We start from the raw sequence: 81,927 nt of genomic DNA, 5'->3' as shown, positions 1-81,927 counted from the left end.
CAGGAAGGTAGCTGAGCCCGGCCGGTGGTTGTGCCGGGGTAAGCGTGTAGGCCGGTGTGTAGGCAAATCCGCACACCATAGGGCTGAGACGTGATGCCGAGCCGATTCAGGTGAAGTCAGTGATCCTATGCTGCCGAGAAAAGCCTCTAGCGAGTTCTTAGCGGCCCGTACCCCAAACCGACACAGGTGGTCAGGTAGAGAATACCGAGGCGATCGGGCGAACTGTGGTTAAGGAACTCGGCAAATTGCCCCCGTAACTTAGGGAGAAGGGGGGCCGGAGACGTGAAGCCCCGCGCGGGTGGAGCGTTGTATGGCCGCAGAGAGCAGGGGGAAGCGACTGTTTACTAAAAACACAGGTCCATGCGAAGAAGTAATTCGATGTATATGGACTGACGCCTGCCCGGTGCTGGAACGTTAAGGGGACCTGTTAGCTCTTCGGGGCGAAGCGGAGAACTTAAGCGCCAGTAAACGGCGGTGGTAACTATAACCATCCTAAGGTAGCGAAATTCCTTGTCGGGTAAGTTCCGACCTGCACGAATGGCGTAACGACTTCCCCACTGTCTCAACCACAGGCCCGGCGAAATTGCAGTACGAGTAAAGATGCTCGTTACGCGCGGCAGGACGGAAAGACCCCGGGACCTTTACTATAGCTTGACATTGGTATCCGAATTAGCTTGTGTAGGATAGGTGGGAGCCGGTGAAGTCCGTACGCCAGTACGGGTGGAGGCAATCTTGAAATACCACTCTGGTTGATTTGGGTATCTAACTTCGGACCGTGATCCGGTTCAGGGACAGTGTCTGGTGGGTAGTTTAACTGGGGCGGTTGCCTCCTAAAGGGTAACGGAGGCGCCCAAAGGTTCCCTCAGCCTGGTTGGCAATCAGGTGTTGAGTGCAAGTACACAAGGGAGCTTGACTGTGAGACTGACAGGTCGAGCAGGGACGAAAGTCGGGACTAGTGATCCGGCACTTGCGTGTGGAAGCGGTGTCGCTCAACGGATAAAAGGTACCCCGGGGATAACAGGCTGATCTTCCCCAAGAGTCCATATCGACGGGATGGTTTGGCACCTCGATGTCGGCTCGTCGCATCCTGGGGCTGTAGCAGGTCCCAAGGGTTGGGCTGTTCGCCCATTAAAGCGGTACGCGAGCTGGGTTTAGAACGTCGTGAGACAGTTCGGTCCCTATCCGCCGTGCGCGTAGGATACTTGAGAAGGGCTGTCCCTAGTACGAGAGGACCGGGACGGACGAACCTCTGGTGTGCCAGTTGTCCTGCCAAGGGCACGGCTGGTTAGCTACGTTCGGAAGGGATAACCGCTGAAAGCATCTAAGCGGGAAGCTCGCTTCAAGATGAGGTATCCCACCCTCTTTGGAGGGGTAAGGCCCCCAGCTAGACGACTGGGTTGATAGGCCGGAAATGTAAGCTCGGTAACGGGTTCAGTTGACCGGTACTAATAGGCCGAGGACTTGACTACAAACTTTCTGCTTGCGTCCACTGTGTGATTCACGGCTAACGAACAACCCGCCCGGTTGTTTGATATGTCGATAGTGTTACGGCGGTCATGGCGGAGGGGAAACGCCCGGTTACATTCCGAACCCGGAAGCTAAGCCCTCCAGCGCCGATGGTACTGCACTCGGGAGGGTGTGGGAGAGTAGGACACCGCCGGACTTCTTTTCAGTCGAGGGCCGCCCCAATGGGGTCGGCCCTCGACTGCGTAGTGCCATTTGTGGCGCACTGAGGAAGGATGTACCTGTGAGTTCAGGACCCCAGGGCGGGGACCGCCCCCGTCGGTACGAGGACCGTACCGACCGTCGAGGCGGCCGTGAGGGGTCGCCGCGCCGGGACGACCGACCGCCGTACCGTGGCGACCGTGACCCGCGCTCCGCTGGACAGCCTGGCGGTCACGGCGCGGACCGGGGTGGACGCGAGGGCGGCTTCCGTGACAACGACCGCCGCCCCGGCGAGTTCCGGTCCGGGCCGCGTGACGGTGGATCCCGGGAGGGTGGTGGCTTCCGCCGCGACGGTGACGGCCGTCCCGGCGGCTACCGCCGGGACGACGAACGCCGTCCGGGCGGATTCCGTGGCGACGATCGCCGGGACGGAGGCTTCCGCCGGGACGACCGTGGCGGCAGCGGGTTCCGGCGCGAGGGCGGTGATTCCCGTCGCGACGACCGAGGCGAGGGCGGATTCCGCCGGGACGACCGTGCTCCGCGTGAGGGTGGCTTCCGGGGCGGCGAACGCCGTGAAGGCGGTTTCCAGGGCGGCGAGCGCCGCGAGGGTGGCTTCCGCCGCGACGACCGTGGTGACGGTGGTTTCCGTCGGGACAATCGGGGCGAGGGTGGTTTCCGCTCCGGCGGGCCGCGTGGCGGTTCGTTCCAGGGCGGCGAGCGTCGCGAGGGTGGCTTCCGGGGCGGGCCGTCCCGCGACGCCGGTTTCCGTCGGGACGACCGTGGCTCCCGTGATGGTGGGCCCCGGCGTGACGACCGTGGGCCTCGTGAGGGTGGTTTCCGTCGGGACGATCGGGGCGAGGGTGGTTTCCGGTCCGGCGGGCCGCGTGAGGGCGGTTTCCGTCGTGAGGGCGGGGAGTTCCGTCGGGACGACCGCGCTCCGCGTGAGGGTGGCTTCCGGGGCGGCGAACGCCGTGAAGGCGGTTTCCAGGGCGGCGAGCGTCGCGAGGGTGGCTTCCGGGGCGGGCCGTCCCGCGACGCCGGTTTCCGTCGGGACGACCGTGGCTCCCGTGATGGTGGGCCCCGGCGTGACGACCGTGGGCCTCGTGAGGGTGGTTTCCGTCGGGACGATCGGGGCGAGGGTGGTTTCCGCTCCGGTGGTCCCCGTGAGGGCGGTTTCCGTCGTGAGGGCGGGGAGTTCCGTCGGGACGACCGTGCTCCGCGTGAGGGTGGCTTCCGGGGCGGCGAACGCCGTGAAGGCGGTTTCCAGGGCGGCGAGCGCCGCGAGGGTGGCTTCCGCCGCGACGACCGGGGCGAGGGCGCTGGCCACCGCTCGGGCCCGCGTGAGGGCTACTCCCGTGACGGCGACCGCCGGGAGGGCGGCTTCCGTGACGGCGACCGCCGGGAGGGCGGCTTCCGTGACGGCGACCGCCGGGAGGGCGGCTTCCGTGGGGGTGACCGGCGGGAGGGCGGCTTCCGGGGCGGACCGTCCCGGGACACCGGTTTCCGTCGGGACGACCGTGGCTCCCGTGATGGTGGGCCCCGGCGTGACGACCGTGGGCCTCGTGAGGGTGGTTTCCGTCGGGACGATCGGGGCGAGGGTGGTTTCCGGTCCGGCGGGCCGCGTGAGGGCGGTTTCCGTCGTGAGGGCGGGGAGTTCCGTCGGGACGACCGCGCTCCGCGTGAGGGCGGCTTCCGGGGCGGCCCCCGTCGTGATGATCGGGACGGCCGGCCGGAGGGTCGGGACAGCCGCCGCGAGGATCGGCGGGAGCCGGCGGACGGTGGTCGCGCCGAGGCACCGGCCCTGCCGGACGAGATCGTGGCGAGCGACCTCGACACCGCCGTCCGGGCGGAGCTGCTCTCGCTCGCCAAGCCGGTGGCGGAGACCGTCGCCCGGCACCTCGTGGCGACCGGCCAGCTGATCGACGAGGACCCGGCCGAGGCGCTCGCGCACGCGCTGGCGGCCCGCCGCCTGGCGGCCCGCATCTCCGCCGTACGGGAGGCGGTCGGGCTGGCCGCGTACCACGCCGGGGAGTGGCAGACGGCCATCGCCGAGCTGCGGACGTACCACCGGATGACCGGGTCGCAGAGCCACCTGGCGGTGCTCGCCGACTGTGAGCGGGCGCTGGAGCGTCCGGAACGGGCCATCGACCTGTTCCGGGGCGCCGACCGGGACGCGCTCGACCCGGCGGCGGCGATCGAGCTGCTCATCGTGGCGGCCGGTGCCCGGGGGGACCTCGGGCAGAAGGACGCCGCCGTGGCGATGCTGCAGGTGCGCGAGCTGACCGGTGACCAGGTCCAGCCGTGGACCGCGCGACTGCGGTACGCCTACGCCGACGCGTTGCTGGCGGCGGACCGGCGCGAGGAGGCACGGGAGTGGTTCGCCCGGGCCGCCGAGGCGGACCCCGAGGCCGAGACCGACGCCGCCGAGCGCCTGCTGGAGCTGGACGGTGTGGTGCTCGAAGGCGACGAGGACGAGGACGACGAGGCGTCCGCCGACGAGGACGCGACCGGCGCGGACGCGTCGGAGACGGTCCGGGCGGAGGACGACACCACCGTCACCGGGAAGGCCGGGCACGACCCGGAGACCCGGGCGGAGGACGTCACGGGGAAGGTCGAGCACGACCGGGACACCGGGGCGGAGGACGACGAGCCCGTCGAGGACACCGGACGCGTCGGGGACCCGGGAGTCGTCGAGGGTGTCGTGGCGTCGGATGCCGCCGGGCACGAGGTGACCGCGGAGACCGGAACCGTCGACGCCGCGTCGGAGGAGTCCCACGGAACGCCGGAGGCGGACCGGCGGTGAGCGATGGCGGTGGGGATCGGCTGGTCGACGGGTTCCGTCTGGTGGTCTTCGACCTCGACGGGGTGATCTACCTGATCGACCGGCCGATCCCCGGCGCGGTGGAGGCGGTCGGCCGGCTGCGCGCTGGTGGCCACCTCGTCGCGTACGCCACCAACAACGCCTCCCGCCGTTCCTCGGAGGTCGCCGAACTACTCACCGGCATGGGGGTGCCGGCCCGGCCGGAGGAGGTGCTGACCTCTGCCGCCGCAGCCGCCGAGCTGCTCCGGGACCGACTTCCGGCCGGTGCGGCGGTGCTGGTGGTCGGGGCGGACGCGTTGCGGGCGGAGATCCGCGCGGTGGGTCTGCGCCCGGTCGGCCGGGCCGACGAGGAGCCGGTCGCCGTGGTCCAGGGGTACGGCCCGCAGGTCGGCTGGGCCGAGCTGGCCGAGGCGGCGGTCGCCGTCCGTTCCGGCGCCACCTGGGTGGCCACCAACACCGACCGTACGCTGCCCAGTCCCCGGGGGCCGCTGCCGGGCAACGGCGCGCTGGTCGCGGCGCTGCGTACCGCTCTCGACCGGGATCCTGACCTGGTGGTGGGCAAGCCGGAGCCGGCGCTGTTCGCCACCGCCGCCCGTCGTGCCGACGGCGCGGGTGCTCTGGTCGTGGGCGACCGGCTGGACACCGACATCGAGGGCGCGCGCCGGGCCGGGTTGCCGAGTCTGCTGGTGCTGACCGGGGTGCACGGAGTGGTCGACCTGCTCGCCGCGCCACCGCAGGCCCGGCCGACGTACGTCTCGGTCGACCTGGCGGGGCTCTTCGACCCGGACGCGGTCGTGCGCGTGCCGGGGGAGCCGACGGCCGGCGGGTGGTCCGTCGCGGTGGCCGACGACGCGCTCGAGGTGAGCGGGTCGGGTCGGCCGCTGGACGCCCTGGCCGCGCTCTGTGCGCTGGCCTGGTCCACGGCGGAGGCGGCGCTGCTGCCGGTCCGGGCGGCCTCACCCGCCGCCGAGCGGGCGCTGCGGGCCCTCGGCGTGCCCGACTGAGGCAGCCCGACCGACCGAGGCAGCCCGACCGACCGAGGCAGCCGGCGAGTCGGGCCGGTGCGTGCCCGGCCGGGGGAGCCCGCCCGACGTCGAGCAGTCGCAGCGGCCAGGGCAGGGCCCGCAGGGTGAGCAGGGACTCGGTAGCCGGTCGACCGGCCGAGGCGTGCCGTCCGACCAGGTCGGGCGTGTGGCCACGCCGTCGTGACCGGGGTCGGTCAGAGCAGCTTGCGGAGCTTCATCAGGTCGAACGGGTTGGCCTTGATGGACACTCGGCGGGACGCCACCGCCCGGGTCACGTCGAGCTCTCCCCGGACCAGGGCGAGCAGGTCGTCGCCGGTGGTGCTCAGGGCGATCTTGGCCTTCGGGTCGTCACCGTCGGTGAGGTCGACCAGTCGGCCACCGGCGAGCCGGCCGTGGAAGGCCGTGTCGAGGTCGGTGATCCGGCAGGCGAGGGTACGGTCCAGGTCGATGCGTTCGCGGACCTTGTCCGCGTTCGCGTCCAGCCGCGCGGCCAGGTCCCGCAACGCCTGTCGGCACTCGTCAACGCTGGCCACCGTCGTCCCCTCGCCTCTCGCCACGTCCGCTCCCGGCACGGTACCGCATGGACGCTGTCCGCCGGCCCGGTAGCGTGACACCAGCACATCCCGATCCCGCGGAAGGACTCAGGCATGCAGGACGCGTGGCGCGCCTACCTCGAGCTGGCCATGGGCCTCACGGAGGCGCCCCGGAAGAAGGCACAGGACGCGGTCCGGCGGGTCGTCGGCTCCGGCGGGGCGACCGCCGCCCAGTTGCAGGCCCTGGCCGAGGAACTCGTGGCGACCAGTGCGGCCAACCGGGAGTCGCTGACCAAGTTGGTCCGGTTCGAGGTGGACCGGGCACTGGGCGCGGTGGGGCTGGCCACCGCCGACGAGGTCGCCGAGCTGACCCGACGGGTGCACGAGCTGGAGCGGCAGTTGCGCGAGGCGAGATCGGCGTCCGAGCCGACCGGCGCGGAGCAGCCGCCGACCACCGCCGTGGTGGCGACGAAGACGGTCGCGAAGAAGACCGTGGCGAAGAAGACGGTCGCCAGGAAGGCTCCGGCGACCGTCAGCCGGACCACCGGGGAGGACGAGACGCGGCTCGAGGTGCGTACCCCGGCGAAGAAGGCCGTGGTGAAGAAGGCGGTGGCGAAGAAGGCCACCGCGAAGAAGACGGCGGCCCCCGGGACGACCGCGGGCGAACCGGGGCCGGGTGCGGCCGGATGACCACGCGGCAAAGCCGGTGCCGGTCGTGAGCGCTCCCTTCCGTCCCGGTCCGCCGGCGGGCGGCTTCCGTCCGCAGCCGCCGACCGCCGGGCCCCGGCCGGGACCGCCACCCGGGCTCCGTCCCGCGCCGCCCGACCAGGAGATCGACCCGGACGGCGGCGACGACGCCCGGCACCCGGCGGTCGACGCCGCCGTGCGGGCGCTCGCCAACGCGGCGGCGCTCGCCCCCGCCGACCAGATCGCCCACTACGAGGCGGCGTACCAGACGCTGCGGGAAACCCTCGCCACCATCGACCAGACCTGACCGGAGAACCACCCCATGGCACGTCGTAACCGGCTGGACGCCGAACTCGTCCGCCGTGGTCTGGCGCGATCCCGCGAGCAGGCCGCCGCCCTCGTCGAGGCGGGCCGGGTCCAGCTGCGCGGGGTGGTCGCCCGCAAGGCCGCCGCGATGGTCGACCCCGCCGACGCGCTGCGGGTCACCGGCGAGGATCCCGCCTCCGAGTACGTCTCTCGGGGCGGCCACAAGCTGGCCGGCGCGCTGGCGGCCTTCACCGGCCTGCCGGTCGCCGGGCGGCGCTGCCTCGACGCCGGGGCGTCGACCGGCGGCTTCACCGACGTTCTGCTGCGCGCCGGCGCGGCCGAGGTGGTCGCCGTCGACGTCGGCTACGGGCAACTCGCCTGGTCGCTGCGGAACGACGACCGGGTGCGGGTCCTCGAACGGACCAACGTGCGCACGCTCAACCCGGAGGCGGTCGGCGGGCCGGTCGAGGTGACCGTGGCCGACCTGTCGTTCATCTCGCTGCGGCTCGTGCTGCCGGCCCTGGCCGGCTGCACCCGGCCCGACGGCGACCTGGCGCTGATGGTGAAGCCCCAGTTCGAGGTGGGGCGGGAACGGGTCGGCTCCGGTGGCGTGGTCCGCGATCCGCTGCTGCGGGCCGAGGCGGTGCTCGACGTGGCCGCCGCCGCCGGGGACCTCGGTCTCGGCCTGGCCGGTGTGGCGGCGAGCCCCCTGCCGGGGCCCAGCGGCAACGTCGAATTCTTCGTATGGTTACGCCGGGACGCTCCGTCGGCCGACGCCGAGCGGGTCCGGTCGGTGGTCCTCGCCGGTCCGCGGCCCCCGGGGGAGCTCGCTCCCGTGGAGGCGGGACTCGACGCGGTCGAGTCCCGGGCCGGGATCGAGGGGTCGGCGCAGTGAGCGCGGGGTGGGCCCGCGCGGTCGTGGTCGGGGACGGAAGGCCGGGTTCGGTGGGCACGAGGAGTGCGGTGGTCGGACAGGAGGCGCGGCGTGGTGGGCGCGACTGACCCGGTGGGCCGGACGGCCCTGCTGGTGACGCACACCGGCCGCCGGCGCAGCACCGAACACGCGCGGGCGGTGGCGGCGGACCTGATCGCCGCCGGGTTCGAGGTGCGGGTCGTCGCCGAGGAGGCGGAGGACCTGGACCTGCCCGGTGTGGTGCCGGTGGAGGGGCCGGCGGCGGCCGAGGGAGCCGAGATCGTCTTCGCGTTGGGCGGGGACGGGACGTTCCTGCGGGCGGCGGAACTGGCCCGCCCGGCGAAGGCGCCGCTGCTCGGGATCAACCTCGGCAAGGTCGGTTTCCTGGCCGAGGCCGAGATCGACGATCTGGACCTGGCCGTCCGGGAGGTGGTCGAGCGCAACTACACGGTGGACGAGCGGCTCACCCTCGACGTCACCGCCGAGTTCGAGGGCGGCCCGACCATCGAGTCGTGGGCGCTCAACGAGATCAGCGTCGAGAAGGGAGAACGGGCGCAGATGCTCGAACTCCTGGTCGACGTGGACGGTCGGCCGCTGTCCCGGTACGGCTGCGACGGGGTGGTCTGCGCGACGCCCACCGGCTCCACCGCGTACGCGTTCTCCGGTGGCGGCCCGGTCGTCTGGCCGGAGGTGGAGGCGTTGCTGCTGGTGCCGATCAGCGCGCACGCCCTGTTCAGCCGGCCGCTGGTGACCGCGCCGACCTCCATCTTCTCGATCACCGTCGACCCGTTCACCACGCTCGCCGTGCTCTGCTGCGACGGCCGTCGGGTGTACGACCTGCCGCCGGGAGCGCGGGTCACCGTCCGGCGGGGGGCGCTTCCGGTGCGCATCGTGCGGCTGCGGGCGCGGTCCTTCACCGACCGGCTGGTGGCGAAGTTCGGGCTGCCCGTGCACGGTTGGCGGGGCGGCCGCCGCTGAGCCCCGGCGTCGGGCGACCGTACGACGCCGCAGCTCAGGAGACGACCCGGCCCGCCGGCTGGTCAACTGTCGGGGGCCGCGTCTACTGTCGGTGGCTGTGCTGGAGGAGCTGCGCATCACCGGACTGGGCGTCATCGACGACACCACGCTGCCGTTGACCGGCGGCATGAACGTCATCACCGGCGAGACGGGTGCCGGCAAGACCATGGTCGTCACCGGTCTGGGGCTCCTCTTCGGTGGCCGGGCCGACGCCGGGCGGGTGCGCGCCCAGCCGGGCCGGGCGGTGGTCGAGGGGCGGCTGCGGCTGACCGGGCGGGTCGCCGCGTCGGTGCACGCCCGGGTCGTCGACGCCGGTGGCGAGCCCGACGAGGACGGCTCGGTGCTGCTGAGCCGCACGGTCACCGTGGAGGGCCGATCCCGGGCGCACCTGGGTGGCCGGAGCATGCCGGTGGCCATGCTCGGTGAGGTCGGCGAGCAGGTGGTGGCCGTGCACGGCCAGTCCGACCAGCTCCGGCTGTTGCGGCCGGCCGAGCAGCGGGCCGCGCTGGACCGGTTCGCCGGTCCGGAGCACGAGAAGCTCCTCGACGAGCTGCGCGAGGCGTACACCCGGTGGCGTCGGGTGGTCGACGACCTGGCCGACCGGCGGCGCAACGCCCGGGAACGCCACCAGGAGGCGGACCTGCTCCGGCTCGGGCTGGACGAGATCACCCGGGTCGACCCGCAGCCGGGCGAGGACGACGAGCTGAAGGCGGAGGCGCAGCGGCTGGAGCACGCCGAGGGGCTGCGCACCGCCGCGCAGACCGCCTACCAGTGCGTGACCGGCGGCGCGGAGCCGACCGACGAGGTGGCGGACGCCACCGCGCTGCTCGGGGTGGCGCGACGCGCCCTGGAGGCGCAGGCCGGCACGGATCCGGCGTTGGCCGACCTGGCGGGCCGGATCGAGGAGGCGGCCACCCTGGTCGGGGACGTCTCGGCGGAGCTGTCGGCGTACCTGGCGGCGTTGGACGCCGACCCGGCCCGGTTGCAGACCATCTACGAGCGCCGGGCCGCGCTGCGCACGCTGACCCGCAAGTACGCCGACGACGTCGACGGGGTGGTGGCCTGGGCGGAGCGTGCCCGGACCCGCCTGGCCGACCTGGACACCTCCGACGACGTCCTCGACGAGCTGGACCGGGAGCGGCAACGGCTGGCGGTCGAGGTGGCCGAGCTGGCCGCCCGGCTGTCGGCGTCCCGGCGGGAGGCGGCGTCCCGGTTCGCCGAGAAGGTCACCACCGAGTTGGCCGGGTTGGCGATGCCGCACGCGCGGATCGAGGTGGCGGTGCTGCCCCGGACGCCGGGGCGCAGCGAACCGACCCTGGAGGTCGACGGTACGGAGGTCGGCATCGGGCCGGACGGCGCCGACGAGGTCGAACTGCGGCTGTTGGCCCACCCGGGCGCGCCGGCGCTGCCGTTGCAGCGGGGCGCCTCCGGGGGCGAGCTGTCCCGGGTGATGCTCGCCATCGAGGTGGTCTTCGCCGGTTCCGGCGGTCCGCCCACGCTGGTCTTCGACGAGGTGGACGCCGGGGTGGGCGGGCAGGCCGCGGTGGAGATCGGCCGCCGGTTGGCCCGGCTGGCCCGTAGCCACCAGGTCCTGGTGGTCACCCACCTGCCGCAGGTGGCCGCGTTCGCCGACCGGCATCTGGTGGTGGCGAAGGACACCGGGGGCGCGGTGACCACCAGCGGCGTCCGGGTGGTGGAGGACACCGAACGGGCCCGGGAGCTGGCCCGGATGCTCGCGGGTTTGCCGGATTCCGATCTGGGTATCGCCCACGCGGAGGAATTGCTGGCGGTGGCGGCGCGGGAACGGCGGCCGTGACCGCGGATCTGTGAGCGCAGCCACACCGGGCTGCGCTCACCTGTGCTTCCCTGGGTAGGCGGCCCTGCTCAGGCATGTCGCGACGGAAAACCCTGCCTCCCATGCCAGGATGGTCACGATGCGTCTACCCACCTTGCGCCGCAACCGGAGCACGGAACCGGGCTCCCTCGTCGGTACCGTGCGCCTGGACCGCCGGACGAAGCGACTGGTCGGCCGCTTGCGGCCGGGTGAGATCGCGGTGATCGACCACGTCGACGTGGACCGGGTCGCGGCCGACTCGCTGGTCGCCGTCGGGGTCGCCGCCGTGCTCAACGCGAAGCCCTCGATCTCGGGCCGCTACCCGAACCTGGGACCGGAGGTGCTGGTGTCCGCCGGGATCCCCCTCCTCGACGACCTGGGTGAGGGGGTCTTCCAGCGGATCCGGGAGGGTGACGTCGTCCGGATCGAGGGAAACACGGTCTACGTCGGTGACGATCCGGTGGCACACGGCACCCTCCAGGACGCCGAGACGGTGGCCAAGGCGATGGCCGACGCGCGGGAGGGCCTGTCGGTCCAGCTGGAGGCGTTCGCGGCGAACACCATGGACTACCTCAAGCAGGAGCGTGACCTGCTGCTCGACGGGGTGGGCGTGCCGGAGATCCAGACCTCGATGCGGGGCCGGCACTGCCTGATCGTGGTCCGTGGCTACGACTACAAGGACGACCTGGACGTGCTGCGCCCGTACATCCGGGAGTTCAAGCCGGTGCTGATCGGCGTGGACGGCGGCGCGGACGCGCTGGTCGAGGCGGGCTACACCCCCGACATGATCATCGGGGACATGGACTCGGTCACCGACGACGTGCTGCGCTGCGGCGCCGAGGTGATCGTCCACGCCTACCCCGACGGGCGGGCGCCGGGGCTGGCCCGGGTCAACGGGCTCGGGGTGCCGGCGCAGACCTTCCCCGCCGCCGCCACCAGCGAGGATCTCGCCATGCTGCTGGCCGACGAGAAGGGCGCGTCGCTGCTGGTGGCCGTCGGCACCCACGCCACGCTGGTGGAGTTCCTGGACAAGGGGCGCGGCGGCATGGCCTCGACCTTTCTGACCCGGCTCAAGGTGGGCGGGAAGCTGGTCGACGCCAAGGGGGTCAGCCGGCTCTACCGGCAGAGCATCTCGGGCTCCTCGCTGCTGCTCCTGGTCCTCTCCGCGGTCGCGGCGATGGCCTCGGCGGTGGCCGTTTCCACCGTCGGCAAGGCGTACCTGGGCGTGGCCTCGGAGTGGTGGGACAATTTCGTGTTCCAGCTCGGCCAGCTCTTTTAGCTCCCGACCGATCAAGAGGCTGTAGGCGTGATCAATTTCCGCTACCACGTGGTGTCCCTGACCGCGGTCTTCCTGGCGTTGGCGATCGGCCTGGTGGTCGGCACCGCCGCGCTGAACGGGCCGGTGGCCGACTCGCTGAAGGAGCGGGTCAACTCGCTGAGCAAGGACAACCAGCAGATGCGCCAGGCGGTGAACAACCTGCAACGCGAGATGGAGTTGGAGGAGGACTTCGCGGCGGAGATGGCCCAGAGGTTCCTGCCGGGCACGCTGACCGGCAAGCGGGTGCTGGTGGTCGGCCTGCCCACCGGCCGCGAGCACACCGAGGGCGTAATCAAGATGCTCCAGACCGCCGGGGCCACGGTCACCGGGCGGCTCGACGTCCAGGACAAGTTCGTCAGCCCGGACAACAACAACGCCCTGCTGGAGCTGACGGCGACCGCCGCCGGCCCGACCGGCGCACCGACCGCCAATCTGCCCGGCAACGGGCACGGCGTGGAGACCTCCAGCGCGCTGCTGGCCAACGTGCTGCTGGACCGCACCCCCGTGGTGGCCGAGGCGGACCGCAAGGCGGTGCTCGCCTCGTACGCCAACGCCGGCTACGTCACCTCGGCCGAGCCGGTCACCGGCGCCGCCGAGGCGGTCGTGCTGGTCAGTGGTCAGCCGTACGTGGACAAGGACGCCGACCGCAAGGACGAGTCCGTGGTGAAGATGGCCGAGCAGTTCGACCGGGCCGGCACGATCGTGGTGGCGGGCAACGGCTCGGCGGGCAACAACGTGGTCGCCGTCGTCCGGGGCGACCCGGTGCTGTCGCAGGCCATCTCCACCGTCGACAACGGCAACACGGTGCAGGGCCAGCTGGTCGCCGTGATGGCGCTGGTGCAGCAGCTCAACGAGAAGAAGGCGGGGCACTACGGTGTCGGCGACAACGCCGCGTCGCTGGTGCCTAAACTGCCCCAGTGAGCGAACGCAGCGCCCTGATGCCCGTATCCTCCCGTCCCGCGTACCGGTGGGGGTGGTCGGCGTGAGCACGTGGAACCGCACCGCCCGGCTGCTCGCCGCCGGGGCCGGCGCGCTCGCCGCCCGTCACCTGCTCGGCCAGGTCCGCAGCTCGCCGGCCGGGCCGGCGCTGGAGCGCACCAACTTCCGGGGGCAGACGGTCACCCTGGCCGCCGGCCCGGCGCTCGCCGCCGGCGCCGCCACCGCCGGTGCGCTCGGTGCGGCCAGCCCCGCCTCCGGCGCCGCCGCCCTGGTCGCCGGGCTCGGCGCCGGCGCGGTCGGGCTCTACGACGACGTGGTGGGCGCCCGGCCGGAGCAGAAGGCCGCGAAGGGCTTCGCCGGTCACCTCACCGCGCTGCGCGAGGGCATGGTCACCGCCGGCCTGGTGAAGGTCCTCGGGGTCGGCGCGGCCGGTCTCGCCGCCGCCGCGCTGCTCGCCGCCGACCCGCAGGTCGCCGCGCACCGGCGGCGGCAGCGGTTGGGCGCGGTGGGTCGGACCACCGACGTGCTGCTCGGCGCGGGCGTGGTGGCCGGTACGGCGAACCTGCTCAACCTGCTCGACCTGCGCCCCGGCCGGGCGTTGAAGTCCGGCATCCTGCTCGGCACGCCGCTGCTGCGCGGTCCGCACGGCGGGCTGGCCGCCGGGGCGGTCGGCGCCGCCGCCGGGCTGATCCGCGACGACCTCGACGAGCAGGTGATGGTCGGCGACAGCGGGGCCAACGCGCTCGGTGCGCTGCTCGGCGTCGCCCTGGCCGCCCGGACCGGACCGGTCGGGCGGGCCGGGATCCTCGCCGTGCTCGCCGGCCTCACCGCGGCCAGCGAGAAGGTCAGCTTCACGGCGGTCATCCAGAAGACCCCCGGACTGCGCGAACTGGACGCGCTGGGCCGACGCCCCGCCTGACGTGAACGCACCGGCACCCCTCGCCGGCGCGGGCCGTGTCGCCGGAGCGGCCGCGCTCATCGCCGTCCTCACCGTCGCCGCCCGGCTCGCCGGTTTCGCCCGTACCGCCGTCTTCACCTGGGTGGTGGAGAAGAGCGACCTGGGCGGCATGTACGTCATCGCCAACACGGTGCCGAACATCATCTTCGAGATCGTCGCCGGTGGCGCGCTGGCCAGCCTGGTCGTCCCGCTGCTCGCCGGGGCGGTGGGGGCCGGCGACCGCGCGGCGGTGGCCGCCACCACCGGGGCCCTGCTGACCTGGACGGTGACCCTGCTGGTGCCGCTGGCGGTGCTGGTGGCGCTCCTCGCCGACCCGATCGTCGGGGCGATTAGCGAGAGCCGGTCCCCGGAGGAACTCGCGGCCGGGGCCCGGATGCTGCGGGTCTTCGCGCCGCAGCTGCCGCTCTACGGCGTCGGCATCGTGTTGACCGGGGTGCTCCAGGCGCACCGGCGGTTCGCCTGGCCGGTGCTCGCGCCGCTGCTCTCCAGCCTCACCGTGATCGTCGTCTACCTCGTCTTCGGCGGCGCCGAGGGGCGGGGCGTCACGGTGGCCGGGGTGAGCCGGGGCGGCGAGCTGATCCTGTCGGCCGGCACCACCCTCGGCGTGGTGGTGCTGTCCCTGTCGCTGCTGGTGCCGCTGCGCCGGCTGGGGCTGCGGCTGCGCCCCGGGTACGCCTTCACCGCCGACGCGCGGGCCCGGGTCGGCGGGCTGGCCGTGGCCGGGGCGGTCACCGTCACCGCGCAGCAGGTCGCGCTGCTCGTCATCCTCAACCGGGTCTCCGGCGGCCCCACCGGCTCCCCGCAGGTGTTCAACCTGGCGCAGACCATGTACCTGCTGCCGTGGGCGGTGCTGGCGGTGCCGCTCGCGGTGGCCGCCTACCCGACCCTGGCGGCGGCGTCGGCGGGCGGGGACGAGGAGAGCTACCGGGGAACCCTCGCGCCGACCGTCCGGGGGGTGCTGCTGTTCAGCAGCCTCGGCGCGGCGGCACTGGTCGGCACGGCCCTCCCGGTGGGACGCTTCTTCCCGCTCGGCGCGGACACGACCGCCGCCGCGATCGCCGGGTTCGCGCCGGGCCTGCTCGGGTACGGCCTGTTCGCCGTCCTCTCCCGGGCCCTCTATGCGCGGGGCGACACCCGCCCGGCCACCGTGGCGATCACCCTCGGCTGGCTCGCCGTGCCGGTGGTCGCGCTGCCGCTGGCCGCGGTGCTGCCGGCCGCCGACCGGGTGCTGGCCGTGGCGCTGGCCAACAGCGTCGGGATGCTGCTGCTGGGCGGGCTGCTGCTGGTCGCGGTGCGCCGGGCGGCGGGACCGGCCGCGCTGGCCGGCAGCCTGCGCGCCGGTGCCGCCGGGGTGCTCGCGGCGGCCGTCGCCGCACTGGCCGGGGCGCAGGTGGCGGGAGCGCTGGCCGGGACGGGTGGCGGTACCCCGACGACATCCCGGGCGGTGCTGGAGGGCATGCTGTCCGGAGTCGTGGTGGGCGTGGTGTTCCTCGCCGTGGCGTATCCGGCCGACCGGCGGGACGTCCGACCGCTGCTGGCGGGACTGCTCCGCCGGCTGCCCGGTCGGGGCCGCGCCGGCCGTCCCCGACAGGCCCCGGACGACGAAAGGGTGGATCGGTGAGTGCCAGGAGTGGGGCCGGGTGGCAGGGCACGGTGGCCCTGCTGCTCGCGTCGAGCACCGGCGGGGTCGGGCAGCACGTCCGGTCGGTGACCCGGGGGCTGGTCGCGCAGGGCGTGTCCGTGCTGGTCTGCGGGCCGGCCGCGACCGGTGAACAGTTCGACTTCGTCGGCGCGGGGGCGCGGTTCACGCCGGTGGAGATCCCGGCGAGTCCCACCCCGGCCGACGCGCGCGCGGTCGTCGCCCTGCGTCGCGCCCTCGCCGCCGAGCCGGTCGACGTGGTGCACGCGCACGGGCTGCGCGCCGGTCTGGTCGCCGTCCTCGCCCGGCCGGCCGCCCCACTGGTGGTCACCTGGCACAACGCCGTCCTCGCCGGCGGGTTGCGGGGGCGGCTCTCCGGCCTGGCCGAACGCCTGGTCGCCCGTCGGGCCCGGGTCGCCCTGGGCGCGTCGAGCGACCTGGTCGCCCGGGTCACCGCGCTCGGTGCCGCCGACGCCCGGCTCGCCCCGGTGGCCGCGCCGACCCTGCCCCCGCCGCGCCGGCGGCGCGCCGCCGTCCGGGCCGAGTTCGCCGTCACCCCCGGACAGCCCCTGATCCTCTCGGTCGGGCGGCTGCACCCGCAGAAGCGCTACGACGTGCTCATCGACGCCGCCGCCCGGTGGCGGGACCGCACCCCACCGCCGGTGGTCGTCATCGCCGGCAGCGGCCCGGCCTACCTGCCGCTGGCCGCCCGCATCTCCGCCGCCCGCGCCCCGGTGACCCTGCTCGGGCACCGCACCGACGTGGCGGACCTGCTCGCCGGGGCCGACCTCGCCGTGGTGACCAGTGACTGGGAGGCCCGGCAACTGTTCGCCCAGGAGGCGATGCGCGCCGGCGTACCGCTGGTGGCGACCGGGGTGGGTGGGCTGCCGGAACTGGTCGGCGACGCCGCGGTGCTGATCCCGTCCGACGACGTCGACGCGGTCGACCGGGCCGTCCGCGACCTGCTCGACGACGAGTCCCGCCGCGCCGACCTGGCCCGCCGGGGCACCGAACGGGCCGCGACCTGGCCGACCGAGGCGGACACCGTCGCCGCCCTGGCCGACCTCTACGCCGACCTGGCCGGCGACGCCGCCGGGCCGGCCGCTCCGGACGCCGGGGCCGCGACGGGGCGTGGTTGATGCTGCGCCGCCTCACCCCACTGCTGGTGACCCTGCTCGTCGTGCTGGTCGGGGTGGCCGCGCTGGCCGCCGAGCCGGACGGCGCGCCGCGCCGTCCGGAGGCCGACTTCGTCGTCATCGCCGGTGTGCCCGGCCTGCGTTGGGACGACGTGGACCCGGAGACCACGCCGACGCTGTGGCGGATGGCCGAGAACGGGTCGATCGGCTCGCTGTCGGCCCGGTCGGCCCGCCGGCCGACCTGCCCGGTCGACGGCTGGCTCACCCTCGGCGCGGGCAACTTCGCCGCCTGGAACACCAGCCGGCCGGCCGGGGCCTGCCCGGCCGTGGACGTGGAGGTGGAACAGCCCGACGGGTTCGGCGCCAACCTGCCCCAGCAGGAGAGCGTGGTCCTGCACAACCAGGACCGGCTGTCCTGGGGCGCGGTGCCCGGCGCGCTGGCCGAGTCGGTGCGCTGCGCCGTCGCCGTTGGCCCCGGTGCCGCCGTGGCCGCCGCCCGCCCGTTCGGCCGGGTCGACCGGTACGAACCCGCCCTGCCCGCCGACCCGGCGCCCCTGCTGGGCTCCTGCGTGCTGAGCATCGTCGACCTGGGTACGGTCAGCGGGGAGGACCGGGCCGTCCGGGACGCCGCCGCGCGCCGCGCCGACGCCGCCCTGGCCCGGGTGCTGGCCGCCCGCCCACCGCGTTCCCTGGTGCTGGTCGCCGGAGTCTCGGACACCGCCGCGCCGGCCCGGCTGCACGTGGCGGTCGCCGACGGGCCGGGCTGGGAACGGGGCTGGCTCACCTCGGCCAGCACCGGCCGCGACGGCTACCTGCAACTGGTCGATCTCGCCCCCACCGCGCTGACCGTGCTCGACCGTCCACTGCCGGAACGGAACTTCCTCGGCCGGGCCGCCACCCCGGTCGAGGGTCGTCCGGCGGACCTGCGGGCCGCCATCGACGCGCCGGCCGACGCCGACCGGGAGGCCGGCGCCCAGCGGCGCGTCGCCGGGTGGTTCTTCGTCCTGCTCGCCGGCTTCCAGGTGCTGCTCGCCGTGGCGGTCCTCCCACTGCTGCGGCGGGCCCGCCGGCACGCCGGTCCGGTGGGACCGACCCCGGCGCCCCGGTCCGTGGTGGGGGCCGTCGAGGTGCTGCTGATCGCCGCTGCCTTGGCCATCCCGGCGGCCCTGGTCGCCGACCTGGTGCCGTGGTGGCGGGGGAACACGCCGGCTGGTACTTCGCCGTGGTGACCGTGCTGCTGCTCGCCGGGGCGACCGCGTTGGTCCGGTTCGCGCCCGGACACGATCGCACCCTCGGCCCGTTGGGCGCGGTGGCCGGGCTGACCACCCTCGCCGTCGGTGTGGACGTGCTCACCGGAGCCCGTCTGCAACTCAACGGGGTGGTGGGCTACTCGACCCTGGAAGGTGGCCGGTACGCCGGCCTCGGCACGGTGGGGCTCGGCGCGTTCCTCGCCGGGGTGCTGCTGACCGCCGGCTGGCTGGCCCAGCGGGTGGGCCGGCGCTGGCGGCCGACCGTGGTGGTGGCCGTGGGCACCGTGGCCGTGGTGATCGTGGGCAGCCCGTACCTCGGCGCGGACTCGGTCGGCGCGATCGCGCTGACCGCCGGGGTGACCGTCGCCGCCGTGATCTGCACCGGCGGTTGGCTGACCCTGAGCCGGCTGGTCTGGGCGAGCATGACGGGCCTCGCGGTCACCATCGGGCTGGGCGTGCTGGACCTGCGCCGGCCCCCGACCGAGCGGGGCAGCCTGGGCCGGTTCCTCGCCGCCCTCGGGGAGGGGCGGGCCGGGTTGACCGTGCACCGGTCCAGCACCGCCAACTTCGACACCCTGGTCGGCAGCCCGCTGACCGTTCTCGCGGTGGCCGGCGCGGTGCTGGTGTGGTTCGCCCTCTTCCAGCCCTGGGGCGGGTTGATGCGTCTGTTCGGCATCTATCCGGCGATGCGGGCCGCGATGGCCGGCACCGCCGTGGCCGCGGTGATCGGCGGGATGCTCGGCGGTGCGGCGCTGGACGTCGCGGGCGCGGCCGGGGCGCTGGTGGTGCCGATGGCGGCGTTGGCCGCGCTGCGGGTGCTCGACCACGCCGCCGACCGTACCCAGCCGCCCGGAAACCGTCCGCAGGACTTCGTCTCCGGTGTCCCGGCCGCGGCGGAGCCGGCCGGGCCGGGAGAGGTGGCGACGACCGGCGACGCGGAGTCCACGGGCGACGCGGGGCCGGCCGTGGACGGGCGCGCCGGGGACACCACCGACCGGACGTCCCGGGCGTCGACCGAGGTCGCGACCGCGTAGCCGCCTCCGGGGCCCGACGGGTGCGCTCCGTGACCCGCCCGGGTGAGGTGTTACCGTGGAATCCCGTGGATCGCGTGATCACTTGGCTGATCGGCACGGCGGTCTGCACGACCGCAACGGACGACACGGGAGCAGGCCTTGGCCCCATCAGCACGGACGACCAGGCACATCTTCGTCACCGGGGGCGTCGCCTCCTCGCTGGGTAAGGGGCTCACCGCCTCCAGCCTCGGCAACCTGCTCACTGCCCGGGGACTACGGGTGGTGATGCAGAAGCTCGACCCGTACCTCAACGTCGACCCCGGGACGATGAACCCCTTCCAGCACGGTGAGGTGTTCGTCACCGAGGACGGCGCCGAGACCGACCTGGACGTCGGCCACTACGAGCGCTTCCTCGACCAGGACCTCTCCGGCAAGGCGAACGTCACCACCGGCCAGATCTACTCGGACGTGATCGCCAAGGAGCGGCGCGGCGAGTACCTCGGCGACACCGTCCAGGTGATCCCGCACATCACCAACGAGATCAAGTCCCGCATCCTGGCGATGGCCGACCCGGACGCCGACGGCAACGTCCCGGACGTGGTGATCACCGAGGTCGGCGGCACGGTCGGCGACATCGAGTCGCTGCCGTTCCTGGAGGCGATCCGGCAGGTCCGCCACGACCTCGGCCGGGACAACTGCTTCTACCTGCACGTCTCCCTGGTGCCGTACCTGGCCCCGTCGGGGGAGCTGAAGACCAAGCCGACCCAGCACTCGGTGGCGCAGCTGCGCAACATCGGTATCCAGCCGGACGCGCTGGTCTGCCGCTCCGACCGGGACATTCCGGACAAGCTCAAGCACAAGCTGTCGCTCTACTGCGACGTCGACCGGGAGGCGGTCACCGCGGCCCCGGACGCGCCGAGCATCTACGACATCCCCAAGGTGCTGCACCGGGAGGGCCTCGACGCGTACGTGGTGCGCCGGCTCGGCCTCTCCTTCCGGGACGTGGACTGGACGAGCTGGGACGACCTGCTGGACCGGGTGCACCACCCCCGGCACACGGTCACCGTGGCGGTGGTCGGCAAGTACGTCGACCTGCCCGACGCGTACCTGTCGGTCAGCGAGGCGATCCGGGCGGCCGGGTTCCACCACCGGGCCCGGGTGCAGCTGCGCTGGGTGCCCAGCGACGACTGCGTCACTCCGGCCGGCGCGGCGGCGGCCCTGGCCGGCGTGGACGGCATCGTCATCCCCGGCGGGTTCGGGGTGCGCGGCATCGAGGGCAAGATCGGCACCGCCCGGTACGCCCGGGAGAACGGCATCCCGCTGCTCGGCCTCTGCCTGGGCCTGCAGTGCATGGCCATCGAGGTGGCCCGCCACCTCGGCGACCTGGACGGGGCGAACTCGCTGGAGTTCGACGAGGAGGCCACCCACCCGGTGATCGCCACCATGGCCGACCAGGAGGACATCGTCGCCGGCAAGGGCGACCTGGGCGGCACGATGCGGCTCGGGGCGTACCCGGCGAAACTGGCCGAGGGCTCCATCGTCGCCGAGGCGTACGGCACCACCGAGGTCAGTGAGCGGCACCGGCACCGGTACGAGGTGAACAACGCCTACCGGGACGCGTTGACCAAGGCCGGCCTGCACATCTCCGGCACCTCGCCGGACGGCCGGCTGGTCGAGTTCGTGGAACTCGACCGCGCGCTGCACCCGTTCTTCGTCGCGACCCAGGCGCACCCGGAGCTGAAGAGCCGGCCGACCCGGTCCCATCCGCTGTTCGCCGCGTTCGTCCGCGCCGCGGTCACCTACTCCGAGGCCGACCAGCTCCCGGTGGAGATGGACGGCGACGCGCGTCGCCGGCCGAACCCGGTGCCGGAGAGGGCGCCCCGGGACGACGCCGCGTCGACCGCCGCCGCCACGTCGTGACCGGGCACCGCTACGAGCTGAGGCACCGGACCGAGCGGTACACCGGCCGGGTGTTCCGGGTGGTCACCGACGAGGTGGCGATGCCCGGCGGCGGCACCGCCAGTCGCGACGTGGTGCGCCACGTCGGCGCGGTCGCCGTGGTGGCCCTGGACGACGCCGGTCGGGTGGTGCTGGTCCGCCAGTACCGGCACCCGGTCGGCGGGTACCTGTGGGAGCTACCGGCCGGGCTGATGGACGTCGACGGTGAGGACCTCGCCGTGGCGGCGCTGCGCGAGCTGGCCGAGGAGGCCGACCTGACCGCCGGTCGGGTCGACCTCCTGGTCGACCTGCACAGCTCACCCGGGTTCTCCGACGAGCGGGTGCGGATCTTCCTCGCCCGGGATCTCGTCGAGGTGCCGGTCGGTCGACGGCACGAGCGGCACGACGAGGAGGCGGACATGCAGGTCGTCCGCGTCGACCTGGACGAGGCGGTGGCCCGGGTGCTGGCCGGGGAGGTCACCAACGCCTCCTGCGTGGCGGGCCTGCTCGCCGCCGCGCGGGCCCGGGACGCCGGCTGGGCCCCGCTGCGCCCGGCGGACTCGCCGCTGCCCGGCTGAGCCGCGTCGCGGAACACCACCCACTGACGGCAGGGGCCGTGCGGTACGTACCGCACGGCCCCTCGCTGTCGGCGCGGTCAGTCGCGCAGCGGCCGGCCCTGGCTGTCGACGCCACCGTTGATCAGGATCAGGATGCCGTCGACGAAGCCCCACAGGCTGCCGATGCCGCAGGTCACCAGGGTCACGACGAGCTGGAGGACACCGGTCTTGGTGTCACCGATGTAGAACCGGCCGACGCCGAAGCCGCCGAGCACGATCTGAAGAATGCCGGCGACGACCTTGCTCTTGTCGGAGACGCCGCCGGAATACTGGTACGGAGGAGGGTAGGTCATGAGGCGAAACCCTAGTGATCGACATTCCTGCTGTCCGCAGCGCCAGGGGGCCGATCGGACGATAATGGGCGAACACTGACCCAACGGCCGAGGTCGACTCACGTTGTCGGCCAGGGTATGCCTGACACATCGTCAGGAGAGCCGCGTACGGGGTGTCACTCTGTTGGCTCTCCACCCCGGGCCGGCGGCCCTAGACTGCGGCCGGCAGGAGCGGTGGGCCGCGTCGGCAACGGAGCCGTCGCGCACCGAGCTGGTCGGGGCGGTGCGGCCCCGAGGAGAGGTGTCGTCGTGAAGGTCGGAATCCCTCGCGAGGTCAAGAACCACGAGTACCGCGTGGCGATCACGCCGGCGGGCGTGAACGAGTTCACCCGCAGTGGGCACCAGGTCCTCATCGAGTCCGGTGCCGGGGTCGGCTCCAGCATCACCGACGAGGAGTTCGCCGCGGCCGGGGCGAAGATCCTGTCCACCGCCGACGAGGTGTGGGACAGCGCCGACCTCGTGCTCAAGGTCAAGGAGCCGATCGCCGAGGAGTACCACCGCATGCGCGAGGGGCAGGTGCTCTTCACCTACCTGCACCTGGCCGCCTCCAAGGAGTGCACCGACGCGCTGGTCGACCGGAAGGTCACCGGCATCGCCTACGAGACGGTCGAACTGCCGGACCGGTCGCTGCCGCTGCTCGCCCCGATGTCCGAGGTCGCCGGCCGGCTCGCCCCGCAGGTGGGGGCCTACCACCTCCAGCGGCAGGGCGGCGGGCGCGGCATCCTGATGGGCGGCGTCTCCGGCGTGTACGCGGCCAAGACCGTGGTGATCGGCGCGGGTGTGTCCGGCATGAACGCCGCCGCCATCGCCCTCGGCCTCCAGGCCGAGGTGCTCCTGCTCGACAAGAACGTCGGGCGGCTGCGCCAGGCCGACGCCATCTACCGGGGCCACCTCCAGACGGTCGCCTCCAACGCGTACGAGATCGAGCGGGCCGTGCTCGACGCGGACCTGGTCATCGGCGCGGTGCTGGTGCCCGGCGCGAAGGCCCCGACGCTGATCTCCAACGAGCTGGTCTCCCGGATGAAGCCGGGCAGCGTGCTGGTGGACATCTCCATCGACCAGGGTGGCTGCTTCGAGGACTCCCGCCCCACCACGCACGCCGAGCCGACCTACCGGGTGCACGACTCGATCTTCTACTGCGTGGCGAACATGCCCGGGGCGGTGCCGCACACCAGCACGTACGCGCTGACCAACGTGACCCTGCCGTACGCCCTGGAACTGGCCAACCACGGCTGGCGGGACGCGCTGCGCCGCGATCCGGCCCTCGCCCTCGGCCTGAACACCCATGCCGGGCAGGTCACCTACGGCCCGGTCGCCGAGGCGCACGGCATGGCCACCCTGCCGCTGACGGAGGTCCTCGGCTGAGTGCGGCACCGGACGGCCCGGCGGCGGTCGTGGGCGCGGCGCCCGCCCCGGCGCTGCGCCGGGCCGTGCGCGGCTACCTCGACCACCTGACCGTCGAGCGGGGGCTCTCGGCGAACACCCTCGCCTCGTACCGGCGCGACCTGGACCGCTACCTGCTCACCCTGACCTCCGCCGGGGTGACCGATCTCGCCACGGTCTCCGCGACCGAGGTCGAGGCGCACCTGGCGGCGCTGCGGGCGGGCGGGGACGGGCACCCGCCGCTGGCCGTCTCCTCGGCCGCCCGCGCGGCCAGCGCGGTGCGCGGCCTGCACCGGTTCGCGCTGCGTGAGGGGCTGGTCGGCGCGGACGCCAGTCGGGACGTCCGGCCGCCCACCCCGCCGCGCCGGCTGCCCCGGGCCCTGCCCGTCGACGACGTGGTCCGGCTGCTGGAGACGGCCGGATCGGTGCGGGCGGCCGGCGAGGGCGCGCCCCTGGTCCTGCGGGACCGGGCGCTGCTGGAGTTCCTGTACGGCACCGGCGCGCGGATCTCCGAGGCGATCGGCGCGGCCGTCGACGACGTGGACCCGGTGGAGGGGACCGTGCTGCTGCGCGGCAAGGGCGGCCGGTCCCGGCTCGTGCCGATCGGCGGGTACGCCACCGAGGCGCTCCGGGCCTACCTGGTCCGGGCCCGCCCCGGCCTGGTCGCCGGGGGCCGGGGCACCCCGGCGGTCTTCGTCAACGCCCGGGGCGGCGCGCTCTCCCGCCAGGGCGCGTGGACCATCCTGCGGCGCACCGCCGAGCGGGCCGGGCTGCCGGTGGACGGACCGGACGCGGTCTCCCCGCACACCCTGCGCCACTCCTACGCCACCCACCTGCTCGACGGCGGGGCGGACGTCCGGGTGGTGCAGGAACTCCTCGGCCACGCCTCGGTCACCACCACCCAGGTCTACACGTTGGTCACCGTGGAACGGCTGCGCGAGGTCTACGCCACCGCCCATCCCCGGGCACTCGGCTGACCGGCATCGGGGCGGCGCCGGGCGGCGCGGGCCGTGGGCCCTCCGGTGGCGCCGTCGGCCCGGCCGGGGCCGCTCGGCGGTGACGGCCACCGGTCGGCCCTCGGGTCGGCTGCTGTGTCGATCGTCACCCCGCCCCACCCGGGGCCGGTGGGGACCGTCGGCGTGCCCGACACGCCGACCCGGTGCCGACCGGCCTGCTCGAACGTGGCGTACAGTCGGCATCGGCGCGGACCTCCTGGGGCGACAACCGGGGTGCGCAGCGACACCGCACAAGGACGTCGGAGGGCTCCGACGCCGGGTGGTCGTCGGGAGGGGGGCAACAGGACATGGCTGGCAACGGCGACCGTGCCGAGACGTGGACGTCTGAGCTCCGTGAGCAGCAGGCCACGCTCGGCGCGGACCTCGGTCCGGCGGACCCGGCCGCGTACACCATGCGCAAACCCATCCCCGAGCCGATGCCCACCGACCGGCACGGCCCGGCGCGGATCATCGCGATGGCCAACCAGAAGGGCGGCGTCGGGAAGACCACCACCACCATCAACCTCGGCGCGGCCCTGGCCGAGTACGGCCGCAAGGTGCTGCTGGTCGACTTCGACCCGCAGGGCGCGCTGTCGGTGGGGCTGGGCGTCAACCCGCACAACCTCGACCTGTCCGTCTACAACCTGCTCATGCAGGACGACGTCACCGCCGAGGACGTCCTGATCAAGACGGACGTCGCCGGGCTGCACCTGCTGCCGGCGAACATCGACCTCTCCGCCGCCGAGATCCAGCTCGTCAACGAGGTCGCCCGGGAGATGGCGCTCGCGCGGGTGCTGCGCAGCATCCGCAAGGAGTACGACTACATCCTCATCGACTGCCAGCCCTCGCTCGGCCTGCTCGCCATCAACGCGTTGACCGTCGCGCACGGCGTGCTGATCCCGCTGGAGTGCGAGTTCTTCAGCCTCCGGGGGGTGGCGCTGCTGCTGGACACCATCGACAAGGTGCGCGAACGGCTCAACTTCGACCTCGAACTCGAGGGCATCCTCGCCACCATGTACGACAGCCGCACCACACACTGCCGGCAGGTGCTCCAGCGGGTCGTCGAGGCGTTCGGCGACAAGGTCTACCAGACCGTGATCACCAAGACGGTCAAGTTCCCCGAGTCGACGGTGGCCGGGGCGCCCATCACCACCCTCGACCCGGCCTCGTCCGGCGCGCGCAACTACCGTCAGCTCGCCCGTGAGGTGATCGCCGCGCAGGCGGAGCGGTAGTCGGGGCGTCCGGGGTGTGGACTACGGTCGTCCGGTGACCGCACCACCGCTCGACCCCGTCGCCGCCGAACCGGCCGACCCGGCGGCGTCCGTCGGGCCCACCCCGGGCGACGAGCCGGGGGCCTCGGGGGAGACCAGCGGCTTCACCGTACGGCTGGCCAACTTCACCGGCCCGTTCGACCTGCTGCTGCAACTGATCGGCAAGCACAAGCTCGACGTGACCGAGGTGGCCCTGCACCAGGTCACCGACGAGTTCATCGCCTACATCCGGGCGATGGGTGACGAGTGGGATCTCGACGAGGCCAGTGAGTTCCTGCTGATCGCCGCCACCCTGCTCGACCTGAAGGCCGCCCGGCTGCTGCCCGCCGCCGACGTGGAGAACGAGGAGGACCTGGCCCTCCTGGAGGCCCGGGACCTGCTCTTCGCCCGGCTGTTGCAGTACAAGGCGTACAAGGAGGCGGCGGCGCACATCGCCGTGCTGGAGGCCGAGGGCGGTCGGCGCTACCCCCGGGCGGTCAGTCTGGAACCCCGGTACGCCCAGGCCCTGCCGGACCTGGTGCTCGGCATCGGCCCGGAACGGCTGCTCAAACTCGCGGTGCGGGCGATGACCCCGAAACCGGTCCCGGTGGTCTCCATCGACCACGTGCACACGGTCCGGGTCAGCGTCCGGGAACACGCGCAGATCCTGGCCGGGCGGCTGCGTCGCGCCGGCACCGCCACCTTCTCGCTGCTCTGCGCCGACTGCGAGGCCACCCTGGAGGTGGTGGCCCGGTTCCTGGCGCTGCTGGAGCTGTACCGGGAGGGGCTGGTCGCCTTCACCCAGGAGCAGGCGCTCGGCGAGCTGACCGTACGCTGGACCGGCCCGGCCGACGGCGACACCGACCTCCAGGTCGACGAGTACGCCGGCGCGCCCCCGGCGGACAGCGCCGCACCGGTCGACGGCACCACACCGTCCACCGCTCCGGTCGCCACCGCCGGCATGGTCGACGGCACTGGGTCGGCCGACGGCGCTGGGCCGGTCGACGGCACTGGCCAGGTCGGCGACGCTGGGCCGACTGCGGCCCCGGCCGGGGCCGGTGGGCCGGCGGCCGCGGCCGGGACGACGACGGAGGAGTGACCGGGATGAGCAACGAGGAACGCAGCGAATCCCTCGCCGACCAGGCCGCTGCCTGGATCCCCCCGTGGGAGCGTCGCCCCACCCCCGCGCCGGAACCGACCTCTGTCCCGGACCCCACCCGCGACGCCGACGCCGGGGCCGATGTCCACGCCGACGTTGATGCGCACGCCGGGGCCGGTGTCCAGGCCGACGCCCCCGCCCCCGCCGACGCCGCTCCGTCCACCCCGCCGCCGGCCACACCACCGGCACCAGCGACCCCGCCAACCCCGCCAACCCCGCCAACCCCGCCAACCCCGCCAACCCCGCCGACCCCGCCGGCCCTCACCGAGCCGCCCGGGCCGCTGGCGGCGCCGCCCACTACGTCCGTTCCGGCGGAGCCCAACCCGGATCGTGGTGGGAAACGGCCCCCGGAGGGGCCGGTCACCGCCACGATCCCGACCAGGGGTGGACGGCGGGCGGCCGGCGCGGTGCGGGAGAGCGCCGCAGCGGCCACCCCGATGGAGGAGGGGGAACTGCGCGGGGCGCTGGAGGCGATCCTGCTGGTCGTCGACGAACCGGTCAGCGAGCTGACCCTCGCCCAGGTGCTGGAGCAGCCGGCCGAGCGGATCGGTGCCGCCCTCGACCGGCTCGCGGCCGGCTACACCGATGCCGGGCACGGGTTCGAGCTGCGCCGCGCGGCTGGCGGCTGGCGGCTCTACACCCGGCCGGAGTACGCCGCCCACGTGGAGCGGTTCATCCTCGACGGGCAGACCGTCCGGCTCACCCAGGCCGCGTTGGAGACCCTGGCGGTGGTCGCCTACAAGCAGCCGGTGACCCGGTCCCGGATCTCCGCCATCCGGGGTGTCAACTGTGACGGGGTGATCCGTACCCTGGTGTCCCGCGGCCTGGTCGAGGAGTGCGGCACCGAGCCGGAGAGCGGCGCGTTCCTCTACCGGACCACCACCCTGTTCCTGGAGAAACTCGGGTTGAACAGCGTCGCCGACCTGCCGCCGCTGGCCCCGTTCCTCCCCGACGACGTAGAAGAGTTTGCCGATGCCACGCGATGACCGCGCCCCCCGCCCCGACGCGCCCGTCTACGAGGGGGCCGAACGCCTCCAGAAGGTGCTCGCCGCCGCCGGTGTGGGCTCCCGACGGGCCTGCGAGGACCTGATCTTCCGGCGCCGGGTCACCGTCAACGGTCGGGTGGCCCAGCTCGGCGACCGGGCCGACCCGACCCGGGACGTCATCCACGTCGACGGCGAGCGCCTCCAGGTCGACACCCGCTTGGTCTACCTGGCGATGAACAAGCCGCGTGGGGTGGTCTCCACGATGGCCGACGAGAAGGGGCGCACCGCGCTCGCCGACTTCCTCGGTAACCGGGTCGAGCAGCGGGTCTACCACGTCGGGCGGCTCGACGCCGACAGCGAGGGACTGCTGCTGCTCACCAACGACGGCACCCTCGCGCACAAGCTCATGCACCCGTCGTACGCGGTGCAGAAGACGTACCTCTGCCAGGTCGCCGGGCCGATCCCGCGCAACCTGGGCAAGCGGCTGATGGCCGGGGTGGAACTGGAGGACGGCCCGGCAAAGGTCGACTCCTTCAAGGTGGTGGACACCCTGGGCAAGACCGCCCAGGTGGAGGTGACCCTGCACGAGGGGCGCAAACACATCGTCCGGCGGTTGCTGGGCGAGGCCGGGCACCCGGTGAGCCGGCTGGTGCGTACCTCGATCGGACCGATCCGGCTGGGTGACCTCCGTGCCGGGCGGACCCGCCGGCTCACCAACGCCGAGGTCGCCGCCCTGTTCCGCGCGGTGGGTGACTGACCCGGCGGTTCGGGAAAGCCGTCCCGGTAGGCTCCCAGGCGGCCCGCGGGTCGCCCGGGAGGCGACCCGCGTCCGCCGGTGGTGCCGGCGGGGGCGGATCGGACCGCCAGGCATGATGGACCACGATGGGTAACCGCTCGCCGAACGTCGCAACGACGGTCGGCGGGGTACGGGCTGAGGAGGACACGCGGTGGCGGAGAACGTACGGACCGGGCGATGTGTGGTCGCTGTCGACGGGCCATCCGGTTCGGGAAAGTCCACCGTCTCCCGGCGGCTGGCCGTCGGGATCGACGCCCGTTACCTCGACACCGGCGCGATGTACCGGGCGGTGACCTGGGCGGTGCTGCGCAGCGGGGTCGACCCGGCCGACGCCGAGGCGGTGGCGAAGGTCGCCGGTGAGATCGACCTGCGCATCGGCACCGACCCCCAGGGGTACGGGGTGACCGTCGACGGGGTGACCGTCGACGCCGACATCCGGGGTCCCGAGGTGACCGGCTCGGTCTCCGCGGTGGCCGCCGTACCGGCGGTCCGGACGCTGCTGGTGTCCCGCCAGCGTGACATGATCGACAATGCGGGCCGGATGGTGGTCGAGGGGCGCGACATCGGCTCGGTCGTCGCCCCCGACGCCGAGCTGAAGGTGTACCTGACCGCCTCCGAGGCGGCCCGGGCGCAGCGGCGCAGCGCGCAGGACGCGGCCGACGTGACCGTCACCGCCGCCGACCTGGCCCGACGCGACCGGCTCGACTCGACCCGCAAGACCGACCCGTTGCAGCAGTCGGCGGACGCGGTCGTGCTGGACACCACCGAGCTGGGCATCGACGAGGTCGTGGCCCGGCTGCGGGAACTGCTGGTGGAGCGGGGAGTGGCATGACCGACGACAACGGCTGGGTCGAACTGCGTGAGCCCGACGTCGACGAGGAGCAGACCGGCCCGGTGCCCGTGGTGGCCGTGGTCGGCCGCCCGAACGTGGGCAAGTCGACGCTGGTCAACCGGATCATCGGCCGCCGGCAGGCGGTCGTCGAGGACGTCCCCGGCGTCACCCGGGACCGCGTCCCGTACGACGCCCAGTGGGCCGGCCGGGAGTTCACCGTGGTGGACACGGGCGGTTGGGAACCGGACGCGAAGGACCGGGCGGCGGCCATCGCCGCGCAGGCCGAGACGGCCGTCTCCACCGCCGACGTGGTCCTCTTCGTGGTGGACGCGGTGGTCGGCTCGACCGACGTGGACGAGGCGGCGGTACGGATGCTGCGACGCAGCGCCAAGCCGGTGATCCTGGTGGCGAACAAGGCCGACAACGCGGCCATCGAGGTGGAGGCGACCTCGCTCTGGTCGCTCGGACTGGGCGAGCCGTACCCGGTGTCGGCGCTGCACGGCCGGGGCTCCGGCGAACTTCTCGACGCCATCATGGACGCGCTTCCCGAGGCCCCGAAGATCGTCGAGGACCGGCCGCGCGGCCCGCGTCGGGTGGCCCTGGTCGGCCGTCCCAACGTCGGCAAGTCCAGTTTGCTCAACCGGTTCTCCGGCGAGGAACGGGCCGTGGTCGACTCGGTCGCCGGCACCACCGTCGACCCGGTGGACAGCCTGGTGCGCATCGGTGGGGAGACCTGGCACCTGGTGGACACCGCCGGGCTGCGCAAGCGGGTCGGCAAGGCCAGTGGCACCGAGTACTACGCCAGCCTGCGTACCGCCTCGGCGATCGAGGCGGCCGAGGTGGCGGTGGTGCTGCTCGACGCCAGCGAGGTGATCAGCGAACAGGACCAGCGGATCCTGTCGATGGTCACCGAGACCGGCCGGGCCCTGGTGATCGCCTTCAACAAGTGGGACCTGGTCGACGGCGACCGCCGGTACTACCTGGACAAGGAGATCGAGCGGGAGCTGCGCCGGATCCCGTGGGCGATCCGGCTCAACCTCTCCGCGATGACCGGCCGGGCGGTGGACAAGCTCGCCCCGGCGCTGAACAAGGCCCTGGCGAGCTGGGAGACCCGGGTTCCCACCGCGCAGCTCAACTCGTGGCTCACCGCGCTGGTCCAGGCCACCCCGCACCCGGTGCGCGGCGGTCGGGCCCCGAAGATCCTCTTCGCCACCCAGGCGGGCACCTGCCCGCCGCGCTTCGTGCTCTTCACCACCGCGCCGTTGGACGCCGGCTACCAGCGCTTCGTCGAGCGCAAGCTCCGCGAGGAGTTCGGCTTCGAGGGCAGCCCGGTGGAGATCTCGGTACGCCCGCGCAAGAAGCTCGGCCCGGGCGGCCGGGGCAAGGCGCACGGCTGACCTCCGCGGCAACAGCACCGAACGCCAGGCCGGGATCTCCCGACCCGGCGTTCGTCTTCCCGCCACCAGCACCCTCCTAGGACGCTTGAGGGGGTGTGGCGGCGGTCGTCGCAGCGGGAGGGGCCTGTGCGTACCTCGGGAAGATCCTGCGCTAAGCTGTACCGGCTGCCGCAGGGGAGACCCGGCGACGGCATCGGGACGTGGCGCAGCTTGGTAGCGCACTTGACTGGGGGTCAAGGGGTCGTCGGTTCGAATCCGGCCGTCCCGACAGCGATAGGGTTTCCGCAGGTCAGTGACTTGCGGGAGCCCTTTTTTCATTGCTTGGCATGGATGCCTGGTCTAGCACGCCGCTGTTGGACTCCTTGACTCGGGCAGGTTGTCATGCCACTACTGGATCTTCAGAAGCTCACCGCCGGACTGTCCCGGACCTGGGCCGGGTTCCTCCGCGACTGGGACCGGTCGCTGCGGGCCGGGAACTACCCGCAGACCACCCGCTACAACTACCTGCTCGCTGCCGCGCAACTTGGCCGCTATCTGGGGGAGCACTCGCCGGACCCGGACGCCGAGGACGCCGCCGACGACCCGTGTGCGGTGACTCGGGCGCACGTGGAGGCGTTCCAGGCTTGGATGATCGACACCCGGTCCGCGTCGACCGCCTTGAACAAGCACAAGGGGTTGCAGCAGTTCTTCAAGTGGCTGCTCGTTGACGAGCAGGCCATCGACCGGTCGCCGATGGAGCGGGTGCGGCAGCCGAAGACGCCCCGCAAACTGATCCCGGTTATGCGCGACGAGGACACCGGCAAGCTCCTCGACGCGTGCAAGGGCAAGGGCTTCGCCAACCTGCGCGACGAGGCGCTGATCCGGCTGTACTGCAACACCGGCGCTCGGCTGTCCGAGGTGGGCAATCTCCTCGTGGCCGACGTTGACCTGAACACCGAGTCGGTGCGCTTCCACGGCAAGGGTGCCAAGGACCGGCGGGTACGTTTCGGGCCCAAGACCGCCCGGGCGCTGAGCCGCTATCTACGGGCCCGGGACAAGCACAAGGGCGCCGCGCTGCCTCAGCTGTGGTTGGCCGAGCGTGGCAAGGCTGCCCTGACTCCGAATGGCATCAAGATCCTCCTCAAGCGGCTGGGTAAGGCGGCCGGAGTGCCGGACGTGCACGCGCACCGGTGGCGCCACACCTTCGCCCATGAGTGGAAGCGTGCCGGGGGAGATACCGGTGATCTCATGCTGCTGCTCGGCTGGGCCTCCGAGGACATGCCCCGCCACTATGGTGCCAGTGCCGCCGCTGAGCGGGCGCAGGAGACGCAGGCACGGCTGGGAATCGGCGAGCGAGTGTAGTTCGGCTGGCTGACGTGATCACGCACGGAAGTACCATGCGTGATCACGTCAATACCGGTAGGCTGCGGCGTTTTCGGGGAGGGTGGCGATGACGCGGTACGCAATCGACGAGAGTCGCAGTGAGCTGTTGGCGACCTGGGAGACCGGCTACGGATCTGTCGCGGTTCGGGTCGCTTCGCTGGCGGCGAGTATCGAGCCGAGACAGCGGCTGGCGCTGGCGGCCGAGTTGTCGGGCCTGTCCGAGGCGCTCTGGCGCTGCTACACGCATCCGGCGAGCGCCGCCGACAGCTTGGAGCTCAACACAGAGGGATGGCGGCGAGAGCAGACCCGGAACGAGTTCGCTTCCGTAACCGCCCATATTAAAGAGCCGAACCTGCCTGACAGCAACGGCATGTTGATGGTGTCGTACGACCCTGTGGAGGAACGCGCCCATCGAGTGGGCCGTCGCCTGCACTCGGCCGCGATCGCGGATCTCACCGCCGCGGTGATCGCCGACGTGGAGGAAGAGCTCGCGGCGGTGGAGGGCGCCGAACTGGGGAATCTGTCCGGGTGCTCGGCGCAGGCCGTGCAACTGACCCGCCGAGCTGCCTCACCGGTCCAGGTCGCCGCTGCCGACCGGATCCTGACGGAGAACCCGCTCGGCGGAGACGAGCTGTTTCTGGAGCTCGACCCGACCTCGGCATGCGTGGCGGCAGCGCACTGGCTGCAGGCGGCTGCCGACCTGGCGGCGGAGGCCTCCAAGGGGGCCGCAACTGATGTTCTACTGGAAGCCGACGACATCGAAGCGCTGCCGCACGAGACACCCACCGCGGTCCTGGAGCTGATGGAGATCGGTCTGTCGCCGACAGACGCGGTGACCAGCATGATCTGCGATGCCATGGCGATCGCTGAGGGCGAGGCGCCCGACATCGATGAGCTACGAGAGAAGATCGAGGAAGCCGAGGAAGAAGCTGAGCAGGTCAGGCCGGGCGGAGCCGAAGCGGTTGGCGAGTTCACGACGATTCGGCTGACCACTCTGGACCCGCTGCGTCCCGCCCGCGACATGCTCGAGGATCTACTGTCCGGCATCTACGGCTGCTGGCTTCTCTACCGCGAGTACGCCATGTCGTCAGCCAAGCCGGAGGACAACGTGTCCGACGACGAACCGGACGACGAGCTGGAAGAGGCGTTCCGTAAGGAAGTGCGAGCCCGAGCCGCTGTAGACCGACACCGACTCGATCTTGAAGACCGCAAGTAGGCAGGCATTGGCGCGAGCGGCGGGCGCACCGCGCCAGCGATCACGCCAGGTGGCTTCGCATGGCACCGCATCCGCTCGTCCGCCAGATGGCGGGGGCGACGAATTGGTGGTGCCCGTGCTGCTCGCCCCGTAGAGGCGAGCAGCACGGGCATCCCCGTGTTCGAGTCCCCCCCTCGAACACCGGTCTTCGTGCGAAATCACGAGAGCTCACCGCCGTGCTGGCCGTCGACGAGGGCACCACATAGCACTCTTGCGCACATCGATGATCAGGGTTCTCGGCACCAGATGCTGAGGCTGTGCGGACGGCGTCAGCGGTCACCATGACGGCCGCCGGCAACCGTACCGGCGAGGCCTCGATGAGCAGCTCATCGGTGCGGTCATCCCGCCTCCGCTTCTCGCGGGCCTGCACGCCGCCGTCCTCGGAAGGTCGTGGGTACCCTCGGCGGTGATGCGGTGGCCGTGCTTGGTGAATTCCCGGGCTAACTCGACCTCTGTGTAGGGTGGCCGGCCTTCGGTGTTGGCCTCGATGAGGGTTCGGAGCCTTGTTTGGATCAGGCGTGAGGCCGCGGCCTCAGCCTGGTCGGCTGGTGTGTCCTTCGCGGGTCCCCAGGTTCAGCCATAGTTGGCCATAACGAAAACTGTGGTTGACGCTCTTCTGTCACCTGTGCTTAGCTTTCGGCATCGCTCTCACAGCTGCGGTTCAGTCGAATTCGAACTGCAGTTGTGGAGCATCACGGATCGGGTCGCCAAATGCTACAAGCTGGCCAACGCCACGTTGTTCCTCGGTGTGATTTCGGCGGTGCTGGGGTTGGTGGCGGGGGCGATTGTGTTCGGGATTGGCTCGATCTTCGGTTCGCAAGCCCAGTGATAGCGGGAATTTGTGCTGGGGAAAGCGTTTTGGTGGCGATCGTCATCGGGTCGGCCACGTCGATCATCGCGTTCCTGCTCACCGAAATCCAGCGAGGTGCCGGGGGACGCGTGAGGGAATGGTGGCGATGGTGTTGAGGAATCCGGTATTCGGAGGCGGCAAGGAGGCAGTACACCGCATCAACGTCGGCGCCGGGTGTTGACGTTCGCAGGGTGGGGGGGTCATGAACCGCGATCTGACCAAGCTGACGATGGGTCTGCCCCAGGCGTGGGCGGCGTTCCTCACGGATTGGGACCGGTCGCTGCGGTCGGGAAACTACCCATCGACCACGCGCTACAACTACCTGCTGGCCGCTGCTCAACTGGGCCGTTACCTCGCGGGCGACAGCCGGCGGGAGTCAGGGGAGGCCGCGCTGACTCCGACCGCTGTGACGCGGAGGCACGTCGAGGCGTTCCAGGTGTGGATGATCGAGACTCGGTCGCCGGCCACGGCCCTGAACAAGCACAAGGCCCTGCAGCAGTTCTTCAAGTGGCTTACGGTCGACGAGGAGGAGATCGACCAGTCGCCCATGCTGCGGGTACGTCAGCCCAAGACACCACGGCGGCTCATCCCGATCATCGGGGACGAGGACACCAAGAAGCTGCTGGACACGTGCAAGGGCAAGGACTTCGTCCACACCCGTGACCTAGCGATTATCCGCTTGTTGGCCAATACGGGTGCGAGACTGTCCGAGGTAGCCAACCTGCAGCTCGACGACGTCGACCTGTCGCTGGACACGGTGCGCTACCACGGCAAGGGCGCCAAGGACCGCCGGGTCCGACTCGGACCCAAAACCGCCCGGGCGGTCAGCCGCTACCTACGCGCCCGCAGCGGGCACAAAGGCTCCGGGCTACCTCATCTGTGGCTAGCGGTACGCGGTGCACAGCCGCTGACCTTCAACGGCATCAAGCTGATGCTCAAACGGCGCGGTCTGCGCGCCGGGGTCGATGGCGTGCACGCACACCGCTGGCGGCACACCTACGCACACGAGTGGAAGCTGGCCGGAGGAGACACCGGCGATTTGATGCTGGTGCTCGGCTGGGCATCCGACGACATGCCGCGACACTACGGTGCCAGCGCCGCCGCCGAACGGGCCCAGGAGGTGCAAGCCCGAATGGGGATCGGTGAACGTGTCTGACCGCGAGAAGAAGCTGCATACAGGCAGGCGTGGGGGTGAAGCGGGCATGACCCCGGAGCAGCGTCGCCGCCGTGCCCGCATCGCCGCACATGCGTCCTGGGCCAACACCACTGACCGTACGGCTCGCACGTCCTCCGGCACCAAGGCGTTCCTCGGCCGGTTCGAGCGCCAGGTCGATCCCGACGGCGCGCTGCCCGAGGACGTCCGAACCGCCATGGCCAAACACGCGAGAACCGCGTACATGCTGCAACTGGCCGAACTCTCGGCCGCGGCACGCCGACGCCGAGCCAAATCGTAGGACCCGCTTGCGTGGGCAACTCCGGACCGCAGGCACCCCGCGGCTCTCCCTTGGAGGGTTCGGCTTTCTTGCCGCCTGATACCAGAAGCTTCACGTTTGGGCTGCCGGGACACACCCGATTTTCGGCTGGGAGTGTGGTCGGCTGAGTTGATGTGCTGCGGTCGACGTATGTCTTAGCGTCACCGCTCGTGCGATTCCTTCACACCTCGGATTGGCATCTGGGTCGCCATCTGCACGGCCTTAGCCTGCACGACGCGCACCAGGCATTCATCGATCATCTGGTTGAGATTGCTCGCAGTGAACAGGTCGATGCCGTGCTCATCGCCGGTGACCTCTACGACCGGGCGGTGCCGCCGCCTGATGCAGTTGGTCTGTGGGACCAGGCACAGACCCGACTCGTGTTGGAGGCCCGAACGCAGGTGGTCGTCATCGCCGGCAACCATGACTCGCCGGCCCGCTTGGGAGTCAGCTCCCGGTTGCTGGAGAGGTCCGGCGTCCACGTGCGAGTGGGCACGGGTGCTGTGGGTGCGCCGGTGCTCCTTGAGGATGAGCACACGGCGGTCGCGTGCTACCCGGTACCGTTTCTCGAACCAGCCTCGGCGGTCGCCGACTGGGGACTCGAGGATCGAGGCCATGCTGCGGCCCTGCGTGCCGCGATGGGCCGGGTTCGATCGGATCTTGCCGGCCGCCCTGGGCATCGGTCTGTCGTCATGGCGCACGCCTTCGTCTTCGGCGGACAGGGTTGCGACACCGAGCGGGACATCAGCGTGGGTGGCGTGCAGCATGTACCCAGTGCGGTCTTCGATGGCGTCGACTACGTGGCGCTCGGCCACCTGCACGGCCGTCAGCGTCTGGCCGACGGGTTGCGATACAGCGGGTCGCCGTTGGCTTTCAGTTTCTCCGAGGCCGCTCACGTCAAGTCGTCATACCTCGTGGACCTCGACGCTGACGGGCTGCGTCGCGTCGAGGAGGTTCCTGCCCCGATACCGAGGCGGATGGCCCGGCTCACCGGCAGCGTTGAGGAGCTGTTGAACAGCCCCGCCTACAGCGCGTACGAGCAGTGCTGGGTCGAGGCGACCCTGACCGATGCGGTACGACCGCTGTCACCGCACGAGCGGCTCAAACGCCGGTTCCCGCATCTGCTGAAGCTCGTCGTGCCGAGCCTGACTGCCGACCTGGGAAGCCGGGATCTCGCCGACCTTGATCGACTGGCGCCGGTCGAGGTTGCGCTCGACTTCGTGACCGAGGTACGCGGGCGACCCGCTGACGGCGACGAGGTCGCGCTGCTGCACCGCACCTTCGACGAGTTGCGCCGCTTGGAGGCGACCCGCTGATGCGACTTCACCGGCTGACCATGACCGCGTTCGGACCGTTTCCCCAAACGGTCAGCGTCGACTTCGAGGCGCTCACGGCTGACGGCCTGTTCCTGATCCACGGTGACACCGGTGCGGGAAAGACCACGATTCTGGACGGGATCTGCTTCGCCTTGTACGGAACCGTACCCGGCTCACGGGACGACGCCAAGTCGCTGCACTCCCACCACGCCAGTCCTGGTCGCGGCCCCAGTGTCGAACTGGACGTCACCCTGACCAACAGGCGATTGTTGATCACTCGTACCCCAGAATGGACCCGCCCCCGCAAGCGCGGTACCGGAACCACGCGCGAAGGCGCACATGTCGAGATCATCGAGCAACTGCCGGATCAGACTCAGTCGTTCGTCACCCGTGACCATCGGGAAGCCGCTGACCTGATCACGGCCGAGATCGGCCTCGACGTCCACCAGTTCTGCCAGGTGGTCCTGCTGCCCCAAGGCGGGTTCGCCAGATTCCTGCAGGCATCTCCCGACGACCGGCAAGGGCTTCTGCGGCACCTTTTCGACATCGATATCTTCACTCGCGCCGAGCGTTGGCTGGCCGATCACCGCACGCAACTCGGCCAGCAGGAACGTGCCGCCCTCGGCGCGATCCGCGACCTGACGCAGCGCTTCGCCGAGGTGGTCAAGGTAGAGGTGCCCGCGGACCTCGACAAGCCCGATGCCCTGGTCGAGCTGGAGGTGTGGGCTGCCTTGCACCGAGACCGGGTTGGTGGCCTGGTGGAAGCCCTGACCCACAGCATTGCTGTCGGTGCGGCAGAGGAACAGCGCCTCGACCAGGCCCGGCAGGCAGCCGCAACACTCGCCGCGCAGCAACACGAGTACCGTGCGGCGGTCCAGCAGCGCGACGAGTTGACAATGCGCAAGCCGGAGCGTGAACAGTGGAAACGCCAGGTCGACCTCGCCCGCGCTGCAGCGGGGCTGAAGCCGTACCTGGACCAGGTCGACCGCCGACAGGACCAACTTGACCGGCTCCGCCGGAAGGCGTTCGAACACCTCGAATCCCTGCCGGCCGACGTAACGGTGCTGCCGGGCCACACCTCGTCGCCGGGTCCGGACTGTTGGGACGCCGTCGACGTGGCCCACCTCGACCTCGACGCGCTGACCCGCGCGGAGCAGACCCGTACCGCACAACTTCATGCGGCCGAAGGCGCGATCGACAGCGAGGCCCGACGGACCAAACTGCTGCGTCAGCAGACGACGGTCAGTAAGAAGCTTGAGGATCTGGCCAGCAGGAGCGAGAAGGTCAACGCCCTCCTCGCTGAGCTGCCTACCCAGCATGCCGCGGTTGCCGCTCGGCAGGAGCAGGCCCTCGCTGTGGCCGCTGGCCAGGCAGCCGCCGAACTATTGCTGGCCGAGGCGCAGAAGCAGACCAAGGCGTGCAAGCGGCGGGACGACCTCGCCGGGCAGCTCACGACCGCCCAGGAGGAACGGCGTGCTGCCATCGACCGCCACCAGGCCGCAGAGGCCCGGCACCTTGACGTGCGGCAGCGCCGACTGGCCGGCATGGCGGCAGAACTCGCCGGTGAGCTGCGGCCTGGGCAGCCCTGCGGGGTCTGTGGCTCCCCGGAACACCCCGATCCCGCCGGGGCCGCGGCCGACGCCGTCTCCGCCGCTGACGAGGAACTCGCCGAGGCTGAGGCGGGCGAGCGGCTCAATGAACGCCGGAGCGCTGAGATCACCGTCGAGCGCATCAATGCCCAACTCAAGGAAGTCACCGAAGCGGCCGGCGACCTGACGACAGCCCAGGCGACGTCGAAGGCGACCGAGGCACGCAAGTCGGTCCGGGCCGCGACCGAGGCAGCGAAACTGGCCAAGGAACTCGGCGCCCAACTGGAAACCCTCGACGTGCTGCTGGCCGATCAACACCGCGAGGCCGCCGAGATCGGCCGCGATGAGGCAGCGGCGACGACCCAACAGGCCGCCCTGACCGAGCAGATCACCGAACTCACCGAAACCATCGACGCCATCCGCGGCGAGGACAAGAGCCTACGGCTGCGGATGACTCGACTGGATCGGGAACTCGCTGAGATCAAGGCCGCAGCGAGCAGCCTGGGGGAGTGGCGACAGGCAGCAAAGGAACTCTCCGAGGCCCACCGTGAGGCGCACCACCACCTGCACCTGTCCGAGTTCCCCGACGCCGTGGCAGCGCGTAGAGCAGCCCTGGCCAACCCCGAGCTGATCGAACTGCAGGAACGAATCGACGCCTTCGACAGCGAGTACAACAAGATCGCAGGACGAATGCAGGACCCCACCCTGCTCGCGGCCGCACACGAACCACCACCAGACGTCGACGGCAGCGAACAGGCCTACCAAACCGCGAGACAACGAGCCACCGAGCTGCATGCCCAGCACGGCCTTGCCGTCAGGCAACACGACCGACTGAAGCAGCTGGGCCCCGACCTGGTCAACGCCCTCGCCCAATGGAAGCCCATCCGCGCGGAGTACGAGATCGGCAACCGGCTCGCCCAACTCGTCGAGGGCAAGAGCACCGACAGCAATACCCGGATGACCCTCTCCACGTATGTGCTGACCCACCGGTTCCGGCACGTCGTGATGGCCGCGAACACCCGCCTCGGGCAGGTCACCTACAACCGGTACCTGCTGCGCCACGTCACCGAGTCAGACACAGGCCGCCGCGCCGGGCGAAACGGGCTCGGCCTGTCCGTCATCGATGCGTGGACTGGCCAGGAGCGGCGCCCGGCCACGCTTTCCGGCGGTGAAACTTTCCTGGTCTCTCTGTGTCTTGCCCTCGGCCTCAGCGATGTCGTCCTGGCCGAGGCAGGCGGCACCCAACTGGGTAGCCTGTTCGTCGACGAGGGCTTCGGCAGTCTCGATCAAGAGGCGCTCGATCAGGTGCTCGACGCGCTCGACGCCCTGCGCTCCGGTGGCCGAACCGTCGGACTGGTCAGCCACGTCGCGGAACTGCGCAGGCGCATACCCTCGCGCCTACACGTGCGCAAGACAGCCACCGGCTCATCCGTGCTCGTCGAGGCTCAGGTGCTCGACTGAGATCATCGCTGGGACGCTGTTCCGCCCAGTCGCGGCCGGCCACCAGTTTCAACAGTTCGGTCGAGAGGCGGGAGGCAAGTCGCTGCGCGCTGCTTGTCGGCAGGAGCTGGTCGGTGCTTGTCGAAGCAGTGGTGCTACGACCCCTTTACTCGGCCGGTTTATGCTTTACGCGACCTGGGCAAACATGCGTGAGCATGCCGCTGGGCCACCGGACTACTGGGGGTTGAGGAGTCCAGGTCTCATCCCGCGTAGAGGAGGTCCGGCGTACCGGCGGGCACCGGGGCCGGGCGCTCGAAGCTGCTGTCCACCCGGCGGCTGCGGTCGGATTCCGCCGCCGTCAGCAGTGATTCCATGACGTCGAGCACGTGATACGCGAGTTCGGCACTCGCCCGGTGCGCCGTGCCCGCCGCTATTGCATGTGCCATGTCGGCGACGCCGATGCCCCGGGCCGCGCCGGAACAGCCGCCGAGAACCGGCGGCCTGTGCCAGGTCGGGTCGCCAGCGCGGCAGATGTGGACGTCGACGGCGAAGGTACCCGGATCGGGCACCATCAACGTGCCTTCGGTGCCGTACACCTCGATCCGGGGAAGCTTGCTCGCCCATACGTCGAAGCTCATCATGATGGTGGACAGCGCTCCGCCCTCGTGCTCCAGCACCCCGGTGACGTGGGTTGCCACGTCCACCACGAACGTCGTACCGGCCCGGGGGCCGCTGCCGATCGTGCGCGTGTCTCGCGGCTTGGACGACAGGCCGGAGACGCGTCGCACCGGACCGAGCAGGAGAACCAGGGCGGACAGGTAGTACGGGCCCATGTCGAACAGCGGGCCGCCCCCGGCCCGGTAGTAGAACTCCGGGTCGGGGTGCCATCGTTCGTGCCCCGGCGTGGTCATGAACGCGGTCGCCGCGATCGGGGTACCGATGTCCCCACTGTCCACACACATCCGCGCCGTCTGGATACCGACTCCCAGGACGGTGTCCGGTGCGCAGCCGACCCGTACCCCGGCGGCGGACGCTCTGGCGAGTATCGAACGGGCTTCCTCGGTGGTCATGGCGAGCGGCTTTTCCCCGTAGATGTGCTTGCCCGCAGCGATCGCGGCCAGTGAGACCTCCAGGTGCGCCTCCGGCGTGGTGAGGTTGAGGACGAGGCCCACCTCGTCCGAGCCGTACAGCTGCGAGAGGCTGGTCGCCCGTGTCCCCGGGAACGGGGCGACGGCCTCCTGAGCTTGTCGGACATCGCGGGTCGCCACCTGCGCGACATGCACGTTCGGCATTCTCGTCAGCGTTTCGAGATATTCGCCGCTGATGTTGCCGGCGCCCACGACGCCGATGTTTAACGGGCCTGCCATGTCGTCTCCTATGCATATCCCATAGCCGGGATGACATCGCCGAGTGCCCGCTCGACCAACTTGCGGGTCGCGTGGTCGAAGTCGTTCTCGCGATTGCTCAGTTCCTGTGATCTAAAAAACGACGGTGTCGCGACGTCGTCGACGCCGAGCCGTTCGAACAGGGCGGCCCGTTGCCCGGGCCAGTCGGCCGCAAGATCCTCTGCCCTCACCTCGACATACCGTCTGCCCGCCAGGTCGGCCGTCTCCTTCCAGGAAAGCCACTGGTCGTAGATCGGCTTGACGTACGCAAGGGCACCGTCAACCGTGGGCGGTGCCCACGGCTGGGCGACGAAGGACGCGATCGCCGAGACCGGATGACGCTTGATGTGGACAATGGTGGCCTCGGGTACGAGTTCCCACAGGAAGTCCATGTAGAGAAGGTTGAAGGGTGTCTTCTCGCACCACGTAGGCTTGCCCGCGTCGGCGGCCGCTCCAGCGAACATCGTGTCGATGAGTCCACGGAGGATCCCGAGCAATTCGCGCCGATCAGTGAAATGCTTCGGAATGACCCGCCGGCGGCTCCGCGGATCGAACGGCCCCGTGGGCCGGTCGGCGTTCCCGAACCACTCCGCGGGTGCGAACTCGTCGAATACGCAGGCGATCAGCTGCGGCCAGAGCCGTTCCACCGCGTCCCGATAGCGCTGCTCGCCAACAATCTCGGGGACGGTCTTACCGCGATCGTCGCGCCTGCCGGGCACCCCTGCCGTGAGGATGTCGCTCAGCCTGTGCAGGGCATCCTCGCCGGCGAGGGGGTCGTAGCGACAGGTGAGCGCGTCCGCCAGGTCCCGGAGGCCACCCGGATCGACGAGGAATCGTGTTTCCATGGGAATCCGGTAAAACTGCGGGTGTTCGCCAATTACGTCGGCGATCAGTGACGTTCCTGAACGACCCGTGCCCGCGACGAAGACTGGTGAGGGGGGAGGCATGGCGATCATCCAAGTCCCCGCGACCGCCCCTGTGCAACCCCAATGTTCGCTTGCTTGCTCGCGGCCGTGTCACGGTTCCTTCCGTCCGTTCCCGGTGCGTCGGTCGCCATGCGACCTCCGTCCGGCGGCACCTCCGGCTTCGCGGCTCCGTCCAGCACCGGGCCACCATACCAGCCACGATCAATCCTGACAGGACTTCACCGGGTTCGCCTGACTCAAGATCAAAGTCTTGCCGAGTGCGGCTGCTCGGATGATGATCGAAATCCGCGCGCGGAAACCATGTTGCATCTTCGGTGATCGATGTAGATTGGCCTCGGTCAGGCCGTTGGCGACAATGCGGGGGAGCATGCGGATGGCGGTAGCCGTATCGGTTCAGGAGTGTCGCGCACACGTCCTGATCAAAATGCATGTCGACCTGCGCCGTAGTAGCGAGACGGCCATTGTCGGCGGGCCGGCGTTCGGCAGAGCGACGACACCACCCGCCGTCCCGTGCGCCGGCCGTGGCGGGGCCGCCGCCTGCTTCCTGATGCACCCCATGGCCTCGGCCTGCGACTGCCTGCCTCCCGGCGACACTGCCGGCGATGAGACGAAGTGGAGTGGTTCGCATGTCGCAGACCCTGGCCATCCGAGGGGGTGAGCCGAGCGTCGTCACGGACCTGGACAGCACGGTCTTCCGCTGGCCCATAATGGACGGCGCTTCCGAAGCGCGAGTGCTGGGAGTGTTGCGCAGCCGCAACCTTGATGGGTCCGGCGAGGTCGCCGCGTTCGAGCGGGAGTTCGCCGATTACTGCGGTGCCGAGTACGCCGTCGGCCAGACGAACGGCACCTCCGCGGTGCTGGCCGCGCTCTGGGCGGTGGGGGTACGCCGAGACACGGAGGTCATCGTCCCGGCGACGACCTACTGGGCTTCCGCCGTGCCCGCCCAGAGCCTGGGCGCCCGGGTGGTGTTCGCCGACATCCAGCCGACGACCCTGACTCTCGATCCCGCGGACGTCGCACGAAAGATCACCAGCCGTACCCGGGCTGTCGTCGCGGTCCACCTGCTCGGTCACCCGGCCGACATGGCCGAGCTCCGTGAACTCGCGGACGCCCGCGGTGTCGCGATCGTCGAGGACGCCTCGCACGCGCACGGATCCACGTACCGAGGTGTCCGCACCGGAGCGCTCGGCGACGTGGCCGCGTTCTCATTCCACGGCAAGCCCATCGCCGCCGGCGAGGGCGGAATCGTCGTGACGCCGCACCGGGAGGTCTTCGAGCGGGTTCTCGCCTGGGGCCAGAACTTCCGGTTGAATTCCGCGGAGGTGTCGGATCCGGCGCTGTTGCAGTTCGAGGGCCTGCCGATGGGCGGCGTGACCTCGCGCCTGCATCCGGTCAGCGCGGCCCTGGCCCGGGAGCAGCTGACCTCCCTGGACGAGCGGATGGCTGAAGTCGAGCAGGCCATGCAGTATTTCTGGGACGGCCTGACCGGGATTCCGTTCCTGCTCGCCCACCGGCCGCCGAAGGGCGACAGGACCATGGGCGCGTGGTATCAGCCGCACGGCATCTATCGGGCCGAGGCCGCGCAGGGGCTGTCGGCGAACGGTTTCATGCGCGCGATCCGCGCCGAGGGCTTCCCCTCCCACGCCCGGAACATCATCCGCGAACCGCTGCACCGGCACCCGCTGTTTGGCACCGACGTGCTGGACGAGGAGCGCTGGGCGACTGTCGACGCCCGACCGGCGGCCGGTCCGCTGCCGAACGCCGAACGCGTCAAGGCGTTCGGCGTGCCGCCCTTCAAGCGCTTCGACAAAGCTGTCATCGACCGATACGTCGAGGCTTATCGCAAGGTGGCGGACGCGTACGAAGACCTGCTGGCGGACGATCCGGGCGACGGCGACGGCGACGGCGGCAGCGGCAGCGGAAACGGGTGAGGCTGGCTCAGCTGCCCGCTGATCGGGCGAGGTGGATGGTTCAGCGATGTTCACCGCATTCAAGGAACTCGAACGTGGGGCGGGGAGACCTATGAATGGGAAGAGGGACGACGTGAGGCTGGAGCGGGCGAACCGAGTGGCGCGGCGTCATCTGCTGCGGGGCGGGCTCGGCGTGACGGCAGCCGCGGTGGCGTCACCGCTGTTGGCTGCCTGTGGTGGTGGCAGCGCCAGCGGCGAGGGCGGTACGTCCATCGAGCGGTTGCGGTCGGACGGCGCGAAGTTCGGTGTGACCGCGGGTCCGCCGTCCAGCGGTGTCGAAGGCGGCAAGGCGATCGGCATCCTGCCGGAGGTGGCCGAGGTCGTTCTCAAGCGTCTGGGCGTCGAAAGGTTCGAGCCCGTCCTGACGAGCTTCGACGGCATCATTCCGGGTCTGCAGGCCGGGCGCGTCGACCTGGCCCTGCCCGGGCTCTACATTACGGCCGCGCGGTGCAAGGCCATCCAGTTCAGTCATCCGGTCCTCCGGTACGGCGATGCGCTGGTGGTGCCGCACGGCAACCCCGGCAACTTCCGGACGATAGAGGAGGTCGCCAAGTCCGACGCAAAAGTCGGCACTGTCGCGGGCTCGGCCGGGGCCACCCAGCTGAAGCAGCTGGGGGTCCCCGCAAACCGGCAGGTAATCTTCCCGGACCTGCCGTCGATCCTCGAAGGAATGAAGGCCGGACGCGTCGAGGTGTCGGCGAGCGACGCGATCGCGCTCGGGTATCTCGTGAAGCAGGAGTCGCTGTCGGGCGATCTGGACCTCGTTCCGCTGCCGACGGCGAAGTTCAGCGGCGCGATCGGCTTCGCCAAGAACGCGACGGATCTGCGGAAGGTGTTCAACGACGAGCTGAGGAAGGCGCAGGCGGAGGGCGTCCTGACCCCGATCTACCAGAAATGGAACGCGCCGGCGGACGCCTTCGAGGGCGTGGACAAGCTCACGTGGGAAGAGCAGTGCCGCATCGCCGAGTGACGGAGCCGCCTGGGACCGGTCGATCGGGTTGGGCTCACTAGACGATGGTCGAAGAACTGCTTTCCGGTGTTCCAATGACCGTCGCGGTGTTCCTCCTGGGTTCACTGCTCTGCATTGTGGTGGCAGCCATCGCGGGATTTGGACGGCTCTCGCGATGGATGATCGTGCGGGCTGCTGCCGGCTGCTTCATCGAGGTGTTCCGCGGGATCCCGGTGATCGTTCAGCTGTACATCGCCTACTACGTGCTTCCGGTGTGGGGCGTGTCGCTGTCGCCCTTCTATGCCAGCGTGGTGGTGATCGGCGTGAACTGCGGCGCCTACGGGGCTGAGGTGGTGCGCGGGGCGATTCTGGCTGTTCCGGCCGGTCAATGGGAAGCCGCCATCGCGCTCAACTTCTCCCGATGGCAGACGTTCCGGCGGGTCGTCTTCACACAGGCGGTGGAGATCATGCTGCCGTCGCTCGGAACGTTGCTCATCGACCTGCTGAAGACCACGGCCATCGTCTCGCTCGTGACGCTGGTGGATGTCACCTTCACCGCGCAACAGCTGCGCGCGACGACGGGGAACACCGCTGTGATCTACGGGCTCGTGCTGGTCGTGTACTTCGTGCTGGCCTCGATCATCGACATCGCGGTGAGGTCCCTGGAGCGGAGGTTCAGCCGCCATCGCTTCCACGACGGGAGCCGGCCGGACGGGGCGTGGTGGCGTGGGACGGCGCTGGACAAGGTGGTTCATCGGCAATGAGCTGGGATTGGACGTACGCGTGGGATTCGATGCCGCAGCTGCTGGACGCCTTCGTGACGACGTTGCTGGCGACAGTGCTCTCCGCTGTCCTCGCGCTGGTGCTCGGTCTGGTGATCGCGCTCGTCGAGCGCCGGGGCCCGCGTTCCGTCCTCGCGCGATTAGTGGGCCTAGGGGCCAACTTCATTCGCCGCACTCCCTCGCTGATACAGCTGTACTTCATCTTCTACGTGGGCCCGACGCTGGGACTGACGCTGTCCGCCCTGACCGCCGGCGTCATCGCGCTGGGGGTGCACTTCGGGACCTACACGGCCGAGTCCTACCGCGCCGGTATCGACGCTGTGCCGCGCGGGCAGTGGGACGCCGCGACCGCGCTCAGCATTCCGCGGCGGCAGATCTGGATCAAAGTCGTGCTGCCGCAGGCCATTCCGCCGATCCTGGCGGCTCAGGGCAACTGGGTCCTGATCATTTTCAAGTCGACGGCCCTGTTATCGACCATCACCGTTGTCGAACTGGTGAGCGCAGCGCAACAGATTGGGAGCGACCACCTTGCGTATCTTGAGCCAACCGTCCTCGTGGGAATCTTCTTCCTGGCCGTCAGTTATCCGGCGAGTGTCCTCCTCCGGATCTATGAGCGGCGAATCTCCCAGCACCGTTGACGGGGTGACGGCGATGGAGTCCGGCACGCCGACGGTTCCCGCGTTTGCCGTCGAGTTCGCCGGCGTCGGCAAGCGATTCGGTGCGGTCTCCGTACTGGATGGGTTCGATCTTCGGGTCACGCCCGGAGAGAAGGTAGCCATCATCGGTCGGAGCGGCTCCGGGAAGACGACCATCTTGCGCCTGCTGATGGGGCTGGAGCGGCCGACGGCCGGCAAGGTGCTGGTCAACGGGCAGGTCATGTGGGACGAGCCGGGCGCGCTGGACATGAAGCGCGTCCGAGCGGCGGGCGAGCGGATGGGCTTCGTGTTCCAGCAATTCAATCTGTTTCCGCACATGACCGCCATCGAGAACGTGGCGTCGGGGCCGATGTACGCCCAGCGCGTCGATCGGCGTACGGCGATGGAGGAGGCCCGTGGCCTGCTGTGTCGGGTCGGACTCGAGGACAAGGAGCATGCCTACCCCGCTCAGTTGTCGGGCGGGCAGCAGCAGCGCGTCGCGATCGCCCGGGCCCTGGCCATGGACCCGGAAATCCTCCTGTTCGACGAACCGACGTCCGCGTTGGACCCCGAACTCGTCGGCGAGGTGCTCAGCGTGATCGCGGCTGTGGCGTCGGACTCCGACGTGACCATCCTGCTCGTCACGCACGAGATGAGCTTCGCGCGCCGCGTGGCGGATCGCGTGGTCTTCTGCGACCTGGGACGTATCGTAGAAGAGGGTGACCCGGCGAAGGTTCTCACCAATCCGGATCACGAGCGCACACGGGCTTTCTTGGATACCGTGCTGCATCCGTTACCGGGCAAGCCCTGACGGGCGCTACGACTGGACGCAGGCGGCCATGACGGTGACGCCTGCCGGGACGCCCACTCCACGACGTGATGTCGGACGCGGCACCGCGGGCAAGCTGGCGTGCCAACTGGCGGATCACCGCCTTCGGACCCGACTACCGATACGACCGCACCGCACCTTCACGCGGCTCGTCGGGATACGTCTTCGGTGCTGTCACGGACGACTCCCTCCAGCTCTACCAGAGCATGATCGAAAGTCGCCAAGCCACCGAGGTACCTGCGGATCACAGCAACCTGACAGAGCTCATCGAAGTCCGCCGAGCGCACAGGCCTGACCCCCAACGAGATCTCCACCGAGCAAGTGCAGCATGTTGAACGGCACGATCGAGGGTATCGGCGGATCAGGTCGGAAGATCCTCCGAGGAAGGCACACCGCGCGCCGCTAGAGCAGTCGCGCCAACCGTCGCAGCATCATCTCTCACGCTTCTCACGCACGCTCTCGGACAGCTCCGGTGGCGGCGATGGCGGCGCTGGCATACGACGTTCGGCCCAGGCGACGGCGGGGCCGACAAGCGACCCGGCCAGGACGAAGGCCCCGGCGATCACCAGCCAGCCCCAGCCGCCCCCGGTCTCCAGGGCCAGCGCGGTGAATCCGATCGGGGCGACCATGCGCTGCAACCGGTCGCCCAGGTGAAATGCGCCGACGTACTCGCCGCGGCGCTCCGGCGTTGACAGCGCCGAGACGACCCCCCAGGATCCAGCCGCATGCGTCAACTCGCCGTAGGTCAGCACGAGCGTTCCGGCGACCAGGACCAGTATGGTCATCACATCCTTGGTCCAGATGGTGACCACGAAAAGCAGGCAGGCCAGCGCGGTCGACAGGGCACTGCGCCGTAGCGCCTGCGCGGCCCCGCTGGCGGTGTCCGCGCCCCGGCTAACCCACACCTGGAAGATGACCGCCAGTACGGTGTTCAGCACGAACAGGGTGGCCACCACTGGCTTCGGGGCGTCGGTGCGGCTGGCTATCCAGAGTGGCAGGATCAGCATCAGGATCGTCGCGTTCGCGTGCAGGATGCCGGTCAGCGCACTCACCGAAAGCACCGGCGGGTCACGTAGCACGCTGAAGGTGCTCCCGCGCTCCTGGCCGGGAGCGGCGCGGCGGGCAGTGGCGCCGAGCCCAGGCAGGCGGGCGAAGAAGATGGCAGACAGGCCCAGCATCGCGGCGGTGCTCCAGACCATGGCCCGATAGGCCCCGACGGTGTCGAAAGCCATCGCGACCCCGGCCGCCGCGCCGCCCAAGGTGAAGCCGACATTCAACGCTGAACGCTGAAATGCCTGTGCGCGCACCCGCTCAGCTGGCGGGAGCGCTGACAGGCTGTAGACCTGGATCGCTATCCTGCCGGTCGAGTTCACCACCGACAGCCCCACCATCACGACCAGGTACCCAGCCAGCCCAGGGACGAACGGGTACAACGCGAATAACAGCGCTTCAACCGCCGCACTCCCGATCCACAGCCGTTGTGTCCCGTGCCGGTCCATCAGCACACCCAACGGCACCGAGGTGAGCAGCGAGATGCCGGCGCTGAGGGATATGCCGAGCCCGACCTCGACCGGCTCCAGACCGACTACCCGAGTGAAGAAAAATGGACTGCCAGCCATGAAAATGCCGAAACCACAGGATTTTATGACCGTCAGTACGGTCAATGACCGGGTAACGCCCTTTGGGGGAATAACCTGTGCAGCGATAGCCGCAAGTCTTCCGAGAGTCACCATGTACTCCAGTCAACCGGCCGGTGCCCGGAAGCGCAATCCGGTGACCAGCGAAACAGGCGCACGCAAAGTGCGGCGAGCGCGGCCACGGTGCAGCACGGTGTGCCCGGGACGCACCGGGAGCACCGAAAGCGGGCAAGTCATTGGAACTGAGCACGCCTTTCGTCCGACCACCAGCACGGTCCACCCCGAGTCCGGTAGCCGCACCGTGGAAATTGGCACGGCCGATGGAGCGAACCGCACCATCGACGCGCGCACGATGCTCGCGGCGGTGCGCAAGGAGATGTGGCGCATGGAGGTGGAGAACGAGATCCTGCGCCGGGCCGCGGCCCATTTCGCGCGGGAGAACGTCTTTCCGTAATGATCTACCCGGTCGTCGCTGGTCTCGCCACGTGAGATGGCCGATCAGGCGCTCGGTGAGCTGATCCGCGACATCCACCAGATGTCGCGGGGAACCTCGAACGGAGGCCTTCCGGGAAGCCGAGGGAAGCTCATCACTGCTCCCACCAGAGTCTCCAAAGCACGTCTGCCACTTCGATGGCGTGCTTGCCGGAAATCACGTCCGAGTGGTTGGTGCCGATGTCGTAGACTTCCAGTCCCGCGCTGCAATGAGATCGCCATGCGTCGGTGTTATGACTTCTTCCCTCCGCGCTGGCAACAGTCACCAGATGCCCCAACCGCCCATAGGTTGGAAGTACGTAACGTGCCGTTGCCTCACAATTGCTGTAAACAACGTCGATCATTCTCTGGAGCCGGTCCGGCCCGAAGCCTGCTGGTAACGTGCCAGCCTGTTCCGCTGCGCGAAGCAGCGTAGCGCGTAGCGTGTCCGCCGGTAGTGCGGCGAGTTCGTCCACGTCGAGCTTGAGTCCGAGCACGATTCTGACGAGCACTCGCAAGTTGGCAGTGGGAGGTTCCGGATGGTGGTACTGCTCAGGAACGCTTGTATCCAGGATCGTCATTCCTCTAAGTGGCGCAGCTCTTTGCTCCATCTGACAGGCCATCTCGAACGCGACCAGCCCCCCGAAAGAGTATCCAGCAATAACGATTTCGCTCGGATCGTATTTGCTTGTCAGTTCGTCAAGATAGTGCGCCGCCATTGCTGGGATATCTCGATGCGGCTGACAGCGTGAGTCGAGTCCGAGGGCTTGGAGTCCAACGCACGGCACACTCTTGGGGACCGCGTCGATCAAGTCGCGGTACCATGCCAGGTTCCCGCTCAGAGGGTGGACGCAGACCAGAACTGGCAGCCGGCTTCCAGGTCGTATGTCCATGAGCGACTTGGGAGTTCCGTTGTAGCCATCACGGATAGCCCGTGCCATGTCCTCGACCGTCGCGTCATTGAATAGCGCTTCGAACGGCAGCCTTACACCGAACTCACGATGAACAGCGTCAAGGACCAGGATGGCCGAAAACGATGAACCACCAACGTCGAAGAATGCCTCGTCAATGGACAGTTGAGGTATGTCGAGCACGTTCAACCAGATGCGACGTACAACCAGTTCCACGTTATCCCGCGGTGGTCGGTGAGGACGCCTTGAGTCCATCAGAATGCTGCTCCCTAGTGCTGTTCCAGCTCGTCCGTCAGGCCTAGTGATCGGGCAAGCGCGACCCTGTCGTCCCAGCAAGCGCCATCGACGAGAATGACATCACTGACGAGGCCCCTGGGTCATGTGAAACGTGCTGCCGGGTGTCTCACTGTAGGCGGGCATCACCTTCTCGGTCAAGGCAGTGTTGGCTAATCCGTACGCCGTGAGACCTAGCCAGGATCCACCGGAGGATACTTTGGCGATTGACGGCTGCGGATGCAGAAATGCCGGACGAACAGCGGCATGTTGCGCCATGACCCGCGGTGCCGGACGGCGAGCTCCGTGGTCATCCCGCTGGCCTCCTCGCAATCGCCGTCGAGCGTCCGGACCACGTTCGTCAAGGTCAGGCTCGATGGTCGACAGGTCGGCCACCAGGCACTGGCTGTTGACCGCGGCGACGGCCTCCTGGGCGCTCACCCGGGCTGCTTCGAACCGGACCTCAGGCACGCCGTCCTCCTCCAAGGCGGTCTCGCCGGGGGATCCCGGAGTGGAGCAGATCGGTGCGGTGACGGGCGGCTGTGACACCGGAGGCCGCCCTTACTCGCGATACACCGCTCTTTCCCGAGATTGAAAGTACCGCGTCGGTCGGAGTTTTATGGGGACTGCCCGAAGCGATGCGACTGCCCGAAGCGATGCGATGAACCATCTTCACGCTCGTCCTCAAGGAATTGGATCGCGGTGTCCGCATGATTTCCCCCCGGCCCCGCGGATCTATCGAATTAGGTCCGGCTTCGCCGATCCCGAACAGCTAAAGGTGCGCTCCTCGCGCGCGTACGCTCGGACCAGGTCGAACATCCCGTAACGGGGTTCGCCGTCACTGCTCGGCTGCGGCTGAAGCAGGTTGTCCCGCAACAGCCGTTCGAGCAGCCGGTCGGCCGTGGGGATCGAGACGTCCAGCAATTCGCCCACGATGCGCGGGGTGATGGTGGCCGGTGCCCGGGCTCCGATCGCGCGGAAGGCGACGCGCGTGGAACTCGGCAGCGCTTGATAGCTGTCACGCAGTGCGACCCGCACGTCCAGACTGCCGAAAGCCAACTCGCCCAGCAGGTCGTCGCCGTGAGTCAGGCGGTCGGCGAGAGCGCGGATAGGGTACGACGGATGGGCAGCGAGCCGTGCGCCGGCCGCCCGCAACGCGAGCGGCACCCCCTCGCACGCGTCGATGATGCGCGTCGTCGCCTCCGGTTCCTGACTGATTCGCTCGGTCCCGACGGAGTCGGCGAGCATCTGCCACGCCGCCTGCCGGTCGAGCGGCTGCAGGTCGGTTTGCCAGTGGCTGTCCAGCTCGACCAACCGGCGCCGGCTGGTGACGACCACCAGGCTGGCGCCCGCGACCGGCAGCAGCGGGCGGACGTGGTCGACGTCGAGGGCGTTGTCGAGGAGAAGGAGGAGACGCCGGTCGATCAGCAGTTGCCGGTAGAGCGCGAGCCGTTCGTCGTCATTGTCGCTCACTCTCGAGGCGCCGAAGCCGGCCAGCAGGATGCCGAGCGCCTCCGAACCGGACCGCGGACGGCCACTGTGTGCCTGCAGATCCACGTAGAGCTCGCCGTCGGGGAAGAAGTGTCGCATCTCGTGGGCGGCGTCGATCGCCACCGCGGACTTTCCGATGCCGGGAGCCCCGGAGATCGTCACGACCGGCGTCGCCTCCGCGCTGTCACCCAGACGCCGGTGGACATCGGCGGCCACCTCGGTGAGTCTGTCCCACACGTCGGCGCGCCCCACGAGGTGCTGGGGGCGCGGCGGCAGCAGATGCGGCACCCCGCCGGACCGGGGGCCACCCACCGCCGCTCGGCCGGCGCTGCGCACGGCGACCGAGTGCGCACGAGCCCGGGGCGCCAGGCCCGCGTCGCCGTCGAGCATGCGTGCGTGCAGGCTCTGGAGCCCCGGACCGGGCTCGATGCCGAGTTCATCGATGAAGGTCTGCCGTGCCCGCCCGTAAGTGGCCAGCGCGTCGGCGGTCCGGCCGCATCCGTACATGCTGTGCATGAGCAGTTCCCAGACGCGTTCGTGGAGGGCGCGCTCGGCGACCATCTCGGTCAGCATCGGCACCAGCTGTTCGTAGTCGCCCAGCTCGAGACGGGCCTCCGCCCAGGCGAGCATGTTGGACCAGCGCAACTCGGTCAGACTCTCGATGCGCGCGTGCAGCCACGCGCCGACCTCGATGCCCTCCAGCGGGTCGCCGCGCCACAATCCGGCCGCCTCGCCGAGGAGGTCCCCGGCCTGAGTGTGGTTGCCGACGGCAAGGGCTTCACGGCCCTCCTCGTCGAGCCGCCGGAACTCGGTCAGGTCCAGATCGTCGGTGTTCACCTCACAGCGGTAGCCGCCGGACACTCCGATGATCATCCGGCCGCCGCCGTGCCGCTGGAAGGTGTGGCGCAACTCGGAGACGTACGTCCGAATGTTGTCGACCGCGGAGGCCGGTGGGCGCTCCGACCAGACGGCGTCGATCAGATCCCCTGTGCGTAACAGCCTGCCGGGATGCATGAGCAGTGCCCCGAGCAGCGCAGTGCGGCGGGATCCAGAGATTTTCACTGGTCCAGCCGTGGACTCGGCCCGCAACGGACCCAGGATGTCGAACCGCATGGCACTCCCCCGGAAAAGCCATATCGCTACTGGTCATTACACCCTTAGCTAAACCTAACAGCCTGGAAACAGAAAGACCATGCCCTGAGACTCGGAAGGATCGATCTGGCCCTCACCAGAGTTGGTGTATGTCCAATGTAGCTTCGGTGTACTCACGGCTGCCACGATCGAGCCGAGACGTTGGCCGGTGAGCCGGGACGTCCGCCGCCGAGGATTGACGTGATGGCGGCGGACTGCGAGCGCGGCGAGCCAGACGCCGACCACCGAACGGACGACGGCTTCAAGTAACACCGTCCGCGAAATTCGGAAGGTGGATCCAGGCGAGTACCGGAATGTGTTCGCGGACATGAAACTGGAGCAGAACGTTGCGAGAGAGAATGGAGAAGGAGTGGATTCGGTTACGAAACCACCGACACCGAGCTACCGAATGCAGCCGCACGAGGCGAAAGACCTTTGGGACTCGATCGAGAAAGTGATCGACAACCGCGACCTGGCCGCGTTCACGCCGGACGAATTCGTCGATCTGGCACTGGAGGTCACCCCCCTCCTGCCGTCCGGCCTGCGCCGTCAGGTCATCGAGTACCGGCGCTACGCACCGGACGGCGACGTCGTGCTCCTGCGCGGACTTCTGCCTGAGGGGGTGACGCTCCCCGCCACCGCGACGGCCCCGTGGATGCCGCCTGTCGGTGAGGCGCAAGGTGCCGCTCTGCTGCTGACCAGCGTGACGGTCATGCTTGGGGAGCCGTTCAACTACGCGAGCCTCTACGACGGCCGGATCGTTCAGAACATGGTCCCGGTGCGCAAGATGGAGTTCACCCAGACCAGCCAGAGCAGCACCGGGATGCTCGACTGGCACTGCGAGGACAGCTTCCGTGACGATCGATGCGACTACGCCGGCCTGCTCTGCCTCCGGGGCGATCCCTCCGGGGCGTCCATGTACGCCCAGGTGAAGGACGTCCAGCTTGCACCGGACCTGATGGCGACGCTGCGGGAGCCGCGCTTTCATGTGCGCCCGGATCCCGCGCACGTGCTGCCCGGCGACACGCCGATGCGCCCTCTCGCCATCATCTCCGGGTCGGAGTCGGCACCGGAGATCGCCTACGACACGCATCACCTCGAGCCAATCGACGCGGCCGACGAAGACGCGGCAGAAGCGCTTCGCCAGCTGGGCATCGGTCTGGACGAGGTCGCCATCTCGCACGTGATGGAACAGGGCGACCTGTTGCTGTTCGACAACAAGCGGGTCGTTCACGCCCGCACGCCGTTCACCGCCCGTTTCGACGGTACGGACCGCTGGCTGATGCGGACCATGATCTGCGGATCCGCTTTGACCTTCCGCCGTTGGGGTCAGCGGATACCGGCCTGACCACCCCGGCTGGCCGGTAGACCGTCGCACGACCGTTTGCGCACTGCCCCGGGACCGACGAACACCAGGAGCGCACCACATGGCAATTTTGTCAGGCGAGCAGTCCACAGCCGACCGCATCGCCGAACCAGCAGCATCGCGATCGCCGGAGCATCGGCTGCCTGTGGTGAACTCCTGGGATGAGTTCACCACGCTGCGTGAGGTCGTCGTCGGAGACGCCACTCACGCGGGGGTTCCGCCGCAGACCGATGTCTCGGCATGGCTCAACGACTATCCCGAGCTCTCGCCCGCCGAACGGGAACGGGTGGGCGGGCGCTTCCCGGACCAGGTCATCGAGGAAAGCAATGAGGATCTCGCCGACCTGGTGACGACCCTCCGCGACATGGGGATCGTCGTGCACCAGCCGCCGGCGGCCGACCCCGATGAGGAAGTCGGCGGCCCGGGCTGGCGCAGCCCGGGGCGTCATTCGTACTGCCCGCGCGACCTCGCGCTGGTCATCGGGTCAACCATCATCGAAGCGCCCAGCCCGTCGCGGTCCCGCTACCACGAGCTGTCCAACTTGCGGCCCCTCTTCCAGGACTACCTGTTGCGTGGTGCGCATTGGCTGGGCGCCCCCCGGCCCCAGTTGCGTGACGAGCTGTACCTCACGGACGCGAAGGGCGCCCCGGTGCTCGGCGAGGCCGAGCCGGCGTTCGAGGCGGCCAATGTCGTCCGGCTCGGACGTGACGTCTTCTACCAGGTGTCGCGCAGCGGCAACGAGATCGGCCTGCGCTGGCTGCAATCGGCCCTGCAACTGCTCGGCGATATCCGCGTGCACCCGTTGCGCGGCCTCTACCAGGGGACGCACATCGACAGCACGATCTGCTTCCTGCGCCCGGGCCTTGTTCTGCTCAACCCCGCGCGCGTCCGGCCGGACACCGTTCCGGAGGTGCTGCGCGGCTGGGACGTGATCTGGTGCCCGCCGATCGAGGAGCCGGTGGCACCGCTGCTCCCTCGCACGCTGAGCACACCGTGGGTGGGGATGAACCTCCTGATGGTCAGCCCGGACATGGCCGTTGTCGATCGTAACCAGACGAACCTGATACGTCTTCTGGAAGCCAAGGGAATCACGGTCGTGCCGCGCCGCTTGCGTCATTCCCGGGTGCTCGGCGGCGGCTTCCACTGCGTCACGTTGGACACGGTACGCGACGGCGGGCCCGAGAACTATCTGGATTGACCCGAAGAACAGTTGAGATGGTGGTTTCAGTGATTGCTAGACATCCGAACCGCAGAGCAATGTTGAGCTTGGCGGACCTCAGCACGGAAGACGTCTCGGAGATCAGCGACACCGCATTTCGATACGGACAGACGCCGCAGAATTTCGCGGGCAGGCTGGCCGGAACGCGGTTAGGCCTGCTCTTCACCGCCCCGTCGACCCGGACCAGATTGTCGTTCTGGGGCGCCGGGCTCACCCTCGGCTGCGACATGCTGCATCTGAGCAAGGACGACATCCAAATCTCGACCGGTGAGACGTGGATCGATACCGGTGCCATTCTGGCGAACCACCTGGACGTCGTCGTCGCCCGCACCAACGGTCCGCAGCACGAATTGGCTGACCTGGCCGTCCATGTGCCGGCAACGATCAATGCCCTTACCTACGAGGAGCATCCGACTCAGGCGATCGCAGATCTCTGTGCGCTGCGCGAGCATTTCGGCAAGGTGGAGAATCTTCGCCTGGCATATCTGGGTGAGGTGAACAACACGGCTCGGGCGCTGGCGTTGCTCTCCTGCAAGATGCCGTTCCAGAGCCTCGACGTGTACAGCCCGGACGGCTTGGGATTTTCCGCGGGAGAAATCGATTCACTGAATGCCGTACGGGGTGAAGACGTTGTTCGCCAGCATGCCACGTTGCCGGACGCGCCGGATCCGGTGGACGCTGTCTACACCGCACGGTGGCATTCGATGAGCGAGGCACGCCAGGACCCGGAATGGCTTTCCCAATTCGCCCCGTTCGCCGTCACCAAGGACACGATGAGGCGCTTCTCCGGCTCGACCGAAGCAGTGTTCATGCACGATCTGCCCGCGGTCCGGGGCCAAGAGGTGACCTCCGACGTCCTGGACGGGGCCAGCGCCACGTCGCTCGTGCCGAGGCAGGCATACCACAAGGCGTCCGCCGCCGCGTCAGCACTGCTGTGGGCAACGGGGAAATTGTGACGCGATCACGAAAGCCACACCACGACGCGCGACAGGCGGATTTTTCATGAGCATCTTCGATCGGCGCGAGTCAGAGGTACGTAGCTACAGCCGGAGGTGGCCGGCGGTTTTCGGGCGGGCAGCGGGCAGTTGGCTCTACGGAGTGGATGAAACACCGTATCTGGATTTCTTCGCCGGGGCCGGCACCCTCAACTACGGCCACAACGATCCCGTTCTCAAGCGGGCGCTCATCAGCTATCTGGAGCAGGACGGGGTGACGCACGCCCTCGACATGTTCACTGCGGCCAAGGCGAACCTGCTGGAGACGCTGGAGGAGAAGATCCTCGCTCCGCGAGGGCTGGACTACAAGGTGGTCTTCCCCGGGCCCGCCGGTGCCAACGCGGTGGAAGCGGCCCTCAAGCTGGCGCGCAAGGCCACCGGACGGAAGTGGGTGGCCTACTTCCGCAACGCGTTCCACGGCATGACCTTGGGCGCGCTGTCGGTGAACGGCAATCCGGCGGTCCGCCTCAGCGCCGGTACCTCGCTCGCACACTGCCTGGAGCTGCCCTACGAGCAGCAACTCACCGGCACCAACGGGTTTGAGGACATGCTGGCCGACTCTGCCGGCGGCCTCGCCGGTACGGCCGCCGTCATCGTGGAGACGGTGCAGGGCGAGGGCGGGATCAACGTCGCCCGCATCCCATGGCTGCGGGAGCTCTCGGCCGTCTGCCGGCGGCATGGGATCGTCCTCATCGTCGATGACATCCAGATGGGCTGCGGTCGCGTCGGTCCTTTCTTCAGCTTCGAGGACGCCGGGATCGAGCCGGACATCGTGTGCCTGTCGAAGAGCATCAGCGGCTACGGGCTTCCGATGGCACTCACGTTGATCCGGCCCGAGTTGGACGTGTGGAAGCCGGGCGAGCACAACGGCACCTTCCGCGGGTTCAGCCTGGCGTTCGTGACCGGCGCCGAGGCGCTGCGGGCCTATTGGAGCGACGAGGAGCTGGTGAAGTCCACGAGGACCAAGGGCGAACGCGTCGCCGTCGGCCTCGAACAGATCCGGGCCTCCTATCCCGAAACGGGGCTCACCATCCGGGGCCGTGGCCTCGCCTGGGGCCTGCAAACCGGTGACGGCGACACGGCCGACCAGATCAGCGCGGCTGCGTTCGAGCGCGGTCTTCTGGTGGAGACCTGCGGACGTGACGGCGAGGTCGTCAAGCTCCTGCCTCCGCTCTCCGTCACCGGCGGCGACATCGATCGGGCACTGGAGATCCTTGATGCGTCCGTGAAGTCGGCGCTGGCCGGCCGCACCTGAAGCTGGGCGAATCGGCCAGGCAGGTCCGACATCAGATTGTGAGGAAGCACGTGTCGAGCGAGGACGACATCTTGGTGCTGACCACGCGGGAGAAAGACTGGTGGTGGAGCCTTCAGGAAATCACCCCGGCCATCGAGAACGTCTGGACCGCCATCGGCCGCTCCCGGCAGGAGACCGTTCGGATTCTCTGCGTACCCCTGCCATCGGCCATCGAGCAGGATCTGCTGGCCTCCGCCCCCTGGTTGAAGCGCATCGTCATCACCTCCGTGACGCCGGGGACGGTACGGACCGCGCTCCTTCTCCGGACGCGGATGAAGGCAGCCGCGCCGATGACCATCTACGTTCAGGGGGACGCCACCGAAGGCTTCCACGCCTTCGGTGAGCTGGCGAACGTCCTGACCGAGAAGGACGTGTTCGTCACGGCCTGTCATGCGGAGGCAGTCGCGACCCGCCGATCCTTCCCCAACGCCCAGGTCTGCGTGATCCCGTTTCCGCTGGTGGACCAGTTCAAAGTTGCCTGCGAAAAAAGGCACGCGAGGCCCGGGCCTGCGCGGCTGGCCTACATCGGGCGCGTGTCCGCGCAGAAGAATCTGCACACCCTGTTGTTCGCCCTGTGGATCCTGCGCACCTTCTACGACGACGCGCCGAGAGTCGGCCTGGACGTGTACGGCGGCGAGGACAATCTCGGTAGCCCGAACATGGGGCTCGAATCCGCGGACTACGGCACGTACCTGCGGGGGCTCGCCGAATCGCTGGGCATGGCGGACACGGTGACGTGGCACGGGGTCAAACCACGAGACTGGCTGTTCTACGACGTGCACCAGGAGCCTCATGTGCTCGTGTCGCCGACCTTGCACTCCGATGAGAACTTCGGCTCCTCCGTGCTGGCGTCCCTGGTCAACGGTAACCAGGTGGTGACGACGGCGTGGGGCGGTCATTTCGGGTTCCAGGAGTGGTTCTCCCGGCAGCTGACATTGGTTCCGGTCCACCGGTCGACCATGGGGCCGGTCGTGCACCCCGCTCTGCTGGCCGACGCCATCCTCGAGGGGGTGGGCAGGGCGGCGTCGGTGGTCGTGGAGGACGCCGCCCTCGATGCGGCGCGGGCGGAGTTCTCGGAGAAGACCGTGGCTGCGCACACGGTGGAGATGCTCCGCCGACCCGGCCGTGACCCCGTGCCGCTGCGGAAGTCACCGACCCAGCAGCTCATCGACGAACGGAGGGATCTCTTCGGTGGTACGCGCAAGATCTATGCGGACTACCAGGATCCCGTTGCGCAGATCTTTTTCGAGGCCTACGGCATGAAGGAGCCGCTCACCTTCGAGGAGGGCTCCTCCTACGTTCTCGTGCCGTGGGCGAGCTGCTCCGATGACGTCCTGCACATCGATGATCCGCACCGCGGGCGGCGGAGCATCAGTTTCGACGCGACGATCTCCGACCCGTTGAAAGTCACGATGTGCCCTTCCATGGAAACGTGTCGTCTCCCGGAACACGTCGTACAGAGTCTGGTAGCCGAGGGGCACGCATTCTCGGTCCGGAAAGAGTAGCCGGCTGCCGTACCTGTCCGGTCGTGTTGGACCAACCGTTAGGGATTCTCATGCTGAATCAGTCCGATCGGCTCGTCGTCTCCGTGTTCTTCGGCGATCACGATTCGAACGTGACCATCGCCTCCGGTAACCGGCTGCTGCTTCATCTCGAGGCCGAGCGCGTACTCGGGATCAAGCATGTCGCCGCCACCGCCGAGCAGATGGACGAAGTGGTCTCGGCCGCCCTCAGCTACGTCGGCGCCGACGAGGACGCCGTCGATGAGCTGCTCGTCGGCAAGTGGAGTGCCAAGTACGACCTGGCCCATCCGATCGGCATGGGCCGCCGGCAGTTCACTCCGGTGGTCACCGGTCATCATCTCAACCACATCGGCACTGCCCTGCCATCAGGCTTCGACAGTTGCCTGGTGCTGTGCGCCGACGGCTGGTCGGAGGACGGGGCCACGTCGATGTACCTTTACGACCACGGCCGACTGGACCGCATCGCCGTTCTCGAGCACACCTTCCTGACCGGACGGGTGTACGGCACCGCCACCCAGCTCACCGTCCAGCCCGACTACATGATGGCCAACGCCTCCGACTCGGGGAAGATGCTGGGGCTGTCAGCCTACGGGAGCCACAACGCTGAGCTTGCCAAGCGCATCCGGGCCGACGTCGCCGTGTTCAACCGGCCACACCTGGACGGCGCCGACGATCTCCGGCGGAGTTACGGCATCAGCGACGTCTACTCCTCGAACCCCGATGATCGGCGTCGAGAACTGGCGGCGACCGTTCAGACGGAGTGGGAGGAGGAGCTGCTGGCCGTCGCCGCCCGGTTCCGTCCGTTCTCTCCCCGCCTGGCCCTGGTCGGCGGCTGCGCAATGAACGTCGTGGCGAACGGCCGTCTGGCGAACAGCGGGATCTACGACGACATCTTCATCCCGTCCATGCCGTCCGACACCGGCCAATCGCTGGGTGCCGTGTGGAACCGCTATCCCGGAACGGTGACAACCAGCCCCTACCTCGGACGCGACTACGGGATCGAGGCGACCAAGGCTTCGGTCGTCTCCATGGTCGATGATCTGGCTGCGGGCCATGTCGTCGCCCTCTACACCGGCGCCTCGGAGTCGGGCCCCAGGGCGCTGGGCAACAGGTCGATCCTGGCGGTTCCCCGTACTGATGAAGTGCGGGTTCGGGTGAGCGAGGAGATCAAACGTCGCGAATCGTACCGGCCGATCGCGCCGGTGATCCGTGCGGAGGATCTGGGGCGCTTCTTCGACGGCAGCCGCTTATCTCCGTACATGACGTACGCGTACGCCGCCAAGGCGGAAGTCGCCGATCGGGCCCCGGCCATCGTCCACGCGGACGGGACGAGCCGAGTGCAGACGGTCGGCGTCGACGAGCACCCCTTTCTCCACGCCGTCCTGACCGCCTTGGAGGAACGCGGCGAGATGCCGATACTCGCCAACACCTCGATGAACGTGGCCGGGCGGCCCATGGTCGACACGCCGGAAGATGCGCGGCAGTTCCTCGCCGAGACTCCGGTGGACGTGCTCTACCTCGGCGACGAGCGTCTCGCCCGGCCATGACCTCAGGGTGACGGAAACGCTTTCGCAACGACAGGCAATCACGTGGGGTCCTTCCGGGTAGATCAGATTCCGTCGCAGGATCCTGTCTACCGAGGGGCCCCACGTCCGGTCTCCATACCGTCCGCCATGGGCGCGGTTCCTACGTCATCCCGGATCGGGATCGAATCCTTGTCGAGATCACTTCACTGTAGGAATGGCAACTGGGGCACGCATGCGTGTCCTCGCCTCCCCGCTCCTGTGTCGAATCACCATCGAAAAAGCGCGATTGTTGCTTCCCGCGCAGCGTCACACCGCATCACGTATGTCCGATGTATCGAACGTGTAGCCGCACTGTACCGTCGACGAGCACAGTGGACTAAACCGATCGTAGGGGAGTGGGCCGATGAGGATAGTCGTCCGCAGAGGTGTGCCGTACGTCGAACCTCTGAAGGGCGAAACGCTGGCCGATTGCGGCCCGCGCCAGACGGTCACTCTGCTCCGCCGGTACGGCCACCTCATATTTCGCGGATTCGCACCCGGCGAGACGGAGTTCGGCGAGTTCATCGAGCAATTCGGTCATTGTGCCGATCTTCCCGACGCACAACTCGACCAGTTCCACCCCTATCAGCCGGACGCGATCTGGTCGCTGCGCCACGCCCCTGGCCGTACCGCCGATCCTGAGCAAGTGATCGACGGCGTGCAATTGCTCGCCGGCTTGACGGGGCGCTGGGCGACCTTCGCCCGTGGCAACGCCATCCGCTTCGACCGGCTGCGGTCGCCCGAGCAATGCCGCCGGGCACTGCGCGGCCACGGGCGGGCGGCGATCGAGCAGCGCCTCGCCCGGCTGCGGGGGATTCAGTACGAGTTCCGAGCTGACGGCTCGCTGTTCATCTCGTTCGTGACGCCGATGGTGTGCCGCACGCCCGCCGGCGCCGACACCATCGGCCAGGTCGCGCTGCGGGCGGTGCTGGAGTCTGAGCCGGGCAGCCTCCGCCTGGCCGACGGGCGGCCGATGCCGGCCGAGCTGGCTGAGCATCTGCGGGACAGGGCCGGTGCCGCGTGCCGGACGGTCGGCGCCGCAGTCGGCGACCTTACCGTTCTCGACAACCACCGCATGGTGCGCCGCTCCGGCTTCCCCGGCCTGGTGGCACGGCAGTGCGACAACATGCTCGGCTCGTTTCCGCCCCGGGCCGCCTCACCGCTCGACGCCGCGGTGAAGTGGCTGCTGGGGAACGAATCCGGCGCCGGTCACCTGCGGCCGGTGACCGTCTGACCCGCCACTGCCGTGCGCGAGACGTAGAGTGAGGAGAACGCAGGATGACCGTCCCGACCCCGCCGATCTGCATCGGCACCGCGCAGGGCGCGCTCGTCGACTCCGCCTTCGAGCAACGGATGATCGACGGAATTCGACCGATCGCCGAGCACTTCCTCGCCGCCTCCCTGTTCCATTTCTTCGCCAGCGGCATCTACGATCGGCTTGTCCGGCACGGTGCTACCGAGGTCGCGAACCTCGTCGACGCGCTCCTGCTCGAACCACTGCGGCTCACCGGTTTCCTCCGCTACCTGGCCAACGAGGGCATCGTGACCTGGAGCGGCAACACAGTCGCGCTCACCGACAAGGCCTATCGGTACGCCGAGTTTCGCGCCTGGTACACGATGTTCGTCGGCGGCTACGCGACCACGTTGCAGCAGATCGGCCGATCGCTGGAGGCACGTGGCGGGCACTGCAGCCGAAACGGCCGCGAGGTGAGGATCGGCAAGTGCGAGATCAGCCGGTACGACGGCTTGCCGATGACTCGCGAGCTGCTCCGGCAGGGCGGGGTGGAGGCACGCGAGATGCTGGACCTGGACTGCGGCAATGCCCTCCACCTGGCCAACTTCTGCACCCACCTGCCGCAGATTCGCATCGCCTGGGGGGTGGAACCTGACCCTCTCGGCTACCAGGAGGGCCGTCAGTTGGTCGCAGAGGCCAGCCTGGTCGACCGGATCCACCTTATCAACAGCGGTACGGCCGAGTTCCTCGACGATCCGCCGCCGGACTGCAACCCGGACGTCATCGTGCTCGGCTGTGTCCTGCACGAGATCCTGGCGCAGGGCGGCGAGGGTGCCGTGCAGTCGCTGCTGACCGGCATCGTCGGCCGGTTCCCGCGCATCAACGTGGTGGTCATCGAGGTGGCGGACGAGATTTGCAACCCCACCTTGATGCGCCACGGCACCGCTCGCAATTACTGGAATCCGTACTTCCTCATCCACTACTTCACCAATCAGCGGCTGGAGCGACGCGAGTTCTGGGAGGCGCTGTTCGACCGGGCCGGGCTGACCGTCGCGGCCACCACGACGACCGACCCTGCGGTCGACTCGACCGGTATCGAACTGGGCTATCTGCTACGGGGCCCGGCATTCCCTGAACTCCTTCCACCACAGCAGTGAGGAGTCCGCGGTGACCGCACCCGACTCGACCACCGACCTGCTAATCATCGGCAGCGGCATCATGGGCAGCGTCGTTGCCCGGCTCGTCCGCGAGGCGTCGACCGCCACGAGCATCGTGATGGTCGACGGCGGACCGCCGATCGGTGCGATGCCCGGCCTGCACGTGCACGACACGGCCGATCCACAGATATGGGCGCAGTACAACTCCCCCCTCGCCAGCGGGATCCAGAGCTTCTACACCGGGGTGGAGCCACCACCGTCCCAGTCGCCCGACGCGTACCGGCTGAAGGCCGGCCTGCACCTCCTGTCCGCGGTGGGCAACGACACCTCGGCGATGCCGGCCGCCGCGGCGGCGTGGAACGTCGGCGGGATGGGCGCCCACTGGACGGCGGTGACCCCTTGGCCCGCGGGCACGGAGGTGTTCGACCACGGTGACCCCGGGCTCTGGCAGCGCGACCTGAACACCGCGCGGCGCGCTCTCGGTGTCACCAGCGCCGCCATCGGACCGACCCTGCCCGGCGAGGTCGTGCTCGCCGAACTACGGCGGCGCTACCGCGGCGTCGGGCCGGCCGACCGCGCCCCGCAACTCATGCCGATGGCCGTCACCCGAGAGCCGGGCGGCCGGCTGCTGCGCACCGGACCGAGCCGGATCTTCCCGCCGCTCGGGTCCGGTGGCGACAGCCGTTTCACCCTGCTACCCCGAACGCTCGCGGTCGCCCTCGACCACGACGGGCGCCGCGTACGCGGTGCCGTGGTCCTCGATGTCGAAACCGGCGACCGGCGTGTCATCGAGGCCACCGCCACCGTGGTGTGTGCTGACGCGTTCCGCACCCCTCAGCTCCTGTTCGCCTCCGGCATCCGTCCCCCGGCGCTGGGCCGTTACCTCAACGAGCACGCCTTCCTCACCGGCCGCGTCCTCCTCGATCTCGACCGCTTCGGACTCGACCGGGCCGGCCTGCCTCGCGCGGCCGGCGACGAGCGCAACACCGACTCGCTGTGGCTGCCGCAGAACGGCCCGGCCCAGCCCTTCCACGGGCAGATCATGAACACCACCTATGTGGACCCGGAGGGCCTCCCGCTGGCCCACGCCGTCGGGCTCTCGCTCTTCAGCCCCGTCGAGACACGGCCGGAGAACGGCATCCGCTTCTCCGAGGACACGACCGACGTCACCGGGATGCCGAGCTTCGAGATCGAGTTCGGCTACACCGACGCCGACTTGAATCTCATCGGTGCCGGCCGCAGCGAGCTGCGCGCGATCGCCGAGCGCTTTGGTGACTTCGACCCCGGCACCGAGTCAGCGCTGCTGCCACCGGGGTCATCACTGCACCTGACTGGCACCGTACGGATGGGAACCGCCGATGACGGCACCAGCGTGTGCGATCCGTACGGCCAGGTCTGGGCGTTCGACAACCTCTACCTCGCCGGGAACGGCGTCGTACCGACCGCCGTCGTCGGGAACTCGACGCTGACCGGCACCGTCACCGCGGTCCGCGCGGCCCGGGCCGCGCTACGCACGATCGCCGCCTGAGGCTGGCTGGCCGCCGGCGTGTCCCCGGCGGCTCCCCCTCGGTCGCGGGTCGATGAGCGCCGCCCGCAGGAGAATCGCCGCGCCACCGCGGTGGTGGCCAGCGCCGACATCACCAGCCATGCCTTCGTGCAGAACCTCCGCCGCGAACACTACGAACTCGCCACTGATGTCCCGCCCGCCCTGCGGGTGGCCGCCGCGTTCACCGAGCTGGCGCGAGCAATCTTGACCAGTGCCCCGCCGCCGCGGCTCGCTCGGCGCGTCCACCGATCCGACGACGCGACAGCGCCCTCGTCACCACCAACTGGCAGTTTCCCGTCAGCGCAACGGCGGATGACTTCGCACGTCGCAGCCAATCCAGCGACGACGATATTTTTATCAAGTCAGGTGGACCGTTGTTCACACCGGTGGTCCGGCAGGCCAGGCGCCAGGTGGCTCGGCCAACGAGTTTAAAATCACGTGCGCATGCCGCCCTCCGGATGATGAGATGTCACAGTGACCAACCACGATGAAGCGACGGCTGTCATACCGTTGACACTGGCTTGGGTGAGCCAGCACTTGGAGGTCGGCGAGCGAATCGTCGAGACCGAGATGCTGCACGGCGGCATCACTGCGCAAATGCGAAGGCTGACCATCGGCAGGCCGGACGGCAACACCCGCGTCCTGGTGCTGCGGAGCTTCGTCGACCCGTTCTATGTGGGACACGCCGAGGACTGGCTGAACAGGGAGGCCGATGCCCTTTCTCTGCTCACGCAGACCAGCGTGCCGGCTCCTGGACTGGTCGCGGTCGATCCGACCGCCACGCATTGCGAGTTTCCATCGCTGCTGATGACACATCTGGCAGGCCGGACGATCATCCACGATGAGGGCGTGGAGGCGCGCGTTCTCCTGCTGGCCCGTCAGCTCGTGGCGATCCACGCGGTACGACCCACCAAGCGGCCCCGAAAGTACTCGACGTTGTCGACCGCCGACACCGCCGTGACTCCGAAGGGCGCCGACGCGGGGGCTTGGGCCGCAGCGATCGACGTGATCCGCAAGCCCGCGCCGCGCTATGAAGGGCGATTCCTGCACCGGGACTTCCAACCCGGCAACGTGCTGTTCGACGAACCGGGGTCGGCAGGTGTGCGGATCACCGGCGTCGTCGACTGGGCAGGAGCCTGCTGGGGGCCGGCGGATCTCGATGTGGCGCACTGCTGCACCAATTTCGCGCTCTTGCACGGCCCGGCGTGGGGTCTGCGGTTCACGCAGGCGTACGAGGAGGCAGGCGGGGTGCTGGCCGCAGCCGCGAGCGAGCGGCTGTACTGGCAGGTGCGGGACGCGCTGGCCTGCTCAGAAGAGGTGCAGGCGATGGCGCAGCCATGGCGCGAGGCAGGCAGGACAGACCTGACGACGCGTACCCTGGAGGAGCGTCTGGACGCCTATGTCACCGCCCTGATAAACACGTCGGGCTGAATCGAAGCAGGTTGCGAGGGCGCTGTCGGTTGTCGGGGCGGTGGACGCGCCGAGCCCCGGCGGCGGGCACTCTCAGATCGCTCGTGCCAGTTCGGTGAACGCGGCGGCCACCCGCAGGGCGGGCGGGACATCGGTGGCGAGTTCGTAGTGTTCGCGGCGGAGGTTCTGCACGAAGGCACGGCCGGTGATGATTGTCTGGACGGAACGGTCGGAACGTGGCCCAGGCATCGGTCTGAGCTGATGTTCGAGCTGCTTGTGGTCGCCCTCGAAGTGGTCCTTCCACAGATCCACTTCATGAGGATCCCGCGCCGACGGCACCTCGATCCTGCTCCGCGCCGATTCGGCGGGTTCCAGCCAGGGGATCCCCGCCCACATCCGGTCCTTGCGCGACCAGTAACTGGACATCTGGTTCTCCGTCGGTGCCGCGATCACGTGGGCGTGCGTGCGGCGATCCGGGCCGCGACCGGTTGGGTTCCCGCCGTGAACAGCGGCGGTGACCTGCGCGAGCATGCCGAAGTCTGCGAGATCACCGGCCTGTCCGACCCGACCGGCTGGCCGTTCACGATATTGCGCGTCACATCGAACTCCGCTACGATTCTAAACGCTCCACTCAGGACTCGGCATAAGACTCCACAAAGAGTCCACAACGAATACGTGAACCGCAGATTGCAACGTGATCACCAGTTGAAAACTGCCCGAGAGCGCGGGCTCATCAGCTTGCCGGCTGGCGTAGCAGGCACACCTTGCCGGTTAAGCGCATCAGCCCCAGCAATAACGAGAAGAGTCCACGACCAAGGAGCAGCAGCCGTGACAGTCAAGGAACAGTTTGAGCGCATAGCCCGCCGCTATCCCGACCGCATCGCCCTCACCTTCGAATCCGAGTCAATTTCCTATCAGGTACTCAATGAGCGAGCCAATCGTGTGGCACACGTGCTGTCGAGTCGCGGTGTCGGACCCGACGTCGTTGTCGGGGTGTACCTGGACCGGGGGATCGATGCGATCGTCTCGGTGCTCGCGGTGTTGAAAGCGGGCGGCGTTTGCCTGCCACTGGACCCCGACTATCCCGCGGAGCGGTTGGATCTTATGCTCCGCGACGCGGATGCGGCGTGTCTGCTGACCCAAGCCGACGGCGAGAGTCGGCTCGCCCGCTGTGACGTCAACCCTGTCGTGCTGGACTGGACGTCCGCCGAACTGGCCGATGCGGCGCAGACGGATCCGGCATCGACGCCGTCCGCGTCCGACCGTGCCTACATCCTCTACACCTCAGGTTCCAGCGGAAGTCCCAAGGGGGTGGAGATCGAGCAGGGCGCACTTGGCGACGTCGCCCTCAAGACAGCACGCCTGCTGAAACTGTCCGCCGACGACGTGCTGCTGCAGTTCGCCTCGATGTCGTTCGTAGCCTCCATAGGTCAGATCTACGCACCACTGGTGATTGGAGCACGGCTCCTCCTGCGTGGGCGCCGGCACTCCAGCGCGTCGTCGCTGTTCACGTACATCAGGGACAACGGTGTGACCGTGCTCTGGTTGACGCCTTCCGTGATCAAGTACATGACGCAGCGTGAGGAAGCATCCATTGCCAGACTAGGCTCACCGCTGCGTCTACTGCGCAGCGGTGGTGAGACGCTGACCCGTTCCTTGGTCGAGCACTGGTTCTCCCAGAGTTCTGTCCCGATCCTCAACGTCTACGGTCCGACCGAAGCCGTACAGGACATCACGGCGAGCCTGATCACCGGTCCGGTGTCGACAGTCACCATGGGAAGTCCGATCTTCGATGCAGAGGTGCTGATCACGGACGGCGCCGGCAATCTCGCCAGCGACGATTCAGGCGAGCTTCTCTTCACGACTCCGGGAATGGCCCGGGGATATCTCGGGCAGAAGGCGCTCACCGAAGAGCGGTTCGTGTGGCGCGAGACAGAACACGGGCACCGCCGCTTCTACCGCACGGGCGATATCGTCAGGCGGCTTCCCGACGGCCAACTAGAGTATGTCGGCCGAGAGGACAAGCAGGTGAAGGTGCTCGGAAACAGGATCGAACTCGGCGAGGTCGAGGAACGTCTGACGATGCATCCGGCCGTCCTCAACGCGGCGGTCGTGGTCACGCCGTGGCTCGCGGAAGAGCACCGCCTCGTCGCGTACTACGTGGCCGAGCCCAACCAACAGCAGAACAACTCCGACCTCCTGCAGTGGTGCCTGCAGGCTCTCCCGGCCTACATGGTGCCCACCACCTACGTGCAGATGCCGGAACTGCCACGGACCGCCAACGGCAAACTCGACCGGAGTGCGCTTCACGAGCTGGCCGCCAGCGGCAAGTCTTGACGATCGGGTATCCGAGTTCCCCGTCCGGCGTCATTGAGATGCTTCTATAATTGTCAAGGGGTGGTTCCTGCCGTGTGGGCGGCGGTCAGGGTCCGGAAGAGCTGCCTGCTGATGTAGCGCTTGAGGTTGCGCATGACCTCGCGTTTGGTGCGGCCTTCGGCGGTGCGGCGGGTGACGTAGGCGCGGGTGCGGGGGTCGTGGCCCATGCGGACCAGTGCGACGGTGTAGAGGGCTCGGTTGAGGCGTCGGTCGCCGCCGCGGTTGAGTCGGTGTCGGGTGGTGTTGCCTGATGAGGCTGGTAGTGGTGATGCGCCGGCCAGGGCGGCGAACGCGGCCTCGGAGCGGATGCGTCCGGGGTGTGACCAGGCCAGTAGGACGGTCGCGGCGACGACGGCGCCGACGCCGGGCAGGTCGAGCAGTTGCGGCGCCTGCATGGTGACGGCTTCGTGCAGGGTGGTGTGGTTGGCGGCGAGTTCGGCGTCGAGGGCCCGGATGCGCCGGGCCAGGCGGATGGCCTCGGCTCGACAGACGGCCAGGGCCGGATTCTCGTCTCGGGTGCGCCAGGCCGCGATGGTGGTGATGGTCGTGGTGGTCAAGGCGCGGCGGGCGTCGATGCCGAGGTTGACGGTGCGCAGCAGGGCGGTCAACGCGTTGACGGCTCGGGTGCGTTCGCCGCTCATCTGTTCCCGAGCGACGATCAGGACCCGCAGGGCGGTGCGGGCACCGGTCGCGCGGGGCCAGCGCAGCTCGTTGATGTTCAGGCTGCGGGTTGCTTGGGCCATCGCGATGGCGTCCAGGGCGTCGCTCTTGCCGTGGCGGCGCCTGCTGATGGCCGGGACGTCGGGTGCTTCGGCAACGGTCAAACCGGCTGCGGTGAGCTGTTCGGTGAAGGTGGCGCCGTAGGATCCGGCGCCGTCGATGACGATCAGCGTTGTCGTGTCCTGGGTGTGACGCTGGATCCAGGCGGTGGCGCGGCGTAGCCCGGCCGGGCTGGTAGGGAACTGGGCCTGCTGCTGGACTGCGCCGGTGCCGGCGGTGATGAGTGCGAGGGTATGTGAAGCGGCGTGGGTGTCCACGCCGATGACGAAGTCGTAGTGGTCTGCGACGATGGCCATGGCGGCGTCCTGCCTTTCCGGGGAGACGTCGTGGCGGCGCCGGCCCGGGATGTGCTCTCGCGGCAGGACTGTGATGGGCCACGACCCGCGGCCACGGGTCGGGCAAGCTTCTGATCAAGCCACCGAGAGGGGCAGGGCCGGCGCCCCGACCTCGAGCCGGGTGGGCAGATCTCACTGAGAGCACCCCGCGGGGGCCACCCTTTTCATGAGCCACACCCAGGCCCGCGATCATGACGCCGACCCTGCCAGCCAGCCCCAGGCCAGCCAAGAGCAACCTTCACAGCCCTTTTCATCGTGACGGGGCTGGTCACGGCGGTGGGGTCGGGGCAGGGATCGACGTAGGGCGAGGCTCCCGGTAAGACAGCAGTCGACCAAAACCCGATGCCCCAACCGGAAGCCTCGCGTTGTCTTACCCTGCCGCGATTCCCCTGTCCAACCGCACCCTCAACCACCTGTCGGATCTGATCCGCGGTCACCGCGCGCAACGCGGAAGCAGATGGCGACGTCTGAACCCGGACGGCAGGTGCTGCTGGTCCTGGCGCACCTGCGCAACGGCGACGCCTACTCCCGCCTCGCTGCCGGGTTCGCCATCGGCACCACCACCGCCTGGAGGTACGTCCGCGAGACGATCACCCTGCTCGCCACCCTCGCCGACGACCTCAACGCCTGCGCCACAAGAGCAGCGCGACTGGCCTACGCCATCCTCGACGGCACCCTCATCCCCATCGACAGAGTCGCCGACCAGAAGCCCTACTGCTCGGGAAAGCACAAACGACATGGCGTGACCGTGCAGGTCGTCGCCGACCCCGCCGAACGGCTGGTCTGGGCCTCACCCGCCCTGCCCGGCGCGGTCCACGACCTGACCGCCGCGCGAACCGTCGGCCTCATCGACGCCTTGACCAGCGGCAACGTGATGACGTTCGCGGACAAGGGATACCAAGGTGCCGCCGGCACGATCCGGACCCCGTTCAAGCGCCACCGACACCGGCCCCGGTTGTCGCGGCGGCAGAAGGCCGTCAACCGAGGCCACGCCCGTATCCGGGCGGTCGGCGAACGTGCCGTGCCACCCTCAAGACCTGGAAGATCCTGACCAAGCTGCGCTGCTGCCCACGACGCGCCACCGCCATCGTCCAGGCCATCCTCGTCCTACACGCCGTCGAGAACGACCGCTATTCAGGATGAAAAGCATCTCATTGTCTACTTCTCCGCCTCGACAAACTCATACCTGGCGTCCATCGATAATCTGTGGTGAAGAGCGCTGTCGTCCACCACCTGCACTCCCGCCGCGGCCTGCTCGACGGCACCAATCGGGAGCCTCGAAGGCTGCCCGGCTACCAGAGTGTCGAACGTGCGGTCGTCGTCGGTGACGGTCTGGTCACCGCGCAGAGAATGGACAACCGGTCGGCTACTTCGTTCCCGTGGTCAGCACCACGGCCGACGGCGCCGCTTCCTCGACGGTCCTGCCCAAGACGGACTGGGCAACACCGCGTTGGTTCAAGCCCCGGACGGGACTGCCCTGGTGGGGGGCGGCACGGGTGCCCGCGACTGGGCGGTGCGACGGATCACCGCGCGGCCGGGCCAGGCGCCGACCACGACGCCGTTGCTGCCGGTACGGGACCCGGTGCGCAACGCCGGCCTGAGCTACCACCAAGGGCTGATCCGCCGCATGCGGGCTGCAGGTGCGCCCCGCGGTGCGGCTCTACGCGGAACTCTTCGCGACAGGCCGAAGCTGGCGGGCCGGTGACAACGCTGTGGACGAGGGCCGCGCCCGAGCGCTGGTCGGCTGGCTACCCGAGGAACACCATGACGCAGCTACCCGCCTCTTGGTCGAGGGACGCCGGATCGCCCAGGAATGGGTCGGATATCGGCACCTCGTCCATCCCCCGGACGTGGCACCGCGACCTCCTGGTGGTCGCCTGACTCGGACCGGCGATCAGAGCTGCACCGGAACGTCGATCACCTGGATCGGCTCCTGTTTCCAGGCCGCCAGCAGACCGTTGACCACTTCGACCGTGTCCGTCCAGCCGGCACGGCCACTCAGGCCGGCGGCCAGCAGGGTCGACGGGACCTGCCCGGCGCGCAGCAGCTGCTGCCAGCCCGTGACGTCGAGCTGCAGGTATTCCAGCGCGGGCAGTTCGGTGATGGCGGAAAGATTGGCGACGACGGCGGATTCGGTGACCAGGGTGCGCAGCCGGTGGCCGGCCAGCGCGGACAGGTCGGAGGGCACGGCTCCGGCTCTGATGTACAGCACCTCGGTCGTCGGCTGGACATCGGCGAGCGTCTTGCCGCTGCGCGATCCGACCCGCACCAGCAGCCCGCCTTCCGGACCGAGCTTCGCCAGGGTGGCGGGCCGCTCGGTGAGCAGCTCGGTCAGCGAGGGCGCCAGCCAGCGGGCGCCAGCCGACATCTCGTGGTCCACGAACAGCACCTGGACGAACGTCCCCTGCGGCCCGGGGGCGAGGTCGACGACGTACAGGTTGCCGCCGCCGTCCTCGCCGACCACGAACCACGCCGGCGAGGCCGCCAACTGCTGCATCCGGCCGTGCGGGTCGGGCGCGAGCCTGTTCGTCGACGACGGCTTCGGCAGTCTCGATCAAGAGGCACTCGATCAGGTACTCGACGCCTTGCGCTCCGGTGGCCGCCCTGTCGGACTGTCAGCCACGTCGCGGAACTGCGCAGGCGCACACCATCGCGCCTACACGTGCGCAAGACGGCCACCCCTCATCCGTGGTGGTCGAGGCTCAGGTGCTCGATTGAGATTATCGCTACGATGCTGTTCCGCCCAGTCGCGGCCAGCCATCAGGTTTCAACAGTGCGGTCGAGCAGTGGGAGGCAAGTCGCTGCGCGCAGCTTGTCGAGAGGATCTGGTCATGTTTGTTGAAGCAGTGGTGCTACGACTCCTTTACTCGGCCGGTTTATGCTTTAAGCGACCTGGGCAAACGTGCGTGAGCATGCCGCTGGGCCACCGGACTACTGGGGGTCAAGGGGTCGTCGGTTCGAATCCGGCCGTCCCGACGCAGGTCAAAGGGTTGATCCGGATATCGGATCGGCCCTTTTCGGCGTTCTGGGGGACCAAGATCAGTCAAGTTGGCGCTGGCTGGCGCTGCTTGACCGTCGGTCAAGTTTCAACAACTGGTTTCTTGCCTGCCGATTTGTTCTCTCGGGGTATCAAGGCGGCCCGCAAGCGGGCCGCGCCGGCCCGGCCCCGGCCTGCTGGCGACCTCCGGGCGGCATCGGCCGGGCCGGCCGACCACGCTTCGGGGCACAAGACCTTGAAGACTCGGGGCTCCGCCCCGAACCCCGGCCCTCCTCAGAGATCCGCCGCACCAGCGCCAAAGGCTACGACAACTGCTGGTCTCTCGCTTCGGCGCGCGCACGCATCTCTTGGTATTGCTGATCGATCATTTCTTTCGTGATACCGGCGTGGCGTTTCATCTGCGCCGTATTCAGTTCAGTGAGTTGTTCGTCAACCCTAATGAAGAGGTCCCGAGCGTCTGCCAGGAAGGCGATCATGTCGGCCCGGCCGGCGTCGGAGCAGAAGTCCTCCGCGCGTTCCCGCCAGAAGGCATGACCGAGGTGGTTCCGCAGCCGTACTGCCTCGGTCAGATCCTCGACGAGTTGCTGATCGGCTTTGCCCTGTTGCGTGAAGCGCCGAACCAACCGGCCGAGGGTCTCCTTAAAGTGCTCCTCCCAGGGGTCGTTGAGGAGTTTCCTTGCTTCCGCCTCGGCTTCAAGCAGTTTTGAGAAGACCAGCATGCTGACCACCTGATGTTCCAGCACGCAGGCCTGGTAGAAGGCCAACCCGAAATGCGCGAATGTGGTCTTCACGTCGGTGTCGTCATCATCGACGTCGGTCGGCGGGTCGTCTTGAGGCTCGTGGCCATACCTCACCACGTGCAGCTGACTCATAGACCCATGATGTCGAGAGTGGTGGGTAGGGCGCTACGGAGTTAGTCGCGCCCGCCCTGGCGGGCCACACACGGGCCAGAAGCCGATACTGCCAGCGGCCATCAACGGGCACGACCGGGCGGCACGACACCGCGATCGGCCAGGCGTTCCGGACGATCAGGGCAGCCGAGAACGATCTTCCAAACTGACGGTGCGCCTGTCTCAGTTCTCCGGATTGCCCCGGTCGTGGATCACCGGGAAGGCCTCGACGGCCCACATGATCCACTCGTCGATGTCCACGGGTGATTGACCGATTGCCTTGATCAGAGTCTCAACGGCTCGGAGCTTGTCCGCGCCCACGTGTTCTCGGAGTTCGCCGATCGTCACCTCTTGGTACGACATCGATAGCTGCCACCAGAACTTCATCAGGTAGCGGCACTCGTCCTGCAACCGGTCATCGGCGATTCGGTCGTGAATGACGCGCTGCGCCCGGCTCCGTTGGGCATCGTCTCGGAACCCAAGCCGGAGGTCGCGGAGATCCATACGGCGCACTGTAGCGATGGGCAGCAGATGCCTCTACAGAGCAAGTACCCCGAGGAGTTCCGCCGCCAGGCTGCGGCGTTGGTGCTCGACTCGGGTCGCACGATCCGTGACGTTGGTCGGGAGTTGGGCGTCAACCACGAGATGCTGCGGAACTGGGTCGCATAGTTGCGGCAGGAACGCGAGGGTGGCCGGCCCGGTGATCTGGCTGTTGACGAGCGGGCTGAGCTGCTGCGGCTGCGGCGTCAGGTGGCTCAGTTGGAGTTGGAGAAGGAGATCCTGAAAAATGCCGAGGTCTTCTTCGCACGCGAGACGGAGCGGCGATCTGGGCTGACGTGTACCGGTTCATCGACGCGGAGAAGACCACCTACCCGGTCCGTCTGCTCTGCCGGCTTCTCGGTGTCGGCCACAGCGCCTTCTACCAGTGGCTCCGGACAGGCCGGCAGCGCGCCGCCGACAGGGAACGCCATGACCAGGCTCGAATCGAGGCGACCTGGCAGACGTGGTGGGAGCACCGTGGCGTCTACGGTGCTCGCCGGCTGACCGCTGAGCTGCCCGAGCGTGGTCACCGGTGGAACCGCAAGGCGGTGGCCCGGCTGATGCGTCTGGCCGGTGTCGAGGGCGCCCACCGCCGGCGGCGCGGTAAGCCCCGCCACAAGGCCACGTCGACCGCGACCGCCCCGGACCTGGTCCAGCGGTAGTTCACCGCCACCGCACCGAACCGGCTGTGGGCCGCGGATATCTCCTACCTGCGCACCTGGGAAAGGTTCCTCTACCTCCCTCCCTTGTTGCGGCGCGCGGCCTCCACAATGACCATTTCTCCGGCGTCACGCCGAGTGAGATGCGCCGCTTGTGTTCCACCGGAAACTGCGGCGGGCGGCTCATGGTCAGCTCTTCTGGTCAGGGCCGACACAACCCCTGTGCAGAACCTTGACGCACGACAGGTGGCGGCATGAAGCATCTAAGTACACAACTTTACTTTCGCCGGGTAGGAGCCGTAGGGTTGCATCCGGGCCGCCACGCTCCGTGATCGCGGCTAGGGCCGGGACTGCGCCTTTCTGGAGCGTCTGTGTCGATTCGGATCAGCCACGTACTCCGCACCGGGTTGTTGTTGGTGGCCTTCGTGGTCGGGCTTCCGGGCACCGCCGTTGCGTTGCCGCCGCCGTCGGCGTCCTCGGACGACAAGGGCGAGTCGGCTGAGAAGCGGACGCCACTCGCCGAGCTCACCAAGACCCGCGAGCCGGAGGTCCCGGAGCGGTCCTGGCAGGTTGAGGGTGGCGGCGCCTTCACTGACGTGATCCGCATCGAGGTCCCGAATTTCCGGACGATCACACCGCAGCTTGCGCTGCGGTACAAGTCTTCGGCCGGCAACGGCTGGGTCGGCGTGGGCTGGGACCTGGCGGGCGTGAACGTCATCGAGCGGGTGGCGCCGGGCCGCGGAGCTCCCCGGTACGACGCCTCGGATCTGCACGTGGTCGACGGCGAGGAGATCATCGTGTGCCCGCCGGGTACGGGCAGCCCCGGTTGCCTGGCCGGTGGCACGCACACCACCAGGAACGAGAGCTATCTCAAGGTCACGCTGACCGGCACCGGGGCGGACAGCCGGTGGACCGTGGTGGCCAAGGACGGCACGAGGCGGGTCTACGCCCCCGTCCTGCAGGCGGGAACCGGCCTGGTCGTCCGATGGGGCCTGAGCCAGGTCGTCGACACCAAGGGCAACACCGTCACCTACACCTGGCGCAGTGACCTGTTCGAGTGCTGCTGGGAAGCCCTGGACTCGGTGGCCTACAACGGCACTACCGTCAGGTTCCACTACGAGACCCGACCGGACAGGGAGCGGAACGCTATCGGCAACGGCGTGTTCACCACCGTCCACGGGCGCCTGAAGACCATCGACCTGACGGTGGGCGGCAGCCGATTGCGGGCCTACAAGCTGACGTACACCACCAGCGCCGCGACCGGCCGGTCACTGCTGGCCGGCGTGCAGCAGTTCGGCAGGGACGCCGTGGTGGACGGTTCGGGTTTCGTCGTCAGCGGCACCGCGCTGCCGGCGACGAGGATCGCGTACCAGACCGGGACACCGTCGTTCGTCGCCGGAAACCAGGACACCGGGATGGGCAACCACACCGATGCCCGGCACCTGACCATGGACATCAACGGCGACGGGCGCACGGATCTGCTTGAGCTGATGCCGAACTGGCTCACCTACGAGCGGCGCACCTGGATCTCGGACGGCTCCACATTCTCGCGAACCTCGGTCCACACCGACCTGCCCTACCACGCCGACAGCCGGTTCCTGGACGGTGATGTCAACGGCGACGGGAAGTCCGACCTCATCGAGCTGTACCCGAGCGGGTTCGGGTGGGGACGACGGCTGTGGCTGTCCAACGGCACCGGGTTCGCGCTGACGAACACCGCCTCCTCCAAGACCGCCAGCAGCCGTGACGACTCCCGTTTTCTGGCCATGGACGTCAACGGCGACGGCCGCACCGACGTCGTCGAGCTGTACGCCTGCGGCCTGTGGCCGGTGCACTACTGCCGCGCCACCTGGTTGTCCGACGGCAGCGCGTTCACCCTGGCCACCAACGACTCGGGGATCGGGTTCGACGTCAACCGCCAGTTCTACCCGGTCGACGTCAACGGCGACGGCCGGTCGGACCTGCTCGAGGTGTACCCGGGGCTGTTCGGTGCCGGTGGCCGACGTCTGTGGATGTCCAACGGGACGGGCTTCGTCGCCGGCACGAGCGACACCATCTCCTGGAGCGCGCCGAAGGCCGACGGCACCGGCAGTCGTTTCGTGATGCTGGACGTCAACGGCGACGGCAAAACCGACATGGTGGAGCTCCAGCCGTTCCTCACCAGCTACACCCGCAAGACGTGGCTCTCCACCGGGTACGGGTTCGCGCAGGTGGCCACCGACACGTCGATGCCGGCCAGCGGCGCGGCCAGGCACGTGCCGGTCGACGTCAACGGTGACGACCGGACCGACCTGGTCGAGATCTACCCGTGCTGTCTCGGCACGGGCGGGCAGCGGCGCATCTGGCTGTCCACCGGCGCCGGCTTCGTCCTCGGCGCGACCGACACCGGGCTGGCCGGCTACAGCTGCGACAAGGAGGGCGCGTGCACCAGCGAGTTCCTCGACGCCGACGTCGACGGTGACGGGTTGTTCGAGGTGCTGGAGCTGTACCCGCCGTTCCCCGGCCTGGCCACCGCGCGGCGCGTCTGGGACGTGGACAGCCCGGTGCCCGACGTGCTGACCTCGCTCACCAACGAGTGGGGCGGCACCACGGCGGTGAACTACACCCCGTCCTCGTCCTGGCCGAACACCAACAACCCACCGGTCGTGCCGACCGCCTCCGCGGTGACCGTCGGGGACGGCCGAGGCGGCTCGGCGGTCACGAAGTTCACCTACTCGGGCGGCTCGTACCACTGGGGGGAGCGTCGGTTCCAGGGATTCCGCCAGCAACGGGAGAGCAGGCCCTGCGTCGCGGGCGAGTCGGCGTGCCCCTACACCGAGACGTGGTACCGGCAGGACCTCGGCGCGCTGGACCACCCGGAACGCATCGAGCGGCGCGCCGGCGGCGGCGCCCTGCTGGAGGTGACGCTCCACGAGTACACCACCAACGGCGCCACGCAGCCGCGCACGGCCCTGCCGACCGGCACCTGGGTCAACACCTACAACGGCACCGGCAACGCATGCCCCGGCGAGGACTGCAAGCGCACGTACACCACCCGCCAGTACAACGCCTACGGCGAGCTCACCCAGCAGGTCGAGCACGGCGACTACGCCGTGGCCGGGGACGAGCGCACCACCATCACCACGTTCGTGCCCAACCCGGATGTCTACATCGTGAACAAGCCGGCCGTCGTGACCCTGGTCCAGGGCGTCGGCGGCCAGGGTACGAAGCTCCGCGAGACCCGCAACCACTACGACGGTGCCGCCACGTGGAACCAGGCGCCCTCGGCCGGGCTGGAGACCAGGTCGGCGCGCTGGCTCTCGACCGACGACTCCTATGTCGAGACGGGCAAGGAGTACGACGACAGCGGCAATCTGACCGCCGAGATCGACGCGTTGGGCGGCCGGACCACCCTCGGATACGACCCGACCTTCCACCTGTACCAGACCTCGGAGACGAACGCGCTGTCCCAGCAGGTCACCGCGGGTTGGGACACCGTGTGCGGACGGCCGACCAGGGTCACCGACCTCAACGGCCAGGCCACCACCCTCGCCTATGACACGTTCTGTCGACTGACCGAGAAGACCGAGCCCGGCGGCCGGTTCGAGCGGCACACCTGGGTCGACGTCGGTGACCCCGCGACCCAGCACGAACGCATCGAACGTCCAGCCGCGACCGGGACGAGCGGCTTGCAGTGGGCGCGCCGGTACATCGACGGCCTGCAGCGCACCTGGCGCAAGGCCGACCGGGGACCGGATGCCGCCACCGGCGACATCTACGTGGACACCAGCTTCAACGCACGCGGCCAGGTCGCCGTCAAGACCGCCGCGTACTACTGGGTCTCCGGCCAGCCCCAGCCGACCACCTACCCGACCACCAGCGACTACGACGCCCTCGACCGACTTGTCCGGGAAACCCTGCCCGGTGGCGCCACCCGCACCAAGCGCTACGGCGTGTGGTCGGTGACCGAGACCGACGAGCGCGGCCACGCGACGACCGATCGCATGAACGCATACCACAAGCGTGTCGCTCGCGAGCAGACCGTCGGCGGGGTGACCCGGATCGCGACCTACGTCCATGACCTGCGCGACGAGCTGGTCCGGTCGACCGATCCCGGCGGCAGCGTCATCACCTACGACCTGGACTCGCTCGGCCGCAGGACGCGGTTGGTCGATCCGAACTCGGGTACCACCGGCTACGAGTGGGACGACGCCGGGCGGTTGGTGGCGCAGACCGACGCACGCGGCCAGCGCACCACGTTCACCTACGACCCCCTCGGGCGCAAGACCGGCAAGACCACCAGGGCCGGCACGCCCTCGGCGGTCACCGTGACGTGGACCTACGACCAGGTTCGTGCCGGCTACCACAACATCGGCAAGGTCACCACGACCACCGACGGCGCCGGCGCCAAGACGCTCGACCACGACGCCCTCGGCCGCGTGGTCAAGACGGTCAGGACGGTCAACGGCGCGAGTTACACCTTCCGGTACGGGTTCGACGCCGGCAACCGGGCGCTGTGGACCACCTACCCCGACGGCGACACCCAGGGCACCCCGGCGGACCCGTTGCGGTACGACGGTGCCGGCCGGTTGCTGGCCATCCCCGGCTACGTCGACGCGGCCCGTTACAACGCCGAGGGCAAGCTGATCCGGCTCGAGAACGCCAACGGCACGGTGACCACAAGGTCGCACGACACGCGGCGCGGCTGGCTGGACCGGATCACCACGACCTCGGGCTCGACGACCATCCAGGACTCCACCTTCACCAGGGACGCCACGGGCAAGATCAAGCAGATCGACAGTCCGTTCCCGGACGAGGGCTGGACCTTCGAGTACGACGAGGTGGGCCAGCTGACCGTGGCGACCAGCGCCTCGACGCCGGCCCACCACCAGACCCTGAGCTACGACGCGACGGGCAACGTCGCCGCCAACTCCCGCCTCGGCACCTACGGCTACGACAGCTCGCGACCACACGCGGTGACGTCGGCCGGCCCGAACACCTACACCTACGACACGGCCGGTCTGATGGTCTCCGGTGCCGGGCGCACGCTGGTCTGGGACGGCGACAACCGTCTCGCCTCAGTCACCCGCTCGGGCAGCACGACGACGTTCGGCTACGACGCCGACGGCACCCGGCTGTTCCAGGCGCAGGGCTCGGCCGTTCGGCACTACCTCGGCGACGACTACGAGGTGGACGTCACCGCGGGCCTGGCCACCAAGTACATCTCAGTCGCGGACACGCTCGTGGCCAGGGCGGACGGCACGACCCGGTACTGGGTGCACACCGACCACCAGGGCTCGGTGCAGGCTCAGACCAACGCCTCCGGGGTGGAGGTGCACCGCAAGAGGTACCGCCCCTACGGTGAGGTTCTCTCGACGGCCGGCACGTTGTCGTACGAGCCACGCGGGTTCACCGGGCAGCGTCACGACGCGGCCGGCCTGGTGTACCTCAAGGCCCGCTAATACGATCCGGAACTTGGCCGGTTCGTCTCGCCGGACCCCATCACCGACGGTGAGGACACGGTCGGTCTCAACCGCTACGCCTACGCCGCCAACGATCCGATCAACCACGTCGACCCCACCGGCCTTGAGTGCAAGGATTCCAACTCGGGCAACAACTGCGACAAAAAGGACCAGTCCGACGAAATCAAGGACGGCTTCGGCGAGGCGCTATTCCGGAAGTCCCTGGAGTACGGTGGCGAACTGCTCCGCTGGGTCGCGATACAGGCCGCCCCACGGGTCGCCAAGAAGTTCCCGCCGCTGGCCGTGATTCCCGCCGTGATCCAGGGCTGGCGCAACCAGGACGAGTGGGCCAACCTCCCGGAGAACCAGGGCCGCAGCAGGCCCTTCCACCGGGCCTGGCACTTCGCCCTGCACGCCACCTCTACCCTCACCGACGATCTGACGTGGAACATCGGCGGAACGGTCAGATGGGCTTACGACGAGGTCACCCACGACCTCGGATATCCCAAGCCGAACCCGGACCTGGTCGTCCCGGTGTTCGGCCGGGTCGAGGGGTGCTCGAACGCCTGGGTTTGCTGAGTCAGGTTTGGCTGACCTGGTGCAAGCAGAAGGACTGGCGGATCGAGGTCGGGTTGGTGAAGGGTCCCGGCAGCAGTCGGCCCCGGATGACGGCCTGGGCTCATCCCGGTGCAAGCAAGTTGGTCATGTCGTTGACGGGGCGCCTGTGGCGGGGGCGCGGGTGCGGGTGGCGTTGGGAAACGTGCTGACGACGCCCCCGTTTACCCCCCGAAAACCCTGGCCGACGCTGACCAACAGTGGCAAGAAGTGATCGCTCTCCGAGCTCGTCTGTGCAGGTCAATGCTTGCTTCCGGCGACTGGTGACAAGCTATAGGGCGGCTACGGTTGGTAACAAGGGGTCGTCGGTTCGAATCCGACCGTCTCGGAAGCACGCAGAAAGGCCGTTGACCGGAGCTTAGGCCCAGGTCAAAGGCCTTTAATTCATTCTGCGCCGGTAGGGTATTGCTGATCTAGACCGCGCGTAGCTGGGGGCCATCTGGGGACCGGCGGGCCTTCAAATGCGCGCTGAGTGCCGTTCCGGCATCGGTGATGGTCTGCCGGTCGGGGTGAAGGTACCGCTGCGTCGTGGTCAGCGAACCGTGCCCGGCAATCTTGCGGAGCACGTGCA

The 81,927-nt window shown here is 69.3% G+C and carries 64 protein-coding genes, 1 tRNA gene, 2 rRNA genes and 5 pseudogenes (2 of these 72 only partly in view); 57 read left to right on the top strand and 15 right to left on the bottom strand.

Annotation, left to right across the window (positions count from 1 at the left end; all coding sequences use genetic code 11):
- Together GA0070618_RS31600 and rrf are read left to right on the top strand one after the other, a co-directional pair.
- Nucleotides 1-1,469 (top strand): 23S ribosomal RNA (locus GA0070618_RS31600) (it extends 1,640 nt beyond the left edge of the window).
- A 77-nt stretch (nt 1,470-1,546) separates the two neighbouring features.
- Nucleotides 1,547-1,663: ribosomal RNA gene (rrf, locus tag GA0070618_RS31595) — 5S ribosomal RNA — on the top strand.
- A gap of 90 nt (nt 1,664-1,753) precedes the next feature.
- Here rrf and GA0070618_RS31590 read toward each other — a convergent pair.
- A complete protein-coding gene (locus tag GA0070618_RS31590; protein ID WP_157749056.1) occupies nt 1,754-2,992 on the bottom strand; it encodes a hypothetical protein in 1,239 nt (412 codons plus the stop codon).
- A 525-nt stretch (nt 2,993-3,517) separates the two neighbouring features.
- Between GA0070618_RS31590 and GA0070618_RS35070 the strand changes: the two genes are divergently transcribed.
- A complete protein-coding gene (locus GA0070618_RS35070) occupies nt 3,518-4,468 on the top strand; it encodes a tetratricopeptide repeat protein (protein ID WP_231931978.1) in 951 nt (316 codons plus the stop codon).
- A complete protein-coding gene (locus tag GA0070618_RS31580) occupies nt 4,465-5,490 on the top strand; it encodes an HAD-IIA family hydrolase (protein WP_088984901.1) in 1,026 nt (341 codons plus the stop codon). Before GA0070618_RS35070 ends, GA0070618_RS31580 begins: the two co-directional genes overlap by 4 nt.
- A 215-nt stretch (nt 5,491-5,705) precedes the next feature.
- Here the strand turns inward: GA0070618_RS31580 and GA0070618_RS31575 are convergent, their stop codons facing one another.
- Nucleotides 5,706-6,044 (bottom strand): SCP2 sterol-binding domain-containing protein, encoded by a 339-nt coding sequence (locus GA0070618_RS31575; RefSeq protein WP_088984900.1) that lies wholly within the window; start codon nt 6,042-6,044, stop codon nt 5,706-5,708.
- A 114-nt stretch (nt 6,045-6,158) separates the two neighbouring features.
- On the opposite strand from GA0070618_RS31575, the gene GA0070618_RS31570 reads away from it, so the two are divergent.
- The 13 genes and pseudogenes from GA0070618_RS31570 to GA0070618_RS31510 all read left to right on the top strand — a co-directional run bounded on the left by GA0070618_RS31570 (nt 6,159) and on the right by GA0070618_RS31510 (nt 21,570).
- Nucleotides 6,159-6,734 (top strand): phasin family protein, encoded by a 576-nt coding sequence (locus tag GA0070618_RS31570; protein ID WP_088984899.1) that lies wholly within the window; start codon nt 6,159-6,161, stop codon nt 6,732-6,734.
- Between the two features lie 25 nt (nt 6,735-6,759).
- Complete coding sequence (locus GA0070618_RS31565; RefSeq protein ID WP_143740478.1) at nt 6,760-7,038, top strand: hypothetical protein; 279 nt, start codon at nt 6,760-6,762, stop codon at nt 7,036-7,038.
- 15 nt (nt 7,039-7,053) lie between these two features.
- Nucleotides 7,054-7,932, top strand: coding sequence for a TlyA family RNA methyltransferase (locus GA0070618_RS31560; RefSeq protein WP_088984897.1), 879 nt, complete (start codon nt 7,054-7,056; stop codon nt 7,930-7,932).
- Between the two features lie 111 nt (nt 7,933-8,043).
- Nucleotides 8,044-8,928 carry an NAD kinase gene (locus GA0070618_RS31555; protein WP_088985980.1) on the top strand — a complete coding sequence of 295 codons (885 nt, stop codon included), beginning with the start codon at nt 8,044-8,046 and terminating at the stop codon, nt 8,926-8,928.
- A gap of 97 nt (nt 8,929-9,025) precedes the next feature.
- Nucleotides 9,026-10,783, top strand: coding sequence for a DNA repair protein RecN (gene recN / locus GA0070618_RS31550; protein WP_088984896.1), 1,758 nt, complete (start codon nt 9,026-9,028; stop codon nt 10,781-10,783).
- Between the two features lie 118 nt (nt 10,784-10,901).
- A complete protein-coding gene (gene steA / locus GA0070618_RS31545) occupies nt 10,902-12,080 on the top strand; it encodes a putative cytokinetic ring protein SteA (RefSeq protein WP_088985979.1) in 1,179 nt (392 codons plus the stop codon).
- 27 nt (nt 12,081-12,107) lie between these two features.
- On the top strand, nt 12,108-13,040 hold the full coding sequence (locus GA0070618_RS31540) for a copper transporter (protein WP_088984895.1): 933 nt from the start codon (nt 12,108-12,110) through the stop codon (nt 13,038-13,040).
- 61 nt (nt 13,041-13,101) lie between these two features.
- A complete protein-coding gene (locus tag GA0070618_RS31535; RefSeq protein WP_088985978.1) occupies nt 13,102-13,977 on the top strand; it encodes a hypothetical protein in 876 nt (291 codons plus the stop codon).
- A gap of 1 nt (nt 13,978) precedes the next feature.
- Nucleotides 13,979-15,637, top strand: a complete 1,659-nt coding sequence (murJ, locus tag GA0070618_RS31530) for a murein biosynthesis integral membrane protein MurJ (protein WP_088984894.1) — start codon at nt 13,979-13,981, stop codon at nt 15,635-15,637.
- A complete protein-coding gene (locus tag GA0070618_RS31525) occupies nt 15,634-16,794 on the top strand; it encodes a glycosyltransferase family 4 protein (RefSeq protein ID WP_088984893.1) in 1,161 nt (386 codons plus the stop codon). The genes murJ and GA0070618_RS31525 overlap by 4 nt, the downstream gene beginning before the upstream one ends.
- Nucleotides 16,794-19,075 (top strand): annotated as a pseudogene (locus tag GA0070618_RS31520) (hypothetical protein). The gene GA0070618_RS31525 and the pseudogene GA0070618_RS31520 overlap by 1 nt, the downstream one beginning before the upstream one ends.
- A gap of 138 nt (nt 19,076-19,213) precedes the next feature.
- Nucleotides 19,214-20,974 carry a CTP synthase gene (locus tag GA0070618_RS31515; protein WP_088984892.1) on the top strand — a complete coding sequence of 587 codons (1,761 nt, stop codon included), beginning with the start codon at nt 19,214-19,216 and terminating at the stop codon, nt 20,972-20,974.
- Nucleotides 20,971-21,570, top strand: a complete 600-nt coding sequence (locus GA0070618_RS31510; RefSeq protein WP_088984891.1) for an NUDIX domain-containing protein — start codon at nt 20,971-20,973, stop codon at nt 21,568-21,570. Before GA0070618_RS31515 ends, GA0070618_RS31510 begins: the two co-directional genes overlap by 4 nt.
- Before the next feature lie 77 nt (nt 21,571-21,647).
- Here GA0070618_RS31510 and GA0070618_RS31505 read toward each other — a convergent pair whose 3' ends face one another.
- Complete coding sequence (locus GA0070618_RS31505) at nt 21,648-21,986, bottom strand: TM2 domain-containing protein (protein WP_331253161.1); 339 nt, start codon at nt 21,984-21,986, stop codon at nt 21,648-21,650.
- 204 nt (nt 21,987-22,190) lie between these two features.
- Here GA0070618_RS31505 and ald point away from each other — a divergent pair, with 204 nt between their 5' ends.
- The 16 genes from ald (at nt 22,191) to GA0070618_RS31425 (ending at nt 40,044) form a co-directional block, all read left to right on the top strand.
- Entirely contained in the window at nt 22,191-23,306 is a 1,116-nt protein-coding gene (gene ald, locus GA0070618_RS31500; RefSeq protein WP_088984889.1) for an alanine dehydrogenase, read from the top strand.
- Nucleotides 23,307-23,335: 29 nt separating this feature from the next.
- Nucleotides 23,336-24,301 carry a site-specific tyrosine recombinase XerD gene (locus GA0070618_RS31495; RefSeq protein ID WP_088984888.1) on the top strand — a complete coding sequence of 322 codons (966 nt, stop codon included), beginning with the start codon at nt 23,336-23,338 and terminating at the stop codon, nt 24,299-24,301.
- A 326-nt stretch (nt 24,302-24,627) separates the two neighbouring features.
- A complete protein-coding gene (locus GA0070618_RS31490) occupies nt 24,628-25,551 on the top strand; it encodes a ParA family protein (protein WP_036375269.1) in 924 nt (307 codons plus the stop codon).
- A 34-nt stretch (nt 25,552-25,585) separates the two neighbouring features.
- Nucleotides 25,586-26,668, top strand: coding sequence for a segregation and condensation protein A (locus GA0070618_RS31485; protein WP_088985977.1), 1,083 nt, complete (start codon nt 25,586-25,588; stop codon nt 26,666-26,668).
- A gap of 5 nt (nt 26,669-26,673) precedes the next feature.
- Entirely contained in the window at nt 26,674-27,714 is a 1,041-nt protein-coding gene (gene scpB, locus GA0070618_RS31480) for an SMC-Scp complex subunit ScpB (protein ID WP_088985976.1), read from the top strand.
- On the top strand, nt 27,701-28,471 hold the full coding sequence (locus tag GA0070618_RS31475) for a pseudouridine synthase (RefSeq protein WP_088984887.1): 771 nt from the start codon (nt 27,701-27,703) through the stop codon (nt 28,469-28,471). The genes scpB and GA0070618_RS31475 overlap by 14 nt, the downstream gene beginning before the upstream one ends.
- A 190-nt stretch (nt 28,472-28,661) precedes the next feature.
- Complete coding sequence (gene cmk / locus GA0070618_RS31470) at nt 28,662-29,342, top strand: (d)CMP kinase (RefSeq protein WP_088984886.1); 681 nt, start codon at nt 28,662-28,664, stop codon at nt 29,340-29,342.
- Nucleotides 29,339-30,739 (top strand): ribosome biogenesis GTPase Der, encoded by a 1,401-nt coding sequence (der, locus tag GA0070618_RS31465; protein ID WP_088984885.1) that lies wholly within the window; start codon nt 29,339-29,341, stop codon nt 30,737-30,739. The genes cmk and der overlap by 4 nt, the downstream gene beginning before the upstream one ends.
- 194 nt (nt 30,740-30,933) lie before the next feature.
- Nucleotides 30,934-31,007 (top strand) — tRNA-Pro (locus GA0070618_RS31460).
- Between the two features lie 113 nt (nt 31,008-31,120).
- Nucleotides 31,121-32,080, top strand: a complete 960-nt coding sequence (locus tag GA0070618_RS31455) for a tyrosine-type recombinase/integrase (RefSeq protein WP_088984884.1) — start codon at nt 31,121-31,123, stop codon at nt 32,078-32,080.
- Nucleotides 32,081-32,168: 88 nt separating this feature from the next.
- Nucleotides 32,169-33,317 (top strand): hypothetical protein, encoded by a 1,149-nt coding sequence (locus tag GA0070618_RS31450; protein ID WP_143740476.1) that lies wholly within the window; start codon nt 32,169-32,171, stop codon nt 33,315-33,317.
- A gap of 640 nt (nt 33,318-33,957) precedes the next feature.
- Entirely contained in the window at nt 33,958-34,185 is a 228-nt protein-coding gene (locus GA0070618_RS35065; RefSeq protein ID WP_231931528.1) for a hypothetical protein, read from the top strand.
- A 223-nt stretch (nt 34,186-34,408) separates the two neighbouring features.
- Nucleotides 34,409-35,362, top strand: a complete 954-nt coding sequence (locus tag GA0070618_RS31440; RefSeq protein ID WP_088984881.1) for a tyrosine-type recombinase/integrase — start codon at nt 34,409-34,411, stop codon at nt 35,360-35,362.
- 46 nt (nt 35,363-35,408) lie between these two features.
- Nucleotides 35,409-35,660 (top strand): hypothetical protein, encoded by a 252-nt coding sequence (locus tag GA0070618_RS31435; RefSeq protein ID WP_088984880.1) that lies wholly within the window; start codon nt 35,409-35,411, stop codon nt 35,658-35,660.
- Between the two features lie 188 nt (nt 35,661-35,848).
- On the top strand, nt 35,849-36,994 hold the full coding sequence (locus GA0070618_RS31430; RefSeq protein ID WP_088984879.1) for an exonuclease SbcCD subunit D: 1,146 nt from the start codon (nt 35,849-35,851) through the stop codon (nt 36,992-36,994).
- Nucleotides 36,994-40,044: an AAA family ATPase gene (locus GA0070618_RS31425; protein WP_088984878.1), complete on the top strand. Its 3,051-nt coding sequence runs from the start codon at nt 36,994-36,996 to the stop codon at nt 40,042-40,044. Before GA0070618_RS31430 ends, GA0070618_RS31425 begins: the two co-directional genes overlap by 1 nt.
- 239 nt (nt 40,045-40,283) lie before the next feature.
- Here the strand turns inward: GA0070618_RS31425 and GA0070618_RS31420 are convergent, their stop codons facing one another.
- The 3 genes from GA0070618_RS31420 to GA0070618_RS33795 form a co-directional block, all read right to left on the bottom strand.
- Complete coding sequence (locus tag GA0070618_RS31420) at nt 40,284-41,390, bottom strand: Gfo/Idh/MocA family protein (protein WP_088984877.1); 1,107 nt, start codon at nt 41,388-41,390, stop codon at nt 40,284-40,286.
- Between the two features lie 8 nt (nt 41,391-41,398).
- A complete protein-coding gene (locus GA0070618_RS31415) occupies nt 41,399-42,364 on the bottom strand; it encodes a sulfotransferase family protein (RefSeq protein WP_231931527.1) in 966 nt (321 codons plus the stop codon).
- 171 nt (nt 42,365-42,535) lie between these two features.
- Complete coding sequence (locus tag GA0070618_RS33795; protein WP_157749054.1) at nt 42,536-42,703, bottom strand: hypothetical protein; 168 nt, start codon at nt 42,701-42,703, stop codon at nt 42,536-42,538.
- Nucleotides 42,704-42,960: 257 nt separating this feature from the next.
- Here GA0070618_RS33795 and GA0070618_RS31410 point away from each other — a divergent pair, with 257 nt between their 5' ends.
- The 5 genes from GA0070618_RS31410 to GA0070618_RS31390 are packed head-to-tail and all read left to right on the top strand — an operon-like array spanning nt 42,961 to nt 47,481.
- Nucleotides 42,961-44,265 (top strand): DegT/DnrJ/EryC1/StrS family aminotransferase, encoded by a 1,305-nt coding sequence (locus tag GA0070618_RS31410; protein ID WP_157749053.1) that lies wholly within the window; start codon nt 42,961-42,963, stop codon nt 44,263-44,265.
- A 46-nt stretch (nt 44,266-44,311) separates the two neighbouring features.
- The gene (locus GA0070618_RS31405; RefSeq protein ID WP_088984875.1) at nt 44,312-45,274 is read left to right on the top strand and encodes a transporter substrate-binding domain-containing protein; all 963 of its coding nucleotides are present in this window, start codon (nt 44,312-44,314) and stop codon (nt 45,272-45,274) included.
- 44 nt (nt 45,275-45,318) lie between these two features.
- Nucleotides 45,319-46,017, top strand: a complete 699-nt coding sequence (gene ehuC, locus GA0070618_RS31400; RefSeq protein ID WP_088984874.1) for an ectoine/hydroxyectoine ABC transporter permease subunit EhuC — start codon at nt 45,319-45,321, stop codon at nt 46,015-46,017.
- Complete coding sequence (ehuD, locus tag GA0070618_RS31395) at nt 46,014-46,673, top strand: ectoine/hydroxyectoine ABC transporter permease subunit EhuD (protein WP_088984873.1); 660 nt, start codon at nt 46,014-46,016, stop codon at nt 46,671-46,673. Before ehuC ends, ehuD begins: the two co-directional genes overlap by 4 nt.
- Nucleotides 46,674-46,686: 13 nt before the next feature.
- Nucleotides 46,687-47,481, top strand: coding sequence for an amino acid ABC transporter ATP-binding protein (locus GA0070618_RS31390; RefSeq protein WP_088985974.1), 795 nt, complete (start codon nt 46,687-46,689; stop codon nt 47,479-47,481).
- 449 nt (nt 47,482-47,930) lie between these two features.
- On the opposite strand, the gene GA0070618_RS31385 is transcribed toward GA0070618_RS31390, so the two are convergent.
- Complete coding sequence (locus GA0070618_RS31385; RefSeq protein WP_157749052.1) at nt 47,931-49,163, bottom strand: MFS transporter; 1,233 nt, start codon at nt 49,161-49,163, stop codon at nt 47,931-47,933.
- A 274-nt stretch (nt 49,164-49,437) separates the two neighbouring features.
- Between GA0070618_RS31385 and GA0070618_RS33790 the strand changes: the two genes are divergently transcribed.
- Complete coding sequence (locus GA0070618_RS33790; protein ID WP_157749051.1) at nt 49,438-49,590, top strand: hypothetical protein; 153 nt, start codon at nt 49,438-49,440, stop codon at nt 49,588-49,590.
- 133 nt (nt 49,591-49,723) lie between these two features.
- Here GA0070618_RS33790 and GA0070618_RS31380 read toward each other — a convergent pair whose 3' ends face one another.
- From GA0070618_RS31380 to GA0070618_RS31370, 3 genes are all read right to left on the bottom strand, one after another.
- Complete coding sequence (locus tag GA0070618_RS31380) at nt 49,724-50,734, bottom strand: thioesterase domain-containing protein (RefSeq protein WP_170107926.1); 1,011 nt, start codon at nt 50,732-50,734, stop codon at nt 49,724-49,726.
- Between the two features lie 141 nt (nt 50,735-50,875).
- Nucleotides 50,876-51,262, bottom strand: a complete 387-nt coding sequence (locus tag GA0070618_RS33785) for a hypothetical protein (protein WP_143740474.1) — start codon at nt 51,260-51,262, stop codon at nt 50,876-50,878.
- A gap of 264 nt (nt 51,263-51,526) precedes the next feature.
- Nucleotides 51,527-53,395, bottom strand: coding sequence for an AfsR/SARP family transcriptional regulator (locus GA0070618_RS31370; protein WP_088984869.1), 1,869 nt, complete (start codon nt 53,393-53,395; stop codon nt 51,527-51,529).
- Between the two features lie 427 nt (nt 53,396-53,822).
- Between GA0070618_RS31370 and GA0070618_RS31365 the strand changes: the two genes are divergently transcribed.
- The 12 genes and pseudogenes from GA0070618_RS31365 to GA0070618_RS33780 all read left to right on the top strand — a co-directional run bounded on the left by GA0070618_RS31365 (nt 53,823) and on the right by GA0070618_RS33780 (nt 69,059).
- Nucleotides 53,823-54,761 carry a TauD/TfdA family dioxygenase gene (locus tag GA0070618_RS31365; RefSeq protein ID WP_157749050.1) on the top strand — a complete coding sequence of 313 codons (939 nt, stop codon included), beginning with the start codon at nt 53,823-53,825 and terminating at the stop codon, nt 54,759-54,761.
- A 79-nt stretch (nt 54,762-54,840) separates the two neighbouring features.
- Nucleotides 54,841-55,977, top strand: coding sequence for a scyllo-inosamine-4-phosphate amidinotransferase (locus GA0070618_RS31360; protein ID WP_231931526.1), 1,137 nt, complete (start codon nt 54,841-54,843; stop codon nt 55,975-55,977).
- A 17-nt stretch (nt 55,978-55,994) separates the two neighbouring features.
- Nucleotides 55,995-56,954, top strand: coding sequence for an ornithine carbamoyltransferase (locus GA0070618_RS31355; protein WP_088984867.1), 960 nt, complete (start codon nt 55,995-55,997; stop codon nt 56,952-56,954).
- Nucleotides 56,955-57,000: 46 nt separating this feature from the next.
- Complete coding sequence (gene ectB, locus GA0070618_RS31350) at nt 57,001-58,248, top strand: diaminobutyrate--2-oxoglutarate transaminase (RefSeq protein ID WP_088984866.1); 1,248 nt, start codon at nt 57,001-57,003, stop codon at nt 58,246-58,248.
- Nucleotides 58,249-58,298: 50 nt separating this feature from the next.
- Nucleotides 58,299-59,792, top strand: coding sequence for a glycosyltransferase (locus tag GA0070618_RS31345; RefSeq protein ID WP_088984865.1), 1,494 nt, complete (start codon nt 58,299-58,301; stop codon nt 59,790-59,792).
- A gap of 50 nt (nt 59,793-59,842) precedes the next feature.
- The gene (locus tag GA0070618_RS31340; RefSeq protein WP_088984864.1) at nt 59,843-61,357 is read left to right on the top strand and encodes a carbamoyltransferase C-terminal domain-containing protein; all 1,515 of its coding nucleotides are present in this window, start codon (nt 59,843-59,845) and stop codon (nt 61,355-61,357) included.
- 382 nt (nt 61,358-61,739) lie between these two features.
- Complete coding sequence (locus GA0070618_RS31330) at nt 61,740-62,609, top strand: hypothetical protein (RefSeq protein ID WP_143740471.1); 870 nt, start codon at nt 61,740-61,742, stop codon at nt 62,607-62,609.
- 44 nt (nt 62,610-62,653) lie between these two features.
- Nucleotides 62,654-63,766 carry a 2-ketoarginine methyltransferase gene (locus GA0070618_RS31325; RefSeq protein WP_088984861.1) on the top strand — a complete coding sequence of 371 codons (1,113 nt, stop codon included), beginning with the start codon at nt 62,654-62,656 and terminating at the stop codon, nt 63,764-63,766.
- 10 nt (nt 63,767-63,776) lie between these two features.
- On the top strand, nt 63,777-65,294 hold the full coding sequence (locus GA0070618_RS31320; protein ID WP_197701690.1) for a GMC oxidoreductase: 1,518 nt from the start codon (nt 63,777-63,779) through the stop codon (nt 65,292-65,294).
- A gap of 543 nt (nt 65,295-65,837) precedes the next feature.
- The gene (locus GA0070618_RS31310) at nt 65,838-66,743 is read left to right on the top strand and encodes a phosphotransferase family protein (protein WP_197701689.1); all 906 of its coding nucleotides are present in this window, start codon (nt 65,838-65,840) and stop codon (nt 66,741-66,743) included.
- Between the two features lie 313 nt (nt 66,744-67,056).
- Nucleotides 67,057-67,301 (top strand): annotated as a pseudogene (locus GA0070618_RS35660) (IS1380 family transposase); the annotation flags it as partial.
- Between the two features lie 249 nt (nt 67,302-67,550).
- The gene (locus GA0070618_RS33780; RefSeq protein WP_157749049.1) at nt 67,551-69,059 is read left to right on the top strand and encodes an amino acid adenylation domain-containing protein; all 1,509 of its coding nucleotides are present in this window, start codon (nt 67,551-67,553) and stop codon (nt 69,057-69,059) included.
- A 53-nt stretch (nt 69,060-69,112) separates the two neighbouring features.
- Here GA0070618_RS33780 and GA0070618_RS31295 read toward each other — a convergent pair whose 3' ends face one another.
- A complete protein-coding gene (locus GA0070618_RS31295) occupies nt 69,113-70,174 on the bottom strand; it encodes an IS110 family RNA-guided transposase (protein WP_088979978.1) in 1,062 nt (353 codons plus the stop codon).
- A gap of 404 nt (nt 70,175-70,578) precedes the next feature.
- Here GA0070618_RS31295 and GA0070618_RS31290 point away from each other — a divergent pair.
- A pseudogene (locus GA0070618_RS31290) lies at nt 70,579-71,356 on the top strand (transposase family protein).
- Nucleotides 71,357-72,107: 751 nt separating this feature from the next.
- Here the strand turns inward: GA0070618_RS31290 and GA0070618_RS31280 are convergent.
- The 3 genes from GA0070618_RS31280 to GA0070618_RS31270 all read right to left on the bottom strand — a co-directional run bounded on the left by GA0070618_RS31280 (nt 72,108) and on the right by GA0070618_RS31270 (nt 74,605).
- A complete protein-coding gene (locus GA0070618_RS31280; protein ID WP_088984857.1) occupies nt 72,108-72,710 on the bottom strand; it encodes an SMI1/KNR4 family protein in 603 nt (200 codons plus the stop codon).
- 803 nt (nt 72,711-73,513) lie between these two features.
- The gene (locus tag GA0070618_RS31275) at nt 73,514-74,083 is read right to left on the bottom strand and encodes a hypothetical protein (protein WP_088984856.1); all 570 of its coding nucleotides are present in this window, start codon (nt 74,081-74,083) and stop codon (nt 73,514-73,516) included.
- 201 nt (nt 74,084-74,284) lie between these two features.
- On the bottom strand, nt 74,285-74,605 hold the full coding sequence (locus tag GA0070618_RS31270) for a hypothetical protein (RefSeq protein ID WP_143740198.1): 321 nt from the start codon (nt 74,603-74,605) through the stop codon (nt 74,285-74,287).
- Nucleotides 74,606-74,632: 27 nt separating this feature from the next.
- Here GA0070618_RS31270 and GA0070618_RS33775 point away from each other — a divergent pair, with 27 nt between their 5' ends.
- The 5 genes and pseudogenes from GA0070618_RS33775 (at nt 74,633) to GA0070618_RS35055 (ending at nt 81,320) form a co-directional block, all read left to right on the top strand.
- A complete protein-coding gene (locus tag GA0070618_RS33775; protein ID WP_143740199.1) occupies nt 74,633-74,770 on the top strand; it encodes a transposase in 138 nt (45 codons plus the stop codon).
- 167 nt (nt 74,771-74,937) lie between these two features.
- A complete protein-coding gene (locus GA0070618_RS31260; protein WP_157749048.1) occupies nt 74,938-75,303 on the top strand; it encodes an IS3 family transposase in 366 nt (121 codons plus the stop codon).
- A 368-nt stretch (nt 75,304-75,671) separates the two neighbouring features.
- Nucleotides 75,672-80,741, top strand: a complete 5,070-nt coding sequence (locus GA0070618_RS31255) for a toxin TcdB middle/N-terminal domain-containing protein (protein WP_088984852.1) — start codon at nt 75,672-75,674, stop codon at nt 80,739-80,741.
- Nucleotides 80,742-80,753: 12 nt separating this feature from the next.
- Nucleotides 80,754-80,855 (top strand): annotated as a pseudogene (locus GA0070618_RS35605) (RHS repeat-associated core domain-containing protein); the annotation flags it as partial.
- Nucleotides 80,856-81,044: 189 nt separating this feature from the next.
- Nucleotides 81,045-81,320, top strand: a complete 276-nt coding sequence (locus GA0070618_RS35055; RefSeq protein WP_231931525.1) for a hypothetical protein — start codon at nt 81,045-81,047, stop codon at nt 81,318-81,320.
- 449 nt (nt 81,321-81,769) lie between these two features.
- Here the strand turns inward: GA0070618_RS35055 and GA0070618_RS35600 are convergent.
- Nucleotides 81,770-81,927, bottom strand: a pseudogene (locus GA0070618_RS35600) (site-specific integrase) (its annotated part continues 22 nt past the right edge of the window); the annotation flags it as partial.

This window comes from Micromonospora echinospora (genome assembly GCF_900091495.1).
Classification (GTDB): Bacteria; Actinomycetota; Actinomycetes; order Mycobacteriales; family Micromonosporaceae; genus Micromonospora; species Micromonospora echinospora.
Note: the sequence above shows the minus strand (reverse complement) of the source record. Positions and strands in the feature narration are given on the sequence as shown.

Coding starts and splice junctions, on each gene's coding strand:
- GA0070618_RS31570 (WP_088984899.1), top strand. CDS start 6,159: ATGCAGGACGCGTGGCGCGCCTACCTCGAGCTGGCCATGGGCCTCACG.
- GA0070618_RS31560 (WP_088984897.1), top strand. CDS start 7,054: ATGGCACGTCGTAACCGGCTGGACGCCGAACTCGTCCGCCGTGGTCTG.
- steA (WP_088985979.1), top strand. CDS start 10,902: ATGCGTCTACCCACCTTGCGCCGCAACCGGAGCACGGAACCGGGCTCC.
- GA0070618_RS31490 (WP_036375269.1), top strand. CDS start 24,628: ATGGCTGGCAACGGCGACCGTGCCGAGACGTGGACGTCTGAGCTCCGT.
- scpB (WP_088985976.1), top strand. CDS start 26,674: ATGAGCAACGAGGAACGCAGCGAATCCCTCGCCGACCAGGCCGCTGCC.
- GA0070618_RS31475 (WP_088984887.1), top strand. CDS start 27,701: ATGCCACGCGATGACCGCGCCCCCCGCCCCGACGCGCCCGTCTACGAG.
- der (WP_088984885.1), top strand. CDS start 29,339: ATGACCGACGACAACGGCTGGGTCGAACTGCGTGAGCCCGACGTCGAC.
- GA0070618_RS31455 (WP_088984884.1), top strand. CDS start 31,121: ATGCCACTACTGGATCTTCAGAAGCTCACCGCCGGACTGTCCCGGACC.
- GA0070618_RS31450 (WP_143740476.1), top strand. CDS start 32,169: ATGACGCGGTACGCAATCGACGAGAGTCGCAGTGAGCTGTTGGCGACC.
- GA0070618_RS31440 (WP_088984881.1), top strand. CDS start 34,409: ATGAACCGCGATCTGACCAAGCTGACGATGGGTCTGCCCCAGGCGTGG.
- GA0070618_RS31435 (WP_088984880.1), top strand. CDS start 35,409: ATGACCCCGGAGCAGCGTCGCCGCCGTGCCCGCATCGCCGCACATGCG.
- GA0070618_RS31425 (WP_088984878.1), top strand. CDS start 36,994: ATGCGACTTCACCGGCTGACCATGACCGCGTTCGGACCGTTTCCCCAA.
- GA0070618_RS31420 (WP_088984877.1), bottom strand. CDS start 41,390: ATGGCAGGCCCGTTAAACATCGGCGTCGTGGGCGCCGGCAACATCAGC.
- GA0070618_RS31415 (WP_231931527.1), bottom strand. CDS start 42,364: ATGATCGCCATGCCTCCCCCCTCACCAGTCTTCGTCGCGGGCACGGGT.
- GA0070618_RS33795 (WP_157749054.1), bottom strand. CDS start 42,703: ATGCTCCCCCGCATTGTCGCCAACGGCCTGACCGAGGCCAATCTACAT.
- GA0070618_RS31410 (WP_157749053.1), top strand. CDS start 42,961: ATGTCGCAGACCCTGGCCATCCGAGGGGGTGAGCCGAGCGTCGTCACG.
- GA0070618_RS31405 (WP_088984875.1), top strand. CDS start 44,312: ATGTTCACCGCATTCAAGGAACTCGAACGTGGGGCGGGGAGACCTATG.
- ehuC (WP_088984874.1), top strand. CDS start 45,319: ATGGTCGAAGAACTGCTTTCCGGTGTTCCAATGACCGTCGCGGTGTTC.
- ehuD (WP_088984873.1), top strand. CDS start 46,014: ATGAGCTGGGATTGGACGTACGCGTGGGATTCGATGCCGCAGCTGCTG.
- GA0070618_RS31390 (WP_088985974.1), top strand. CDS start 46,687: ATGGAGTCCGGCACGCCGACGGTTCCCGCGTTTGCCGTCGAGTTCGCC.
- GA0070618_RS31370 (WP_088984869.1), bottom strand. CDS start 53,395: ATGCGGTTCGACATCCTGGGTCCGTTGCGGGCCGAGTCCACGGCTGGA.
- GA0070618_RS31365 (WP_157749050.1), top strand. CDS start 53,823: ATGCAGCCGCACGAGGCGAAAGACCTTTGGGACTCGATCGAGAAAGTG.
- GA0070618_RS31360 (WP_231931526.1), top strand. CDS start 54,841: ATGGCAATTTTGTCAGGCGAGCAGTCCACAGCCGACCGCATCGCCGAA.
- GA0070618_RS31355 (WP_088984867.1), top strand. CDS start 55,995: ATGGTGGTTTCAGTGATTGCTAGACATCCGAACCGCAGAGCAATGTTG.
- ectB (WP_088984866.1), top strand. CDS start 57,001: ATGAGCATCTTCGATCGGCGCGAGTCAGAGGTACGTAGCTACAGCCGG.
- GA0070618_RS31340 (WP_088984864.1), top strand. CDS start 59,843: ATGCTGAATCAGTCCGATCGGCTCGTCGTCTCCGTGTTCTTCGGCGAT.
- GA0070618_RS31330 (WP_143740471.1), top strand. CDS start 61,740: ATGAGGATAGTCGTCCGCAGAGGTGTGCCGTACGTCGAACCTCTGAAG.
- GA0070618_RS31325 (WP_088984861.1), top strand. CDS start 62,654: ATGACCGTCCCGACCCCGCCGATCTGCATCGGCACCGCGCAGGGCGCG.
- GA0070618_RS31295 (WP_088979978.1), bottom strand. CDS start 70,174: ATGGCCATCGTCGCAGACCACTACGACTTCGTCATCGGCGTGGACACC.
- GA0070618_RS31280 (WP_088984857.1), bottom strand. CDS start 72,710: ATGCAGCAGTTGGCGGCCTCGCCGGCGTGGTTCGTGGTCGGCGAGGAC.
- GA0070618_RS31275 (WP_088984856.1), bottom strand. CDS start 74,083: ATGAGTCAGCTGCACGTGGTGAGGTATGGCCACGAGCCTCAAGACGAC.
- GA0070618_RS31270 (WP_143740198.1), bottom strand. CDS start 74,605: ATGGATCTCCGCGACCTCCGGCTTGGGTTCCGAGACGATGCCCAACGG.
- GA0070618_RS33775 (WP_143740199.1), top strand. CDS start 74,633: ATGCCTCTACAGAGCAAGTACCCCGAGGAGTTCCGCCGCCAGGCTGCG.